Origin of the sequence: Pseudomonas sp. JUb42 (genome assembly GCF_024807945.1) — a bacterium.
Classification (GTDB): Bacteria; Pseudomonadota; Gammaproteobacteria; order Pseudomonadales; family Pseudomonadaceae; genus Aquipseudomonas.
Genome location: NZ_JANUFD010000006.1, coordinates 114,349 through 229,691 on the forward strand (window position 1 = coordinate 114,349; position 115,343 = coordinate 229,691).

At 58.8% G+C, this 115,343-nt stretch carries 98 protein-coding genes and 3 pseudogenes (2 of these 101 only partly in view); 37 read left to right on the plus strand and 64 right to left on the minus strand.

From position 1 onward, the window contains the following. Window positions 1–362 carry the 3' portion of a hypothetical protein gene (locus tag M2401_RS13580; RefSeq protein WP_192131618.1) on the plus strand. Its footprint begins 241 nt before the window's first position, so 362 of the gene's 603 nt are visible here — the last part of the coding sequence; its start codon lies off the left edge, out of view; its stop codon occupies window positions 360–362. A gap of 57 nt (window positions 363–419) precedes the next feature. Next, window positions 420–1,247, plus strand: coding sequence for a DUF6216 family protein (locus M2401_RS13585; protein ID WP_192131616.1), 828 nt, complete (start codon window positions 420–422; stop codon window positions 1,245–1,247). Window positions 1,248–1,980: 733 nt separating this feature from the next. Here the strand turns inward: M2401_RS13585 and M2401_RS13590 are convergent. The 4 genes and pseudogenes from M2401_RS13590 to M2401_RS13605 all read right to left on the minus strand — a co-directional run bounded on the left by M2401_RS13590 (window position 1,981) and on the right by M2401_RS13605 (window position 8,101). Then, window positions 1,981–4,035, minus strand: coding sequence for a hypothetical protein (locus tag M2401_RS13590; protein WP_192131614.1), 2,055 nt, complete (start codon window positions 4,033–4,035; stop codon window positions 1,981–1,983). 330 nt (window positions 4,036–4,365) lie between these two features. Next, window positions 4,366–4,719, minus strand: a pseudogene (locus M2401_RS13595) (transposase domain-containing protein); the annotation flags it as partial. Between the two features lie 287 nt (window positions 4,720–5,006). Then, on the minus strand, window positions 5,007–5,768 hold the full coding sequence (locus M2401_RS13600) for a pentapeptide repeat-containing protein (RefSeq protein ID WP_192131612.1): 762 nt from the start codon (window positions 5,766–5,768) through the stop codon (window positions 5,007–5,009). A gap of 194 nt (window positions 5,769–5,962) precedes the next feature. Then, window positions 5,963–8,101, minus strand: a complete 2,139-nt coding sequence (locus tag M2401_RS13605; protein WP_259103494.1) for a KAP family NTPase — start codon at window positions 8,099–8,101, stop codon at window positions 5,963–5,965. 326 nt (window positions 8,102–8,427) lie between these two features. Between M2401_RS13605 and M2401_RS13610 the strand changes: the two genes are divergently transcribed. Continuing rightward, on the plus strand, window positions 8,428–10,182 hold the full coding sequence (locus tag M2401_RS13610) for a hypothetical protein (RefSeq protein WP_259103495.1): 1,755 nt from the start codon (window positions 8,428–8,430) through the stop codon (window positions 10,180–10,182). 537 nt (window positions 10,183–10,719) lie between these two features. Here the strand turns inward: M2401_RS13610 and M2401_RS13615 are convergent. From M2401_RS13615 to M2401_RS13645, 7 genes are all read right to left on the minus strand, one after another. Continuing rightward, window positions 10,720–11,103: a histone-like nucleoid-structuring protein, MvaT/MvaU family gene (locus M2401_RS13615; RefSeq protein ID WP_259103496.1), complete on the minus strand. Its 384-nt coding sequence runs from the start codon at window positions 11,101–11,103 to the stop codon at window positions 10,720–10,722. Window positions 11,104–11,206: 103 nt separating this feature from the next. After that, complete coding sequence (locus tag M2401_RS13620) at window positions 11,207–11,584, minus strand: hypothetical protein (RefSeq protein WP_259103497.1); 378 nt, start codon at window positions 11,582–11,584, stop codon at window positions 11,207–11,209. Window positions 11,585–12,574: 990 nt separating this feature from the next. Continuing rightward, the gene (locus tag M2401_RS13625; RefSeq protein ID WP_259103499.1) at window positions 12,575–15,226 is read right to left on the minus strand and encodes a TniQ family protein; all 2,652 of its coding nucleotides are present in this window, start codon (window positions 15,224–15,226) and stop codon (window positions 12,575–12,577) included. A 6-nt stretch (window positions 15,227–15,232) separates the two neighbouring features. Then, window positions 15,233–16,096: a TniB family NTP-binding protein gene (locus M2401_RS13630; protein WP_259103501.1), complete on the minus strand. Its 864-nt coding sequence runs from the start codon at window positions 16,094–16,096 to the stop codon at window positions 15,233–15,235. A 2-nt stretch (window positions 16,097–16,098) separates the two neighbouring features. Continuing rightward, window positions 16,099–17,925 (minus strand): Mu transposase C-terminal domain-containing protein, encoded by a 1,827-nt coding sequence (locus M2401_RS13635; protein WP_259103504.1) that lies wholly within the window; start codon window positions 17,923–17,925, stop codon window positions 16,099–16,101. Between the two features lie 163 nt (window positions 17,926–18,088). Further along, window positions 18,089–18,715, minus strand: a complete 627-nt coding sequence (locus tag M2401_RS13640) for a hypothetical protein (RefSeq protein ID WP_259103505.1) — start codon at window positions 18,713–18,715, stop codon at window positions 18,089–18,091. A 433-nt stretch (window positions 18,716–19,148) separates the two neighbouring features. Continuing rightward, window positions 19,149–20,441, minus strand: coding sequence for a diguanylate cyclase domain-containing protein (locus M2401_RS13645; RefSeq protein WP_259103964.1), 1,293 nt, complete (start codon window positions 20,439–20,441; stop codon window positions 19,149–19,151). A gap of 277 nt (window positions 20,442–20,718) precedes the next feature. Between M2401_RS13645 and M2401_RS13650 the strand changes: the two genes are divergently transcribed. After that, window positions 20,719–21,372, plus strand: a complete 654-nt coding sequence (locus M2401_RS13650; RefSeq protein ID WP_259103506.1) for a hypothetical protein — start codon at window positions 20,719–20,721, stop codon at window positions 21,370–21,372. Window positions 21,373–21,451: 79 nt separating this feature from the next. Here M2401_RS13650 and M2401_RS13655 read toward each other — a convergent pair whose 3' ends face one another. Together M2401_RS13655 and M2401_RS13660 are read right to left on the minus strand one after the other, a co-directional pair. Continuing rightward, a complete protein-coding gene (locus tag M2401_RS13655) occupies window positions 21,452–21,928 on the minus strand; it encodes a hypothetical protein (RefSeq protein WP_259103508.1) in 477 nt (158 codons plus the stop codon). A gap of 37 nt (window positions 21,929–21,965) precedes the next feature. Continuing rightward, entirely contained in the window at window positions 21,966–22,214 is a 249-nt protein-coding gene (locus tag M2401_RS13660; RefSeq protein WP_259103511.1) for a hypothetical protein, read from the minus strand. Window positions 22,215–22,486: 272 nt separating this feature from the next. Between M2401_RS13660 and M2401_RS13665 the strand changes: the two genes are divergently transcribed. After that, complete coding sequence (locus M2401_RS13665; protein ID WP_259103512.1) at window positions 22,487–24,619, plus strand: ATP-binding protein; 2,133 nt, start codon at window positions 22,487–22,489, stop codon at window positions 24,617–24,619. 14 nt (window positions 24,620–24,633) lie between these two features. Here the strand turns inward: M2401_RS13665 and M2401_RS13670 are convergent, their stop codons facing one another. The 4 genes from M2401_RS13670 to M2401_RS13685 all read right to left on the minus strand — a co-directional run bounded on the left by M2401_RS13670 (window position 24,634) and on the right by M2401_RS13685 (window position 29,690). Beyond that, window positions 24,634–26,253 carry a methyl-accepting chemotaxis protein gene (locus tag M2401_RS13670; protein ID WP_259103515.1) on the minus strand — a complete coding sequence of 540 codons (1,620 nt, stop codon included), beginning with the start codon at window positions 26,251–26,253 and terminating at the stop codon, window positions 24,634–24,636. A 168-nt stretch (window positions 26,254–26,421) separates the two neighbouring features. Beyond that, the gene (locus M2401_RS13675) at window positions 26,422–26,913 is read right to left on the minus strand and encodes a DUF1543 domain-containing protein (protein WP_259103521.1); all 492 of its coding nucleotides are present in this window, start codon (window positions 26,911–26,913) and stop codon (window positions 26,422–26,424) included. A gap of 41 nt (window positions 26,914–26,954) precedes the next feature. Beyond that, window positions 26,955–27,257, minus strand: coding sequence for a DUF1883 domain-containing protein (locus tag M2401_RS13680; protein WP_259103523.1), 303 nt, complete (start codon window positions 27,255–27,257; stop codon window positions 26,955–26,957). Between the two features lie 84 nt (window positions 27,258–27,341). Continuing rightward, window positions 27,342–29,690, minus strand: coding sequence for a membrane-bound PQQ-dependent dehydrogenase, glucose/quinate/shikimate family (locus tag M2401_RS13685; RefSeq protein ID WP_259103524.1), 2,349 nt, complete (start codon window positions 29,688–29,690; stop codon window positions 27,342–27,344). A gap of 121 nt (window positions 29,691–29,811) precedes the next feature. Between M2401_RS13685 and M2401_RS13690 the strand changes: the two genes are divergently transcribed. Next, on the plus strand, window positions 29,812–30,048 hold the full coding sequence (locus M2401_RS13690; protein WP_259103526.1) for an AbrB/MazE/SpoVT family DNA-binding domain-containing protein: 237 nt from the start codon (window positions 29,812–29,814) through the stop codon (window positions 30,046–30,048). Here M2401_RS13690 and M2401_RS13695 read toward each other — a convergent pair. Further along, entirely contained in the window at window positions 30,039–30,338 is a 300-nt protein-coding gene (locus M2401_RS13695) for a helix-turn-helix transcriptional regulator (protein ID WP_259103527.1), read from the minus strand. The genes M2401_RS13690 and M2401_RS13695 overlap by 10 nt on opposite strands. Before the next feature lie 89 nt (window positions 30,339–30,427). Between M2401_RS13695 and M2401_RS13700 the strand changes: the two genes are divergently transcribed. Beyond that, entirely contained in the window at window positions 30,428–31,519 is a 1,092-nt protein-coding gene (locus tag M2401_RS13700; protein WP_259103529.1) for an NADH:flavin oxidoreductase/NADH oxidase, read from the plus strand. Window positions 31,520–31,675: 156 nt separating this feature from the next. Continuing rightward, window positions 31,676–32,863: an MFS transporter gene (locus M2401_RS13705; protein ID WP_259103530.1), complete on the plus strand. Its 1,188-nt coding sequence runs from the start codon at window positions 31,676–31,678 to the stop codon at window positions 32,861–32,863. 12 nt (window positions 32,864–32,875) lie between these two features. Here the strand turns inward: M2401_RS13705 and M2401_RS13710 are convergent, their stop codons facing one another. The 5 genes from M2401_RS13710 to M2401_RS13730 all read right to left on the minus strand — a co-directional run bounded on the left by M2401_RS13710 (window position 32,876) and on the right by M2401_RS13730 (window position 39,202). Beyond that, window positions 32,876–33,388 (minus strand): sigma-70 family RNA polymerase sigma factor, encoded by a 513-nt coding sequence (locus tag M2401_RS13710; protein ID WP_259103534.1) that lies wholly within the window; start codon window positions 33,386–33,388, stop codon window positions 32,876–32,878. 129 nt (window positions 33,389–33,517) lie between these two features. After that, window positions 33,518–35,125 (minus strand): gamma-glutamyltransferase family protein, encoded by a 1,608-nt coding sequence (locus M2401_RS13715; RefSeq protein WP_259103539.1) that lies wholly within the window; start codon window positions 35,123–35,125, stop codon window positions 33,518–33,520. Next, window positions 35,125–36,348, minus strand: a complete 1,224-nt coding sequence (locus M2401_RS13720) for an amidase (RefSeq protein WP_259103541.1) — start codon at window positions 36,346–36,348, stop codon at window positions 35,125–35,127. The genes M2401_RS13715 and M2401_RS13720 overlap by 1 nt, the downstream gene beginning before the upstream one ends. Further along, the gene (gene hpxZ, locus M2401_RS13725; RefSeq protein WP_259103544.1) at window positions 36,345–37,922 is read right to left on the minus strand and encodes an oxalurate catabolism protein HpxZ; all 1,578 of its coding nucleotides are present in this window, start codon (window positions 37,920–37,922) and stop codon (window positions 36,345–36,347) included. Before hpxZ ends, M2401_RS13720 begins: the two co-directional genes overlap by 4 nt. Before the next feature lie 14 nt (window positions 37,923–37,936). Next, complete coding sequence (locus M2401_RS13730; protein WP_259103545.1) at window positions 37,937–39,202, minus strand: amidohydrolase/deacetylase family metallohydrolase; 1,266 nt, start codon at window positions 39,200–39,202, stop codon at window positions 37,937–37,939. Between the two features lie 375 nt (window positions 39,203–39,577). Here M2401_RS13730 and M2401_RS13735 point away from each other — a divergent pair, with 375 nt between their 5' ends. Then, window positions 39,578–40,090: a MarR family winged helix-turn-helix transcriptional regulator gene (locus M2401_RS13735; RefSeq protein ID WP_259103547.1), complete on the plus strand. Its 513-nt coding sequence runs from the start codon at window positions 39,578–39,580 to the stop codon at window positions 40,088–40,090. Window positions 40,091–40,110: 20 nt separating this feature from the next. Here M2401_RS13735 and M2401_RS13740 read toward each other — a convergent pair whose 3' ends face one another. The 8 genes from M2401_RS13740 to M2401_RS13775 are packed head-to-tail and all read right to left on the minus strand — an operon-like array spanning window position 40,111 to window position 47,498. Beyond that, window positions 40,111–40,782, minus strand: a complete 672-nt coding sequence (locus M2401_RS13740) for an SRPBCC family protein (protein ID WP_259103549.1) — start codon at window positions 40,780–40,782, stop codon at window positions 40,111–40,113. A 20-nt stretch (window positions 40,783–40,802) separates the two neighbouring features. Then, window positions 40,803–41,282, minus strand: coding sequence for a (2Fe-2S)-binding protein (locus M2401_RS13745; RefSeq protein ID WP_259103551.1), 480 nt, complete (start codon window positions 41,280–41,282; stop codon window positions 40,803–40,805). Then, window positions 41,279–42,109, minus strand: a complete 831-nt coding sequence (locus M2401_RS13750; RefSeq protein WP_259103552.1) for a xanthine dehydrogenase family protein subunit M — start codon at window positions 42,107–42,109, stop codon at window positions 41,279–41,281. Before M2401_RS13750 ends, M2401_RS13745 begins: the two co-directional genes overlap by 4 nt. Then, window positions 42,106–44,490 carry a xanthine dehydrogenase family protein molybdopterin-binding subunit gene (locus M2401_RS13755; RefSeq protein WP_259103553.1) on the minus strand — a complete coding sequence of 795 codons (2,385 nt, stop codon included), beginning with the start codon at window positions 44,488–44,490 and terminating at the stop codon, window positions 42,106–42,108. Before M2401_RS13755 ends, M2401_RS13750 begins: the two co-directional genes overlap by 4 nt. Before the next feature lie 28 nt (window positions 44,491–44,518). Beyond that, window positions 44,519–45,301 (minus strand): amino acid ABC transporter ATP-binding protein, encoded by a 783-nt coding sequence (locus tag M2401_RS13760; protein ID WP_409033928.1) that lies wholly within the window; start codon window positions 45,299–45,301, stop codon window positions 44,519–44,521. Between the two features lie 32 nt (window positions 45,302–45,333). Further along, window positions 45,334–45,993 carry an amino acid ABC transporter permease gene (locus M2401_RS13765; RefSeq protein ID WP_259103554.1) on the minus strand — a complete coding sequence of 220 codons (660 nt, stop codon included), beginning with the start codon at window positions 45,991–45,993 and terminating at the stop codon, window positions 45,334–45,336. Then, window positions 45,990–46,637, minus strand: coding sequence for an amino acid ABC transporter permease (locus tag M2401_RS13770; RefSeq protein WP_259103555.1), 648 nt, complete (start codon window positions 46,635–46,637; stop codon window positions 45,990–45,992). The genes M2401_RS13765 and M2401_RS13770 overlap by 4 nt, the downstream gene beginning before the upstream one ends. Window positions 46,638–46,646: 9 nt before the next feature. Beyond that, entirely contained in the window at window positions 46,647–47,498 is an 852-nt protein-coding gene (locus M2401_RS13775) for a transporter substrate-binding domain-containing protein (RefSeq protein ID WP_259103556.1), read from the minus strand. Here M2401_RS13775 and M2401_RS13780 point away from each other — a divergent pair. Continuing rightward, a complete protein-coding gene (locus M2401_RS13780; protein ID WP_259103558.1) occupies window positions 47,497–47,790 on the plus strand; it encodes a hypothetical protein in 294 nt (97 codons plus the stop codon). The two genes, M2401_RS13775 and M2401_RS13780, sit on opposite strands and share 2 nt — an antisense overlap. A 251-nt stretch (window positions 47,791–48,041) precedes the next feature. Further along, entirely contained in the window at window positions 48,042–48,851 is an 810-nt protein-coding gene (locus M2401_RS13785) for a phytanoyl-CoA dioxygenase family protein (protein WP_259103559.1), read from the plus strand. Here the strand turns inward: M2401_RS13785 and M2401_RS13790 are convergent. Then, a complete protein-coding gene (locus M2401_RS13790; RefSeq protein WP_259103561.1) occupies window positions 48,818–49,747 on the minus strand; it encodes a LysR family transcriptional regulator in 930 nt (309 codons plus the stop codon). The two genes, M2401_RS13785 and M2401_RS13790, sit on opposite strands and share 34 nt — an antisense overlap. A gap of 123 nt (window positions 49,748–49,870) precedes the next feature. Between M2401_RS13790 and M2401_RS13795 the strand changes: the two genes are divergently transcribed. After that, window positions 49,871–50,611 (plus strand): SDR family NAD(P)-dependent oxidoreductase, encoded by a 741-nt coding sequence (locus M2401_RS13795; RefSeq protein ID WP_259103566.1) that lies wholly within the window; start codon window positions 49,871–49,873, stop codon window positions 50,609–50,611. Between the two features lie 23 nt (window positions 50,612–50,634). Next, window positions 50,635–50,856 carry a 4-oxalocrotonate tautomerase family protein gene (locus tag M2401_RS13800; RefSeq protein ID WP_259103567.1) on the plus strand — a complete coding sequence of 74 codons (222 nt, stop codon included), beginning with the start codon at window positions 50,635–50,637 and terminating at the stop codon, window positions 50,854–50,856. 103 nt (window positions 50,857–50,959) lie between these two features. Here M2401_RS13800 and M2401_RS13805 read toward each other — a convergent pair whose 3' ends face one another. After that, complete coding sequence (locus M2401_RS13805; RefSeq protein WP_259103568.1) at window positions 50,960–51,904, minus strand: LysR family transcriptional regulator; 945 nt, start codon at window positions 51,902–51,904, stop codon at window positions 50,960–50,962. Window positions 51,905–52,049: 145 nt separating this feature from the next. On the opposite strand from M2401_RS13805, the gene M2401_RS13810 reads away from it, so the two are divergent. The 4 genes from M2401_RS13810 to aldA are packed head-to-tail and all read left to right on the plus strand — an operon-like array spanning window position 52,050 to window position 56,829. Further along, window positions 52,050–53,348, plus strand: a complete 1,299-nt coding sequence (locus tag M2401_RS13810) for an MFS transporter (protein WP_259103569.1) — start codon at window positions 52,050–52,052, stop codon at window positions 53,346–53,348. A 13-nt stretch (window positions 53,349–53,361) separates the two neighbouring features. Further along, window positions 53,362–54,546 (plus strand): L-rhamnonate dehydratase, encoded by a 1,185-nt coding sequence (gene rhmD / locus M2401_RS13815; protein WP_259103572.1) that lies wholly within the window; start codon window positions 53,362–53,364, stop codon window positions 54,544–54,546. Window positions 54,547–54,576: 30 nt separating this feature from the next. Then, window positions 54,577–55,377, plus strand: a complete 801-nt coding sequence (locus tag M2401_RS13820; protein ID WP_259103573.1) for an HpcH/HpaI aldolase/citrate lyase family protein — start codon at window positions 54,577–54,579, stop codon at window positions 55,375–55,377. Between the two features lie 18 nt (window positions 55,378–55,395). Then, the gene (gene aldA, locus M2401_RS13825) at window positions 55,396–56,829 is read left to right on the plus strand and encodes an aldehyde dehydrogenase (protein WP_259103575.1); all 1,434 of its coding nucleotides are present in this window, start codon (window positions 55,396–55,398) and stop codon (window positions 56,827–56,829) included. A 172-nt stretch (window positions 56,830–57,001) separates the two neighbouring features. Here aldA and M2401_RS13830 read toward each other — a convergent pair whose 3' ends face one another. The 3 genes from M2401_RS13830 to M2401_RS13840 form a co-directional block, all read right to left on the minus strand. Further along, window positions 57,002–58,312, minus strand: a complete 1,311-nt coding sequence (locus M2401_RS13830) for an MFS transporter (protein ID WP_259103577.1) — start codon at window positions 58,310–58,312, stop codon at window positions 57,002–57,004. 155 nt (window positions 58,313–58,467) lie between these two features. Then, on the minus strand, window positions 58,468–59,721 hold the full coding sequence (locus tag M2401_RS13835) for an MFS transporter (protein ID WP_259103579.1): 1,254 nt from the start codon (window positions 59,719–59,721) through the stop codon (window positions 58,468–58,470). Window positions 59,722–59,741: 20 nt separating this feature from the next. Beyond that, a complete protein-coding gene (locus tag M2401_RS13840; protein ID WP_259103581.1) occupies window positions 59,742–61,169 on the minus strand; it encodes an MmgE/PrpD family protein in 1,428 nt (475 codons plus the stop codon). A 170-nt stretch (window positions 61,170–61,339) separates the two neighbouring features. On the opposite strand from M2401_RS13840, the gene M2401_RS13845 reads away from it, so the two are divergent. The 3 genes from M2401_RS13845 to M2401_RS13855 all read left to right on the plus strand — a co-directional run bounded on the left by M2401_RS13845 (window position 61,340) and on the right by M2401_RS13855 (window position 65,405). Then, entirely contained in the window at window positions 61,340–62,761 is a 1,422-nt protein-coding gene (locus M2401_RS13845) for a PLP-dependent aminotransferase family protein (protein WP_259103582.1), read from the plus strand. 231 nt (window positions 62,762–62,992) lie between these two features. Continuing rightward, window positions 62,993–63,817 (plus strand): shikimate dehydrogenase, encoded by an 825-nt coding sequence (locus M2401_RS13850; RefSeq protein ID WP_259103583.1) that lies wholly within the window; start codon window positions 62,993–62,995, stop codon window positions 63,815–63,817. Next, entirely contained in the window at window positions 63,810–65,405 is a 1,596-nt protein-coding gene (locus tag M2401_RS13855; protein ID WP_259103584.1) for a GMC family oxidoreductase, read from the plus strand. The genes M2401_RS13850 and M2401_RS13855 overlap by 8 nt, the downstream gene beginning before the upstream one ends. Window positions 65,406–65,562: 157 nt before the next feature. On the opposite strand, the gene M2401_RS13860 is transcribed toward M2401_RS13855, so the two are convergent. Continuing rightward, complete coding sequence (locus tag M2401_RS13860; protein ID WP_259103585.1) at window positions 65,563–66,810, minus strand: aspartate aminotransferase family protein; 1,248 nt, start codon at window positions 66,808–66,810, stop codon at window positions 65,563–65,565. Between the two features lie 57 nt (window positions 66,811–66,867). Beyond that, window positions 66,868–67,929, minus strand: a complete 1,062-nt coding sequence (locus M2401_RS13865; RefSeq protein ID WP_259103586.1) for a polyamine ABC transporter substrate-binding protein — start codon at window positions 67,927–67,929, stop codon at window positions 66,868–66,870. A 379-nt stretch (window positions 67,930–68,308) separates the two neighbouring features. Here M2401_RS13865 and M2401_RS13870 point away from each other — a divergent pair, with 379 nt between their 5' ends. Further along, window positions 68,309–68,944 (plus strand): cupin domain-containing protein, encoded by a 636-nt coding sequence (locus tag M2401_RS13870; RefSeq protein ID WP_259103587.1) that lies wholly within the window; start codon window positions 68,309–68,311, stop codon window positions 68,942–68,944. 42 nt (window positions 68,945–68,986) lie between these two features. On the opposite strand, the gene M2401_RS13875 is transcribed toward M2401_RS13870, so the two are convergent. After that, the gene (locus M2401_RS13875; RefSeq protein WP_259103588.1) at window positions 68,987–69,886 is read right to left on the minus strand and encodes a LysR family transcriptional regulator; all 900 of its coding nucleotides are present in this window, start codon (window positions 69,884–69,886) and stop codon (window positions 68,987–68,989) included. A 236-nt stretch (window positions 69,887–70,122) separates the two neighbouring features. On the opposite strand from M2401_RS13875, the gene M2401_RS13880 reads away from it, so the two are divergent. Beyond that, entirely contained in the window at window positions 70,123–71,895 is a 1,773-nt protein-coding gene (locus M2401_RS13880; RefSeq protein ID WP_259103589.1) for an acyl-CoA dehydrogenase C-terminal domain-containing protein, read from the plus strand. 206 nt (window positions 71,896–72,101) lie between these two features. Here M2401_RS13880 and M2401_RS13885 read toward each other — a convergent pair whose 3' ends face one another. The 8 genes and pseudogenes from M2401_RS13885 to M2401_RS13915 form a co-directional block, all read right to left on the minus strand. Beyond that, the gene (locus M2401_RS13885) at window positions 72,102–72,677 is read right to left on the minus strand and encodes a DUF1349 domain-containing protein (protein WP_409033927.1); all 576 of its coding nucleotides are present in this window, start codon (window positions 72,675–72,677) and stop codon (window positions 72,102–72,104) included. Window positions 72,678–72,701: 24 nt separating this feature from the next. Next, on the minus strand, window positions 72,702–74,768 hold the full coding sequence (gene treS, locus M2401_RS13890; RefSeq protein WP_259103593.1) for a maltose alpha-D-glucosyltransferase: 2,067 nt from the start codon (window positions 74,766–74,768) through the stop codon (window positions 72,702–72,704). A gap of 133 nt (window positions 74,769–74,901) precedes the next feature. Further along, entirely contained in the window at window positions 74,902–75,765 is an 864-nt protein-coding gene (locus M2401_RS34510; protein ID WP_409033929.1) for a methyl-accepting chemotaxis protein, read from the minus strand. Then, a pseudogene (locus M2401_RS34515) lies at window positions 75,766–76,893 on the minus strand (methyl-accepting chemotaxis protein); the annotation flags it as partial. It abuts the gene before it with no gap. Window positions 76,894–77,175: 282 nt separating this feature from the next. Beyond that, on the minus strand, window positions 77,176–77,409 hold the full coding sequence (locus M2401_RS13900) for a hypothetical protein (RefSeq protein ID WP_259103595.1): 234 nt from the start codon (window positions 77,407–77,409) through the stop codon (window positions 77,176–77,178). A 312-nt stretch (window positions 77,410–77,721) separates the two neighbouring features. Further along, on the minus strand, window positions 77,722–78,243 hold the full coding sequence (locus M2401_RS13905) for a cupin domain-containing protein (RefSeq protein WP_259103596.1): 522 nt from the start codon (window positions 78,241–78,243) through the stop codon (window positions 77,722–77,724). After that, a complete protein-coding gene (locus tag M2401_RS13910) occupies window positions 78,240–78,440 on the minus strand; it encodes a hypothetical protein (protein WP_259103597.1) in 201 nt (66 codons plus the stop codon). The genes M2401_RS13905 and M2401_RS13910 overlap by 4 nt, the downstream gene beginning before the upstream one ends. Window positions 78,441–78,520: 80 nt before the next feature. Next, entirely contained in the window at window positions 78,521–79,057 is a 537-nt protein-coding gene (locus M2401_RS13915) for a hypothetical protein (RefSeq protein ID WP_259103598.1), read from the minus strand. Between the two features lie 302 nt (window positions 79,058–79,359). On the opposite strand from M2401_RS13915, the gene M2401_RS13920 reads away from it, so the two are divergent. From M2401_RS13920 to M2401_RS13935, 4 genes are all read left to right on the plus strand, one after another. After that, window positions 79,360–80,241, plus strand: a complete 882-nt coding sequence (locus M2401_RS13920; RefSeq protein ID WP_259103600.1) for a manganese catalase family protein — start codon at window positions 79,360–79,362, stop codon at window positions 80,239–80,241. A gap of 5 nt (window positions 80,242–80,246) precedes the next feature. After that, window positions 80,247–80,486, plus strand: coding sequence for a hypothetical protein (locus M2401_RS13925; protein ID WP_259103606.1), 240 nt, complete (start codon window positions 80,247–80,249; stop codon window positions 80,484–80,486). 222 nt (window positions 80,487–80,708) lie between these two features. Continuing rightward, window positions 80,709–81,932 (plus strand): zinc-dependent alcohol dehydrogenase, encoded by a 1,224-nt coding sequence (locus M2401_RS13930; RefSeq protein ID WP_259103608.1) that lies wholly within the window; start codon window positions 80,709–80,711, stop codon window positions 81,930–81,932. Window positions 81,933–82,298: 366 nt separating this feature from the next. Next, window positions 82,299–83,168 carry an oxaloacetate decarboxylase gene (locus M2401_RS13935; RefSeq protein WP_259103611.1) on the plus strand — a complete coding sequence of 290 codons (870 nt, stop codon included), beginning with the start codon at window positions 82,299–82,301 and terminating at the stop codon, window positions 83,166–83,168. 199 nt (window positions 83,169–83,367) lie between these two features. Here M2401_RS13935 and M2401_RS34520 read toward each other — a convergent pair whose 3' ends face one another. The 9 genes and pseudogenes from M2401_RS34520 to M2401_RS13975 all read right to left on the minus strand — a co-directional run bounded on the left by M2401_RS34520 (window position 83,368) and on the right by M2401_RS13975 (window position 93,794). Continuing rightward, window positions 83,368–84,234, minus strand: coding sequence for a methyl-accepting chemotaxis protein (locus M2401_RS34520; RefSeq protein WP_409033930.1), 867 nt, complete (start codon window positions 84,232–84,234; stop codon window positions 83,368–83,370). After that, window positions 84,226–85,080, minus strand: a pseudogene (locus tag M2401_RS34525) (HAMP domain-containing protein); the annotation flags it as partial. The pseudogene M2401_RS34525 and the gene M2401_RS34520, both read right to left, overlap by 9 nt. 367 nt (window positions 85,081–85,447) lie before the next feature. After that, window positions 85,448–86,713 carry a Zn-dependent hydrolase gene (locus M2401_RS13945; RefSeq protein WP_259103616.1) on the minus strand — a complete coding sequence of 422 codons (1,266 nt, stop codon included), beginning with the start codon at window positions 86,711–86,713 and terminating at the stop codon, window positions 85,448–85,450. Continuing rightward, the gene (locus tag M2401_RS13950) at window positions 86,710–87,888 is read right to left on the minus strand and encodes an amidase (RefSeq protein ID WP_259103622.1); all 1,179 of its coding nucleotides are present in this window, start codon (window positions 87,886–87,888) and stop codon (window positions 86,710–86,712) included. Before M2401_RS13950 ends, M2401_RS13945 begins: the two co-directional genes overlap by 4 nt. Next, a complete protein-coding gene (locus M2401_RS13955) occupies window positions 87,885–88,892 on the minus strand; it encodes an ABC transporter ATP-binding protein (RefSeq protein ID WP_259103625.1) in 1,008 nt (335 codons plus the stop codon). The genes M2401_RS13950 and M2401_RS13955 overlap by 4 nt, the downstream gene beginning before the upstream one ends. Beyond that, window positions 88,889–89,932, minus strand: coding sequence for an ABC transporter ATP-binding protein (locus M2401_RS13960; protein ID WP_259103628.1), 1,044 nt, complete (start codon window positions 89,930–89,932; stop codon window positions 88,889–88,891). Before M2401_RS13960 ends, M2401_RS13955 begins: the two co-directional genes overlap by 4 nt. Before the next feature lie 2 nt (window positions 89,933–89,934). Next, complete coding sequence (locus M2401_RS13965; RefSeq protein ID WP_259103630.1) at window positions 89,935–90,828, minus strand: ABC transporter permease; 894 nt, start codon at window positions 90,826–90,828, stop codon at window positions 89,935–89,937. Between the two features lie 2 nt (window positions 90,829–90,830). Continuing rightward, window positions 90,831–91,784, minus strand: coding sequence for an ABC transporter permease (locus M2401_RS13970; RefSeq protein WP_259103632.1), 954 nt, complete (start codon window positions 91,782–91,784; stop codon window positions 90,831–90,833). Window positions 91,785–92,120: 336 nt separating this feature from the next. Further along, a complete protein-coding gene (locus M2401_RS13975) occupies window positions 92,121–93,794 on the minus strand; it encodes an ABC transporter substrate-binding protein (RefSeq protein ID WP_259103633.1) in 1,674 nt (557 codons plus the stop codon). 326 nt (window positions 93,795–94,120) lie between these two features. Between M2401_RS13975 and M2401_RS13980 the strand changes: the two genes are divergently transcribed. After that, window positions 94,121–95,152, plus strand: a complete 1,032-nt coding sequence (locus M2401_RS13980; protein WP_259103635.1) for a LacI family DNA-binding transcriptional regulator — start codon at window positions 94,121–94,123, stop codon at window positions 95,150–95,152. Here M2401_RS13980 and M2401_RS13985 read toward each other — a convergent pair. The 3 genes from M2401_RS13985 to M2401_RS13995 all read right to left on the minus strand — a co-directional run bounded on the left by M2401_RS13985 (window position 95,131) and on the right by M2401_RS13995 (window position 97,777). Continuing rightward, a complete protein-coding gene (locus M2401_RS13985; RefSeq protein WP_259103636.1) occupies window positions 95,131–95,931 on the minus strand; it encodes a helix-turn-helix domain-containing protein in 801 nt (266 codons plus the stop codon). The genes M2401_RS13980 and M2401_RS13985 overlap by 22 nt on opposite strands. Window positions 95,932–96,043: 112 nt before the next feature. Then, window positions 96,044–96,598 (minus strand): carboxymuconolactone decarboxylase family protein, encoded by a 555-nt coding sequence (locus M2401_RS13990; protein WP_259103638.1) that lies wholly within the window; start codon window positions 96,596–96,598, stop codon window positions 96,044–96,046. A gap of 111 nt (window positions 96,599–96,709) precedes the next feature. After that, a complete protein-coding gene (locus M2401_RS13995) occupies window positions 96,710–97,777 on the minus strand; it encodes an NAD(P)-dependent alcohol dehydrogenase (RefSeq protein ID WP_259103639.1) in 1,068 nt (355 codons plus the stop codon). A 173-nt stretch (window positions 97,778–97,950) separates the two neighbouring features. On the opposite strand from M2401_RS13995, the gene M2401_RS14000 reads away from it, so the two are divergent. Continuing rightward, the gene (locus M2401_RS14000) at window positions 97,951–98,331 is read left to right on the plus strand and encodes a RidA family protein (protein WP_259103641.1); all 381 of its coding nucleotides are present in this window, start codon (window positions 97,951–97,953) and stop codon (window positions 98,329–98,331) included. A gap of 96 nt (window positions 98,332–98,427) precedes the next feature. After that, window positions 98,428–100,419, plus strand: coding sequence for a U32 family peptidase (locus tag M2401_RS14005; RefSeq protein WP_259103644.1), 1,992 nt, complete (start codon window positions 98,428–98,430; stop codon window positions 100,417–100,419). 104 nt (window positions 100,420–100,523) lie between these two features. Here the strand turns inward: M2401_RS14005 and M2401_RS14010 are convergent, their stop codons facing one another. The 4 genes from M2401_RS14010 to M2401_RS14025 form a co-directional block, all read right to left on the minus strand. Then, the gene (locus M2401_RS14010) at window positions 100,524–101,420 is read right to left on the minus strand and encodes a glycine betaine ABC transporter substrate-binding protein (RefSeq protein ID WP_259103646.1); all 897 of its coding nucleotides are present in this window, start codon (window positions 101,418–101,420) and stop codon (window positions 100,524–100,526) included. Window positions 101,421–101,547: 127 nt separating this feature from the next. Beyond that, window positions 101,548–103,197 carry an electron transfer flavoprotein-ubiquinone oxidoreductase gene (locus M2401_RS14015; RefSeq protein WP_259103649.1) on the minus strand — a complete coding sequence of 550 codons (1,650 nt, stop codon included), beginning with the start codon at window positions 103,195–103,197 and terminating at the stop codon, window positions 101,548–101,550. Between the two features lie 150 nt (window positions 103,198–103,347). After that, complete coding sequence (locus tag M2401_RS14020) at window positions 103,348–104,271, minus strand: electron transfer flavoprotein subunit alpha/FixB family protein (RefSeq protein WP_259103650.1); 924 nt, start codon at window positions 104,269–104,271, stop codon at window positions 103,348–103,350. Continuing rightward, complete coding sequence (locus tag M2401_RS14025; RefSeq protein ID WP_259103653.1) at window positions 104,271–105,020, minus strand: electron transfer flavoprotein subunit beta/FixA family protein; 750 nt, start codon at window positions 105,018–105,020, stop codon at window positions 104,271–104,273. The genes M2401_RS14020 and M2401_RS14025 overlap by 1 nt, the downstream gene beginning before the upstream one ends. Before the next feature lie 189 nt (window positions 105,021–105,209). Between M2401_RS14025 and M2401_RS14030 the strand changes: the two genes are divergently transcribed. Both M2401_RS14030 and M2401_RS14035 read left to right on the plus strand, forming a co-directional pair. Beyond that, on the plus strand, window positions 105,210–107,246 hold the full coding sequence (locus tag M2401_RS14030; protein ID WP_259103656.1) for an NADH:flavin oxidoreductase: 2,037 nt from the start codon (window positions 105,210–105,212) through the stop codon (window positions 107,244–107,246). A 30-nt stretch (window positions 107,247–107,276) separates the two neighbouring features. Beyond that, on the plus strand, window positions 107,277–107,660 hold the full coding sequence (locus tag M2401_RS14035) for a VOC family protein (protein WP_259103658.1): 384 nt from the start codon (window positions 107,277–107,279) through the stop codon (window positions 107,658–107,660). A 61-nt stretch (window positions 107,661–107,721) separates the two neighbouring features. On the opposite strand, the gene M2401_RS14040 is transcribed toward M2401_RS14035, so the two are convergent. After that, entirely contained in the window at window positions 107,722–108,426 is a 705-nt protein-coding gene (locus M2401_RS14040) for a TetR/AcrR family transcriptional regulator (protein WP_259103661.1), read from the minus strand. A 95-nt stretch (window positions 108,427–108,521) separates the two neighbouring features. Here M2401_RS14040 and M2401_RS14045 point away from each other — a divergent pair, with 95 nt between their 5' ends. The 6 genes from M2401_RS14045 to M2401_RS14070 all read left to right on the plus strand — a co-directional run. Beyond that, the gene (locus M2401_RS14045) at window positions 108,522–109,421 is read left to right on the plus strand and encodes a LysR substrate-binding domain-containing protein (RefSeq protein ID WP_259103663.1); all 900 of its coding nucleotides are present in this window, start codon (window positions 108,522–108,524) and stop codon (window positions 109,419–109,421) included. Between the two features lie 355 nt (window positions 109,422–109,776). Further along, window positions 109,777–110,625: a choline ABC transporter permease subunit gene (choW, locus tag M2401_RS14050; RefSeq protein ID WP_259103671.1), complete on the plus strand. Its 849-nt coding sequence runs from the start codon at window positions 109,777–109,779 to the stop codon at window positions 110,623–110,625. Beyond that, entirely contained in the window at window positions 110,622–111,869 is a 1,248-nt protein-coding gene (gene choV, locus M2401_RS14055; RefSeq protein WP_259103672.1) for a choline ABC transporter ATP-binding protein, read from the plus strand. Before choW ends, choV begins: the two co-directional genes overlap by 4 nt. Before the next feature lie 169 nt (window positions 111,870–112,038). Then, a complete protein-coding gene (locus M2401_RS14060; protein ID WP_259103674.1) occupies window positions 112,039–112,962 on the plus strand; it encodes a LysR substrate-binding domain-containing protein in 924 nt (307 codons plus the stop codon). 138 nt (window positions 112,963–113,100) lie between these two features. Further along, a complete protein-coding gene (locus tag M2401_RS14065; protein WP_259103677.1) occupies window positions 113,101–114,357 on the plus strand; it encodes an aromatic ring-hydroxylating dioxygenase subunit alpha in 1,257 nt (418 codons plus the stop codon). Window positions 114,358–114,365: 8 nt separating this feature from the next. Next, window positions 114,366–115,343: the 5' portion of a hybrid-cluster NAD(P)-dependent oxidoreductase gene (locus M2401_RS14070; protein ID WP_259103679.1), read on the plus strand. 150 nt of this gene lie beyond the right edge of the window; only the first 978 of its 1,128 coding nucleotides appear in the window; its start codon is at window positions 114,366–114,368; its stop codon lies off the right edge, out of view.

Sequence of the window (115,343 nt, forward strand, 5' to 3'; positions counted from 1 at the left end):
CATACCGAATCAATGGCCTACTGAAGAGCACTGTCTTTGCTCCTTCATCATCTACCACAGAAACCACAAGCTATAGATTCGATGGCAATGGAGAATGGCAAGCCACTGATGACGAATTGGAAATCAAGTTGCTGGATGTGCAGGTTCGAGTGGCCAACAAATCGCTCACCAACATGAGCGTCCATGGCCTCTCACCCAGTGCTGAAGAATCCGCGATTGAGCGAGGTCTGCTGCTAGCCAGGTCTCAGCGCTATGACATTCGCAGCGCGAAAAAAGACGAAGTCGTGCTGGAAACAGGTGGTCTTCTCGCGGACAGCTTTGTCATCAAAATGAATCGTACCAAACAGATGTACATGAGGTAGCAGCGCCCCACTGCCACTCCACCCTACCCGTCTGTTGTTTTTGTTGGAAGCGCCCCATTGTCTGAACAGCTCGTCAAATCTCCGCTTGAGTGGATCGACGTAACCATCAAGCTACTCCCCTACATCGGCGCGTTAGCGCTGATGGCCTATGTGATGCTAAGAACCAATGCGATGTTCTATGTGGTCTACCGATGGCATCAGCTGCTCGGGGCGACGAAAGACTTCAACAGCAAATTTGCGCAGCGTGTGTGGGCAGATCATGAAGACCTACAGCGCTTCAATCTGTGGTTCGGACTGCAACTCAAGACCTCCAAGCACATGACCAAGCTGCTTTCGTGGCTGCAGCAACATGAGCTAACTATCGAAGAGCTGTGCCGGGCACGTCGCTACTTCGATGCAAACGAGCTTGCCTTCAGAATTCCCTCAAAACTCCGGCGCAGAGCTGTGCGAACCATGATGCAGTGCACAGCAGGATTTCTGCTCTTTTGGGCCTACGTGTTCACGCAAACTCCCTATGCGCTGCTCACGGTCAAAAAGACACATACCTCGTTCTGGGTTCAGCCAAACGAGGCCTTCAATGGCGCTGGCACTTGGTTGCCGTGGGACAGTGATGCCCAATGGACGGTAGACAATCAATACTGCCTATTCTCAGATGGCCTGGATCCGTTCAAAGATCAGTGGGACAAAGACGTTGTCTGCAGCCTGGTGCTGGGCACCTACAACCAAAAAATTGAAGACATCATCGGGGAGCAGTGGGCGATTGGGATGTTGGCGGGTGGTGCCGCAATCCTCTGTATCTTCTTTCTCGTGTTCATCATGGTTCGTGAGACAAACGCCACGGCTCTGGAGAAAAGAGTTGCCGAGTCAGCGGGGGGCGTTCGGTAGATTTACGTCCACCCGATCAGTTCGCTTTCACCGTCAGCTGTTTGGCAAGCCAGCTGGTTGAATTTCCTCACGCGGTGCGAGCCGAGAGGACGTGGGCCGGCTACCTGCCCGCGTCCGAAGATGTCATCGTGCGATACTTGGCCCAGTAAGCAGACAGCATGCCGTCAGCACCCTCAAACAGAGCAAGCAATACCCACTCGATGAGAAGAGGGTTTGTACCCCCGGACATCTGCCAAATACTGGGGGCGAGAGACTATTCGACGCGCCGTTAACCGTACCTTGGGCGTGGGTTGCAGTGGTACGAACGCCGGAAGTGCCGCGACAGGGTTGTTGCGGTAGATCGGCAGCCACTTGCGAATAATTGGTGTTGATGTCATGGCTGATGGCGACACTTGAAATTAACGTACCCGGTTGCAGGCATTCCTGCACGGCATGGGGCTTTGAAGGGCTTCGGTAAGAGCTTCGTTGGCGCATGTGAACCCTGGCGATAAGAGTGATCGCGTCCGCTAGAATATAAGCGGACGCGATCGCCCTTAATGCTGCAGTTCGGTAGGTGCGTTCTCCAGGCGCATACAAGGCTTTGGTGCTCCGGACGCCTAGAGGCTTTTCACTCCCCGCCTCCGATCATGTCGCATTTCGAAAGCCGGCCTTCGGGGGGGGGACGTGGCTGGGGTGAGACGATTCTTGAGCCAGATAATGGGGAAGCCAGAGCGTGCTAGCATCAGCCACTCTTTCACTTGACGTGTGGCGCGTCTTGTTTAGCTTGCTGCATTGCAGTTTCATCTACTTCCAATACGCGAGAGAAAAAAATCGTACTCTCGGACATTGGCCTTGGGAAAAGTTGATAATTCAAGTGATCGACGATGAACTTCAGTTGAGGTGGAAAAGCCAGATAGTCGAGCAGCTCTTGAGCGGTGGGACGCTCGCCTGACCACAGTCGATGAATGACCTTCCTGATCTTTTTCTTGCCATTTTTTTTATGAGATTCGGAGATGGTACTTTCGGTCAAGAACTTGCTGAGCGCCGAGTAATCGGAAATATGAACACCGTCAATCGGCTCCCTAGAGTAGGGGAGCGAGTTCAAAATCATCGGAACCAAAGTTAAGTCTTCAAGTTTTTTGCCGAACAGCGACTCTATAACCTCTGGACGGGCTCGCAAACCTTGCTCCAAACGCTTAACCTGCTTGACGGTGTCGGTGATGAATTTGCTGTATCGCAGGGCCGGGACTGCATGATTCCCGGACAACAGATTGTTTTTGCACTCAACCAAAAACAATGTGTCATCCATTATAAACAGCGCATCGTACTCATACTGAGCACCGTCGATGTTGAATTTAGCGGGTTTGCATGGGTAGCCGAGATCCCCGAGGAACGACACAACCTTGTCCTCAAAGCCTTTGCCTTTCTTGTCGACTTGAGTTTCAAGGGAGCCCAGCCTAGAGAACAGGACGTTGGGCACATTGCAGCTGACAAGGATTTCGGCCAGAAGAGAGTATTGGTCATCCTGCGATCGGATCAGTGGTGAGTCATACAGGTCACGGCTGTCAGTGCCGAAGGTCAGGTGGTCAATCAAAGTGGCAACGACTGATTGGGGAATCCGGTAATCAACCAGACCTTGTTCCAGCTCTGCTTTATCAAAGGTGACTAGGCCGGAAGCCGACGTTTTTTCCTTGGCTTTGGCCATGAGTTTCAACGCGCAGTAGCCACGTACCCACTCACGCAAAGTAAGGCCATGATGGCGATCTTGGTCAGAGAAAACATCGAACGACAGTATCTCCGACAGCGTCGTTAGAGTGACGCCCTCATCCTCGGATACGAAAGGTGCCCCCGAAAGATCGGGTACTTTCGCCCCCTTGGCCATGACAGCCTTTCGCAGGGTTTTACCTTGCAGAAGGCTATTAGAGTTCTGGACAGCCCAGGCATGCTGGCGCCGATTTGCCAGGAAATCATACACCTCATCTTCGGAAGGCGCGCGGTGAAAGAAAATGGGGTCTGGAAACTTTTTATAAATGGCCTCATCCAGCTTGGTACGCGGGATGCCCAAGGTTTTCATATCACCGATTTGTCCCCCGAAGAAAAGTGTCCTATTGCCGATATCCTCCAATGCGTTCCATGACACCGCAAAAAGCTGGATGCTTCCCGCTTTATACCGATGCTCATCGGTGGTCTGCACTTTCGTCGGGGCAGCGAGCTTGCCATTGAGCAACAGTTTGTGCTCAAAGGCCATCATTTTCAGGGTCAAGCTGAGTGTAGTGGCAGCGTTTGAGTAGGCCGCATCAATATTTACCTCTATACCCTCTGGCGTCTTGACCATTAGCGCTTCGGGCATAAGAAATCGCCGTTCGGCTCGGGCCTTGGCCTCCAACGCTACCATCGCTTTTTTGCTCAGAGCCTTCAGCTCTTTAAGCTCCCCAGCTGCGCGTTCGATGTGGCTCCAGAACTGGATATCCGCCGGATAACTGGAGATCTCACAGAGAGGTAGATTCGCACGTATCTGGTCGAAGCACTGCTCGATGATCTGTATTTTTTCGTTCAGGTCTTGAGCATACGATTGTGCTTCAGGGTGCCGATCCATGGAAGTGTCGTTCAGAAGCGAGGAATAGAACTGATTTCGCTTCTTGCGATCCGCCCGCATCTGGAAGCCACCTGGCTGTGCCATCTTGCTAGCGAAGCCTGCTGTAACGTCATCTGAATCGAGGTTTTGCAGCGCTTCAGTCGCTCTTTTGAGATCAAGCTTGTCTAGCGCATCTTTGAATTGTTTACGAGGATTGTGTTGTTCGGCACTCATGAGTCTTCCTTAACTTCCTATCATTCTGGGCACGCCGCAACCACTGTAAAAGCCCGTGCCATTTGGTGTTTCCGATAAATTTACACAACGGGTACGTGCAGTGGCGTATAGCCCTTGGGCTGGAATCACTTTTCCGGCGTGTCTTGTGAAGCAGCATGCGCGACTTAACTTTATGCTCGCTAAATGTCCTGCAGAGAGTACCCCGTGTGGAGAACTGGAGCACAGCCCCAACTCAGTCGTTTCCCTGCGCATGCTCATATCTGCGACCCTTTGCATCCCAGCGTTGCTGCAAACAGTCGTCACGATCACGTTACTGTAAGCGCACGGGGATTACATCTTACACGGGTCAGTCAGCCATCCACTATGCGGCGGCAACGCCTCGATCTCGCTGCCCTTCTACGTCGGCAACCGCAGCAGCACATCCTTGAGATACGCGTACGGATTATGCCCATTCATGCGTGCCGACTGGATCATGCTCATGATCGCCGCTGCCCGTTTACGGCTGCGCAGCGATCCAGCGAAGAGCCAGTTGGAACGGCTAGGCTCCCATGGCCTGATCGTATTTTCGACCGGGTTATGGTCGATGGGCACCGCACCATCATCCAAGTTCGAATACACGATGTCGCCCAACCGCCTTGTCGCGGTAAGTCGACAGCCACATAAGGATGACGTTGGCGTTAATGCCGTGCCGCAGGGCCACGCTGGCAATCGACACATTAGCTCAGGCATTCCTGGACAACCTGGGCCTTGAAGGGTTTGGGATAGGTGGTGCGCTGCCGCAGGGTGTTCCTCGAATCAAGGGCGATGGTGCCCACGTATTTTAGGTGGATACCATCACCCTTGATCTGGGGATTCTGAAGCGTGTTCGGCAGACGCTTACCGCATGACTACATTCTGCATTGACCATGTTCAGATCGATTCAATGAAGGGGCAGCCCGCTTAGAGAGATGCGCTAATGCCCGCCGCAAACATCAGCTTATAGGTTCAGATGTGAGAAATTTTCCGAAAGAACCAGACAGCCCGCAATCACTAAGATTGGCCTGCCGCAGGTCAGCGCCTTCAAGCCTTGAGGAAAAGAAATCTGAGCCACGCAAGTAAGAGCGGCGCATGTCGGCCCCAGCGAGATTTGCCCTTGTGAAGACGCCTTCATACACATGGATGCCTGGCCAAGTTGCGTACATACCGTCCATGTGCATAAACCGGCAATTCTCCAGATTTGCTCCAATGAAATCCGTGGTCAGCTCTGCCCACACGGAATTGAAGACACTGTTGGGCGCGTGCAGGCCTGCAAAGCTGAGACTTTCAAATTCCACTACAGTGTAAAGATGGTTATGCAGTTCTTGGCTGAAGTGAAACTGTTCGAAAGAAACCCCTCGCTTGCGGGCTACAAAGCCGATCGACTGGCATTTGTCCGCAGCCTCGATCAAAACGTTCAGTTGGGCATGGAAAAGCTCAGGCGTATAGAGAAGCCTGACGGGCTGCTTCCAGCTGCCATTTGAACAATTTCTTTCATAGTAAGCCGCGCATGCCCTGCCCTCCTTCGAGACATCGTTATAGTCGATCCCCATTTCTCGGGCCGTGATTTGAAGCCAGTGATTCAACTTGAGTTCACCGGCAGTCTGCCGTTTGAGCAACGAAAGCGCAGCAGAACTCACCGGCCGTATTGGATGAGAGGAGCGCTGCTTAGCGATATATCGAATGTGCTGGTGAAGCTGAGATTCGAGAAACTTCATGACAATCCCTCATCAGGTAATGGCGTCCTAGTCTCCACCACCTGAAAAAGGAAAGGGTGAGGGTCTTGCACACAGCGCTGGCGCGATTGCTTCACAGGATCTAGGACTGAAGGCCGCCAGGATGGCCCGTCGTGGATCCTCCGAAAAAACCCTTCAAAAGTCAATCCTACGCATACCACTGCCCGGCGACGACATTAGTCGATAGCGGTAGCATCGTCAGCACCCAAAAAATCGAGCCGAAGATATGCTTCGATCACTTGAGTCTGACTTGGAGACATCCCGGGCTGAGTGCGTAGCGCTTCGACGAGTGTCCGTGCATGATCACGACCAGTGATACGGTCTAACGCTGCCGAGGGAACATTAAGCACCCGTCTAGATACCCTGTCACCCTGCACTTCTAAAGAACCTGTGGAAACAGATCCCTCCAGAAAACGCAGAAGCAGAGGCGGATCGCTGAGAATCGGCTGGTATCGATCTCGTAGATGCTGCTCCCCCATCACCTCCACCAATATGTGGATCAGCAATTGCTGATCATCAAAATCGAGCAAGTCCTGCAGGCTCATCTGCATCACCTGCGTCGCCAAGCGCTGTTGCAAGTGCTGTACCGCAGCGACGTCTAGCCCCTCCATCTCCACTGCGTGAGGCAAATCGGTTCGAAGCCTTCTAAGTAGATGGCTTGCAGCCGGGATTTCTCTTGCCTGAATTACCGCTGAATGCAAAGCCTCTGCTCGTAAGGCTGGCGGGATGATACCTAGTAGGTGCTGAAGCGTGCCTGTGATCCGCCAACTGTTTGGCATCGAAAATGAGCCAGCTTCGTCTGCTTCAGTGAGCAAGCTTTCAGGGACACTGAGGATTGCGGACAGCAGCTCACCGGCACGCTCATGGGCAGTGTCGCTGGGCAGCCTGGCGATGAAATCTAGGAGCTCCCTTGCTTTGGAATGCCCGTCCTGGCGTCGGATTTTTTTTAGATCCAGCCATGCATCAGCGAATCGCCCGACGTCAGGTGCAAGCGCAATCAACTCATCGGCTTGCGCTCGGCTGAGGATCGTATCGGGGACGCCGAAGCTGAAGTACACCGGATGAAACTCCGCGCAGCTAAGGTTCATGTACCGAAAGCCATCGTAACCCCCGTAGTACTGGCGGTTGAATGCGGCGTCAATTTTGGGAAACATCCGGCACATTAAGGCACGCACACCTGAGCGCCTGAACTCACAGACCTCTCCCAACCATGCCTCATGAAAAGCGGATACCGGTCTCAGATCCTCACTCATGCCAGGTGCACCAGTGAACATTCCGGGGTGTTGTCGAATCTTCTGATAAGCGATTGGCTCGAACAGACGCAGGAATTCTAGAGCGACGAAATCGACCCAGTTCACTTCGCCGACCACAGCGGGAAACGTAACGCGCAGGATGTTGAGGATTCGCACGATGTCACGCGGCTTTTGCAGATACTGCTCGAGGCCGTCAAAGAAAACATTCTCGAAGTAGCGAGGGGCAACAGCGGGCACCGCCATAGCACTGAGTAATTTATCGAGCTCTTGGGAAAAGTGTGCATTGAGCTGCGCCTGGGAGATGGTGGGCAGATCGAAAGATGCCTGGACGATTTTTTCCAGATACGCCTGCCCGTCCGCACTCACTGCCTTGCCAATGGCCTCAGCGACAACGTCCCGGTCGAAGGAAAGCAGATAGATGACATTGGGGAAGTCACCCAACGCCTTAACCACTTTAAAGACCTCCATCATCTCTGACGGTGTCAGTCGGTCGATATCGTCAACCAGGATGAGAACGCGACGATTCGCCTTTGCTAAGGCACCGCTGATCTTTGCTTTAGTTTTAGGGACATCTACCGGCTTGCGCCCGAGGAGTTTCAGAAGCGGCGTGAGTACCTTGTCTAGCCAAGGAATGCTAGTCGAGTAGGCAACTGCCTTGGAGAGCATGCCCGCGTATTTCGCCAGCGCGTCTCCCGCATCCCGCAATGCTCCGCTTTCTCCGCTGAGCGCTTTGTGAAACTGAGTAAGAAGCTGACCAGCCAATTGATCCCGCCCGTTGAACCACCACGGGTTGAACTCCACGACCAGGGTCTTATGATCATTCTGCTCAGCCAAGTTGAACTTGATGAGATTCATGAGACTGGACTTTCCGCTGCCCCAAGGGCCGTTTAGAGCCATTACTACGCCGGTGGGGCTCGGGGTCTTGCGAATTGCATCGGTGAGAGCTTTAGCGAATGGATAGTACCCAAAGGCATCGTCATCAGGAGCAATGACAGCGCGATCAGCGTCAAGACTGCGCTGCGTGGACTCGTTTGGACAAACTGCCTCATCAACCCCTGTCATGTGTCTCTCTCCCAGCCCTCGCATACACGATGCCGCAGCACAAAAGAACCTACGTTCTCTGATTCACCCCGCTATGCCAAGTGATTTTCATGGCCGGATCGAATTATGAGTTGCCAGCTAATACTGCACTTGGAGATCACTGAGGCACGTGGCGCGAGCGGCTGGACGAAGCGCCAGCGGTGGGCCTCGGGTTAAGCAGCGTCTTTCGAGCCTTCTGACAACGAATACGAGGCGGCATCTTGTGACCTTTGATGCCCACGGCTTGCCGTCAGGTATCATGATGGCCTGTTGGGGCCGGCGACCCCTATGGTTATCAGGAGCTGTTCGTGCTGCAGATCAATACCGGTAAGCTGTATGCAACAGGGATTGGAAGAACCAACCAGCTTAGGGGCGTGCTCTACACAAATTTGAAGCTGCCTTGGCGCGATGACATAGTCACGAAAGTCGGCACGCTGCGCAGTACCGACGGTAGGACAGGCAGCCAGGCTTTGGTCTATGAACTGGAAGAGCATATTGAACAGGGCGAGGATGCTCCGGGAATCTTGGTGTCCCACACCGTCCAGTCCTACATGCAGGACTTTTCAGCCGTGGCCTCTTTTGCGCTCAATGCGATCGTAACGCCCGATCATGAACTGACGGCTCAAATGACCAACGGATCGCCGGGGTTGAGCTCCTATCACCCTCCTTCGCAGTTCCTTCGACGTTGCTTCGACTCTGAGCTCTACGTCCACCAATCAGATGCTCAGGAGCTAGTCGATTTTTGTGAACAACTGGTTGGCCTTGAGCGTCGTCTGTATCTTGGCGCGATGCGGGCAATCAAGACGTACGTGTCAGGCGTCCATCGCATTCGAGACGATCTGGGGCTTGCCTACACCTTGATAGTCTCCGCTATAGAATCGCTAGCACAAGAATTCGATGGCTACAGTTCGGCATGGAACGATGTTGACGAGCGAAAACGGGACGCCATTGATGCGGCACTTGAATCGGCAGATCCCGTCGCCGCACAAGCTGTCAGGGGCGCAATTTTGGCCTCGGAGCACCTTTCGCTCGGGCGCCGATATCGAGAGTTCGTGCTGAGTCATGTCGACGAGAGCTACTACCGAACGGGTGACGCTCTGGTTGGTCATCCCATTGCTCAATGCGAGCTGGTTGAAGCCTTGCGGCAGGCTTACACCTTGCGGTCAAAGTACGTCCATCAGATCCAGGCGCTTCCGCACGAGCTGACTCTTCCTCATGGCCACTCCGAGGTGAGCTATGTCAACCGGCAGCCGACACTTACCTTCCAAGGGCTTGCCCGCCTGACTCGTCATGTAATCAGATCCTTCGTCCATCGAGGCCCTAAGCTGGAACAGGAGATCTATGATTACAGCTTGGAACGATCGGGCGTCGTGGTGATGCAGTTGGCACCGCAGTATTGGGTAGGACATCCTTTAAGCTCTCCCAAGGAGGCGCCTAGACGTCTGGAAGGCTTCCTTCAGCAATTGGCAGCTGTGGAAACTCATAGTGCAGATGCTCAAATGACTGATCTGCGCCCAGTGCTCGCCGATATCGAACGCACCGTTGCGCAGGCACCCAAGCGTGATCGCCACGCTATGGCAGTCCTTCACATTTTGTTCAACATCAGCGTTCCTGAAGAGTGTCGATCGCCCAACTGCGACACAGTGCATGAAGCGCTACAACAGTATTTAGACACGTTGTCAGCCGAAGCCCTTGTGCTGCTGTGCTATGCCATCGATCCTGCAGAACTGTGGGATCTGCAAGTGCACCGCGAAGGCCACGACGACTTTTTCAAAAAGCGATCAAAGCCCAGCGGCTTACAAGTACCTAGGCTTTTCGAAGCGGCTATCAGTCTCACCCTCGCCGAGCGCTACCGCAGCGTGGGCGATATCGAGCAAAGCAGGGCTCTACTCGCTTTCGCCGTCAACAACTATCCTGGTCATGCAGGACTACTGGCCGCCGAGCATACATTTATGGGGGACGAAGCCTTGAGCTGGCGCAAGATCCTGCTTCCGAATGCGGTCGATGTCCCAAGGGAAGATGCTCAAGAGGCCCCAACGGAGAACGGGATTCCTCAACAATAATTTTAGATGCGTCGTCATGACTCAGTGATGCTTGGTACGACGGTCTTAGTCTCACAAGCCCGGAGCATCGGAAAAGCCGTCGTTCCGCATAGCGCTCGTCGCATGGCCGCCCTCGATCAACTCATTCACCTGATGTTGATTGAGGCGCCATACCGTAAAGCAGGCTGCACCAACGGCTCGTATTCGGTGTTCGATATGGGGTATGTGCCGCAGGGGCGACTTAGGTGTAAAGGGGTTGTTGGATCAAGTCTGAGGCTGAGCATTGAAATCAGCTTGCTTGTACTCAGCATTCCTGGCCAACTTTACTGCAGGCGGTAGATCGCTTTACTAGGCATATCGGCGTGACATAGCGTCACTCGTGGGCATGCAGGGCGTCCAAGATTGGCATGAAAGCGCCGTCTGGAGATAACGAGCGCTGGTGATGATATGTCCCTACCTTCAGGTGATGTCTCGACTCGACATCGCCGGATAACATTCAATAGCGAGCCCGCGACATTAGCCCGGCTAAATTGAGCAGCTACTCGTACCTCCAGTACCTCAAAGCTCCCTCCAAGCAGCCAAAGCGTCAGCCCCGTACTCTCTCTTCCATTCCTTCAACCGACTATGATTCGATCCCCGGGTTTCTACAACCTCACCTGTATGGGGGTTGCGGTAGCGCCTTAGCGTCTTAGCAGTGGAATTCGCGACTGAAGCCAACTTATCTTCTGATAACAGAACTTCAAACAACTCATCTACAAGAGACGGTGCGGCAACTGATGTAGCCGGTTTTAACAACCGCAGAACATCGGCGGCAGTGTAGTTGTATTGAGCTTTAAGAGCCACGAGCTCCTGATAAAAACGCATGTCTTTCTCGAGGTCTGAGCTATTTTCGAGTTTTTCGATCTGCTCAATGTGGGATATGTAATCCAGTATAGCTGTCATTGGTTCCCCCCTTGCCGTAATCAGCATTGAGATGCGCGCTGTGTTGACAATTAACTTACCCAGCCAGTGCTCAAATCTGGTTTACCATCATGCTTAACATCGCTCAGGCCACCTCATCTTTAACTCTGTCGGCCTGCACAACCTCCGACGGCCTACGATCATGTGGAGTCTTTGGCGAGTTGCGCTCAACACCGACATCTGACGACCTCAGATCAAGTTTGTCCTCGGGTTGTATACGATTGAAGAGTCGCAAAATACCTTTGTGACCATGAGCTTCATGTTCGTGAATAAGCTTTAGAATCCGTACCACTTCATCATCTGTATAGCCATATCGCTGGATCAAGTCGTCGAGCTTGCCGCTAAACTCCCGATCAAGACGGTAGTTGACATCGCTAGTCTCGAGCTTGCGCATCTCATCCGCGACACGGGCCAGCAGACTCTGCAGCTGCAAGTATTTCACGAACGGATGTGGTCGACTCATGATTGCTCACCATGTTTTTGGCCTGATTTGAGTGTAGCGCAATGCCCAGCTTGCTTAAAGACGTTCACGGCTTTTGTCCACTTTGAAGCAATAAGGTCTGCAAAATCAGTAAGTTGCATCGCAAACCTGCCACTCTGTCTAGGTATTGCCCCCACTACATGGCGAATTCTGGCCTGATCATGAGCCCCTTGGCGCCAAGCAATCTGAGGAAACACTAAAATCGCTCATAAAAATCAGAGAGATAGGGACATTAACTCCTCTACTGCAACAATCTCACATGTTGCATACGGACGCCGAAAATGGTGCCACTATTAGCTTGAAGCCTATGCCAAGCTCGCATGTTGTCAATTTATGGCAAAATCGTGCAAATGCGGATTTAAGATTTAGACACCTCGCGCCCATCGTTTTGACCACGTAAGAAAGGCGAACGGCGCGCGTGCAACCGCTCTATACTGGGTATCTTGAGGCGGTCGAGAAATCTCGATTTTTGCGTATATTGTCAGTGCTCAACACCTCGCCGCCTCAATGCAGCCGCTTGTGCCGATGTCGTCGTCCGACCGCCGGATATCACGATCATTCGACTCGAGGCAAGCCCTACCCGATCCGATGGGCGTGGGCATCCTCACGGCGACCTACACAGACCATCACTCCACGCATCGAAACACACTAATGGACAGGGTTGCGTTCAACCATAAATTCATTATTAAGCCTTTATAGGTAACCTATCCAATTGCGACTCCCTACTGGGTAATGTGCCCAGAGTGCGTGCTTTTTCAATACCTGGCAATTTCAAAGATCCTGGATCTATAAAACCTGCCTGCAATGAAATGCATTCTTATCAGGTTATCTATAAGCCCTTCACGGCACCTGACCTGTAGCACGTTGCCGTGGAATTTAGATTTCGGATTTGGCCTTTGACTTTGAGTGGGCTGGAGAGCTGGAGTTAAGCGTGATTTATACGTTAACTTCGATCTCGGATAACGGTGCCCATCAACTCTTATTAAACAGCCATTCCAGATGCAATAGATCTCCCGCAGGCAAACTTGCTACAGCGCTTCCCCAGACAGCAGTTAGATGATAGCGCTGGAAACATAGAGCCATCAGTTTGAGCTCGTCGCGATTCTTTGGAAACAGGGCCTCAGTAAAATGTAACTCTCGACGAAGCAAGTCCATCTCGCTCTCTGCCAAAAGATTGAAGGCCGTTCCGAGCAATAAATACCCGACTGCGAGTGAGCGCGGCGCCGCCGTCTCGATATTTTTGACCATCTGACTCACGGTAGGCTTGCAGTACCTAGGAGTGTCTAGCTTATCTCCCCTCATTCCTTTGAAAAACCACCGAGCGACGCCGCCATCACTAACGAGGTTGGGCTGATACAGGAAAAATCCGAGTATGAAGTACAAGCAATATTTCGACGGATGCTGCACAGAAGGTGTCGCGGGTGAGTTCGCTACCCAGTCTTGGATACGTCGCACTGCTCGGCAAACCCTGGTCTCATTCGAAGCCGATTGGTAACCGGAGCTGTGCCGAGACACTAACCCAACCCCATGATCAAAATGCCCGTTCAACGTCTGCTGTATATAGGCCTGCCAAGCACCGGCTGGCTTGCTCAAATGCCCTTTTTCCAGCTGTTGAAGAAGAACAGGTTGCCGATGTTCCGTGCAGACCGCCGCGCCACGGTCACGCCATGACCGCCTTAGCGCTGGGGCTTTCATCCCCATGACGTCGTCTGCCAGGCACTGAGCACAATAGCGGCGATTATCATGCTGCGCCGTTGCATTGGCCGGCAGCGTAAAGCGCTCAGCCAGGTGAACAGCCAAAGGTCTGGGGAAGACGTTCAGGAACGACTCAGATCGATACAGATCGTCGTACTCCAACTCTTTGATGGTCATGCCCATTGTTCGTGATCGTGAAGTCCCGAGAAGCGCGTTAGGATCCCAAGGTCGCGTCTGGCCATCTTGTTCATCGAGTGCTGATGGCCTCGCCCAAGGAGCCTCGTAGGCGCCCTCCCCAGCTGACAGCTTTGAAGATTCATTTTCCAACCGCAGCAGTCCCATACACCAATCTAGAAACCCTTGGTGGATCATGGAAGCTTGACCGGTGTTCGCGTTTCGATCGAGCCACGACCCTAATGTCTCGTCGTAAATAGGTGCCAGAAGATTCTGAAAAAGCTTCCGCTTTTTGTGGATAGAGCCCTGGGTCGTCTTGTTGCATGCGGCCGACATCGTGCTAGTCCGAATCGCGGCGGCTTCCCAGGCGTGTGTCTCGGGAGATCCCGAAGTATCGCCCACCGATGGCGTGACGATCGACTTCGCGGGCTCCAGCGGCCTGATTGACCTCGTGAAGCTTTGCTGCATGGCTGAGTTCATCTCGCCCTTCGCGATAATCGATGCCTTGGGCCCCGTGTGCACGTTTAGTGGCATATCAAGCGCAAGCTCTAGCTGAATCTCCATCTGGTGCACCACTGGAGGGCCAATGGGCAGTAGCAGTTGCAGCCCGCCAGAGGTTGCGGTCGGATAGGGCGTCCCCTCGCCATCATGGTCATCCATCGTTGGAAGGGCCGAAATATCGACTTTCAACGGTGAGCCATTCCCCCCGATCACCGCCTCAGTTAAGGCAGTTTCCATTCCAACGTCCCGACGAACCTTATCTCCAGCAGTGGCTTGCTCTGCTATTTCAACAGCCACCAGAAGCCCTTTGAGCACTGACACGGTGTTCCCGATCAGCCCCTTGGTATGTTCGTGCAACATCTGAACATTGATGCCCTGCGCCGTCAGAGGTGATTGTTTGAGTGCCATAAAGGACGCCGCACCGAGTACAGCCTGCTCCGCAGCAAGCGCCGACTCGCTGGAAGAAAGGATCGGGAGTTCGTTCAGCTTGGTGTCGGCGGCTAGAGGTGCGCTTTCGGAAGCAACGAGTCTCTCGTGGGTTTCCGGCGTTTCCGGCGTTTCGGGGATTTCGGGGGTTTCAGGGTTGTTGACGGTTTTGGGAGACGTGCGTGCCGATACCGTAGCATTAGCTTCTGGAAGATATGGAGGAAAACGGTGTCCTTGATTTGCGGCGATCACGTCTCGGACGAAGGTAAGATATGAGCGATCGCAGCTCATTGCCTCAAGGTCGAAAAACGTCACTTCTATACCCATAGCCGTGGCTTTATGGCCCACAGCCGTCAGCGGGTCATGCAGGCCGCAAAGCACTACACAATGACTGTAAGGCGGTTGCGTCAGAGCCTGGATCGAATCGAAAATCCCTTGAACTTTGGGCTGGTGTTTATGAAAAAAGTCATGAGCATCCTCGCAAATGACAGCCTCGTAACGCCTAAGCTGCATGGCCGCTTTATAGTGGCGCTCAACGCGTCGGCCCGAAGTGAGTGCGGCTGAAGGAGGCAAGCCCAAGGATTTCAGGACGTGGGAAGAAAAAACAAAGTCGGAATTGAATGGCATTCTCGGGACATAAAGCGTGCGCGCCTGCCTGCTGTCGAGCAGCGCTCGGAGACGTGAGGCGAAGGCACTGGTACCCGCCCCCGCCTCGCCTCGAACAATGAACAACCTGCCCTGTGCCCTATCTCCGTTCTGATTGATTAGCGCGAGAACGCGGTCGAGCGGCGCTTGGTTTGCAGAGCTGATAATCCAGCGTCGGCCCATGTTGATTTACTCAAGGAAACAGGGCAGTCGAGCTTCCAAACAGCTGTCCAGCAGCTCTTCGTCGATACATTCGTGCTCCAGTTCGATTGCCAGCTTGGCGGCACTGATCAGTGCCCGGACAATATCCCGGGTACTCGCCTGGCAATTGACGATGAGCATTTCCTGGATTTCCGGAGTGTCTAGTATGGACGGCTTGCGCAGTGGAATGAATCGAACAAATGCCTTGAGAAAGCGAGAAAAGTCTTCTCCTTCGGCGCTCCATTCGGGTACCTCCCACACCCCGAACCGAGAGCGCAATTGGGGATCCATCCCCAAGTAGGCCTTGAGCTCGTCAGTCCCAGCCACGACCAAGCTAATGCCAAAGTCACGATTGGCCATCGCGCGCAGGTATGTGTAATTGGGTTGCAGGAGCATGTTTTTCACGCCAGCCAACGCATTGCCTTCATCAAGAATGCAAACCGCAAGGTGCATTTGCTTGATCCTTTCTGCGATGCGATTGATACCGCTTGCAGTGCAAAGCGATTTGACTGATTCCGTAAACCCTAAACGGCTCAAGAAGATCTGCTGAAGGTCAATGAAGCGGCCATACTCAGACAGATCGATATTGAGAATTTGGGTGGAGTCAGGCGCGTTGAGCCGTGCCTCAACCTGCTCAATCATCTTCGTTTTACCGATCCCGCTGATTCCAATCAGCGCCATGCAGGTTCGGCTGCCCATGCGGGTCGCCTTGACCATCCGCTCGATGTCGGAGATAAAAGTCTGGCTGGTATTGGTTTTGATCCACACCGGGCTATCGCATAGCTGGATGCGCTCCGATGCATCAAGCATTGCCACCTGTTGAACCTTAGGAGCGAGGTGCGATAAGTCCATGGTTACTCCCCCTCAAATGGTTCAACGGGAACCGAGAAGTTGCGGGTGGCATCCTTACGCTTTTTCTTTGACCGCTCGTGATGAATCAGGAGCGCACCGTTCTTGTCAGCCTCGTTGATTTCGCGCTGCTTCCGCAGTGCAGGAATGTCAGCCAGAATGGCTTGCCTCAGCTGTTCAGAGCGTGCCAAGAATGCTTTCACCGCACGTTCGCCCAGCTTGCCTGCCCGCTTCAGATACTTCTGTAGGATCGCCTTGGCCGTCAGCGTACCAGTGGTCTTCTCGCAGCAAGGAACTTCGATCCACTGGCCTTCAAACCTTGCCAGGATACTCGACAAGTTCGCCGGATCGTATTTGACCCGAATAGGTTTGCCGATCATGTGACGCAGCAGGTTATTGGAGTAGCGGAAGCCGTTGACCTTGAGTCCGGTCTTGCTCATCACGGGGCGCTTTTCAGGCATGACCTCAATGATGAAGTTTTTCACATCGTGGACGTTGCGAGGAACAACAGGCCGGCCGTTTTCATCGCGCAGTGCTTCAAGCCAACGATCCCGAGGGGTCTTACCGTCCTCGCCTGCGGTGTCGTGGTATTCACACACCGCCAGCGTGAAGTATTGGATGAAATCCTCCAACGTCAGGACTTTGTGCTTCTCCGGGTTGTAGTCTCGATCCTTGCGAGTCCTGGACGCCGTTCCTCCAGGTAACATCTGAACGTACCCGATGTTTAGCGTGCCGAGCGCACGCTCACAGATACCGCCGTCTTGTTTTTGCGAGCGGTGACGCAGCTTGATGCCTTCTAGGGCGCAGGCAGCTACGAGATTTGCTGACCGAAACTCCCTCGCATTATCAGTCAGCAGCTCGTTGAAGACACCGTGGAACTCGTAATCGTGATCCTCCAGCCCCAAGCTCTTCATGAATGCGTCTTTGCTCAATACGGCATGCTTCAATGTGTGAGCAACGCTGCACAGGCTGGGGTAACGCAAGCTGACATAGAAGCCGAGGATCACCTTCGTCTTGGCACAGATGGCAATCGTGATCCATGGCCGCCCCACCGGGTGTTCGCGATCATAACGGCTGGCAAGGAATACGTCGGCCACGGTGTGATCGATCTGCACCTGCTCAAGAGGCCGGCTGAGTTCCCGAAACCCGTCCCGGAGTTTAAAGACGTCATCGGCGTGGTTTTTGCCATGCACCTGGACGTCCTTGCCATGCTCCGGAAGGTTATTCATCCGATCACATACCGTCTCATACGACGGCACGTCCTTGATCTTCAGTTCAGCGCAAACCGCCTGCACTCCCTTCCATACCGTACGGTATGAAGCGCCATGCCCCCGGTAGAGCCATACCTGATCCGCTATGATTTGCTCAACTTCTGGGGCTATCGTCTTGGTGCCTTTTTTGCGGCCCCGCTTTTTGCCTAAAAGACTGATTGGGCCAATCTCGGCATTGAACAACAGACGTATTTCGTAGTAGCGCTGCAAACTCAGACCGCACTCCTTCGCAGCCGCCTCGGCCGACAGCGTACCGGCAAACTGCTTTTCGATAATCTCGAAGCGATGGCGCGCCTTCTCTTTCTGTTCTGGGGTGAAGTCCTCTCCGAGTATCAATGCACGCTTCGCAGATTTCTCTGCAATCGTGGCCTCAGCGGCCCTGACTATCGTGTCATGCTCGACCGATTCCACTAGCGCCGGATTCACTAGCCTCAAGGTGTCATTGCGAAGATTTTTAAGGTGCAACTTGCGAGTGGGTGTGTCGATATCTTCAACGACCCAAAGTTGCCCTTCGAAGCTTACAAGTTGTTTACTGCCATCTGGGTTGGTATATGTGCCCATGGCACACCTCCAATTGACCCGTCGTCGCTCTCAGTGCGCAAGAGTTGCGATATCGGCGCGCTGTGACGTGCTGATATCGTGCTGCGAGTGGAGCGGCGTGCTGGTCGATAATTCCCTGACAATGCAAAAGTATGTTGCGCTGCCAGGGATTTGTGGTATTGGGCTATTCCGATGGAAAGCCCTCCGAGTGACTCACATGACCTTGGCGGGTCAATGGGTGATACCGCAGCACCTCACGCGAGAACAGGCAATCTAACCGCCGTGCCACCAACTGATATGACGGTGCTTTGATGCCGATTGCCTGGCACTCTGACCTGACAAGCTCCCAAAAGGCCCGCTTGCCAATGCTTTGCTTAAGTGAGGCCTGGAACGCGCGTTCCACTACCTCCTCCGTGTCGGGAGAGAACTCCAGAGGATCTTGGGCAAGTTCCATGATTCCGCGCAGCGACCTGGCGTCCAAGGACTTCATGTCCATCTGGACTTTGTGCGGCCACGGCTTACCAAGCTCCACCTCGTCAGTTTGCGCGAGTGTCTCTACTGACACAGGCGTGAGTACCGGCTTGGCTGAGTACGCAGTCATCGAGACCGGTTTGAACTCTGATTCACCTGAGTTGTTTACGCAGAGCAGGAGCTGGTCGGCCACTCTTAGGAATCTGAGTTTGGGAAGCAGTTGGCATGAAGCCGGGAGGCCTGGAAAATACTGGTTACCCGCAGTCCTCATGCTGAGGCTCAGAACTTTAGGGCCTCCGGTTTTCACGATTCTCAGCTTCGGTTGATGTTCATTAGCCATGATAAGCCTCATCAGTTTCGCTGTTAGGTAGAAGAAGTTGCCTAGGTACGGCATTCATCACTATCCGGTTTAAGCAAACTTCCTGATCAAGGCTATGTACATCCAACCATTAATGGCTTTACGCCATAACTGCCTCAAATTACATAGCCATGTTTGAGGTCTAGCATCTAAATTTTTGGCGTCAAACCAGAATAAATTCGTGAAATTAACTAGCTCATGAATTTCAAAGGGTTGGGTCTGAAAATTTTTGCTTGGTATGGAAATGAAATTACGAAAACACGCGGTTTTTTTTCGTGTTTTTTGTTCGGAGGGGGGATGGAGGCGGAAAATGGGGCGTTCAGGGGGGGGCGGTTTTTAAGGGCTGGTCACACACATAGCCCCAGCTGATTAACCCGATTCCACATGCCCTATCCCTGGCAACAGCTCAACCCGCCTAAGCGCCTGGCTTATGAAAACGATACTGTCCCTTGCCTCGATGCTTGGCTTCATACATCGCGGAGTCTGCAGCACGCATGATCTCTTCGACGCTGCTCCCGCTTTCAGGCAGACAGGCAATGCCTATGCTTGCGCCCAACAGGAAGCTGTCTTGGTCCGCTGCGACTTGCTTGACCAGTTTCTCGGCGACTGCAGCAACGTCCTCGCGGCTGTCAACGCCTTCAATGATGACTGTGAATTCGTCCCCGCCAATCCTCGCCAATCGGTCATACGGTCGTAAACACGCATGTAACTGAACACTTACCCAGCGCAAAGCCTCGTCGCCACGGTCATGGCCAAACTTGTCGTTGATCTGTTTGAAGCCATCCAGATCGAGGAATAACAATGCTCCCAGGCGCCCTGTGCGTTGATTACGCGAAATGGCGGCCTCCAATGCCTGCATGAATCCGCGGCGATTGAGCAGCCCGGTAAGCGGATCAGTGATGGTCATGACTTCAAGCTTGCGGTGCAGCTCTCGCACCGCTGACATATCCAGCGCCAGGACCGTCATGGCCTGCTGCCCGTCCGGCAACGGCGAGCATGACAAGGCAACCGGGATGATCTGCCCATCGCGACTGCGCAGATTGGCGTCGTGTAGACGAAGATTTTCGCCGCGCTGCAAGTGATCCAGCCACAGCGAGGTCTGCCAGCTCTCTTCATGAGGTGTTTCGATCCACGCCTGTAACTCTGTGCCCTGTAGTTCATCGCCGGCGCAACCGAGCATGCGCGTGATGGCCGGGTTGGCGAAACGGATCAGACCGTCGCTGTCCACAACCAGAATACCTTCGGCGGTATTGTCCAGAATCGAGGCGTTGAATGAGCGCTCGCGCTCCAGTTGCTCACTGGTGCGCAGCAGACTGCGCCGGTAATGATCATGCTCCAGTAGAATCCGTGCCTTATGCAGCAGCATGGTCGGATTCACCGGTTTGGTCATGAAGTCTACCGCGCCGGCTGAATAGCCTTGATTCAGCACAGCCTCGGTCTGGCGCATGCCCGAGACAAAGATGATCGGGGTAAACCGGCTATTGGGATCAGCACGCATTCGCCGGGCGACTTCAAAACCGTCCATGCCCGGCATCTGAACATCCAGCAGCGCCAGGCCAATTTTCCCGGTGGCCATGACTTCCAGTGCTTGAGTACCGGAGCTCACACAGCGAACGGTTCTGCCGAGTTCCTCAAGTAACTCCTGCATTTCCTCCAGGTTTTCTTCCTGATCGTCTACTACAAGAATTTCCAATACTTCTTCTTGCACTTGCAATGCGCACCTCCATGTTCATAAAACCCACTTGCCATCGGGCCAGTCGCTGGACAGATGCGAGCCAATGCCGCAATAGCATAGTACTGGATACGCTGGGCGTCGCCTTTTCGAGGTGACCTTAAGCCGGTTGCGCGCTCTGTACGAAATCAGTTTGCCTGACTACGCTTCTGATGCTGCTAAGCGAGCCAATCCCATCGCGTATGACCGTTGACTCCTGTCGTCTAGCAATTCCCAAGCGCCAACGGCGCAAGACGATAATGAGGAACGCCCCATGTCGCTGCATACCTATTCCGTTAATGATTTGCTCAACTCCACAGAACGCACCCAGGCGCTTTACAAACTGGCGGCCGGAGCCAGCGTGATCGTAGGCACCATCGCCTCGATATTTGCCTGGATTACCACGTACTGGGGAGCCTCGATAGCCTTGACGGCTCCGGCGGCCGTGGTGGTTTATTTGTTCATGGTCAGGCGGGTTGAACTCGATCTCTGGAAAAATAACCTGGTGCGTATTGTGCTTGGAATCTCACTGCCCAATATCAATGGTCGTTGGAAGGCGACTGTTCAGCGCCGCAATCGCAATGGGCAAGATCTGCAGGATTCGAATGACGGAGAAATGTATATCTTCCAGACCTGGTCAACACTGGGCGTGCAGTTTGAGACCGAGTTCACCTCCTCCCACAGCACCGGAGGTTTTTTAACCCAGGGCGGGCATCATTTGGTGCTGACGATTGAGTATCAAGCGGATCTGCGCGACCCATACAGAGATAATGTGGACATACAGGCGCATAAAGGGGTGTCGAAATTCAAAATCCCCATGAAAGATGATGGAGAGTTTGATCTGTTAAAAATCGAAGTGCCCTACTACACCGATCATAGGGAAACCGGGATGATCAAGCTGGAGCGCATACTGGTTGCGGACAGTTGAAACCGGCAATTAAACACCTCAGGACCGGGAGAGCGGCAGACCCGCCCTCCCCCTCATATGTTTTGCGGGCTTAATGCGGTCATTGATCAAAGCGCAAATCCACATAATCCACCGACGGCGGATCGCAAGGGTTGTCCATTTCCTGCATGCGCCAGAACTTGCGTGCGCCGGTGATCTTAAAGGTGTATTCGCCGTCGCGGACACAGGCCTTGCCCCCGGCGAGATAGGAAACCTGGGTGACGATGCGGCCCTTGAAGGTGAAAGTCTTGGCGCTGACCGAGGTGATGATGCCATCGACCATCAGCTTGTCACTCGTCTCGTTGGACGTTTGCTGACCGCTAAGGTAGAGCGTGCCGTTGCGCTCCTCCACCGTGCCCAGACCGGCTTTGTCCTTGTCCCAGCTAATCCATTGCAGGGTCATTTTGTGCTGTCCCAGCAGCTTTTTATAAGCGCCCTTGTCCTGGATGACGGTCGGCCCGGCGGGATCGGCAGCCAGTAGTACAGTGGAAGAACATATCAGTGCTGCGCCAAGGGCGAGCGCGAACTTGCCAATCATAAGCGGGGAATCCTTATGCTTTGATGATGGAGCCGGTTCAGTCGTGGGTTATCACCCCGGTCATGGCGGTGAACTGACTTTGTCGATTGCGTAATTTATCGAGGACTTCAACGGGCGTCGATTCCCGGAACACCACCATGTGACCGACTTCACTGCCACCTTCGGTGACCCGTTCGATATCGTTGATCATCCAGGTCTTCAGCTCTTCGAGCGTGATGCCCAGTTCCTGCGCCACTCGTTGCTTGAAGCGTTCAGCGTCGTACTGGTTGAATTGATCGTTGTTCATCAGGGGGCTCCTGCCTGGCTTGTGAAGTTAAGGCCACGTTGAGGCGCCACAGTTCACTATCGCTCAGGCGGCGCCGTTATTAACCCCCCCTTTAGTCGTGGACCGAAAGACTCGTTGCGTTTCGTCTACATGGTCTAGTCTCTCCACCAATGTCGACTTTCGGTCGGTAAACCTGCCTGTAAGGAAGGCCAAAACATGCAGGGTTGTAGCGGACAAGTGGCTCCTGCCTCCCAGGACTTGTACCCGAGGAAGTTCAATTTCAAGAGAGATTTATGCCTCCAGCCGACGTAAAAACTGCAGCGTTTTTGGCCCAGAAGCCTGGCCATGGTATGCCTGACCAGGCTTTGCTCAGACGATTTGAAATAGCTTCGATATGGCTGTGCAGTGCGGCGATTGTGGTGGGCCTTTTGGCATTGATGGGCTATTTACTGGACGTTTCCGGCCTCATACGTTTGGGCGCAGGGCTTCAGGGAATGTCGCCTCTTACTGCGATCGGCTTGATCTGCGTGGCTTCAGCCAATCTGCTGGTGCATAAATCAAAATGGCTGATGTGGAGCTGCCTGGTTGTAACCTTCACCATTACCACTGTGGTCCTGATGAGTCATGTGCTCATCGGCCGGGACGTGGTCAGCCCATCGACCGCCGCCCTGTTGTTCCCCCAGCGCTCAGCGCCTGTTGGCCTCACCTCGATCGCCACGGCGACATGCCTGACGTTACTGGCGTTGTCACAGACGATGCGTGCAATCGGCAAGCACAACATCAGTGAATGGCTGGCGGCCGCTACGCTGGTTATTGCCGGGCTGGGAACCCTGGGTTATGTCTACGGCGTCAAAGATCTTTACTCACTCTATCCCTTCAACACCATGGCCCTGCATACGGCCCTCGCCCTGCTTTGCCTGGCCGGGGCTACATTACTGACACAGTCCAGGGGCTGGATGGCAATAGTCGTTTCGGCCAGAAGACCCGGTTCAGTCACCCGACGGCAACTGACACTGACCGCGATGTTGCCGGTCACCGGCTGGTTGCTGATCTATGCGGTCAATACCCAACTCATAGGGGCCGCGACCGCGATCGCCCTGGTGGTCGTTCTGATGTTTCTTCCATTGGTCGCGCTAATCATCAGGGACGGCGTCATACTTGCTCGGCTGGACGACGAACAGCGTATCAACCAACGTCTGGAAGGCGATATTCGGGCAGCGTTAGAACTTGAATTACATGAAAAGCGCCAGGCTCTGCAAAATGAAACCCAGCAGCGCAGAAACGCTGAAGATGCGATGTACCGTGCCCAGCGCCTTGAAGCCATCGGCCAACTAACGGGCGGGATAGCGCATGACTTCAATAATCTGTTGATGGCCGTGTCCGGCAACCTTGAGTTTGTCCAGCGTAAACTGCCAGCCGATTCTCCAGCGCTCAAAAATCTGTCCAGAGCGGCTCAGGCAACGGAAAAAGGGATCAGGCTGACGGCCCAATTACTCGCCTTTTCCAGAACCCAGCGCCTTGATGTAAGAGCGGTTGGGCTCAATGAAATCATCAAGGCGTCAAAGGAACTGCTCGGCAATGCCCTCGGCCCCCGGATTGATGTAGAAATCACGCTGGCTGATGAGGAGATCTGGATACAGACAGATCCCCTGCAATTTGAATTGGCCATCGTCAACCTTGCATTGAATGCACGGGATGCCATGCCAGACGGTGGGAAATTTTCCATCAGTGTCGGCAACGTCTCGCAGGTCGAATCGACGGTGGAGGTGGTGGTCACTGATACCGGTATCGGAATGACTCCGGAAGTCGCTGGAAAGGCCGGTGAGCCGTTTTTTACGACGAAAGAACATGGTAAAGGCAGCGGCCTGGGGTTGGCGCAGGCTTATGGTCTTTGTCGCCAGAGCGGTGGAGATCTGCGCATTATCAGTGCGGTCGGCAGAGGCACTACGGTCGTACTGTCCATGCCAAAAGCAGAGGCTGGCGCGGCCCAACCCGTGGGCGCAGATGAACCGCAACCCGGCAGTGCGATGGCGGTTCCCCTGCCGGGGCAAGCTATCCTGGTCGTCGACGATGACGATAATGTCCGCAGCGTAATAACCGAATCACTCAAGTCGCATGGGCATACGGTTTATGAAGCCGCCAATGCCGCTGCCGCATTAACCATCCTGGAATCCCATAGCTGCGCCATCGCCGTCATGGATTTCCTGATGCCGGGCATGAACGGAGCCGACCTCGCCAGAAAAGCCCGAACGATCCAGCGCGAGTTGCCGATCATCTTTGTCAGCGGCTTCTCGGATACCCTGGCCCTGGACTCTATCTTCAACGCCGTTGTCCTGCGCAAGCCTTTCGAACTCGAACGGCTGCATGAGGCGATTGGCAAGCTGATCAAGCTTGATGAGCCTTCCGTCAGGAGTGAACTCCTTTAGGAGTCAAGCAGCCCTCACACCACAAACCGGCTTACCAACTGATTGAGATTGACCGCCAGCTTCGACATCTCGCTGCAAGCCACGGCGGTCTGGCTCGCCCCCGCTGAACTCTGCGCCGCCAGTTCGCGAATGCTGATCAGGTTGCGGTCGACCTCATGGGCCACATGGGCCTGCTCTTCGGACGCGGCGGCGATGAGGATATTGCGTTCGTTGATCTGGCTGATGCCCATGGCAATCTGATCCAGCGAGCTGCTGGCTTGCTGCGCGACATCGAGGGATTCGGTCGCCAGTTCCTTGCTGGTATTCATCGATTGCACGGCCTGTTCTGACTCGCCCTGAATGGCCGTGATCATCTGCTCGATTTCTTGCGTCGACTGCTGGGTGCGGTGGGCCAGCGCCCTCACCTCGTCCGCAACCACGGCAAAGCCTCGCCCCTGCTCACCGGCGCGTGCGGCTTCAATGGCTGCGTTGAGCGCCAGGAGATTGGTCTGTTCGGCGATGGCGCGAATGACCTCGACCACCTTATTGATGCTCTGTGCCCGGTTCGACAGGCCTTGAATCTGGTCGCTGGTGTTTTCCACGTTGCCGCTCAGCTTTTGAATCGACTTCAAGGTCTGGGCCACACGATCCAGGCCGACTTCAGTGAATCCATGGGTGCGTTTTGACTCTTCAGAGGCCGATTCGGCGTTACGGGCGACTTCGTCCACCGCAGCGCTCATCTCGGTGACCGCCGTAGCGGCCTGATTGACTTCATCGTTCTGCGCCACCAGACCGCGGCTGGACTCTTCTGTGACTGCGGTCATTTCTTCTGCCGCCGAAGCCAGTTGAGTGGAAGATTCGGATATTTCCAGGATGGTGGCGCGCAGGTTCTCTTGCATTTGGGCAAGCGCCTTGAGCAGCCGCCCCGCTTCATCGGTTCCGCTTACCAGAACCTCTCGGGACAGATCGCTACCGGCAATGCGCTCGGCAACGGACAAGGCATCGCCAATGGGCGACGTGATGCTTCTGGTCAGCATGATTGCCAGGCCGATGGTCAGCAGCACGACCCCGGCAATCAGGCCGACAACCAGCCAGAGTCCCTGGGAATAAAGACTGGCGGCGTTGTCGCCTGCTGCCGCCGCGCCCAGGTTATTGGCGTCGGTCAGCTCTTTGATCTGCCCTTCCATCTTCGACGTTATGGGCCGGATACCGTTGACGTTCAGGTTACCTATCGCGGCCAGATCCCCGCTCTTCATGAGCGGCCCAAGCAGATCCAGCTGACTGGAATAGGCCTCGGCCGAGGTCTTGACCGCCTGATAAAGCGTGCGTTCCTGATCGCTTGTGATGAAGGGCTCATAGTTAGCCACGGCATCCGAGAATGCCTTGCGAAAGCCCGGGAAGGTCTCGATGGTCTTTTGCATGTCCTCGCGTCCGGCGATGGCCCGCTGGACTTCAAGCCTGAGTCGCATCACCCCGGCGTTCATCAGTGCGGTTTGCCGCACGCTGGGCATCCAGTTGGTTTCGACCTCCTTTTCCGCTTCGCGCAGATGGCGCATCTGCACTACCGCAACGACGCCAAGCACAAAAACCAGGGCAATGATCAGCGTAAAGAACAGCGCTGCACGTGGGGCTACGTTGAGATTTCTAAGGCGCATACGGGCTCCTGACTTCCATGGAAAAGGTAGACCTGTAAAAGAACTATCGACGCGTAATCCAAATCTTTAAGCAGCGTAGGCGGATTTTCTTCGATGTGCCTGGCGGCAGCCGACTGGTTGGCGGGAGTAGACGCTGTGGTGGCAGTTACAGCGTCTGGCGAGCGGGAATCAGATAACGATGTAGTCGTTGCGCTGAACCACACCGCTGTGCTCGCCTTCGACCAGATGGATATAACGACCGTCTACCAGGTCGATCGGCAGGCAGTCATCAATATCCATCACCGCATCGGTATGAGGCTTGCTCCATTGCGCAAGCATCCGCTGCTTGCCTTTGGATTTGGCTTCGTTCTTGTCTTTCGCCACGACCAGAAGATAGTGATGCGCTTCGCCAAAGGCCTGAGGGTCATAGCCGCCCAGATTGATGAAATACAAACGCGGCGACCCTGGCCGGGGAGCCAGCAGGCTGATTTCCACCTTGAAGTTCTCCACTCCATCGACGGCCATCCAGGCGTCGATATGCAGCCCCGCAGGCTTGCCGAACCAGCTCTGGCGCAGTTGCGGATAGGCTGCCTCCAGACTTGTGGCAACAACGAAGGCGACATCATGAACTTCAATCGCAGCCTTGGGATGTTTGCCGCCCAGCATCACAACAAAAAGCATGGTATTCCCTTGGCCAGGTGTTACGCGTAAATACGGTACAACTATTGAAGCCGGCTGTTGGAGCGGCGCACGATCTTGATCGAGTGCTTGAGGTTGGGCTTGCGTGTCACGCTGATCGGTCGTTGCGTGACGGTATCGATGGTGATGTTCCAGAACCCGGTGCTGGGCACCACGATTTTTGCCGGAAACTTGTCGAACGCTCCGCCGTGATAACTATGACGTCCGCCATTCTTGAAGCTGCGAAAGTTGGCGTCGTTCATGAGTCGAATATTGCAGGTGTTCGAGCACTCGATGACGACGATATCGTCTTCGTTCAGGTGCTCTCGCTGGTGAATGAACTTCATGGAGGTCTCGGCTTATATATCGCTGACGGGCAAGGATATCACGACGATTTCACGCCCTGCGGCATAGGCCTGATTCCATGACACTTACTCCAGACGAAACGCCATCACACTGTCCCCCAGCGTCACCCCCATGGCGCCGTGACCACCGGCAGCAATCACCACATACTGCTTGCCGTCCCGGCCTATATACGTGGAAGGCGTGGCCTGCCCGCCTGCAGGCAATTCAGTCTGCCAAAGCAGCTCGCCCGTATTGACGTTGTAGGCGCGAAAAAAGTTATCGGCGGTCGAACCGTGGAAAACCACCCCGCCTGCTGTAATCAACGGCCCGCCGTGGGCCACCATGCCTACTGGTAGAGCAATGGGAAAACCGCCCGGCAGAAAACTGGTCTTCAGGTTTTTGGTGGTGCCGATACGGCGCAGCCACTGGGTCTTTCCGCTGTTCAGGTCAACGCCGACCATGGTACCCCAGGGCGGCGCGATGCAGGGGATATCCAGTGCGGAGACGAACTGCTTGATCCGGATTGCGTAGTCGCCCTCGAAGTTTTCGTTCCAGTACGGTTTGCCTTCTTCGGTAAACAAGCGCTGCTCGGCATTGGCAGCGCTACGTTTGAACAAGGTGTAACGGTAGGCCAGGCGTACCGGAGCGGCGATCAGCAACTGCCGTTGCGGGTCAACCGCCACAGATCCCCAGTTGAATACGCCGATATTGCCCGGAAATACCAGGGTTCCCGACTCGGTGCCGGGCGTCCACGGATTGCCGTCATAGCGCAACTTGCGGTAGCTGATGCGGCAGGACATCTGATCGAAAGGCGTCAGCCCCCACATGGCTTTTTCGCTGAGCGGTTCTGGGATGAAGTTGAGCCGGGATACCGGTTGACTGCTGGCAAAATGTTCACCGGCCACGCCGCCCTGGGTCGAAACCTTGACCTGGTCCACCGGAATAATCGGTTTACCGGTTAGTCGGTTGAGCACGAAAATATTGCCGGTCTTGGTCGGCAATACCACCGCCGGTTGCTTGCGGCCCTCCTCGCCCAGATCGATCAGCGACGGCTGCGCGGGATTATCGCGATCCCACAGGTCGTTGTATGAGGTCTGGAATTTCCACTTGAAAGCACCGGTTTGCAGATCCAGGGCGACCAATGTGTCGCGGAACTTCTCGGTGTTACTGTCAGGGTCACGGTTGCGCCCCAGCTCATCCGGCGAGGCGTTGCCAAAAGGTATGTAGACCAGACTATTGCCCATGTCGGCGCTGAGGGTGCCCCAGGCTACGGGCGTGTCCTGGGCGTAGTCCTGATCAGCAACAATGGGTTGAGTGTTCTGCGGTTGGGCCGGATCGAAGTTCCACACCAACCTGCCGCTGAGCACGTCGTAGGCCCTGATCACCCCGGACGGGTTGCCCGCGTTGTAACCGTTGTCCATCACCGACCCGCCGACAATGATCAGCTTGCCTGCTACCAGGGGGGCGGCCGTCTGCATCAGGGCATGGGGACGGATCTTGCCCATATTGGCGCTCAGGTCGAGGATCCCGTTCTCTGCGAAATCTTCGCAGGGCTTGCCGGTGTCGGCGTCCAGCTCAATTAGTTTGGCGTCTGCGGTAGCAGTAATGATCCTTTTCGCACACTGCGCCGTTGCAGCCTGGCTGTCAGGTGCCGCGTAGTAGCTGACGCCCCGGCAGGTCTGGTGCTGCTGAAGATAGGAGCGAATTTTCTGCGGCGTGTACTTCCAGTTCAGGTGACCGGTCTGTGGGTCGAGGGCGTGCACTTCGTTATGCGCGGTGCAGAGGTAGAGCTGGTTATTGACCTTCAGCGGCGTCGCTTCAAAGGTATATTCGCCGGCATCCTTGTCCGGATCGCGCAGATCGCCGGTGTGATATTCCCAGGCGAGCTTGAGGTTTTTCACGTTGCCCAGGGCAATCTGATCGAGTCTGGAGAAGCGTTGGCCGTCGTTACTGCCGCCGTAAGCGGCCCAATCGTCCCCTGCTCCACCGGCCACCCCGGCAGACGGCGGATTGCTGATTGTGCCCAGCTGCGGATAGGGGTCGTAGAACAGCAGGCCAGCCACCAACGCCATCATCAGCAACACGGTGCCGCCGAGAAACGGATGAAAGCCCCGTCCGTTTACCGTCAGCCGACGTACCACCGGCGGCAACGCCAGCCACAATCCCAGCAGGGCGAACACATCACCGCGCGGGATCCACTGCCACTTATCGAAGCCGACCTCGCCAACGATCCACGCCAGAATCGCCCACATCAACAGGGCGTAAAACGTCAGCGCTGCCCTCTTCCTGAGGAACAACAACGCCGCGGTCATCAGCACGCCTGTACCGATCAGGGCATAGGCTGGAGTGCCGCCAACGGCCAGCAGTCCGCAGCCCATATACATAACAGCAACAGCCAATATCGCCATGACGATACTTGTGAACTTCAACACCATGAAGCGCCCGCCCTATTGGAAAACTCCTACGCTGATGGCTCTGACCTCCGAGGACTCAGGGCGTTGCAATGGCGCAAGGCGAGTAGAATCGCCGCCACATACTTCCAGACCAGGAAAACCCATGGAAAACACAACGGCAATCAAGATCACCATTGAAGAATGGGACGGTGACGGTGCGATCCGCATACCGGATCAGGCGCTACAGGAGTTGGGGGTCGACGTCGGCGATTCGTTGTTCCTCATTGAGGAATACGTGGGCACGCAGCGCTGCCTGGTTCTGTCAAAGACTCCGAGGGTGCCTGATCGCATCGATGAACTGGTGTCTGCCTTCGACGAAAAAGGTAATCCTCAAACCTGAGACAGGATGCACTCGAGCAATCCCGGAAAACGCTCATTGAGCTCTTCGGTTCGCAACGAGTTCATGTGTGTGGTCCCGACATTGCGGGCCTGCACCAGCCCCGCTTCGCGCAAGACCCGGAAGTGGTGGGAAACACTGGACTTGGGGCGACCGCCATCCAGTTCGCCGCAGGATGCCTCGACGACGCGCGACAGACAACGGACGATGTCCAGGCGCACAGGGTCGCTCAGGGCGTAAAGCACACGCTCGAGGACGAAGTCGGATGGGGGTGGATGTTTGAAGGCTCGCATGGGGTCAGATAATAACGGGGGGCTTCAATTTACGCCATAGTTCGAATACTATCGAACAAACGAATTACCATCCCCTCAGGAATCTACCCATGTCAGCACTGTTCGAGCCGTTCACCCTCAAGGACGTCACCCTGCGCAATCGCATCGCGATTCCACCCATGTGTCAGTACATGGCCGACAACGGCATCATCAACGATTGGCACCATGTGCATCTGGCCAGTATGGCCCGGGGCGGCGCAGGGCTGGTGGTGGTTGAGGCAACCGCCGTGGCACCTGAAGGCCGTATCACCCCTGGCTGCGCCGGCATCTGGAGCGATGCCCATGCCCAGGCGTTTATCCCGGCGGTGCAGGCGATCAAGGCGGCCGGTGCCGTGCCGGGCATTCAGATCGCCCACGCCGGGCGTAAGGCCAGCTCCAATCGGCCCTGGGAAGGTGACGATCATATCGCCGAGTCCGACGCCAATGGCTGGCAGACCATCGGCGCTTCCCCTATCGCCTTCGGTGCTCACCTGCCAAAAGTGCCTCGGGAAATGACCCTGGACGACATCGCCCGGGTCCGCCAGGACTTCGTCGATGCCGCGCGTCGTGCCCGTGAAGCCGGTTTTGAATGGATCGAACTACACTTCGCCCATGGTTACCTGGCCCAGAGTTTCTTCTCCGAGCACTCCAACCAGCGTACCGATGCCTACGGCGGCAGCTTCGACAACCGCAGCCGTTTCCTCCTCGAAACCCTGGCCGCTGTACGTGAAGTGTGGCCGGAAAACCTGCCGCTTACCGCACGTTTCGGCGTTCTTGAGTATGACGGTCGTGACGAGCAGACCCTGACCGAGTCGATTGAACTGGCGCGGCGCTTCAAGGCCGGTGGTCTCGACCTGCTCAGCGTCAGTGTCGGTTTCACCATCCCGGAAACCAACATCCCGTGGGGCCCCGCGTTCATGGGCCCGATCGCTGAGCGTGTGCGCCGTGAAGCCGGCCTGCCGGTGACCTCCGCCTGGGGCTTTGGTACTCCGCAACTGGCCCATGAAGCCATTGCCAATGGTCAGCTGGATCTGGTTTCCGTGGGTCGCGCCCATCTGGCCGATCCGCACTGGGCATACTTTGCCGCCAAGGAACTGGGTGTCGACAAGGCTTCCTGGACCCTTCCCGCGCCTTACGCGCACTGGCTCGAACGCTACCGCTGAGTGGTTCGCCGGATGCCGCCGCCAGGGCGGCATCTTCGGCCCAAGCCGCTTCAATGAGGGACCCGCGCCGGGAACTCTCCCGCAAAAGGCTGTTCTAGACGCCTTCACCGTCGATTGTTAGGATCGGCGGTTTTCCCATATTCAATGGAGCAAGCCATGTCCATCCAGCAAACACACGGGCATGTCCTGCCCGCGCGTGCCGCCGCCAAAATGGAAGCGGCCATGGCCGTGGGCAGCTTCGCCATCGGTACCGGCGAATTCGCCATCATGGGCCTGATGCCCGACATCGCCAGCAACCTGCACCTGAGCGAACCCCAGGTCGGCCATGCCATCAGTGCCTACGCCCTTGGGGTGATGGTTGGTGCGCCGCTGCTGGCCATTCTCGGCGCCAGGTTGCTGCGTAAACACATGCTCCTGTTGCTGATGCTGCTCTACGCCTTGGGCAACCTAGCCACGGCTTTTACCCCGACTTTTGGCAGCCTGATTGCCTTTCGTTTTATCAGCGGCCTGCCCCATGGGGCCTATTTCGGCATCGCTGCGGTGGTCGCCTCAAGCATGGTGCCGACCGACCAGCGTGCCGGTGCCGTGGCGCGAGTGATGATGGGCCTGACCCTGGCGATGCTGCTAGGCAACCCTGTCGCGACGTTCCTCGGCCAGTTTTTCGGCTGGCGCTCGGCATTCCTGCTGGTGGGGCTGATTGCCGTCTGCACCATCGCCCTGGTCTGGCGTTTCGTGCCCGATCGTCATGATGAACCGCGCAGCGACCCACGCAAGGAGCTGCGCGCCTTTACCAAGCCTCAGGTGTGGATGGCCCTGTCCATCGGTGCCATCGGCTTTGCCGGGATGTTCTGTGTCTTCAGTTACCTGGCCCCGACCATGCTCGACGTGACCCGCGTCAGCCCGCAGATGATCCCTTTTGGCCTGGCAGCTTTCGGCATCGGTGGCATCACCGGCAATATCATCGGTGGCAAGCTATTCGACCGCATGCAGTTCCGCGCGGTGGGCCTGATTCTGGTGTGGTCGACAGCGGTGCTGCTGTTCTTCACCTTCGCTGCCGGTGCATTGTGGAGCGTGATGCTCGCCATCGGTCTGGTCGGAACCATGGTCGCCCTGGCAGCCCCCTTGCAGATCCGCCTGATGGATATCGCCCACGAAGCGCCAAGCCTGGCGGCGGCGTCCAATCATGCGGCGTTCAACCTGGCCAATGCCCTGGGTCCCTGGTTCGGCGGGATGGCGATCACTGCCGGACTGGGCTGGACCAGTACCGGTTATATCGGTGCGGCGACGGCACTGGTCGGGCTAGGGCTTTATCTGCTGGCGCGACGGATGAAGGGTGGGGATTGAGGCATTCGTACCTCATAAGTCGACACCCCGGCAGACACAGCGCTGGATGGCCTGGACCATGTAAACGCTGACCGAGCGTTGGGAGATACCCAACTCTTCAGCGATCTGCGGATAAGTCAGGCCATTGACCCGGGACAGCAAAAAGGTGGCCTTGACCTTGGCGGGCAGCCCATCGAGGAGTCTTTCAATCGCGGCCAGGGTCTGGAGCATCTGGGCCAGATCCTGAGGCGACGTCACCTCGGCGTCTTCTTCGTGTTGTAAAGCCTGCAGATAAGCCCGTTCCAGGTCCCGGCGGCGCCACAGTTCATAGATAAGGCGCCGGGAGATGGTCGTAAGCAAAGCCCGGGGCTGATGGATCGGCAGTATTTCAGGGCGCGAAAGCAACTGGATGAAAGCATCGGCAGCCACGTCTTCGGCGCTGATACCTTCGTGCAGAGAGTGGCGCAAGCGGTTGCACAGCCAGTTGTAATGACTGTTGAACAAACCGCCCACGTATTCAGTGTGAGTTGCATAGGTGCCGGACATGAAGGCTCCTGAAAATGGGGTGTGCTGTATGTCCGGTGTTCCGGTGGCGTGATGCTAGCAAGGAAGACTTATTCTTTATAATATTTAAAACGAATTTTTATATTCCTTAATTGAATTAATGTTTGCCTATTACCACGCGGCCACGGCGCCATCACTGCGTGGGTCGCTACCCCCTTCCAGCAAGCCATCCGGGTGACGAACGATTGCTCCTGCATGGCCCATGCTTTCGTCGTAATCCTCAAGAATTTGCAGATCATGGCCGCGTGCTTTCAGGCTATCGACGCAGTCGGGTGAGAAGCGCGCCTCCAGTTTGAGGTTGTCGCTGCTGTTGCCCCAGGTCCGCCCCAGCAGCCAGCGCGGTGCGTCGATGGCGGCCTGGGGGTTCATGCCGAAGGTCACGATGCGGCTGAACACCGCACTTTGCGACTGCGGTTGCCCGTCGCCACCCATATTGCCGTAGACCAGCGTGCGCCCATCGTCGAGCCGGGCCATGGCCGGGTTGAGGGTATGAAAGGGTTTGCGTCCCGGCGTCAGCGGGTTGCGTGCGGTCGGGTCGAGGGAAAAGCTGCAACCCCGGTTCTGCCAGTTCAGGCCGCTGGTTGGCAGCACGATACCGCTGCCAAACTCATGGTAGAGGCTCTGAATGAAACTGACCGACACGCCCTCGCCGTCCACCACTCCCATCCATACCGTATCGGCAGGACCGACGCCCTGGCCCCAGGGCGCGGCCTGATCGGCATCGAACGCGCTGGCCATGGCATCAAGGCGTTCCGGGGTCAGGAAGCTCTGAGCCTCATGCTCCATATAAGCCGGATCAGTGATGTGGCGATCGCGAATGGCAAACGCCCGCTTGGTCGCCTCAACGCAGGCATGTACGAACGGCGCGCCCAGTGCGTCCATGTCCGGCGTCAGCAAGCGATCCAGTTGGCCGAGGATCAGCAACGACACCAGGCCCTGGGTCGGCGGTGGAAAGTTGTAGACCTGCCCTCGTGAATGCTTGAGGACCAAGGGTTCGCGCCAGTCGGCACGGTGGCGTTGCAGGTCTTCCAGGCGCAGGGGGCTGCCCGCCGCTTCCAGCTCCTGGGCGATGCTGTGCGCCAGGTCGCCACGGTAAAAGTCGCTTAGCCCAGCACTGGCCAGGCGCTCAAGGGTGTCGGCCAGGCGCGGGTGCTTGAAGCGTTGCCCGGTCAGCGGCGCTTGCCCATTGAGCAGGAACGTCGAGGCGAAACCGTTGACTGAGGTCAGCTCCGCCTGTTTGTCGAGGGTGCAGCGACTCTGGCTGGCGGTGACTGGAATACCGTCCCGAGCGTAGCCAATCGCATCCTCAAGCAGGCGCGGCAGTGGCAAGCGCCCGCCCAGGCACTCACTTTGCCAGTCAAATGCAGCCTGCCAGCCCGAGACGGTGCCAGCCACCGTATTGGCCGCCAGCCCGCCGCGAAAGGGAATGCTCTGCAAGCCGCGCTCGCGATAACCTTCCAGCGAGGCCCCCGCTGCCGCTGCGCCGCAGGCATCCAGGGCCATGGGCTTTTCCCCCGGTTTGGCGATGAGCCAGAAACCATCACCGCCCAGGCTATTCATGTGGGGATAGACCACTGCGATAGTCGCCGCAGCGGCAATCATCGCTTCCACAGCGTTACCGCCTTCGCGCATGACGGCCAGGGCGCTTTGCGCCGCCAGGGAATGTGGCGCGACGGCCATGGCTCGTGTGCCTCGGGCTGGATTGAGAGTATGCGGCATCAGCGTTTCCCGGAAGATTGAACGATAGATTGATGGTGCAGAAGACTTGCTGTTTCGAAGACCGCCTCATCAGCAAAACGTGACCCCATTATCGACAGCCCCACCGGCGCACCATCGATCCGCTGCCAGGGCATAACCACTTGCGGCAGCCCTGCCAGCCCGGCCAGGCACAGCAGTTTTTGCGAACGCGCGCGGGTATCGTTGACCTCCTGCGCAGATGCATCAAGCCTGGGCGCGACACCCGGAACCGGCGGCAACAGCAGCAGATGATCTTCACTCAACAGCTGCGTCAGCAGGCTTTGCGCCTGGCTGCGTACCTGTGCGGCGGCCAGGACTTGTTCAGGGGAAATCAGGGCCGCAGCGGCAAAGCGCTGGGCGACATCGATACCGAACTGCGGCGTCGTGCGCTGTACCCACGCACCATGTTGCTGCCATATCTCTGCGGCCTGCAAGGTGCGCAACGCCTGGGCCCAACTGTCCAACGGCAACGTGCCGGCAGGCAATCGTCGATAGACAATCGCCTGCTCCAGCAACCAGTGTTCGAACGCCCGTTGCACCGGCTCATCCAATAGATTGATCACATCCTCGCTGACCAACAGTTTTACGCAGCGCGAGGCAGAAACCGCAAGGCGGCTGTGCAGCAGGCACTCCAGAGCTGTGCCCAGGGTGCCTGCATCACGGGCGAACCAGCCGACGGTGTCGAAACTGTGCGCCAGGCTAAAACAGCCATGGCCCGCGACCCGCCCGTGGGTAGGCCGAATCCCCCACAGCCCGCAATAACTGGCCGGCAGGCGAATCGAGCCGCCACAGTCAGTGCCCAGGGCCAGGTCCGCATGCCCTGCCGCCACGGCCACTGCCGAACCGGATGAAGAGCCACCGGGCAAACGCTCGGCATCGACGGGGTTGACCGGAGTGCCGTAGTGAACATTGATCCCGGCCAGGCTGTACGTCAGCTCGTCGGTCACGGTTTTACCGATCCATTGGCAGCCCTCGGCCAACAGCATGCGCACGACCGGGGCTGTTTCTCCGGCAATGGACTGCTGCGCCAGCCACTGCGGATTCCCCGCGCCACAGGTCATGCCGTCGATGGCAAAGACATCTTTCACGGCCAGGCGCATATATTTCAGACGCGGTTCATTAACCACTTCGACGGGTGACGGCAATTCTCCAAAGCCGTCGGTCACGAACGCACCGTGCAGGCCCGGCCACAGGTACGGGTTCACAGGCTCATCCCGCTGACGTGAGCGGCAACGATGCGCCAATGGCCGTCCATGCGCACCCAGCTTTGCGTCTGCCGCCCAAGCTGCGCCTGCCCTTCGCGGCTGAACACCATATTGGTCACGGCAAAGTCCCGACCAAAGCTGGTGACAGAACGTTGCAGAATCTTGCGCTCCAGCCCTTTACCGGGACGGGCGCGACGAAACGCCTGGATCGCGTCGTAGCCGTATAAATGCTCCCCGGCACCGTAGCGCAAGGTATGGGGGCTGTCCCAGAACAGTTCGTCGAGTACGGCGACGTCGTTACTGGTGAGAGCCCGCTCATAGCGTTCGAACGCATGGTTGAGGCTCGCCAGTGTTGATGCATCGTTAATGGGCATGCCCGTTCTGACAGCGCCAAACAGCGCCGGATCGGTCAGGCAGACCCCGCGCCCGAGCAAACCCTTTGCGCCTTTGGCGTCCAGCATGGCAATCGCCACCCGTGGCGTGAGTTCGCCATCAACGACTCGCGAAGCATCAATGGCACTGCCCAGGCCGAACATACTGAATTGCGGCGCAGCGCCGACCAGCCAGGCCGCACGCTTATTTGTCCCGCCCGGCAACCAGCCGTTCAAGGGCTCGGCTGTGTCTACCGCATAAAACCAGGCCTGAGCACCAAACCCGGCGGCATCGATCACACCGCTGTCACCGAGCATCGGACAGGCCTCGATCAGCTCCGGCCCCAGTCGCGGGCCCTGGGGAACATGGGCCGGGGCGATGAGCCAACGATCGGGGTCATCCGCCAGGCGCACACCCGCGTCGCTGCCATTGCCAGCCAGAGCCAGTAGCAGTTTCGTCGATTGGCTCGGGTCGCTGCTGCGCGTCGCGTCAAGCATCAGGTAACAGCTGGCCATCCATAGCGTCAGGAAAAACAGCGGGGTGTTTTCGAGCATGGCGGTGACATCGGCATCAACTGCCGAGGACAGGCGCTGCAACAGCGCCGTGGTCGCAGAGGTCGTGCGGCTGTGCAGATCATCACCGCCGCGCAGCCCCGCCACCGCCAGGGGTATCAGCTCGATCGGCGCTTTGCTCAGGGCAGCCTGTAGCGCGGGCGCCAGATGCTGATCACGCCAGCTCATACGGGCAAGAATCGCCGGATCCCGGCTGCCGAAACGCAACTGCGCACCCGCTCCGCTGCCGAGCAATGACCAGCAGCGCGGGCCATTGGTTTGCCCGCCGTCGCGCACTTCGACAAGGCTGGTGGACGGTGAAATGACCGCCGCCAGGGGCGTGACAACCCGATGGCTCTGGGCTGGCAGCAGTTTCACCCGACCATCAGCAATCATCGCCTCGGCCTCGGCTTGCGTATCCGCCCAACCTTCATACAGGCAGCACAATACAGCGGAGGACAAAACCGGCGCACTGGGCTGACAGGGGTCGCTGAACGGCGGCCCGGCGTGCAGCAGGGTCATCGGTGCCAGCCCTGTAGCCTCGCGGGCACTGCGCACGGCGGCCCATACCGGGCGCACCGCGTAAAGCCGGGTCAGGGCGCCTTGCAGGGCGAGGTCATCTGCCTCAGGCGAGAACGATTGAGCAGTCATGGCTGAACCCTTTATCAGGCGACGCGAGGGACAGGCAGGATTGCTGCGGTGGCATCGAAGCGTTTGCCCGCACGCAGGCAGAACAGCGGTTGCAGCATGCGCCTGGCGATCACTTCGGTGCCTTCGTTATCGCGCAGCAGCCAGGCGCCCTCCTCGTCACTGAGCACACTGACATCGGCTTCACGGCCAACGCCGAGACTGCCGATTTCATCGCTCATACCCGCCAGTCTTGCGGCGTTGCTGGTGACCATCGGCACCAGTTGTTCAAGGCTCAAACCCAGGGCCATCATGCTGACCATGGTCGACACCAGGCTAAAGCGCGAGGTGCCGGCAAACAGGTGCTCTTCGTCCGGATGCTCGTCCGGGGTGCCGGCCGGTGCCGGAACTGTGGTGTTGTAGCCATGCATGTCGGAACCCAGGGTATCGGGCACCACACCCGCCTCGATCACTTTGGCGGCCATCTTGTAGCTGAAGTGCGAACCATGGCCTACGTCGACTTTCAGGCCGCGGGCGATGGCCTCGCTGACCAGCGGATGCATCTCGCCGTTCTGCTCGACGAAACCGCCGGGATGCCGGCTGAAGGGATGCGCCAGCACATCACCGGGCTTCAGCACGTCGAGGACCTGGGGGAAGATGCTGTCCGGATCGATGTCGTAGGTGGGCTCGTCCGGCATCGGCCACAGTTGGCCGAAGTGGATATACACCGGCAGCGACGTCTGCTCACCGATTTGCGCGGCCTTCTTCATGACATCCAGGCCCCAGCGGGCAAAGCCGCCGAGTTCAGCGTGGGCCTTGATCCCTTTGACGATATCGCGGTTGGCCAAGGCCGATTTCACCGTGGCGGCAACGTCCGCGCATTCGGGGCGATACAGTTCCGGGTAAAAATGCCCCTCCAGCCCCCCGACCAGGTACGCCGAAATGAACGACAGTACGCGGCTCTCGGACGGTTCGACGATGAACTGGCGAAAGCCCGGCAGGGTCATGCAACTCGCCCCACCCTGGTCGATCAGGGTCGTGACCCCGGAATGCACGCCGCACATATCGGCATTCAGGCCAAAGCGCCCGGTGACGTACTGATAAACGTGGCTATGGGTATCGATCAGGCCAGGCAAGACCAGCTTGCCGCTGCAATCGATCAGCTCGGCGCCTTGAGCGGCGTCGGTGCCCCGCAGTTGACCGACCGCCTTGATGCGATCCCCTTCAATCAATAGATCGCACAGGGTATCGATAGAGTTTGCCGGATCGATGACACGACCACCGTAGAGAAGGATGTTTTTCATGAGTGTCTCTTGAAATGCCTTGAGTACGAGCCTCGACGCAATCAATGTGCCAATGCGTTTTATCCTAGAACAATATAAAACATATGTATCTGATTAATAACGATAATATTTTATTAAAATAAATGTGGCATACCTTCTTTATTGGCTCGCCGCAGTGAGTCTGGAGAATGCCTCCTGCACCATTTAAAGCCCCTGCGCACCATGCTTGCGCACTAAGTGGCATACCACATTATCTGATGGTTATCCTTGATCTGACGCAGCTGACCATCCAGATAAACTGGCGGCAAGAAGCATTTAAAAACAAGGAGGCATGCCACTTTTATCGCTATAATCGACGCTTTCGACTAGATGACTGACACAGGGTTTGCGTTGCTTATGAGTACGATGCAAGACGATGACCTGAAAACGGAGCTGGATGCTGCGCTTGGCCGCTCATCCCTGCTCGGCCGCCCTGGCTTTTTGATTCGGCGCTTGCACCAGATTCACGTCGGGTTATTCCTCAGTGAAACCCGGGAATTCAACATCACGCCGGTGCAGTACAGCCTGATGACCGCGCTGAGCACCCACGGTGAAATGGACCAGAACTCGCTGTCCCACGAGATCGGCCTTGAACGCACCAGCGTTGCTGAAGTGATCCCGCGCCTGGAGACCCGTGGCCTGCTGCAACGCCGCCAAAGCACCGAGGATCGGCGGGTCAAGCTGGTCAAGCTCAGCCGCAAGGGGCTCTATCTGCTGAAGAAGATGGATGCGCACGTCCAGCGCGCCCACGACCGCACCATCGAACAGATTCCCGAAGAGCAGCGCGCCCTGTTCATGCTCCAGCTGATCCGCTTGGTCGAAGCCAACAATGATGTGGGCAGCGCGCCGTTCAAGCTGGAGCGAGAATAGAATCTACCCACTCCGGCCCGTCATTTGCCGCAGGTCGGGCAACGCTGCTTTTCCTTCAGGCCGAACAGCCTGCGCAGGCGATTGAGCAACAGGCTCCAGAACATATTGCCCAGATCCAGGGGAGCTGCTTGCGGGGCGGCGCTGTAAGCCTTGGCCGCAGGTTCAGGCTGGACCGGTGACGCATCTGCAATGGCACCGCTCTCGGGCATCGGCGCTTGCACAGGCGCTGCTTCCAACTCCTCATTGGCCGCTTCCAGGCGCAGCTTGAGGTTGGCGGCAAAGGCGTCGGTCATCCGTGTGGCGAGCTCACGGACGATGCCGCCACGGGAAAACTGCGCAAGGGAGCCGGTAATGGAATAGTCGACGACGATATTGACCCGGGTCCCGTTGTTTTCCGGCAGCAGTACGAATTGCGCCGTGCCCTTGACCCGCGAGCCGCTCTTGCGGTCGCTGCCCTGGCCGCTGACGACACCGCTGTGGCCGCTCTCGTCGAGCTTCATTTCGCCCTCGCCCTTGAACGCAGCAACGATGGGGCCGAGCTTGACGGTCATGGCCAGGCTCAACTGATCATCCTGGGGCGGCGCCGTGAGAGAAGCACCGGGCAGGCAGGTGACGATGCCCTCGACGTCGAGAAAACTCTTCCAGACCAGGTCCGGGCTGAAAGGCACGCTGAAACTTTGTTCGATATCCATCAATTCTTTCCTCGTGGCTGTCAGGCCGACAGCCGTTTGCGACGTTGTTCAAGGACCCGGCTGATGGCCTTGACCAGCCCCACGTAGCCGGTGCAACGGCAGAGATTGCCGGACAGTTCATGACGAATCCGCGCCTCGTCGGCGTCGGGAATGCGCAGCACGATATCCCGCGCAGTGGCGAGAATGCCGGGGGTGCAGTAACCGCATTGCAGGGCATGTTCGGCAGTGAACGCAGCACGCAGTTCGATCATCACCGGATCATTGTCGAAGTCCTCGATACTGCGCACTTCTGCGCCGTTGCAGGATGACGCGTAGACGATGCAGGAGCGCATGGGTGCACCGTCGATCATCAGAGTGCAGGCGCCGCAAACACCCTGCTCGCAGCCGATATTGGTGCCGGTCAGGCCGCGCTCTTCACGCAGGAAGTCGGCCAGATGGGTGCGCGGTTCGACATCCGCGCTGACCTGCTTGCCGTTGACCGTGAGTATCAATTGGGTCATGCCAGGGTTCCTCGGGGGCTGGACAGTTGCCGGGCCGCGCGCTGCAGCGCAACACGACGGGTCTCATATTCGTAACTGTCTGGCTCGATGCCGGCGGCCAAGAGCCAGGGATCGGCCAATTGATCGTTCCAGGCATCGATCAGCGCACCGGCCTGTTCGATCACCTGGGGCGCGCCATCCACCGCGCCAATAATCGCCCGACGCACCCCGCGCTGCGGGTCATCGACAAAGGCGGCGATGGCTTCGGCAAACTCGCCGGTCTTGCGATTGAACTTGTAATAGCTCCAGCGTGCACTGGCGCTCAGGCGCGGGATGCGCACGGCGCGAATGATTTCGTCCTCGGCCAGCTCGGTGGTAAAGGCGCCGATCATGAAGGTGTCCGCCTTGACACTGCGCTCGCCATTCGGCCCAAGCAGCAAAATGTCCGCGTCGAGCAAGGCCATGACATTGACCCAGTCTGCCGCCGGATCGGCATGGGCCAGGCTGCCGCCCAAGGTGCCGCGATTGCGCACCGCACGATAGGCAATGCCTTTGGCCACGAACGGCATCAGGCCCTGTGACGGGTCGGCGACTACACCGTCTTCGATATTGGCGTGGGTCGTGGCCGCGCCGAGGATGACTGCGCCCGGTTCTTCCACGCAGGCACGCAGTTCACTCAGTTGACGTACGTCGATCAACTGCTCGGGCTGCACCAGGCGCAGATTCATCATCGGCCCCAGGGACTGGCTGCCGGAAACGATCTTGCCCATGCCGTCGCTGGCCTGAAGCAGTTTGACGGCCTCAAGGGCGTTGGTCGGCTGCTGATAATCGAACATCACCGCCTTCATGACAGCACCTCCATGGGCTCTTTGGACTTGGCTTGACGGCGCTTTCCTGCCAGCGCGGCAAACACCACCCGCGGTGATAGAGGTAATTGCGAGACTTCCACACCCAGCGGGCGCAAGGCGTCGTTGATGGCGTTGGCGATCGCGGCAGGCGAACCGATTGCGCCGCTCTCACCGATGCCTTTCTGGCCGAATGAGGTATAAGGCGCCAGGGTTTCCATATGTTCGATACGAATCGACGGCACCTCGGTGGCCCCCGGCAAAATGTAATCGGCCAGGGTCGAGGCCAGGGGCTGGCCTTCCTTGCTGTAGAGCATTTCTTCGTACAGCGCAGTACCAATGCCCTGGGCGGCACCGCCATAGACCTGGCCATCGACGACCATCGGGTTGATCAGCTTGCCGCCGTCTTCGACGATGGCGTAATCGAGTATCTCGGTCTTGCCCAGTTGCGGATCCACCGCGACCACCACGGCGTGGCAGGCATAGCTGAAGGTCCCGGTGTCGCGCTGGGCCTGATAGGTGGTGTGCACCTCCAAACCGCCTTCGTGGGTATCGGGGGGCAGACGCTGGGGCTGCAGATACCAGATCCGGCTCAGCTCACTCAAACCGATCTGCCCCGACGGGCCAGTGACGCCGCCGTCGACCCAGGTGACGCTGTCCTGCGGGTCCTTGAGCAGCCAGGCGCCCACGTGTTGCAGGCGTTCGCGCAGCAACTTGCAGCCCTGCCCTACGGCGCCACCGGCCATGACAATGGAGCGCGAACCCCAGGTCCCGGTGGAATAAGGGGTCATGCCAGTATCGCCAAAGACAATCCGCACCCGCTGCGGGTCAACGCCCAGCACTTCGTTGGCGATCTGCGCCAGGGTGGTTTCCATGCTCTGCCCGTGGGAATGCACGCCGACTCGAATTTCCAGGATGCCGTCCGGGGTCAGACGCAGGCTGGCCGGTTCGCGGCCGGGCACCATGGGGATGCCCCAGCCGAAATACACCGAGGTGCCATGAGCGCCCTGCTCGCAAAACACCGCCATGCCCACGCCGATCAGCCGCCCATCCGCCTCGCCTTGTTGCTGACGGGCGCGCACGGCGGGCAGATCGATCGCGCGCATGGCCCGGCGCACTGACTCGGGGTAATCGCCGCTGTCGAAGTGTTTACGGGTGATGTTGTCATAAGGCATTTCTTCAGGCAGAACCAGATTGCGCAGACGTACCTCGGAGGGTTCCAGGCCCGCCTCGACGGCAATGGCTTCCATCACTGTCTCGATGGCGTAGCACACGCCGGTTCGGGCCACGCCGCGATACGGCAGGATCGGCGGCTTGTTGGTCGCCACCGACCAGGTGCGGCAGCGGTAGCGCTCCATTTTGTAAGGGCCAGGCAGGATGCTGGCGACCTGCGCCGCTTCCAGGCAAGCGGAAAACGGGTAGGACGAATAAGCCCCGGAGTCCACATGAGCCAGACAGTCCACCGCCAGCAGGCGACCGTCACGGTCGGCGTAGGCATGGATGTCGTAATGGTGTTCACGGCAATTGGCATTGGCCACCAGTTGCTCGCGGCGATCCTCGATCCAGCGCACCGGATGATCCAGATGCATGGCCAGCCAGGCTACGCAGACTTCTTCCGGCAACAGAATGCCCTTGTAACCGAAGCCGCCGCCGACATCCGGGGAGATTACCCGCACGCTGCCTTCATCCAGCCCCAGACAACCGGCCAGGCCGGTGCGATTGATATGCGGCATCTGCGCCGAGGTGTACACCACCAACTGGCTCAGGCGGCGATCCCAATAGGCGACTACGCCGCGGCCTTCCATGGGCGCCATGCTTTGCCGGGCAGTGCGCAGCACGCGGTGAACATGGATGTCCGCCCGTTGGCGAATCTCATCAAGGTCGGCATCGACATGGGTTTCCAGAAAGACGTTATCGCCCCAGTGCTCGTGAACCAGTGCCGAACCGGGCTCACGGGCGGCCAGCATATCGACCACAGCGGGCAATTCGTCGAAGTCAACGAACGTCGCGCTGGCGATATCCTCGGCTTCGGCGCGGCTGTCAGCCACGCACATGGCGATCATCTCGCCGACCTGGCGCACCTTGCCCTTGGCCAGGACCGGCTGCTCGGAGGTCTTGAAGCCGGGCAGGCCGGAATTGGCGACGATGGGTTTGACCCCGATCAGGTCATCGATGGTGTAGACGGCGCTTTCCTGGCCCTCGGGTTTTTCGATCTGCAGGATGTGACCGTGGGCGATCGGGCTGCGCACGAACGCGACGTCACGCATGCCCGCAAAGCGGATATTGCCTATGTAGTTGCCGCGTCCGCGCATGAAGCGATCGTCTTCCTTGCGTGAGAGCGAAGCACCGATGCCCTGGCTGGAGGGTTGTGATTCGACAGTCATAGCTGGCCTCTGTGTGGCATAAAGTGGGTTAACGCGCCGCTGGCGTGCCGCCGTGGAAACGCGCCAGAAACTGCTGCGCCCGCTGGGTCTGGGGCGCGCCGAAGAACTGTGCCGGCGCACCGCTTTCAACGACCACACCGGCATCCATGAACACCACGCGGCTGGCGACCTGGCGGGCAAATTCCATTTCATGGGTGACGATAACCATGGTCGCGCCCTCGCCTGCCAGGTCGCGGATCACTTCCAGCACCTCGCCGACGAGCATCGGGTCCAGGGCACTGGTGGGCTCGTCGAACAGCAGAATGTCCGGTTTCATCGCCAGCGCCCTGGCAATCCCCACGCGTTGCTTCTGGCCGCCGGACAAACGCGCGGGAAACATCTCGGCTTTCTCCGCCAGACCGACCCTGGCCAGCAGCGCCAGGGCTTCCTGGCGCACCTCGCCAGCGTCGCGCTTGAGCACATGCAACGGCGCCTGCATGATGTTCTGCAATACGGTCAGGTGCGGCCACAAGGCAAAATGCTGGAAGACCATGCCGATCCGCGAACGCATCTGCGCCAGATCCGCGTCGTTCATTTTCAGCCCGCCCTTGTGTGCACCCATGCGCTGACCATTGAGGAACACGCTGCCGGCGTTGGGCTGTTCCAGCCAGTTGATGCAGCGCAACAAGGTGGATTTGCCGCAGCCAGACGGCCCCAACAGGCAGACGACCTCGCCGTTCATGACGTCCAGGGACACATCCTTGAGGACGTGGTTATCACCGAACCACTTGGAGATGCCCTGCAATTGCAGCACCTTGGTCTGCGTCGCCACAGGCGCAGTGTCGGGGGATTGATGCAGTGCGTTCACGTTCGACGCTCCTCGGCGTAGCGGGACAGAAGGCTGGTCAGGATCTCGATGCACAGGCACAGCAGCCAATACAGCAGCACCGCCGAGAGAAACGCAGCAAACGGAATGAAGTAAGTGGACTGGATCGAGTTCATCACACTGGTCAGCTCGGTCACCGCGATGATCGAAAGAAAGGCGCTGTCCTTGACGATCTGAATCAGCTGATTGCCCAGGCTGGGAATGGCTCGCATCAGCACCTGGGGCATGATGATCCGGCGCATCAGGCCTACGCCGTGAAAACCGAAGGCCCGCGCCGACTCGATGGTGTCAGCGGGCAAGTCCTGCCACGCCGCGCGCAGCAGCACCGCCATGTAGGCCGAGTTATACAGCACCAGTGCCAGCACGCCGCTGGTCCAGTTGGACAGGCGCACGCCCATGGACGGCAAGGCGAAATAGATCAGGTAGACGAACAACAGGAACGGCACACAGCGCATGGCGTCGCAGAAGCCGTTGGCGACACGGGCGATGCCGGGACGCGAAGACATCAGCATCGGCGTCAGCACAATCCCCAGCAGCAACGAAGCCGACGCGGCAATGCACACCAGGATGATGGTATTGAGGAAGCCGCTGCCGATATCCGGCAACTGGCCCCAGATGGTCAGGAAATCATTGCTCATACGGCCACCTCTTGCCCGGTACTGCGGCGTTCAAGATGGCGCTGCAGGCGAATCAACAGGTAAACGATCACGCTATAGAGCAGCAGAGCGAAGATAAACGGTGGCAGCGGGTCATAGGTGCGCGCCCCGACCCGCTGGGCGGCACGGGTAATCTCGACCATGCCGATCACGGCCACGGCCGGGCTGGACTTGAGCAACATGGTCATTTCATTGACCAGGCCAGGAAGGCTCGAACGCCACACCTGGGGCAGAACGATCAGGCGCAGGCGCTGGCCCCGGCGCATGCCGAAAGCCAGAGCTGCATCGTATTGCTGTTGCGGGAAGGCAATCAACGCGCCGCGCCAGACCTCGCAGTTGAACGCAGCGGTCGACAGCGTCAACGCGAGAATGCCTGCCGTCGCCGGGTCCAGAGAGATGCCGAACTGCGGCAAGGCGAAGAAGATCAACAGGATCAGCGTCACCGCCGGACACGAACGCATGATACTCACGTAGGTGAACACCAGCTGTCGAGCTACCGGCACCTTGCCCCAGCGTACCAGGGCCAGTCCCAGCCCCAGCGGTACGCCGATGATGATGCTGACCAGCGAAACCCCTATCGTCGATAAGGCGCCGAGCAAGATGCTCCAGTAGTCGTATGCGGTCATGGGCGTCTGTCAGTTAACGTTGGCAGGCATGTTTTCATGGCTTTCACCGAGCCATTTCTTCTGCAGGCGATACATCTCGCCGTTCTTGCGCAGCTCAAGCAGTGCGGTGTCGACCATTTTCAAGACACTGGTGTTGCCCTTGGCCACGGCCCAGGCCAGGTAGGTCGGTTCACCGATCGGCTTGCCCATGACGAACATGTCGCTGCGCTCCTTGACCAGCGAAATCAATGACAGGTCAGTGTTGGCGACAGCGTCGAGACGACCATTGCCCAGGTCCTGATAGGCTTCGGGATAACCGTGGTATTCGACGATTTCCTTGAGGCCCTTGCCTTTGGCCTTGAGTTTGGTATCGAAGTCCTTGAGATCGGTGAGCATCGCACTACCGGTTTCGGCGCCGACGGTTTTGCCGATCAAATCCTCTGGCTTGAGGATCGAACTGCCTTTCTTGGTCGCAAAATAAGTGGTGGTTTGTGCGGTGGGCGACGAGAAGTCGAAGGTGGCCTTGCGCGCCGTGGTCACCAGTACTGCCGACAGCGCCATGTCGTACTTGCCGGTGGTCACCCCTGGCAGGATCCCCGCCCAGGGCAACACTTGCTGGCGGATTTTCACCCCGGAGGATTTTTCCACCAGGGCCAACAGTTCATTGTCGTAACCGGTGGCCTTGCCCTCTTCCATGAACTCAAAGGGACGATAGTCATCTTCGGTTGCCACGAGCAGATAGCCGCGGCTTTTGACTTCATCGAGGGTAGCCGCATGACTCATGGCCGTATTGGCCAGTGCTGCGGTCATCGCCATCACCAATGTCACCACCGACTTGCCTATGAGCTTGCGACACTTGAGGTTGTGCAGTAGAGCCGTCATGGAAATTCCTTGCTGGGTCCATTTGAAACCGGTTCATCAGAATGAACCGGAGGTGGCAGCACCGGGAGGCGCTGCATGGAACGAAGCAAGTGGCATGCCACATAATTTTTTGTTCGGCCGGCCCTCTGTTTTAAAGGGTTTCGGCGCTACTGAGCATTTCAATTGGGCGGTTCCGGGCACGCCAAGGGCAGAACCGCACCAAAATAATCCTGAAACTATGTGGCATGCCTCTCAATTGATCAAAGTGTCGCACCTGCTGCAAATACGATTGAGTCTTGATTGGCGGGCGTAAAACATCCTGACGAGCACCAAAGAGACGGCGTATATCCCTGTTTATATTGGCTTTTCATCAACACACCACATGCGTGACTACAAAGCATGTTTACTTAAAATGGCTATTTATGTGGTATGGCACCTATTTGTATTAGCTGTCCTATCGCAGGCTTTAATCCAGTGTTTTCAAGGGTTTTCGGGCCATGTGTGCGGTATCGGCACGCTTCTCGCTAAGGGGATCGTTGACACTTCATCCCTAAGAGACCCGCCATGACCAAGCACCTGACCCCAGCACAAGTCGAGCATTTCCAGCAACACGGCTACGTGTATCCCTTTCGCGCCATGAGCACCGAACACGCGGCCGGTTACCGCGCCCGGATCGAGGCCTATGAGGCGCATGTGGGTGAGGATGCCAACCGCTCGCTGAAGATCAAGGCTCACCTCGCTTCTCCGGCCTTTGTCGAACTGGCACGCAATCCCCGGATCCTCGATGCGGTCGAAGACCTGATCGGGCCGAATATCCTTTTATTCGGCGCGTCCGTGTTCGCCAAGAATGCCAATGACCCGCGCTATGTGTCCTGGCATCAGGACTCGACCTACTTCGGCCTGGCGCCGCACAAGGAGGTCACGGTATGGGTCGGCTTTACCGATGCGACGGCGGAAAACGGCTGTTTGCGTATCCTGCCGGGCTCCCATCACGAGCCGGACTATCTGCATGAGGAGACCTTTGCCGCAGACAACATGCTCGCCAAGGGGCAGTCGCTGGTCGGCGTGGATGACAGCCTTGGCCTGGAGATGCCGTTGCTCGCCGGAGAGTTCTCGATCCACCACGAGCGCACCGCCCATAGCTCACGCTGCAACACCACCGATGATCGGCGCATCGGTTTTGCCTTCTTCTACATTCCCACCGATGTCACCTCCACCATAGGCCGCCGCCGCGCCACCCTGGTTCGCGGCGAAGACCTGTTCGGCCACTGGGACAGCGAAGCCCTGCCAGGCATCGATTACGATCCGGCCTCGATGGAGCAACTGCATCAGGCCTGGGGTCAGTACCGTGATGGCGAGGTCAAGGGCGGATGATCGGTCAGAAACTCGATCAACGTCCTGACCCGCAACGGAACATGCCTGGCGTGGGGATACAGTAAAAGAAACGGCCTGCTGGCGCCGCCGTAGTCACGCAGCACTTCGACCAGGCTACCGCGAGCCATGTCGTCCTGGACGACAAAGCGGTAGGCCTGGACCAGCCCGGCGCCGTGTCGGGCCATGGTGATCGTGGCCAGGTAATCCTCCAGACAGGTGACGTTGCCAGAGGTCTGCAGACTGAGGCTCTTGCCCTTGTCGACAAACAGCCACGGCACGTTACGCCCGCTGCTCGACAGTTCGAACTGAATGCAGTCGTGGTTTTGCAAATCTTCAAGACTTGCTGGCGTACCCCGTTCCTGCAAATAAGCAGGTGATGCGGCGATGACCAGTTCGGCGTCCTCCAAAGGCCGTGCAATCAGCGAGGTATCTTGCGGTGCCTTGCCACGCACCACCAGGTCATAACCTTCCTCGGCAAAATCGATATTGCGGGTGCTGACATGCACCGTGACCTTGACCAGCGGATACAGCAGGCGGAACTCTGCAAGCCTGGGCAGCAGACGATAGTGCGCATAAGGCGTGGGCGCGCTGATGCGGATCTCGCCGCTGGGGGCTTTCTGTCGGCCTGTCACTTCCCGCTCAGCGTCCACCAACTGCGCCAAGGCCTGCCGACACTGTTCGTAGTAGCTGCGCCCTGCGTCGGTCAGGCGGATGTGCCGCGTGGTTCGCACGAACAGGCGTACCGCCAGGCGTTCTTCAAGGCGCGACACCGAGCGACTGACCGCCGCAGGCGTCACCCCGGCCGCATTGGCTGCGGCGGTAAAACTTGCGAATTCAACCGCCAGACAGAAAAGCTCGATACTGCCCAACTGCACATCATCGAAATGGCGAGGCATAGACGTCTCTATTGATTACATGAGGTATCAATTCAATTACTCAGCAGGCGATTTATCGTACTGATGCGCAAAAGTAAAGTGGGCTAACCGAATCGCCATTCAGCCCACTTGGAGCACATCAGCATGAACAAAAAACCCACCGTCATTGTCACCGGCGCGTCCAGCGGCCTGGGCTTCGCCATTACCGAAGCCTACCTGCATCGCGGTTATAACGTGGTCGGCAATGCCCGCACCTTTGAGCGTCTCGAGGCGGCCGCCGCCAAACTCGGCAACCCGAGCAATTTCCGGCTGGTGGCCGGCGATATCGCCCAGGCCGAAACCGCAAAGGCACTGTTCGATGCCGCTATCAGCGCCTTCGGCAAGGTGGATATCCTGATCAATAACGCCGGTGTGTTCATTCCCAATGCTATTGGCGATTACACCGAAGCCGAGGTCAACGCCATCGTCGGCACCAACCTGATGGGTTTTTTCTACCCCTCCCAGGCAGCGGCCAGGCATATGTCGGCAAACGGCGGCGGGCATATCGTCACCATCAGCGCCAGTATCGCCATGCAGCCCAACAGCAAGGTCCCGGCGCTGTTGCCGATATTGATCAAAGGCGGCCTGAACAGCGCCACCCGTGGCCTGGCGTTGGAACTGGCGCCGTTCAACGTCAAAGTCAACGCCGTGGCACCCGGCATCATCAATACGCCCCTGCACAATCAGGACGAGGGCACGCAGAACTTCCTCAAGGGCCTATCGCCCAGCGGCACCATCGGCAACCCGCAAGACGTGGTCGATGCCGTGCTGTATCTCACCGACTCCAGCTTCACCAGCGGCAGCGTGATAGTCGTCGACGGCGGCGCGGCTGCCGGTACCTGGTAACCCTTGTCCTTGGAGAAATGAATATGCCTTACGTCAATATTCGCGTGACCAACGAAGGCGTCAGCGCCGAGCAGAAACGGGCCCTGATCGAAGGCACTACGGAGTTGTTGTTCCGGGTGCTGGGCAAGCCACCGATATCGACCTTTATGGTGATCGATGAAGTGGAGACTGATAACTGGGGCTGGCAGGGCAAGACCACCACGCAGATCAGGCAGGAGCAGAGGGCGGCGGTTAAAGGGGGGTGATGATTCAGTTCCGTTGGAGCGAGGCTTGCCCGCGAATGGGACGACGCAGTGTGCCAGGAGGACCGCGTTGTAAGGTTCGCGGGCAAGCCTCGCTCCCACAGACTCAGTTGGCTTCCAATGCTCGCTCGCGCAGGAGTTCGACAAATTGCTGTAACTCCTGGCTCATCGGCTCGCCCTTGCGCCGCAGCAGGCCAAACGGCGCCATTTGCGCGTCGAGAGTGACCGGCAAGGCCACTACCAGGCCCATCTTCAGGTAGTCACGCATGGCCGATTCAGACAGCACCATGATTGCGTCGGTCAGTTGCACAAGTTGTTGCATGGAATACACCGAACTGCATTCGATGATGTCCGGCGGAATCGGCAGGTCCAGGCGTTGCAGGGCCTGTTCGATGGCGATTCGCGCCGGGCTGGTTTCTGGCTGCAGGATCCACGGCCAGTCCCGGACCAATTCAGCCCATTCCAGTTTCGGCCGCCGCGCCAACGGGTGACCGCTGTGGACCACGGCAAGCAAGCGTTCATTGCCCAAGGGTTCGAACTCATATTGCTCATGGTCGTCGCCAAAGCTGCGCCGGGTAATGGCGATGTCCACCCGCCCCTGTTCCAGCAGCTGGATCACCTGATCGCTGGTGTCACCCATGATACGGATACGCAGCTGCGGGTTGAGGCTCTTGATTTGTGCCACAGCATTGATTACCAGGTCCGGCGCCGCGCCCATGATGGTGCCGATGGACAGATAGCCATAACCACCCTGCTTGCGCACTGCCAGGTCGGCGGCGCAACGGTCCAGACCGCCCAGCGCGGCTTCGGCAAAGCGCAGTAACTGGCGACCCAGGGCTGTCGGGCGCATGCCCCTAGGCAAGCGTTCGAACAGCTCACAGCCAAACATATCCTCGATTTCCTGCAGCATGCGCGTTGCCGCAGGCTGGGACATGTTCATGCTCAGGGAGGCGCGATGCATGTTCAGGCTAGAGCCCAGCACCACCAGCATCTGCAAATGCTTGTAGCGCAACCGGCCAAAGAGTTGCTGGGGGGATCGTTCAATACTCATGCGGCGCTCGGCAATCGATAACTTTAAGGTATCAACTATAAGCTTAATTCGATTAGTCACGCATCGTAAGGACGCAGTAGAGTCCTCGGCACAAACACGCTGTACCCGTTACGCAGTCAAATAATTCCAATAAAAGGAAACTGACGTGAACACTCTACCTGCTGCCTTGCTGCGCAAGGTCTCCTGGCGGCTGCTGCCGTTTCTGCTGTTGATGTACATCATGGCGTTCCTCGATCGCGCCAATGTCGGCTTCGCCAAGCAGGCGTTCCAGGCCGATACCGGTATCGGTGACGCCGCGTTCGCTTTCGGTGCCGGGGTATTCTTTGCCGGTTACGCGCTGCTCGAAGTACCCAGCAACCTGATCATGCATAAAATCGGCGCACGCCTGTGGATGTGCCGGATCATGGTGACCTGGGGGCTTATTTCTGCCGCCATGGTCTTCGCTCATACCGAAACCACCTTCTACGTACTGCGCTTTCTGCTCGGTGTTGCCGAAGCGGGCTTCTTCCCTGGCGTCATTCTGTACCTGACCTACTGGTTCCCCGGCGCCGCCAGGGGCAAGGCTATGGGCTTCTTCTACTTTGGCGCACCGCTGGCATTTATCTTCGGCAGCCCGCTATCCGGCCTGCTGCTTGAGCTTGACGGCTTCATGGGCAGCCACGGTTGGCAGTGGCTGTTTGCGGTGGAAGGCCTGATGGCTACCGCCGTGGGCATCTGGGCGTACTTCTATCTGGACAATCGTCCGGCCGACGCCAAATGGCTAAGCCCTGAAGAACGCAGCCAATTGCAGGCCGTCCTGGATGCCGAAGACAGCCATAAGCAGAGCCACGGCAGCCTGCTCAAGGTCCTGTGCCAGCCTGCGGTCCTGTACCTGTGCCTGATCTATCTGCTGATCCAGGCCAGCGTCTATGGTGTGGTGTTCTATCTGCCCACCCAGGTGGCTGGACTGCTCGGCACCAAAGTCGGCTTGATGGTCGGCCTGGTCAGCGCCGTGCCCTGGCTGTGTGCCCTGCTCGCTGCCTGGCAGATTCCCGCCCTGGCTGATCGCACCGGCCAACGTCGCACAGTCGCGGCCTTGACCCTGGTGGTCTCGGGCCTGGGCATTGCCGCTTCGGTCACTTTTACCAGTCCGCTGCTGGGCATCTTGGCGCTGTGCTTCGCCGCGTCGGGCTTCATCGCCGTGCAGCCGGTGTTCTGGACCTTTCCCGGCAGCTTCCTCGCCGGCTCGGCCGCAGCAGGCGCCATCGCCCTGATCAACTCCTTTGGCGCACTCGGCGGGTTTATCGCGCCGATTCTGAAGAATTGGGCCGAAGGCGCCTTTCACTCCCCGGCAGCAGGCTTGTACCTGCTGGCCATCACCACTTTGATTGCCGCCGCACTGGTCATGGGCATACGTGCCCCGCGCCCGTCGGCGTCACATAAACAACCCAGCTTTCAGCTGTAAAGAGGGATCAACCATGGCCATTCCAACCATCAAACATGTGCGAGCCTTCGTTCTGCGCGGCGGCGGTGCCGATTATCACGACCAGGGCGACGGTCACTGGATCGACGACCATATCGCCACGCCCATGAGCAAATACCCCGAGTATCGCCAGAGCCGGCGCAGTTTCGGCATCAATGTGCTCGGCACCCTGGTCGTGGAAATCGAGGACTCCGAAGGCAATATCGGCTTTGCCGTGACGACTGGCGGCGAGCCTGCGGCCTATATCGTCGAGAAGCACCTGGCGCGTTTCGTCGAAGGTGCCAAGGTCACCGATATCGAGCGCATCTGGGACCAGATGTACTTTTCCTCCCAGTACTACGGGCGCAAGGGGCTGGTGATCAATACCATTTCCGGTATCGACCTGGCGCTCTGGGACTTGCTCGGCAAGGTGCGCAAGGAGCCTGTGCACCAGTTGCTTGGTGGCGCAGTGCGCGACGAACTGCAGTTTTATGCCACCGGCGCGCGTCCGGATCTGGCGCAGAAGATGGGCTTTATCGGCGGCAAGCTGCCCCTGCACCACGGCCCGGCGGAAGGTGAGGAAGGCCTGCGCAAGAACCTTGAGGAACTGGCGGTGATGCGCGAGCGGGTCGGCAAGGACTTCTGGCTGATGCTCGACTGCTGGATGAGCCTTGACCTGAACTACGCGACCAAATTGGCCCACGGCGCCCAGGAATTTGGCCTGAAGTGGATCGAGGAAGCGTTGTCGCCAGACGATTACTGGGGCTACGCCGCCCTGAAAAAGGCCGTACCTCCGGGGATGCTGGTGACTACGGGTGAGCATGAAGCCACGCGTTGGGGCTTCCGTATGCTGCTGGAAATGGGCTGCTGCGACATTATCCAGCCGGATGTCGGCTGGTGCGGCGGCATTACCGAGCTGATCAAGATTTCCGCCCTGGCTGATGCTCACAGCGCCATGGTCGTGCCCCACGGTTCATCGGTGTACAGCTACCACTTTGTCGCCACCCGTACCAACAGCCCTTTCGCCGAATTTCTGATGATGGCGCCCAAGGCTGACCAGGTCGTGCCGATGTTCCATCCACAACTGCTCGGCGAGCCGGTGCCCGAGAATGGCCGTATGCGCCTGTCGAAACTCGATCAGCCTGGCTTCGGCGTCACTTTGAATCCCGAATGTCAGCTGCATCGCCCTTATCAGCATTGATCGCGCCCATTCGCTCGACAGGAGTCCCTTATGAAAATGCCCCGCAACCCGTTCAAGGCCGCCATGGCCAAGGGTGAACCGCAATACGGTATCTGGGCCGGATTCGCCACCGGCTACGGTGCGGAAATCACCGCCAGTTTCGGTTACGACTGGATGCTGATTGATGGCGAGCATGCGCCCAATACCGTGCCATCGATCCTCGCTCAGCTGCAGGCCGTGGCGCCCTACTCGACCGCGCCGATCGTGCGCGCCGTCGGCCATGACCCGGTGTTGATCAAGCAACTGCTGGATATCGGCACCCAGACCTTGATGATTCCCATGGTCGAGACGGCAGAACAGGCCGGGGCTCTGGTCCGGGCCATGCGCTACCCGCCCCATGGCATCCGTGGCGTCGGTGGCGGTCTGACCCGCGCCACCCGCTGGGACGGCGTGCCCGACTACATCAATACCGCCCATGAGGAGCTGTGCCTGATTGTCCAGGTCGAGTCCCGTACCGGCGTGGATAACGTTGCGGCCATCGCTGCCGTCGAGGGCGTTGACGCGGTGTTCATCGGCCCGGCGGACCTGTCCACCGGCCTTGGCCATATCGGTAACCCCTCTCACCCCGAGGTGCAGGAGAAGATCCGCCACGCCATCGACGCCACCCTGGCGGCGGGCAAGCTCAGCGGCATTCTCGCCCCGGCCGAACCAGATGCCCGGCGTTATCAGAGCTGGGGCTGCCAATTCATTGCCGTAGCCATCGATATCAGCCTGATGCGCCAGGCCGCGCTGAGCAATCTGGCGCGCTATCGCGAACCCGAGCAGCAACGCCCTGCTTCGCAAACCTATTGACTGCCAAGGAGCCCGACCATGACCTCAGTACCCGTATACAAAAACTATATCAACGGTGAGTTCGTCCCCAGTTCCGAACATTTTGATGTGCTCAACCCGGCAACCGGCGCAGTACTGGCCCAGGTGCCCGCCTCGGATGCCGAACAAGTGGATCGAGCCCTGGCCGCCGCTCGCGCCGCACAATCGACCTGGGCCCGGCGCCCGGCGATTGAACGCGCCGGCTTCCTGCGCCAGATCGCGAGCAAACTGCGGGAAAACGTCGCCCATCTGGCCCGCACCATCACCCTGGAACAGGGCAAGACTTATGGCCTGGCCGAGGTGGAAGTGAATTTCACCGCCGATTACCTCGATTACATGGCCGAATGGGCGCGTCGCATCGAAGGCGAGATCATCACCAGCGACCGTCCCGGCGAGAATATCTTCATGTTCCGCAAGCCCTTGGGCGTAGTGGCCGGGATCCTGCCGTGGAACTTCCCGTTCTTTTTGATCGCACGCAAGATGGCTCCCGCGCTGGTGACCGGCAATACCATCGTCATCAAGCCCAGCGAAGAAACCCCGAATAACTGCTTCGAATTCGCCCGCCTGGTCGCAGAAACCGACCTGCCTGCCGGTGTGTTCAACGTGGTCTGCGGCGACGGTCGGGTGGGTGCGGCCCTGTCCGCCCATGAACAGGTGAATATGATCAGCTTCACCGGCAGCGTTGAAACCGGCGCGCGGATCATGAGCGCCGCCGCGCCCAACATCACCAAGCTCAATCTGGAGCTGGGCGGCAAGGCTCCGGCCATCGTATTGGCCGACGCCGACCTGGAGCTGGCGGTGAAAGCCATTCGTGACTCGCGGATCATCAATACCGGGCAAGTCTGCAATTGCGCCGAGCGGGTCTACGTGGAGCGCAAGGTGGCCGATCAGTTCATCGAGAAAATCAGCGCCGCCATGGCCGCGACCCGTTATGGCGACCCGCTGGCTGATGCGTCAGTGGAGATGGGCCCGTTGATCAATCGTCAAGGGCTGGACAGCGTAGCGGCCAAGGTCAGGAAGGCCCAGGAACAAGGCGCGGCCCTGATCACCGGCGGCCAGATCGCCGACCTCGGTCAGGGTTTCCACTATCAACCGACAGTATTGGCAGGATGCAGCGCTGATATGGAGATCATGCGCAAGGAGATCTTCGGCCCGGTGCTGCCGATCCAGATAGTCGACGACCTCGACGAAGCCATCGCCCTGGCCAACGACTGCGAGTACGGCCTGACGTCATCGCTGTACACCCGTGACCTGAGCAAGGCCATGTACGCGATTCGCGAGATCGATTTCGGCGAAACCTATATCAACCGGGAGAACTTCGAGGCCATGCAGGGCTTCCATGCCGGCGTGCGCAAATCCGGCGTGGGCGGCGCGGATGGCAAGCATGGGTTGTATGAGTACACCCATACTCATGTGGTCTATATCCAGGCCTGATTATGCCCGGCCGGACTCCACTCACGGAGATCCTGTGTATTTGTGGGAGCGAGTTTATTCGCGAATAGGCCAGTACATCCGACGCATCTGTTGTGCCGAAACCGCCTTCGCGAATGAATTCGCTCCCACAGCGTTATGGAGAATCAGTAGGTTTTGCGCCATTCGAAGCCGGTTAAACCCGCAATGTTCGGGTCATACGCAATGCCAGTACGCTCCCGCCAATGATCACCGCCGCCAGCAAGTACAACGCCACATCCGTGGAGCCGGTAGCGTCCTTGACGAAACCGACCAGGTACGGGCTGAGGAAACCAGCCATCTGGCCCATGGAGTTGATCAAGGCCAGGCCACCTGCCGCTGCGCCCGCACTGAGCATGGCGGTCGGTACCGGCCAGAACATCGGCAGACCAGTGAGCGCGCCCATGGTCGCGATGGTCAGGCCGAGGATGGCGATGGCCGGTGTAGTGGCGAAATTAACTGCGATCAGCAAGCCCACAGCACCCATCAGCATCGGCACTACCAGATGCCAGCGACGCTCTTTACGCAGGTCGGCCGAGCGCCCCACCAACAGCATGAACACTGCTGCCAACAGATAAGGAATCGCGCTCAGCCAGCCAATTACCAGGTTATCGGCGAAGCCCATGTTCTTGATGATCGACGGCAGCCAGAAGTTGATGGCGTAGACGCCGCTCTGGATGCAAAAGTAGATCAGACCAAAGGCCCAGATCGCCGGGTTGCGGAATACCGCCGCCAGGGAATCACTGGTGGTCTTCGGTTTATTGGCAAGATCAGTAGCCTGATCGGCTTCCAGCACTTCACGCTCATGGGCGCTGAGCCATTTGGCGCTGGCGAAGCTGTCGCTGAGCAGGAAAAACGCCAGGGCGCCGAGGATCACGGTGGGGATGCCTTGCAGCAGGAACATCCACTGCCAGCCGGCCAGACCGCCCTGCCCCGAGGCGAAATGGTTGAGGATCCAGCCGGAGAACGGGCTGCCCAGCAGGCCGGAAACCGGAATCGCCGACATGAACAGGGCCATGATCCGGCCGCGGCGGAACGTCGGGAACCACTGCGAGAGATACAGCACCACGCCCGGGAAGAAGCCGGCTTCAGCCGCCCCGGTAAACAGGCGCAGGGTATAGAAATGCGCAGGGGTACTGACGAATAGCAGACAGGTAGAGAGCACGCCCCAGGTGATCATCATCAGGGCAATCCAGCGCCGCGGGCCGAACTTGTTCAGCGCCAGGTTGCTCGGCACGCCGCACAGCACGTAGCCGATGAAGAAGATCCCGGCGCCAAGGCCATAGACCGTTTCGCTGAACTTCAAGGCATCGAGCATTTGCAGTTTGGCGAAGCCGACGTTGACCCGGTCCAGATAATTGAACAGGTAACAGATGAAAATGAACGGGATGAGACGCAGGGTGATGCGTTTATAGACGGCATTTTTGTCGTCATCGGTTGCCTGAACGGCAGCGGCGCTGTGTGACATGGCGTTCTCTCTATTTATTATGATTTTGGTGGTGCGAGGATAACGTCGATCCATCCTGAAGTTTCGGCCAGCCTGAAGCCACTGTCTTTGTACGCGGGCACAGCGATTACGCCTTTGCGCTGTGCCGTTGAACAACATTCATGATCACCGTGGGCTCAGGCAACCTGCGCCACGGCTGTAACCGGCGACGGTCGCCAACTGAGCGCCATCAGCAAGGCACCCACTCCGGCCGCCAGCAGGAACCCGAACGCCAGGCTGTAGGAGCCCTGCCCGATACTGACCAGCCAACCGATCACCATGGGCCCGATCCCGGCGGCGACCTGGCCGCCGAAGTTGATGATGCCGGAAGCCGTGCCTACTGAGCTGTCTGCCAGGTGTTTGAGCGGGATGGCGAACACTGTGCCATAGATCGCCGTGTAACCCACCAGGCTCAGGGTCCAGAAGGTCAACAGCCAGGGCAGTGAGTCGGCGAACATCATCAAGCCGAGGAACAGCACCACCATGGCCGCGCCGACGCTCATGAAAATCCGCTCGCGACCGTCGCCGACCTTATCCAGCAACCAGCCGACGCCATTGAGCGAGGCAAAGGCCACCAGGTACGGGATGGACGAAGCGAATCCCACACGCAGGATGTCGATGTCCCGGGTCTTGACCAGAAAGCTCGGCATCCAGGAAACCAGACCGATATAGACGATATTGCTGAAGAAAAAGATGAGCATGGCTTTGCGCAAAAGTGGTTGGCGTAACAAATCAGCGAACAAGCCCTTGGCCCGGGCGCCAGCCTCGCGTTTCGGCGACGGCTTGACGGCAAACCAGAGCATCAGCGCCACGGCAACGCCGATGGCGCCGAATACGTGATAGGCAAAGCGCCAGCCGTGGGCATGCATCAATGCGGCGATGGCGCCGGTGCCGACCGCGCTGCCGATAAACGAGGCGCCGATGATCAGGGACTTGGCCCGCGCCCGCTGCCGTCGCGGAAAGGCTTCGGCAATGGTGACGGTACTGGCCGGGGCGAAACCGCCCTCACCCAGGCCAAACAGCACGCGAATCACCACCAGAGCGAAGAACGATCCGGCCATGCCGGTCAGGCTGGTGAACACCGACCAGCAGGCCACGCAGAACACCAGTACTGCGCGGGAGCCAAAACGGTCGGCCAGCCAACCGGCGATCAGTTGCATCAACGCGTAGCTGATATAGAACGAACCCAACAACACGCCGGCGTCCTTGGCGTCGAGGGCAAACTCCTGAGTGATGGGGATAATGGCGATGCTCATGGCCATGCGGTCGGCATTGGCCAGGATCCACGAGATCAGCAGCGTGATGAGTACGAAGGTCTTGTGTCGACTGCTATAGGCCGGCGCAAGACTGCGGTTGGCTGACGGCTTGTTGTTTTCGCTTGTATTCGTCATGGCGGTTTCCACAGGTTGGATCAGGAGTGCCAGCGCAGGCTGGCCGTGAGAATGTCCAGGCCGGGTAGCCGGGAGAAACCGCAAAGTGCGTCGAACAGCGGCCGCAGGGCCTGATCACCGATATTGCCTGCGGCGCAGTCGCTGAACTTTTGCCATTGCTCCTCGGCACTCAAGGGGTTCTGCGGGCAACCCTTCGGGTAGCTCCAGTGCTGTTCGAGGGTGCGGCCGTCCTGCAGCGCAATTCGTGCCAGACAATCACCGCCCCAGGGCAACTGCGCCGCTTGCGGGGAAACCTGCTGCTCATGGCGATGCACCTTCGGCATCAACTGCTGTATGTCAGGGCGCAGCAGAGTTGCGTCGCTGAAATGACCCAGGCGCGGCGAACCATCGAGCAGCGCCACCGCCGCGCAAAAATTCATGCTGAAGCGCGCTTCGGTCGGCGTGCGCGGCTGCTCATAACGCAGGTTCGCCACCATGAAGCCCGGCAAATACAGATCGACCCTGGCGATCTGCGCGACGCTGAATGCGTGACTTGCGCGCAAGGCCAGCAGCGCGTCGATGCCCAGGTGACTGGACATGCACGATGGGTAAAGCTTGGCGACCAGTCCAAATTCTTCGATGGCCAGCGGCGCATCCGGAAACAGGCACACGGGCGCTTCGACCGTGTGAGGCTGGCCCGCATATAACTGCGCAAATGACCATTGCCCCTGCAACGTGTCCTCGACACCGGTAATTCCGGCTGCCGCCAACCTTGCCGCCATCACCCCGTGCAGCGCGGCGAAGCCTGCATGCAGCGGCTTGACCATCGAGCCGAACTGACGCTTGCTGCCCCCGGCCAGGCTGCTGGCGATACTCAGGGTATGCACGATCCCCTCTGCATCAAGTTGCAACAGCACCGCACAGGCCACGGCCACGCCGAGGGTGCCAATGGTCGACGTGGCGTGCCAGCCGGCAGCGTAATGCGCCGGATTGACTCGTTTGCCGATCTGCGCCTGCACTTCGAGGCCAATGATGTAGGCGCGCACGATGGCGGCAGGCCTGGCGCCGATTTCCTCGCCCAGAGCCAGCAAGGCCGGAACCAGCGCAGCACTGGCGTGGGTTACCGGCGGAAAGAAGTTGTCGTCGAAGTCCAGCACATGGGCCGCGCAACCATTGACCAGCGCCGCCCAGGTCGCGGCTACGGGCACCTGGCTGGTCACGGCACTGGCGCCGCCACCCTCGCCGGCAAACGCCCGTCCGGCGTTCAGCACCGCCGGTTCCTTGCGACCGCCCAGCAGACAGCCGATGACGTCAGTGATGGCGATTTCGGCCCGCTGCACCGCCAGCCCGGAAAAAATCAGGGTGGTATCGGCGCTCCAGGCGGCCAGTTGCCGGCTCAGAGACAGGCTTGTGTCTGCGCCTGGCTGATGACCTTCACGGTCAAAAACTTGCGGTTGTATCGATTGCATGGGACGGTTCCGCTGAGTGGGTACAGGGGCAACTGCCGGAACAACTGTCATGGCAATTGCGTTACACCGGGCCATGCTAAGCTCGCCGACACTGGGGTCGCGAGGTACAGAAGTTCACTCAACGGGCGTGGCTGTACTGGTTTCGCACCAGTACAGATAAGGAGGGGGTAATGACGCTGATTCGCTTGTCCAGCAATCTGAAAATGTCGTTGGTGGAGCAGATCGTCGAGCAGCTCGGAGAGCTGATCAATCAGGGCACGTTGCGTCCGGGCAGTAAAATGACGTCGATCCGCCTTTTTGCCCGTCAGCATCAGGTCAGTGCCCATACCGTCACCGAAGCCTATGAGCGCCTGGTTGCTCTGGGGCACATCGAATCACGGCCACGCAGCGGTTTTTTCGTCAGGCGTCCGCGCCGTTCGGCTACCCGTAATGTCAGCCAAAGCCCGTTCGCCAAGGCTTTCGATCACCTTTGGCAATTGCGCGCGCACCTGAGTAACGACGATGGCCTGCTCAATGTCAGTTCCGGCCGTCTGCCACCGCAATGGCTCGACAGCGACATGCTGCGGGTCAGCCTCAAGTCCGCCGCCACCCGTCTCGATTCGGACCTGATGCAATACGGCGACCCGTACGGCTACCTGCCCTTGCGCAATCTGTTGCAGACGCGCCTGAGCGACCTCGGCATCCACACCCCTTCGAGCCAGTTGCTATTGACTGACGGCACCACCCAGGCCGTTGACCTGATCATGCGTTATCTGCTGCGCCCCGGCGACTCGGTACTGGTCGACGACCCCGGCTACTTCAATCTGTTCAGCAACCTGCAGCTGCAAGGGATCGAGGCACTGCCAGTGCCGCGTACGGCCGACGGCCCGGATATCCAGGTACTGGAAGAACTGGCGCGCACCCATCGGCCCAAGGTCATGTTCACTCAGTCTGTACTGCATACGCCGACCGGCTCCACTACGTCGCCAGGTCATGCCTACCGCCTGCTGCGACTGGCCGAGGAATACGATTTTAATATCGTCGAGAACGACACCTACGCCGACTTCCTCGACACCCCCTCCACGCGTATCGCCGCGCTGGATCAATTGCATCGGGTGTTTTACGTCGGCAGCTTTTCCAAAACCCTGTCGGCCGCAGCACGAGTCGGCTTTATCGCCGCACCTGAAGCCGCCGTGCGCGATCTGTGCAGTCTGAAAATGATCACCAGTATCACCAGTAGCCAGATCAACGAACGCCTGGTGTTCCACGCCCTGACTGAGGGCCATTACCGGCGCTCACTGGAACGCTTGCGCACACGCCTGGCCGAGCGGCTGGCGCATACCGAAGCGTTGTTGGAAAGCATGGGTTTCGAACTTTTCTGCCGGCCCCTGGGTGGCAAGTTTGTCTGGGCCCGGCATCCTGCGTATGAGAGCTCGGACGAAATCTGGCGTCTTGCCGCAGCTGCAGGGATCGTCCTTGCGCCGGGCAAGGTGTTTCGCAGTGGCATGCCGCAAACGCCCTGGTTTCGCTTGAATGTGTGCTGCACTGATGAGCCTGCTTTGTTGGCTTTTCTGCAATCGATTAGTCACGCAGCAAGTTGCCCAGGCAACTAATCCGCACCGTTCTTCTCTGCATTCACAGTAGGTGTGAATTCTCGTCATAGCTGGACTCTGGACGTGGCGCCAACCCCGGCGCTATGGTGGTAATCAACGCGGTCACAGTTCACTCAGTACTTTTTCCAGTAGCAGGCGCACGTCATCGCAAGCGTTCTGGTGCCTGCATTTTTCCAGGCGCGATAACTTCGCCCGCCGCATTAAAACCATCTAAAAACTGGCATGAATAAAATGAACAAGAGTCCCGAAATAAGCGGTACCACCCGGGTATACGCCATCATTGCCGACCCGATCCATCATGTGAAAACCCCAGAGACCATCAACCGGCTCTTTGCCTCCCGTGGCGAAGACCGGGTCATGGTGCCCTTGCATGTCAGCCCGGCGGATCTGCCCGGCGTTGTCGCGGGCCTGCGCGGGATCCAGAGCCTCGATGGTTTTATCGTCACCGTCCCGCACAAGACGGCGATTGTCGAGCTGTGCGACAGCGTTTCAGCAGCTGCCCGCCTGGTGGGAGCGGTCAACGTTGTGCGGCGTACCGAGGCGGGATTACTGCATGGCGACATTCTCGACGGCGCCGGTTTTGTTGCCGGTCTGCAGCAGGCCGGTATCGACCCGCGAGCAAAAAAAGTCTACCTGGCAGGCGCTGGCGGCGCGGCCAATGCCATCGCCTTCGCCCTTGCTGCCGCTGGTGTTCTGCGACTGACTATCTACAACCGTACGCGGGCCAAGGCCGAAGAGCTGGTGGCGCGGATCGGCGCCGCCTATCCAGGGCTGGACCTGCAGGTCGGCAGTGCCCGCCCGGACGGCGATGAGCTATTGATCAATGGCACGTCCCTGGGCCTGCGGGAGGCCGATCCGTTGCCATTCGACGTCAGCACCCTGAATCCCGCACAGACAGTCGCCGAAATCATCATGCAGCCGGCGATTACACCGCTGCTGCGTGCAGCCGCACAGATGGGCTGCCGGACTCATGAAGGCCTGCCGATGCTGCTGTGTCAGATCGAATTGATGGCGGCAGCAATGGCTACTGACGATAACGAGAATAATCATGCTTGAGTTCGACTATGTCATCGTTGGCGGCGGCACCGCCGGTTGCATCCTCGCCAATCGCCTAACTGAGTCGGGGCGCTTTCGGGTGCTGATGCTGGAAGCTGGCGGCGAGCCGAAAAGCTTGTGGATTCCGATTCCGGCCGGTTTCAGCAAGCTGCTGGTGGACACGCGCTATAACTGGCGCTTCAAGACCCAGGCAGAAGCCAATACCCGTGGCCGGGAAATCTCCGTGCCCCGAGGCAAGGGCCTGGGCGGCTCGACCTTGATCAACGGCATGATTTACGTGCGCGGTCAGCCAGGCGATTACGACGCTTGGGCGGCGACCGGAGCAAAAGGCTGGGACTTCAATACCCTCAAGCCCTACTTCAGAGCTTTCGAGAACTACGCTCAGGGCGACGCCAGCCGCGGACACATGGGCCCCATGCATATTCATCAGGTCAGCGAGCGCTACCCGGTTGCCGATGCCTTCCTCAAGGCCGCGAGCGAGGACGGCCATGCCTGGAACCGCGACTATAACGGCGACGACCAGACCGGCTTCGGTTACTACCAAGTGGCCCAGCACAAAGGTCGGCGCTGGAGTGTGGTCGACGGCTATCTCAAGCCGGCGCGCAACCGAGCCAATCTGCATATCGAAACCGACGCCCACGTACTGCGCCTGGATCTGCAGGGCACACGTTGCACGGGTATCACTTATCGCAAGGATGGCCGGGAAGTGTCCGTCAGCGCTTCCCGTGACGTGATTCTCTGTGCCGGGGCGATCCAGTCGCCGCAGATCCTGGAGTTGTCCGGCATCGGCCGCGTAGAGGTGCTGAGTCAATTTGGTATTGCCGTGAAGCACCCCTTGTCGGGCGTCGGCGAGAACTACATCGACCACTTCGCGACACGGGTCAACTGGCGCCTGAAAAATACCCTGACCCTCAATGAACTGGCGCGAGGCTGGCGTTTGGGCCTGGCGGTGGCCGAGTATTTCTCGCGCCGGACCGGCATCCTGACCCTGGGTACCGGCCTGGTACACGGCTTCATCAAGACCCGGGACGATATGGCCACGCCCGATGTGCAGTATTTTGTCGTGCATGCCAGTTATGCCAACGCCGCCGAACGCATCCTCGACAGGCACCCCGGTTTCACTATCGGTGTCAGCCAGTTGCGGCCCAAATCCAAGGGCAGCATCCATATCCAGTCGTCGGATCCGGACACCATGCCGGCGATACGGCCCAACTTTCTCACCGAGGAAGAGGATTGCACGAGCCTGATCGAAGGCATGAAGATCGCTCGCCGTATCATGCAGCAACCGGCAATGCAGGCGTATGTCGAGGAAGAGAAAAGCCCGGGTTTGCAGACAGCTACCGACGAGCAATGGCTGGAGTTTGCCAAGGACAACGGCCAGACCATCTACCACCCCATCGGCACCTGCCGCATGGGCGAGGATGAAGGCGCGGTCGTCGACTCGTCCTTGCGCGTGCATGGCTTGCAGGGCCTGCGCGTTATCGATGCCTCGGTGATCCCGTCCATGGTGTCGGGCAATATCCAGGGCGCGGTGATGGCGGTGGCGGAACGTGGCGCTGCCATTATTCTGGCCGAAGTGGATAGCTAAGGGCTGTCACGCTGCAAACACCTGGTAGGGCCGGTTTTAGCCGGGAGAGCGTAGGCTTCAAGTACGTCCTCCCGGCTAAAGCAGGTCCTACAGAGAACGCATTCCAATTCAGGAAGTTGCGTTATGTTGAATAGGAGGCCTTTGGGCCTTCTTTTTATCAGGCATTGCCGAACTGCCGGCTCAGCTTTCCCGCTGCCTTTTCAAACGCCACTTTCATTTCTTCGATCACGATCTGGCTATGTTCGAAGGAGATATAGATGCGCCCGTAAGGCGACGGCATCATCAGTACACCCTCCTCGCGCAGGGCGAGATGCAGAGCCTTGGTAAATTCCGGATTGGCGATTTGTGCTGCGCGGTCGTAGGTGGTCGGCGCCGCGGGTGCCAGCCAGATGCCGAAAACGTTGCCATAGCCGCTGGTGCTAATGGTGACGTTGTGGGACTCGAAGATTGCCTCGATCGCTTCGCGCAGATCATTGCCGCGCTGGATCAGGCGCTCATAGTCGCACTCGTCCAGCAGAGAGAGCGTGCTGCTCACCGCCGCGCAGGCCATGGGGTTGCCGCTGAAAGTGCCGCCACGGGCCACTCGGCCTTCTGCGAAACCGGCAAGGATATGCGGCTTGCCGACCACGGCAGAGACCGGTACGCCATTGCCGATCGCCTTGCCGACGCTGGCCAGATCCGGGTCCAGGCCCTCGCGCAGGCCCGCCAGCCCGGCGTACAGGCGAAAGCCCATGAGCACCTCATCGCAGATGACCAGAGCACCGTGTTTATGGGCGATGTCCTGCACATGCTTGAGATAGCCCGGCAGCGGCATGATGCAGCCGGCGTTGGCCAGCATCGGTTCGAGGATCACCGCCGCGATGTCCTGGTCCTCGGCAAACAGTCGCTCCACGTCATCAAAATCGTTGAAGCGGATCAGGGTAGTGCGCTGGGTGGCAGGACGTGCGCCTGTTTCGAAACACGCCTCAGCCGAGGTCACGTTGCCGAAGCTGACATCATCGAACCAGCCATCGAAACCCGCCGCCATCTTGGCGATCCGGCCGCGGCCGGTATAAGCCCGGGCCGCACGGCAGGCCAGATGTACGGCTTCGCTGCCAGAGTTGGTGAACATGACCTTGCTCAGTTCGCCGGTGTGCCGGGCAAGCGCCGTTGCTGCACTGTGTTCGCGGACATGGGCCCAGGACGGCGCGGCGCTATCGATCAATGCCTGGGCCACTGCCGCGTTCACCGTGTCATCGGCATGCCCCAGCAATACGGCACCAAAACCCAAGGCAGTGTCGATGTACTTGCGGCCTTTGTCGTCCCAGAGATAGGCACCCTCACCTCTCTGAATAAACAGCTTTTCTCCATTCAGGTCGGGAAGGATACGGGCTGCACTGGAAACATCGCCAACTAGGTTAAGCATTCTGAACCTCTGAATATTGCAGGCTGGAGCCGCCGCCCTGTGAGGGCGGCAGTCTTGTTACTTCTGGGAGATCCAGGCGTTGAAGCGTTGGTTGAGGTTCTCGCTGTTATCCACCCAGAACTCCACATCCAGCGGCACGGACTGCGCCAGGTTTTCCGGCGTGGTCGGCAGGTCTGCCTTGTACTCAGCCGGAACCAGGTCGTTGGCTTTCTTGTTGGTCAGACCATAGGCGATGAACTTGGGCAGCTTGGCCTGATTCTCGGGCTTGCTGGCAAAACCGATGAAGTCCATGGCGGCGGCTTTGTTCTCGGTGCCCTTGGGCACGGTCCAGGAGTCGATGGCGGATACGCTGCCGTTCCACAGGAAGTGGAAATGCTTGCCTTCGCTGCGGTTGAAACCGGTAATGCGGCCGTTATAGGCCGAGCTCATGACCACATCCCCCGCCGCCAGCAGCTGCAATGGCTGTGCCCCCGCCTCCCACCAGACGATGCTCGACTTGATGCTGTTGAGCTTGTTGAAAGCGCGATCAACCCCCTCAGGCGTACGCAGCACTTTGTAGACGTCGGCTGGTTTCACGCCGTCGGCGATAAGGGCGAACTCCAGAGCATATTTCGGGCCTTTGCGCAGGCCGCGTTTGCCGGGAAACTTGGTCGTATCAAAGAAGTCCGCCCAGGACGTCGGGGCCGTTTTGAGCTTGTCACCGTCCCAGGCCACGCCGGTATTCCAGACGATGGCGCCGACGCCGCAGTCATTGACCGCTTCCGGGATAAAGTCGGCCTTGTTGCCGACCTTGGCCCAGTCGATCTTCTCGTACAGCCCGGTTTCACAGCCCAGTGCCAGGTCTTCGGCTTCGACTTCAACAACATCCCAGGTCGGGTTACCTACTTTGACCTTGGCGTCGAGAATACCTACCCCGCCGTCCCAGCTCTGGTCGAGGACCTTCTTGCCGATCTTCTGGCCGTAGGGTGCGAAGAAGATCTCGCGTTGCGCGTCCTGAAAGCTTCCTCCCCAGGAAACAATGGTCAGGTCGCGAGCGTTGGCGGCCTGGGAGGCGGCGAGGCCGGCGACCGCAAAGGCGAGTGCGGCTAAAGCGTGGCATGGCTTGTGCTTCTTGTGCATTTAGAACCTCGACGCAGATGTTGTGTTGTGGTGGTAAAAATATTTACCACTGCAAAATGTGCGAAGCAAGTTTTATTTCCTGTGCGCGCGAAAAACCCGCAATCGCCCGTGTAAACGGCCAGCGACGTTTTTTTGCGCCTGCCATTTGCTGTCGCCCTCTGCTTGCCAGTGGCCCACTTCACCGCTTTTCAGTTGTCTGGTCATCACAACTGTCACCGAATAGCCTGCCACCCGTGTTACTTTTGCCACCATCGAGTGGGAGGTAATGGTGCGTTTTACCCCACGATGGTACGCGTGAGAGCCCACGCCAGGATTCAGCTGTTCCCGCAGACGGCCTGTCGAGCTTGCCGCTGCGGGCCGTTCATTTGAGGAATCAACCGTGACAGATACATCGGCGATCAGCCGCAACCCACATGCGCCTGAAGATCTGCCCGAAGAGGCCATCGCAGACCAAGAGACCGCGTCGGTAGGCGAACGGCTCAAGGCGCTGCGACAGAGCCGGGGCCTGTCGATACGCGGCCTGGCCGAACAGGCAGGCGTGCCCCATGCGACCCTTTCAATCATTGAGCGGGATAAATCCAGCCCCTCTGTCAGCATCCTGAAACGCCTGCTGCGTCCGCTGAACGTCACCCTGAGTGCGTTTTTCTCCGATTCAGCAGTGGTGGATCGCGCAGTGTTCTACAAGGCCAGTGAGCTGGTCGAACTGGCTGACGGGCGCAAGCTGTCGTACCGCCAGGTGGGTGCGAACCTGACCAACAGCTCGATGATGATCCTGCATGAACGCTACGAACCTGGCGCCGATACCGGCGAGGAAGGCGAAGAGCTTTACTCCCATGAGGCAGAAGAAGGCGGCGTGATCATCGAAGGCCGCCTGGAAATGACCGTGGGCGACGAGGTGCGGATTCTGTCGGCCGGCGATGCCTATTACTTCGACAGCCGCCTGCCCCACCGCATGCGCAACCCCTTCGATGAGGTCTGTATCGTGGTCAGCGCAGTCTCGCCACCGACCTTCTGATTCAAGAATAGAAAAGGCAGCCGCAAAGCTGCCTTTTTGCTGTCAGTGCCACGGATTCTCGAGCAGCTTGCGTTCCATGAAGTCGCGGAACACGCGGATCCGCGGGCTCAGATGCTTGCGATTGGAATAGATCAGGTAAACCGGCTCGCGCGCCGCAATGACGAATTCGTCGAGCACAGGCACCAGTCGACCGGCTTTCAGGTCGGCACCGATATGAAACTGTGCCAGCTTGACGATGCCAGCCCCCGCCAGGGCCATTTCCCGCAGCAAGTCGCCCTGGGCAAATACCGCCTTGGGCACCACCGGAATACTTACTACCTCACCCTCGACCTGGAATTGCCAGTTGTTCCAGACACTGTCGAAACCGAAGTTGAAACAGTCATGGGCCAGCAGATCACCGGGCTGCTGCAGCGCTCCCCGCCGCGCAAGGTAGTCCGGGGACGCGCAGGTGATCCAGGCGCTCTCCCCTATCTTGCGGGCTATTCGCGATGAGCTGGGCAGTACACCACTGTGAATGGCCAGATCCAGGCCCTGCTCGAAATGATCGACATATTGCGCACCCACCTGGATATCCACCGTCAGGCCGGGATAGGTCGCCAGAAACTCCGGCAGCCACGGCAGTATCTGGTGCTTGGCGAAGGTGGTCATGGTGTGGATGCGCAGTGATCCGCTCACCCGGTTGGGGAACGCCTCGGCCAGGGAGTCCGCTTCAGCCATCGCATTGATCACCTCCCGGGCACTGACCAGGTAGGCCGCGCCTTCTTCGGTCAGGGTCAGGCTGCGAGTGCCGCGCTGAAACAGTCGCACTTGCAGGCGATCTTCAAGGCGGCTGATCAATTTGCTCATGGCCGAGGGGGTCAGGTCGTGGGCACGACCGGCAGCCGAGAAATTGCCGTGCTCGGTCGCCCATATGAAGGCCAGCATCTGCGAGTAGTTATCCATCGATACGGCTCTGCAGCAAAAGTGGCGAGCAGCCTGCCAGTATTTGCCGGCTCGAACAACCGGCGCCTGCCAGTGCCACCTGACCTTTCACGGCAATCGGTACAAAGGACAAGGAACCACGACGATTGAACGCATTAAAGCCTTTGCATCGCCTACGCTGTGTTGGACAAGTGAACCTTGGCAACGACTGTCGCACTCCAGCCAAGCCTGATGCTTTCAATACAAGAGGTTTCGCAATGCCAGAATTCAACGCTCCATTGCGTGACATGCGCTTCGTGCTCAACGAACTGTTCGACGCTGCGGCGCTGTGGCAAAGGCTGCCCGCCCTGGCCGAACGTATGGATGCCGACACCGCCGATGCGATTCTTGAAGAAGCAGCCAAGGTCACCGCAGGCCTGCTGGCGCCGCTCAATCGCAGCGGTGACGAGGAAGGTGTGCACTGGCAGGATGGCAAAGTCAGCACACCCAAGGGCTTTCGCCAGGCCTATGCCACTTATATCGAAGGTGGCTGGGTCGGGCTCAGCGGCAATCCAGATTTCGGCGGGATGGGCTCGCCGAAGATGCTTGCCGTGCTGTTCGAGGAAATGCTCTACGCCGCCAACAGCAGTTTCGCGCTGTATTCGGCGCTCAGCTCCGGCGCCTGCCTGGCCATCGATGCCCATGCCAGCGAGGACCTCAAGGCACGCTTCCTGCCAGCCATGTATGAAGGCCGCTGGGCCGGCTCCATGTGCCTGACTGAAGCCCACGCCGGCACCGACCTGGGCCTGATCCGCACCCGCGCCGAACCCCAGGCCGATGGCAGTTATCGCATCACCGGCAGCAAGATCTTCATCACCGGCGGCGAGCAGGACCTGACAGAAAACATCATCCACTTGGTATTGGCCAAGCTGCCTGATGCACCCGCCGGGCCCAAGGGCATTTCGCTGTTTCTGGTGCCCAAGATGCAGGTCAACGACGACGGCTCCCTCGGTGCGGCCAATGCTGTGGGTTGCGGCTCTGTCGAGCACAAGATGGGCATCAAGGCCTCGGCCACCTGCGTGATGAACTTTGATGGCGCCACTGGCTGGCTGATCGGCGAGAGTAATCGCGGTCTGGCGGCGATGTTCACCATGATGAACTACGAGCGCCTTTCCATCGGTATCCAGGGTCTGGGCTGCGCTGAGGTGTCCTATCAGAACGCCCGCACTTACGCCAGGGAACGCCTGCAAAGCCGCTCGGCCAGCGGCCCCGTGGCCAAGGATAAGATTGCCGACCCGATCATCGTCCACGGTGATGTGCGGCGCATGCTGCTGACCATGAAAGCCATGACAGAAGGCGGCCGCGCGTTTGCCTGTTATGTCGCACAACAACTGGACCTGGCCAAATTCACTGCTGATCCTGAAGAGCGCCTGCGCGCCGAGTCCCTGGTGGCGCTGCTGACGCCTGTGGCCAAGGCATTCTTCACCGATATCGGCCTGGAAACCTGCGTCCACGGCCAGCAGATATTCGGCGGCCACGGCTACATTCGCGAATGGGGTCAGGAGCAGTTGGTTCGGGATGTGCGTATTGCGCAGATTTATGAAGGCACCAACGGTATTCAGGCGCTGGACTTGCTCGGGCGCAAGGTGTTGGGCAATGGCGGTGCGGCGCTGGGCATCTTTGCCGAAGAGATTCGCGAGTATGCCCAAGGCAGCGCATCACCCTACGCGGGGCAGTTGCTCGCAGCGCTGGAACGACTGGTCGATCTCAGCCTCTGGCTCAGGCAACAGGCCGTTACCGAGCCGAATATCGTCAGCAGCAGTTGCGTGGAATACCTGCACTTCTTCGGTTATGTCAGCTACGCCTACCTGTGGGCACGCATGGCGGGGCTCGCCGAAGAGAAAATCGCCGACGACGTGCCTTTCTACAGCGCCAAACGAGCCACAGCGGCGTTCTTCTACGCACGCTTGCTGCCGCGGATCGACAGCCTGGAGGCTTGCGTCCGTGGCGGCAGCGGCTCTTTGTACGCGCTGGATGCCGAGCAGTTCTAGGCTCTGTACGAAAAGTCGCCGAGCGAAGGTCAGGCAAGGCAAAAACAGGCGAGGAACGGCCGGGGTCGCGCTCGACTTTACTGGCTGTAAATGAGCATTATCCGCTACGCGGCCCCTTCGGGCCGTCCTTCGGACGTTCTCCTTTCAGTCGTCCGAGCCTGTTTTTAACGCAGCATCACCGAGCGCAGGCATTTTTCGTACAGAGCCTAAGTCAGATCGTGCAGTGACTTGCCATTCGGCGCGGTCACGCTGACTTCGCTGAATGTGACCTGCAGGCCACCACGCTCCGGAGTACAGGCCATGGGCCCGACCCAGTACTGCCTGGCCTGGGGAAATGGCGCCAGGCGAATCAGCGGCCAATGCTCGCCATCGGTCGAGGCCTGGACCTTGAGCACACCGTTTTGCAGAGTCACGCGCAGCCAGAACCCCGCCGTATCGCCATTGAACAGGCCGGTAGACCAGTCGGACACGCCATCAGTGACGACCGTACTGAGATACGGCACACCGTCATTGACCTCGATCGTGATCTTCACCCAATGCTCGGCATCGATGCGCACCATCAGCCCGGCCTGATCATAGAGTGCTCTGAAATCAGCAGAAACCCTGGCCTGGGCGGTGAATTCAGGACCGGTCCTGACCCCGTAGAAATGCCCGGAGTCCCGGACAAAACCATAGTGGGTCTCGCGCCAGAAATCGGTGGCAGCGTCGGTGGTCCAAGTGAGCTGGTCGCCAAGCATCGACCAGCTTTTCGGTTCGTTCAGCCATTCATATTCGTCGTACATATGATCTCCCTGAAATAGCCCCACTCAACTCATGGGCGACGTGCTGACAATCCTTAACGCCAGACCTTCATATGGTGCAAGGTCAATCGTGAAGGCGCCTTCAGCCGTCAGGTCACCCTCAACCCTCTCGTTGATAATGTCCACTACCAGCCCATGACCAATATCCGGCAGGTGCAGGGTTTCGGTGATGGGCTCGGCGCTGAAGTTCAGGGCGGTGATCTGCATACCCTTCCCGGCTGGCAGTTCGTGGACCATGATCAACAGGCCGGGATGCTGGACATCCGGGATCAGCACCTGACGACTCGCGGCAATGTCATAGGCCCGACGCACAGCGAGGATTTTCTTCAGCTGCGAGGCGAAGGATTCCGGATCTTTCAACTGTTCCGGCAAGCTGCCGTACAGGTTCTGCGCCTTGGGCATCTGCCCTGAAGAAACAATCGCCTCCGGATCGAGGTCGACCAGATCGTAGGCGCCACGGTGGATCCAGCGGGTGTCGCCATCGAGCATCAAGTCCGCCACCTGTTCCGCCGCCAGTGGCAGCGCCCCTACCAGGTCCCAGCCGGACAAGGCGAAGACCCCCGGCTGCATGGCGTTGAACATCACCAATAGCAGGTGCAACTGGCGAATCTGCGGGATATCCGCCGGTTTGATCGCCTGCAAATCCCGTATACCCAAGGCCGCCGTGATGATGCTGACGGTGGTGCAGGACACGCCATTGGTGACGAATTTCAGGTTGTAGGGTGCGTGCTCACCGGCCAGACGCTCGTACATTTGCTCGCGGATATGCTCACGCAAGATATTGCCGGGGAAGGTCTGGCCCTGATACATGAAGGTGTCATGGGCATGCAGGGTCCAAAAATGCACCAGCTCCAGGGTCAGCTCGTCATGGTTTTGCAGGGCGTGGATCAGTGAGGCCGGGTCGATGCCATAGGCGTGGACCTGGCGCAGCATCAGGCGCAGGAACTCGGCATCGCCCATCAACAGAGCATGCTGGTAGGCCGGACGGGTGATGAAGTCATAGGACAGATCCGCGCCGCCATGGGACATCGAGGCGATATCGTCGATGGTCAGGTTCAGCTCCTGGAAGCTGAAGCCGCCAGCCTTGCGGATCGCCCCGCCAATCAACTGGTTGCCAGTAATGGACAGCGGATGGCTTTCTGACCACGCCGTGCCATCGAGCTTGCGCTCAACGCCAAGGAAGCCGTTGGCGTCCAGGCGCAGGATTTTTGCGCCCATCACATCGACCGCATGCAGGGCGTCGCCAATGATCATTTGTTGCGCGGCGAAACTGGGGTCAAGCCAGTTCAGCGAGGGCTGGCCTTCCTTGAAGTAATGCAGGTAGACCCAACGCCGCGGTTTGCCATCCACGCCGATGACTACGGGCGTGGTACTCCAGTCGGTTTCCTTGACGCCGGGTTCAAAGAAGATCACCCGCTGCAACTGGCCGACAATGTAATGCTTGTCGCGCAGGGCATCGACCTGCAGCGGGCTGAGGTTCTGCGCGTCACGCCCCGGCTCCACGTCAGGCAGCAGCGGCCAGTCTTCCTCGCGGATTTCCACCATGTGGTAGAGACCGGGATAGTCCTCATAGGCCATCTCGGCCAGACGGAAATCCGCACCCTTGCCGGTATGGGAAGGAATCACGTCATCGATGATCACCGCATTATGCGCGGCGGCGATTCGGGTCAGGTTTTGCAGTTGTTCTTCGGTGCCCAGTTCCGGATCGATGCCGAAGCTGATGCGGTCGAAGTTACCGTCGATGGTCGGCGTATGTTCACGGCCGTTGAGCCCGCCTGAGGTCTTCAGCGGGCCGTTATGAATGCCCTGGATGCCGATTTCCGACAGCGCATGCCACAGGCTTTCATCGCCCAGGGCCTGCAAGACCGTGCCGCCTTCGCTGGTGATGATCGAGGCGGGATAGGCGGTGAACCATACCGAAGCCAGTGCTGACGCGTCCCGCGGCCGGGTTTGTGCGAAGGGCCGTTGCCATAATCTTCCTTGCCCGGAATACAGGCGGGTCCGCTGCCGGGCGGCATTGAGCATGGATTGTTCAACCAGCCATGCCACGTAATCCTTGTCCGTCGTTGTCATAAGCACATTCACTCGCAGTCCAGTACATCGGGCCGTCGCACTAAGCAATCATCGCGGCACGAACGGCGCAGGTCGTGTGCATATGAGCCCGCGAGTGCGCAATCGTTGCATGGAATTTCCATGAAGGCGCTGTCTAGACCTTGAAATGGGCGATCAACCGATGCACCTCCCGGGTCATGCCAGCCACCTCGTTGCTGACCCGCACGGTATGTCGCGCCTCGCTGGCATTGCCCTCGCTGAGGCTGCGGATTTCCAGGGTATTGCGCTCCACCCCTTCAACAACTTGCGCCTGCTGTTCCGTGGCCGAGGCGATCTGCAGATTATGGTCGATGATCTCGTCCATATCCTGGGTGATGCCCTGGAAGATATCGGCGGTACGGGTGGCCTCGCCGACCCGGGTCGAAGCACTGGCGTGGCTGCTCTGAATGGTACCTACAGCGTTGCCTACCTGTTGCTGCAACTGTTCGATGGTGTGCTGTATTTCCCCGGTCAGGGCCTGGGAGCGGATTGCCAGACTGCGTACCTCGTCAGCCACCACGGCAAAACCACGGCCCTGCTCACCGGCTCGTGCAGCTTCGATGGCGGCGTTAAGGGCCAATAGATTGGTCTGCTCGGACACGCTGCGGATCTGCCCCACGGCCTGGGCTATCGCCCTGCTCTGCTCATCCACCGCCTGAATGGCCAGGATCGACTGGTCCATTTCCTTGAACAACTGGTGGATGCCGTTGGCCGCCGAACTGGCTTGTCGACTCCCTTCACGGCAGGTATCACCGACCCGACCGGCACGCGCCGCCATGGTCTGGGAAGAGCGGCTGACCTCCTGCACACTGCTGACCAGTTCGCTCATGGAGGTGCCGATCAGTTCCAGCTCGGCGCCCTGGCGGTCGGCACTTTGCTGGCTGGCAAAAGCGCTCTGGCTAAGATCCCCGGCCTTCCCCTGGGTCTCGGACGAAAAGCGGCTGACCTGCACGATCAACTCGGCGATACCGCTGCGCATGCGATTGAAGTCATCGGCGACATCGCCAAGCTCATCCCTGGCGCGGATTTGCAGGACATGCCCCAGTTCCCCGGCGGCAAAGCGGCGCATGCCATCGCGAATGCCGTGGATCGCCTCGCGCACCGAAAGAAAGAAGCCGCCGAACAGATAAATGATCACCAGGACGATCACGGCCAACAGCACGGCATAACCGAGCAGACGCTCCTGACTGCCCGCGACCCGTTCGCTCAACAGTGCCGTGCTGTCGTCAATCACCGCACGGAACGCTGCGTCGAGCTTGTCGACGCTGGGCTGATAGCTGTCGAAACGCTCATGCCAGAGGGCGATGGACTCTTCGTCGTAGCTGCCATTCTGCGAATAGGGTTCGACGATGCTGCTGGCATAACGGGAACTGGCAGCCAGCGCTGCATCGGCCAGCAGTCCACGGGCCTGAGGATTGTCTGCGCCGCTGCGGGCCTGAATATAAGGCTCCAGCAAGGCCGGTTGATTGATCACCGTCGCCCGTGAGGTGGACTCCAGAAAGCCGTAGGCGCTGACGTAAGCCGCGTAGCCGCGCGTCTGAGCCAGAGTGGCGTAGAGCGGCAGTATCTCGCTGATCAATAGATCGGTGGCGCGGTACAAACGCGGATCACCGTCCATGGTCAGCCGCGAATCCGCGCCGATCGCCTTGAGGGTCGCCAATTGCGCCTGCGCACCGCGGGTTTCCTCAAGATACAGAGCGCTGAGCACCTGATTGGCCTGAGGTGCGCCCAGGCTTGCTGACGGGTCCTTGAACATAAAACGGCGCGAGGCAAAGGGCGTGGCGGCCAGCCAGTCGCCGACGGCCTGCCCGGTCTGCTCGAGCTGCCGACGCCCGGTCTCGATGGCGGCAAGCACATCCGGCTGATTGCGGGCATGGCTCAGCACATGCAGCGCGGCCAGATCCAGCGCCGCCTTGTATACCGGCAAGGCTGCATTGAACGCCTGCAAGCCCTGCAACTCCATTCGCGCATTTTGCAGCTCGCCTTGTAAATCCACCAGCTTGCCTGCTGCCAGCCAACTAAACGGCGCCATGAAGACCAGAAAGATCAGGGAAAACTTGTGCAGATAGCGTGTGCGGCTCATCAGTGCCAGGACGGGTGTGAACATGAGCGCTTCCTCGAATGGGCCGGTACGCGCTCATGCTAGCGGTCAGGTACGTTGAGGCAGTTGGAGGCGTTGCACGAATGATTGAAGATTTGCGACATGGCGCAGTTGGCAGGCACCCCGCGGGTATGGAGAGAATACGTGGGAGCGAATTCATTCGCGAATAGTCCAGTACATCTGACTAACTTCTATCGTCCTGAATGCCGCTTTCGCGAATGAATTCGCTCCCACAGTGTTCGGATGACTGATCCCACAACCATCAACAGCAAGGAGGCACTCAAAAAATCAGGAATGCAGCAACCCCTCCACGGACTCGATACCCGGCACCGCACAATGAATTCTCTTCATCGCCAGCCATTCCCGGGCCTTGGCGATATCGAATATCTGGCCCTGTTCCATTAACGCCAGAACCAGCGAATCAGAAATCCGGTAATGCCCACACTGGGGACATTTACATTCTTCCCAGCTGTCCGCGCAAAAAATTCGCTCTGCCGGCCCCGCGCAAATCAGGCAACTCATGGAACGCCTCGCTTTTTATTATTAGATGAAACAGTCAATCAGCATCGGTTCACGCCACTATAAACATACTATTCACCGGTAAAAAAGCAATCGACTGACCTGGGCAAATAGCGGATATCTATAGCACTTGCCAGCTCGACCATGGATCGCGCTAAAAAATCTCTCAGAACAGTTGCCCGTGCCTTAGCGAATTAATTGTCTGCTGGCGAATACAGCGCAATTCAGGCTCAGTTGGTAGTGGCGAGCATCATGGCTGCGGGTAACAAGCCTGCCCCTGCAGCAAGTTTCTTTTGCGTCAGCAGCATGATTCATTCATAACGACACCGCTCCCCAAACGGCCATCAACGCACCGGTTCGCCCTTCGACCGGATCAGCATCAGGAAGCGCAACCTGGGCAATACGTCGCAGTGATGGCTGGTGATTGGCGGGCTCGGCCCTTTGAATATCGTAGTTGTCCTGGCCTCGTGGATAAGCGCCGACCACCAGGAAGTCTTCACTTTGTTCAAGGCTGCAATGACCGGTGCCTGCGGGCAGCACCAATACATCCCCTTCGCCTACCTCGATCGTCTGACCGGACGGGCCGCCCAGTAGCAGCCGGGCATGCCCTCTGGCAACGCCGACCACCTCATGGGCAGTGGAGTGGTAATGGTGATAGTCGAACACCTGTGCGCGCCATTGCGCAGGCCAGTCATGTTCGTTGAACAACTGCTCCAACCCTGCGGCCTTGTCTTTCGAGGCCAACGGCACTTCACGGTACAGCAACACCGGAAGCTGGCTGTTGGGGATCACGCCATCGTCGCTGAACCAGAGAGTCTGGGGTGGCGCGCTGTTCATGATGACTGGTCTCTGGGTTGCTCTTGAGCTTTTTTCCTCTGTTGGCGGTGAACCTCCTCCTTACCCACCGATTGTGCAGTGGAGTCGCGTTGCCCCTTGCCAGGATCATTGGAGCGCAGGGCGTCGTTGGCCCGCTCTACCTCACCCGGCAGGGTGTGCGGGTTGGGATTTTCCTGAGGTGTTTTGCCATTACTCATGATCGTTGTCCTTGGCTTGCCGGGCCCTGGGGCCATTGATCGGTAGACCTCCGTCTTTTTTCCAAGGTTCCATCTGAGGCTCATGCACCAGGATTACCGAACTGGATATACACCGACCAGGCTCCGAGCAACGACCAGAACACCGCGAAAATCCACGGCGTGCGCAGCGAAAACAGCAGGGATTTGCGGTACCCCTTGTGGGTTGACTCACGCTCGCAGAACAGCGGCGATTCGTCATAGGCCAGCCCCATTAAAGGCTCGCTCTGGAGCAAATTGGCCTGCTTGTAATGCCAGTGATCGATGATTTCATAGGCGGCACGAATACCCGGCCAGGCGTTCAGCGAGCTGAGGATGCCCAGCAGTGCCAGGAACGGCGGCACAACCAGAGTAAACAGCTTGCCCCACTCCGGATTGAGATTGCCCATGGACGAGGTGAAGGCAATGACCAGGAAGGACTGCGCTGCCAGATAGGCGTCGGTCCGGTTGGCGAGAATGCTGGTTTCGTACTGGATTTCCCGGCGATAGAAATCCAGGCGTTCCTTCGGCGAGCCGAACATCTTGGCGTTATGTTCAGTCAGTTCGTTTTCATCGGCGGCGTGGGTGAGGATTCTGGACAAGAGCGACGATGACCTCGGTTATGTGCATGGAATGGTGTTCACCGACAGCGGACCGGAACCACAGTGGTTAGTTCGCTTTCAACGGATCTGCGGTTTTCTGGCACTCACTCAAACTACTGACCTCACTGCACATGACCGTTTAGTTGATAGTTTGGCGATGCGCTTGAACTTTCCAGCTAAAGCCACTCGTCGCATGCCGACAAACTAAAAGAATCGATTTCACCCTAGGCCCCTCACACTTTATGCATGCACGTTTGCATACATATAAAACCAACTACTCAGCCCGAATTGAGGAAGCCACCATGTTTCTACACAACAAGCGCCTGCAATATACCGTTCGTGTCGCCCAACCCAACCCTGGATTGGCCAACTTACTGCTGGAGCAATTCGGTGGTGCGCAAGGTGAACTTGCCGCTGCAGGGCGTTATTTCACCCAGGCGCTGGCGGAAGAAGATCCGGGGCGCAAGGATCTGCTCATGTCTATTGCAACTGAAGAACTGAGCCACCTGGAAATCGTCGGCTCCATTATCGTCATGCTCAACAAAGGCGCTAAAGGCCAGTTGGCCGAAGGTGTCGAAGAGGAAGGCGAACTGTACCGGGCGATCAACGGCGCAGGTAATGACTCTCATATCACCAGCCTTCTCTATGGCGCCGGTGCCCCGCTGACCAACTCTGCCGGTGTTCCCTGGTCGGCTGCGTACATCGATACCATTGGCGAACCGACTGCCGATATGCGCTCCAATATTGCCGCCGAATCCCGCGCCAAGATCGTCTATGAGCGGCTGATGAATGTCACCGACGATCCAGGCGTGAAAGAGGCATTGGGTTTCCTGATGACCCGGGAAATCGCCCACCAGTTGTCCTTCGAAAAGGCCTTGCATGCCATCCAGCCGAACTTCCCCCAAGGCAAGCTGCCTGGCATGCCGGAGTTCACCAATACCTATTTCAATATGTCGGGTGAACCGAACGTGCGCGGCCCATGGAATCAGGGCGATCAATGGGAATACGTAGAAAACCCACAACCTGCAGTGGACGGTGGCGACGGCACGGCGAGCGTGGCGCTGTCAGCCAAAGATCAGGAATTGCTTGAACAACTGAAACTGCGCACTCAGTCCGATCCGGATTCGGACCCGATTACTGGCGCCGACCTCGGCTCTGGCATGGTTCAAGGCAAGGATGAGTAAAAGCAATGCAACCGTCTCGTGGCGGTTGCGCTTTATTTTTAACCTGGAGGCAGAACACCGTGTTCATGACTGAAGAAATGCCAGACCCCGAAGCTACATTTGCAACCACCTTGAGTCACTTCGAAATGTCTGCGCGCAAGGCAAAACGAGGCTTCAAGGTAGCGATGGCGGTAAATGTATTCGGCGTGGGGACCTTGTTGCCCAACGATTTGCCGAAAACTGCCGAGGTGCAAAAAAACCGATGAGCAAAGGATTGACCAGCGCCAGGGACGGCCTTTTGCAGACGCCCTCTAGCGTCGCCAACAGGCGGCAGTGATGGATCAAGTAAGTAAGGCTGTTTAAGACAGGCGATGTTTATGGTCTGCGGCCGTCAATCTTACGACCTCATAAATCGATTAATCAAAACCCTGGCCATTAGTGATTAACCGACAAGAGGTAACTACTTAAATAGACCGGAGCTATCAAACATGCGAGCACTTACTTATCACGGCGCCCATGACGTCCGGGTGGAAACTGTGGCGGACCCGATTCTAGAAGCGGCGGACGACATTATTCTGCGCGTCACCGCCACGGCCATCTGCGGTTCAGACCTGCACCTGTACCGAGGCAAAATCCCCGCCACCGAACACGGCGATATTTTCGGCCACGAGTTCATGGGCATTGTCGAAGAAACCGGTTCAGCGGTGACCGCTGTGCAGCGTGGCGACCGCGTGGTCATTCCTTTCGTAATTGCTTGCGGCGATTGTTTTTTCTGTCAGCAGGAGCTCTTCGCAGCCTGTGAGACGACCAACGACGGACGAGGGGCAATTCTCAACAAGAAATCGATCCCGTCTGGCGCGGCTCTATTCGGTTTCAGCCACCTCTACGGCGGAATACCCGGCGGCCAAGCTGAATATGTCAGGGTGCCTAAAGCCAATACCGGGCCATTTAAAGTGCCCGGAACCTTGGTAGACGACAAGGTGCTCTTTCTTTCGGACATTCTTCCCACGGCTTTTCAAGCGGTCAGCAATACCGGAATCGGGCAAGGTTCAAGCATCGCGATCTTCGGTGCGGGACCGGTCGGCCTATTGAGCGCGGCTTGTGCAAAAATGCTCGGTGCAGAACGCATCTTCATGATTGACCATCATGCCTACCGTCTCTCCTATGCCCAGCACACCTATGGTGTGATTCCGATCAACTTCGACGAGGATGACGACCCGGCCGACACCATCATCCGGCAGACCCCAGGCATGCGCGGCGTCGATGGTGTAGTCGATGCCGTCGGCTTCGAGGCCAAGGGCAGCACGACCGAAACGCTGCTCACCGCGCTCAAACTGGAAGGCAGCAGTGGCAAGGCACTGCGCCAATGCATCGCTGCCGTGCGACGTGGCGGGACGGTCAGCGTTCCTGGCGTCTACGCCGGGTTCATCCACGGTTTCATGTTTGGCGATGCGTTCGACAAGGGGCTGACATTCAAGATGGGCCAGACCCACGTGCAGCGTTTCTTGCCCGAGCTATTGCAACATATCGAAGCAGGTCGCCTGGCGCCCGAGGCAATCATTACTCATCGCATGTCGCTTGAGGACGCAGCCCTTGGTTACGCAATCTTCGACAAAAAAGAAGAGGATTGCCGCAAGGTGATACTTACGCCTGGGGAGCGCCATATCGCAGTGCCCGAAACCGAAATCATGGCCGCCGCGCCAGCCGTATGATGAGCCTGCCTGCAAGGTGAACAGGCGAGCATTGTATGTGCGGCCAGCGAAGGACAATGGCAAACATGCGGGTGAAAACAGTAGCGCTTAACGCCCGCTATTGGTGCATGATATTTCTTCGTACATTCACGGAAAATGGCGTCGGGCGCGACGCCATACCGAAAACACTGGCGCCAGGCCACCAACGCCACTACATTTTCAATATTGCCGCCGCAAAGGTTTGCGAGCGCCCCATCCGCCTCATGTGTTTCACGCATAGGCCATGCTCAAACGTCATAACCCTGTGTTTTCCCACATGGTAGTCTCGCCGCCACTTTTGAATTGGCATTGATCGTTTTTCGATGATGACCAGAACCAGGAAACGTCATGTCCAGAATCTCCCATTCAGCGCTGCGCCGTAATTTCCGAGAACTGCTGGCCTCGCAGAAATGCTTTGAAACCGCCTCGGTATTCGACCCCATGTCCGCACGCATTGCCGGGGACCTGGGTTTCGAGGTCGGTATCCTGGGTGGTTCGGTGGCGTCGCTGCAAGTATTGGCAGCCCCTGACTTTGCCCTGATCACCCTGAGCGAGTTCGTCGAGCAGGCCACTCGCATCGGTCGTGTCGCACAACTGCCGTTCATTGCCGACGCCGACCACGGCTACGGCAATGCGCTGAACGTCATGCGCACCGTCGAAGAACTTGAACGCGCTGGCGTTGCTGCCCTGACCATCGAAGACACACTGCTGCCTGCGCAATTCGGTCGCAAGTCCACCGACCTGATCTCCATCGAGGAAGGCATCGGCAAGGTCAAGGCTGCTTTGGAAGCCCGTGTCGATCCGCAGCTGTCGATCATTGCCCGGACCAACGCCGGTGTGCTGTCGGTAGAAGACGCCATCCTGCGCACCCAGGCCTACGAAAAGGCCGGTGCCGACGGCATCTGCATCGTGGGCATCAAGGACGTCGAGCATCTGCGGCAGATTTCGGAAAAACTCAGCGTGCCGCTGATGCTGGTGACCTACGGCAATCCCAAGCTCACTGATATGCAGCTGCTGGCGAGCCTCGGCGTGCGTGTCGTGGTCGCCGGACATGGCGCGTACTTCGCCGCGATCAAGGCCACCTACGACAGCCTGCGCGCACAGCGCCAGGTCACCCACAGCACCTCGAACCTCAGTGCCACGGAGCTGACTCATACTTACACCCTGCCTGAAAGCTATGTGGCCTGGGCTAAAGAGTTTATGGACGTGAAGGAATAACACTCGCTCCAGGGTGCTCGCGCATGCCATATCGCAGAGTTGCGAAGGCGCTATTGCGAACTCTGTGGCAGCGGATTTATCCGCGAAAAGGTCGTGGAGTGTGCAGACGTCTTCGCGGATAAACCGCTCCCACAGCAGTGATATTGTTCAGCGGGTTATCGCCAACAAGGCGTCTTCCACGCTTTAATGCCCTGCGCCATCAGCGTGCCGAAAAGTGCCGCACATGGGCATGTAGCTCCCCGGCGAGATCGGAGAGATTGATGCTCGAATCATTCACTTCATTGGCGCTGGCGGCGTTGTCATTGGCCAGGTTGCGGATCTTCTCGACGCGCTCACTGATGTCCTGGGCGACCACCGCCTGCTGTTCCGCAGCACTGGCAATCTGAATGGACATGCTGCTGATGGTCTGATTGGTCGCGGTAATGCGATCCAGCACATCACTGGCACTCTCCGCGCGACGGGCGCCACTCTCAGCCTGAATGCTGCTCTGGCTCATGACCTCCACGGCTTTTTGCGCGCTGGCTTGCAGGCGCTCGATCATGCCCTGGATCTCCATGGTCGACGACTGAGTGCGCTGCGCAAGGCTGCGGACTTCATCGGCGACCACGGCAAACCCACGCCCCTGCTCCCCTGCCCTGGCAGCCTCAATGGCGGCGTTCAAGGCCAGCAGATTGGTCTGGTCGGCGATACCGCGGATGGCTTCGAGAATGCTGCCGATACTCGCGGTATCACCTGCCACGGCACGCACCACGTCCGACGCACCGGAGATATCCACCGACAACTGTTGAATGGTACCGACCATCTGCCCGACCAGGCGCTGCCCGTCAGCGGCTGCGTTGTCCGCTTCGCGTGCAGTGGAGGCGGCTTCGGCAGCGTGCCTGGCCACTTCATGCACCGTCGCGGCCATTTCATTGATGGCTGCGGACACCTCGGTGGTATGGGCTTGCTGCTGACGGATATTGGCCTGGGTATTGAGCGTTGCGCGCTTCAACTGGCCGGAGGACACTTGCAACTGCTCGCTGGAAGAAATCACACTGCCGACCACTTCTTTCAGGCTCTTGACCATCTTGCGGAAGGCGCTGGACAGCTCGCCGAAATCACCCTGGGTGTTGGGGTCCATGCTGATATCCAGGTTGCCACTGGCGACCTTGCTGGCATCGCCGGTCAGGCGTTCCAAAGCACCACTGACCTTGCGCCGGATCGCCAGAATGCCGACAACGGCAATAATGATCAGCAGGATGACCAAGGCGATGACTGCGTGCATGTAACTCTCGCCTACATTGCGAAGTTGCGTGACCTCACCCGACGTGCGCTTTTCCAGAAGCTGAAAGAAGTCATCAACCGGATGCATGATCTTGGCTTTTTCGGCGAAGTATTGCGGGCTGTAGACCTGCATCAACGGCTGGTTCGCCCCACCGGCAATCGCCCCGCCCTGCTTGCGCACCGCGTCCATGGCCTGGGTTTCCAGTGTCACCAGACCATTGGACTTACCCTCGGCCTCGGTCAACTTATCGAACTCGGCGCTACTGAAACCCTGTTGCCGCATCAGTTCCTTAAGTGCAACGCTGTCGCCATTACCACGGGGCGCCGATTCATTGGCCAATAGAAAGTCAAGGTACGGCCGTTGATAATCAACGGGGCGCGCGAGTTTGCCGTTACGTATATCGAGAATATCGTTATAACGCTTTGCATAATCTGGATTACCCGTGACCACGAATGCCCGGGCCATTTGTGTCAGGTCATCCGAACTTTGACGTAACTGGTCGGCCAACAGATAGGATTGGTAGCGGTTGTCCTGGCGGTCACTGAGGGTCAGCTGATTGTTGACCAGCAGTAGGATCAGCCCGCACAGCAAGGCTGCGCAGGCAATAATGACGAAGAAAATGAGATTGAAAAATCGTTGGATGGACATCGTACGCGACACTCTTTTTCAGGAGATTTAAGTAATTGCAGGTGTACCCGCCATCTCGACAACATCACCCCTATAGAAGGGTTATTGTCTAAGTGGTCAGGTTATAGTTATGGTATTTTTTGGATTCAGAACAAGCGCCGCCAACATAAGGGATATGGAGGGGCGGCGCAATAGATTACGCGCTGGCTTATTGCCACTGAATAATTGGGGAAATATAAGCACTTAAGCCAAGTTATACTTTTATGTGATAGGTTAAGTACTATTTAACAACTGGGTACGGGTGTACTGAAAACTACCGCACTTCCAGCCTGCCAATGGACCACCCGCAATAATCTGGCGCCCACCCCCAGGGCGCCATCAGGCATCACTACCGAGCCGCGCTGACCATCGCCCTCAAGAGCACCGCGCAGCCGGCCGCCAGATCTTGCGGCGTGGCATTTTCGATTTCGTTATGGCTTATGCCGCCCTCACAAGGGACAAATATCATCCCGGCCGGGCCGAGCTCCGCGATGAAAATCGCGTCATGCCCTGCGCCACTGACAATGTCCATATGACTCAGGCCCAGTTGCCCGGCACCCTGGCGCACGGCATCGATGCACAGTGGTGCGAAGTCCAGTGGCGGGAAATCGGCTGTCGGCGTCAACTCGAAGGTCAGGCCGTGGTGCTGGCAGGTCTGCTCGATAACCTGGCGCAGGTCGTCGACCATCTTTTGCAGCTTGTCAGCGTGCAAATGACGGAAGTCGATGGTCATTTTCACTTCGCCGGGAATCACATTGCGTGAGCCGGGATGAATATTCAGGCAGCCGACCGTACCGCAGGCATGGGGCTGACTGGCCAGGGCGATGCGATTCACCGCCGTGACCACATCGGCGGCGCCGACCAAAGCGTCCTTGCGCAATGACATGGGCGTGGGACCTGCATGGGCCTCGACACCGCTCAGGGTCAGGTCGAACCACTTCTGCCCCAGACAACCCATGACCACGCCTATGGTCTTACGTTGATCCTCAAGAATCGGCCCCTGTTCAATGTGCGCCTCAAAGTAGGCCCCCACCGGGTGCCCGAGTACCGCGCGGTGACCGGCGTAACCGATGCGCTGTAATTCCTCCCCCACCACCAGACCTTGTTCGTCCTGCTTGGCCAGGGTCTCGGCCAGATCAAGTTTTCCGGCAAAGACCCCCGAGCCCATCATGCAGGGCGGAAAGCGCGAGCCCTCTTCGTTGGTCCAGACCACCACCTCGATGGGCGCCTCGGTTTCCAGTTGCAGGTCATTGAGGGTGCGGATCACCTCCAGCCCCGCCATCACGCCAAAGCAACCGTCGAACTTGCCACCAGTTGGCTGCGTGTCGATATGGCTGCCGGTCATGACGGGGGCACGCTGCGGATCGCGACCGGGACGCCGGGCGAAGATATTGCCGATGGCGTCGACGCTGACGCTGCAACCGGCCTGTTCGCACCAATGCACAAACAGATCCCGGGCCTGGCGATCCAGATCGGTCAGCGCCAGACGACATACGCCGCCCTTTGCTGTCGCCCCCAATTGCGCCAGGTCCATGAGTGACTGCCAGAGACGCTGGCTATTGATCAACGGCGCGCTGCTGTCGAAAGCTACATCGGGACTGAGTCGAGTATTCATGCGGCGCTCCCGGCAATGGCCACGGCCAGGCGCACCAGGCTCAAATCACTGCCTGCCGGGCCCATCAAAGAGATACCCAGCGGTGCGCCATCCTTGATGGTCAGCGGCATGTTCAGTTGCGGCGTGCGGCACAACACAGAAATCGCCAGCAGGTGATGGGAGATCTGCCGGGTTTCTTCGATCTCTTCATCCCTGGCGCTCAGCAGCGGTGCTATGTCCGGCACCGTGGGCATCACCAGCACCCGGTTGCCCAGCAGTGCTTTCCAGCGCGCCGCGAAGTCTTCGCGAAAGGCGCAGGCGTTCTCATATTGATCATCGGTGACAGCCTTGGCCCAGGCAAAACGTGCGGCAACGTCCGGGCCGAGGGTCAGGCCCTCGCGTTCGATGAGCGCACCCTGGGCCAGCCAGGCTTCGCGGCCCTGGATATAACGGAACGCCCAGTAGGCCTCTTTCAACGACGGCAGCTCCCCGCCCAACGTGTGCAATGGGCCGGCGTGGGCGCTTATCCGCGCGATAGCGGGCGCCAGGGCATCCATAGATTCGGCAGGCAACAGGGCAAACAGCTCATCACTGATCAGCAACTCGGGAGCGTCGGGCAATGGTTGCGGGTCGTCGCCCAACAGGCACTCGCCGACCAGCCCGAACAAAGCTGCATCACGGGTGAAAAAACCGGCCGTGTCCATGCTTTCACAGAGTGCCTGGGTTTTCTCCAGGGAGATGCGCCCGTGACTCGGGCGCAGGCCGAACAGGCCGCAGTAGCTGGCAGGCGTGCGCACCGAGCCGCCCGTGTCGCTGCCCATGGCGAAGTCGCACAAACCATTGGAGACCGCCGACGCCGAGCCGGAAGAAGAACCGCCGGGGATACGGTCATGGGCCGCGCCATTGCGCGGTGTGCCGTAGTGAGCGTTCTTGCCGCTCATGGAGAACGCCATCTCGTTGGTATGGGCCTTGCCGATCAGCTCGGCTCCGGCATCCAGCAGGCGCTGGATCACCGGCGCCGTGGCGGTCTTGATTCCGGACATCGCCAATACATGGGGATTACCGCCCCCGGTCGGGTAGCCGGCAACATCGAACAGGTCCTTGGCAGCAAAGGTGTAGCCCGTCAGCAAGCCGCTTGCCGCACGGGGCACATCGACGGCCGGATAAGGCATGAAGGCAAACGCAGAATCGCTCATGACAGAGTCTCGCGAGAAAGTTGAACAGGCACCTGGTTCCAGTGATGGCAACTCACTGAGTGTTCGGCAATGACGTCTTCAATGGCAGGAACCTGGCGTTGACACAGGTCGCTGGCCAACAGGCAGCGTGGCGCAAAGGCACAACCGACCGGCAGATTGGCCAGGTCCGGCGGTGCGCCGGGAATGCTGGTCAGGCGTTCGCCCTTGCGCAGTCCCTCCTTCGGTCTGGTGCCCAAAAGCACACGGGTATAAGGGTGCTGCGGGTTATTCAGGAGTTCGGCCAGGGGTGCCTGTTCGACGATACGGCCGCCGTACATCACCGCGACGCGGTCAGCGACTTCCACCGCCGCGCCAATATCGTGGGTAACGAAAATGATCGACAGGCCCAAGGCCTGCTGCAACTCGCGAAGGAGAATCAGAATCTGGATTTGCACCGTGGCGTCGAGGGCTGTAGTGGGCTCGTCCGCCAGCAGGAGCTTTGGCTGACACGACAGCGCCAGGGCAATCATCGCCCGCTGCCGCATGCCTCCGGACATCTCATGGGGGTAGGCGTCCAGACGCAGCTCGGGACTGGGGATACGTACCCGGCGCAAGGCCTCCACCGCGGTCGTTCGCGCCTCTGCGTGGGACATGGGCTGATGACGGCGCAGGGCTTCGATGATCTGCTGGCCGATGGTGTAGACCGGGTCCAGAGCCAGCAGCGGCTCCTGAAAGATCATCGCCGCCACCGGCCCACGCAGCGCCTGCAATTGCTTGCCGGACAAGGCCATGAGGTCCTGCCCGGCAATCTCGATTGTGCCTTCTATACGGGTGGTGCGTTCCGAGTGCAGACGCATCAGCGCGCGCAGGGTCACGCTCTTGCCGGAACCGGACTCGCCGATCAAGGCCAGCACTTCACCTGGCGCCACTTGCAGACTCACGCCATTGACCGCCGACAGGGTTTGCCCGCCGCGCTTGAAGCGCACCTTGAGGTCGCGCACATCGACCATGGGTTGTTCGTTCATGCCTGCGCCCCCTGGTAAATCAGTTCGGCCGCCGGACTGCGGCTATGCCCTGCCCCCGGCTTGACCATCAGGCAGGCGGCATAATGCTCGTCGTCGATCAGGGTCAAAGGCACCGCCGTTTGCGCGCAAATGGCTTCAGCGTGGGGGCAGCGGGTGTGAAAGCGGCAACCTGATGGCGGATCGATAGGGCTTGGTGGGTCACCGGACAGTGGCGAAACCAACGTGCGCTGCGCCGGATCCATTGACGGCATGGACGTCAGCAAGGCTCGGGTATAGGGATGTTGCGCCGAGGCGAACAGTGACTCAGCCGGGCCGACTTCAACGATCTCGCCCAGGTACATGACAATGATCCGGTCCGACAGGTAGCGCACCACATGCAAGTCGTGGCTGATGAACACGTAGGTCAGCTGCAGGCTGTCCTTGAGATCGAGCAGCAGGTTGAGGACCTGGGCTTCCACGGACTTGTCCAGGGCCGAAACCGCTTCGTCGAGGATCACCAGACGCGGATCCACCGCCAGAGCCCGGGCGATATTCACTCGCTGGCGCTGGCCACCGGACAGCTCATGGGCGTAGCGACCGGCGAAGCGCGTTGGCTCAAGGCCCACCCGGCCCAGCAGGTCGCGCGCGCGTTGCAGCGATTCGCGCTGACTGACGCCATGCACCGAAGGCCCGAACGCCACCGATTGCTCCATGGTCATGCGCGGGTTAAGGGACGAGTAGCTGTCCTGAAACACCATCTGCACCTGGCGCCGGTAATCGCGCAACGGCAACTGATGACCGCCGACGGTCATGGCATCGAACACCAGCTCACCGCTGTCATGCTCGATCAACTGCATCAATAGCCGGGCGGTGGTGGACTTGCCGCAACCGGACTCGCCCACCACACCCAGGGTTTCACCCTTGCGCACGGTGAAATCGATGCCATCCACCGCACGCACGACGCTGCGTTTGCCCAGCGCGCCCTTGACCGGGAAGTGTTTGACCAGTTTCGTCACCGTCAACAGTGGCTGCGCAGGGCCGCCAATATCAAGCTTGGTCATGCTCAGCTCCTGATTGCCATGGCCGCCCGCAAGCGATCGGCGAGCACATTGAAAGAGATCGAGGTGATGAAAATCATTGCGCCAGGCAACGCCGACACCAGCGGTTGGGTGTAGATGGCCGTGCGCAGGGTGTTGAGCATCAAGCCCCATTCGGGCTCGGGCGGCGTGACCCCAAGGCCGAGGAACGACAGGCCCGAGGCGAGAATCATCGATACGGAGATCAGGCCGGTGGCGAAGACGAAGATCGGCCCCAGCACATTGCCCAGCACTTGCGTGCGAATGATAGTGAACGCCCCCGCCCCGGAGGCCCGCGCCGCCTCGATATAGTCGCGGTTGCGCACCTGAGTGGTGACGCTTTCGGCGATCCGCGCCACTTGCGGCACGAACACCAGGGTCAACGACAATAGTGCGTTATTGACCCCGGCGCCCAAAGCACCGGAAAAGGCGATGGCCAGCAGCACCGAGGGGAAGGCGTAGAACACGTCGACACTGCGCATGATCAGGCTGTTCAGGCGGCCGCCGAAGTAACCGGCAATCACGCCGATGGCACCGCCGATGAAGAAGGCGAGGATCACCGGGGTGATGCCCATGAACAGTGACAGCCGCGCGCCCAGCATCAGGCGTGACAGCAGGTCGCGACCCAGTTCGTCGGTGCCCAGGGGAAAATCCTGAGTGCCAATGGGCTTGAGGCGCTTGAACATTGAGGTGGTGAACGGGTCGCCTGGGACGATCCACGGGCCCAGTACTGCCAGAATCAGCAGCACTAGAATCACCGCAGCGACCGCCAGGGCCACCGGATCACGACGGACACGGCCAAATACTTCACGCCAGTAGCCCGGCGAACTTTCAACCGGCGCAATGGCCGGGGTGGACGGACGCAGCATCGACAGATTCATGCTCAGCCCCTTTTGATTCGTGGATCGAGCAACGTCTGGAGGATGTCCACCAGCAGGTTGAGCACGACGAAAAACAGCGCCAGGACCCAGATCGTGCCCTGCAACAGCGGCAGGTCACGCTGGAAAATCGCCGAATTGAGCAGCAGGCCGGTGCCTGGCCAGGCAAATACAGTCTCCACCAGAATCGAGCCGCCCATCAGGTAGCCGATCTGCAGGCCCATCACCGCCATCGCCGTGGGTGCGGCGTTCTTCACCACATGCAGGAACAGCCCCCACTCGCCCAGCCCCTTGGCGCGCAGGCCGATGATGAATTCCTGGGACAGGGTTTCCGCCACCTGGGCACGCACGGTGCGGGCGATGATCCCGGTGGGAATCACCGACAGGGTGATCGCGGGCAGAATCATGAACTGCAAGTGCGCCCAGTCCCACGCCCACGCCAGTTGCCCCATGGGGCCGCCACCGGTCGCGGGCAGCCAGCTCAGTTGCGAGGAAAAGACGATCACCATGAGCATGCCCAGCCAGTAATGCGGCACGCTGACGCCGATGGCCGAACAGGCGGATGCAATGCGGTCCAGCCAGCTGTCCTGGAAATAGCCGCCGACGAAACCGAACAAACTGCCCAGCACAAAGCCGATAAAGGTGGCGAGGATCGCCAGGCGCAGGGAGTAACTTACGGCGCCGAGCACTTCCCCGGCCACCGGGCGGCCGCTGGCGATGGACATGCCCAGATCGCCCTGCATCGCGTGCCAGACCCACAGGCCGAATTGCACCGGCAGCGGTTTATCGAAGCCGTAGGCCTGAATCAGCTGTTCGCGCAGGGCTTCGGAGGCGTCCGGCGGCATTACCGATACCAGCGGATCGCCGGGGGCCATGTGCACGAGCATGAAACACACCAGTGCCACGCCCAACAGAATGGGCGTCGTCAGCAACAGACGACGCAGGACATAGGCAAGCATAAGGTCGGTTCCTGTCAGTCAGAGGTATGGCCCGTGTTTGTGGGAGATCCCTCCCCGTCTACGACGCCGCGCTGTCATGCCGCGAACACTAACCGAGGCAAGGAGAAAATCTGTGGGAGCGAATTCATTCGCGAAGAGGCCGGTACGTTCGACGCATCTTCATCGCCTGGAACACCGCTTTCGCGAATCAATTCGCTCCCACAGAGTCTTTGTGATTCAGTAACTTGCACGTCGTTTGATGAGAGCATATTCATTCGCGAATACAGGCTGTCAGTCACCGAAATGGTGAAGGTAGCGACCTCTTCGCGGATGAATCCGCTCCCACACATTCGTTTATCAATCCTGCTTGGAGACCAGCGCCAGATCGATCAGCCAGCTCTGGGCTGGCACCACACCGCTGACCTTCGGCGATATGGCGCGCGGGCCCATGTCGTGGGCGACGTACAGGAACGGGACTTCGTCGACGATGGCCGCATTGAGCTTGCCCGCAGCCTCATCCAACGCCTTGGGGTCGAACGAGTTGCGCACGGAGGTGATCAGCTCCTCGACTTTCGGTGTGCTGAAGTAGCCCCAGTTGTTCGACACCGGCGGGAACGCCTTGGCGCTGGCGAAGCGGACCATGCCGAAATACGGGTCCATGACCGCAGCGCTGACGTTGATCGCATTGGCGCCCTGGGCAGCCGGGTCCTTGGCGCCGAGACGCCAGCCGCTGAACAGGGTGTTCCATTCGGTCACCGCGATATCGACGTCGAAGTAGCAGTTTTTCAGGCTCTGCTGAATGTATTCGTTCATCGGCAGCGGCTGCATCTGCCCGGAACCGGAGGCCGACGTCAGCACCTTGACCTTGACCGGGTGGTCCTTGCTGAAGCCTGCATCGGCCATCAGCTTTTGCGCAGCAGGCTGATCGAAGCGGATTTTGAAGTCCGGGTTGCCGTACCAGGGCGAGTCTTTCTCGTAGGTGCCGGTCGCCTCCTGCATATAGCCACCGAGGTAGGCCTTCAGCTCGCTGCGATCCAGGCACAGGTTGGCGGCCTGGCGCACGCGCTTGTCCAGCCACGGCGAGCCCGGTGCGAAGGAGAACTGCCAAGGCCAGATATGCGGCTGGGCATTGGCGTAGATCTTGAATTTCTTGCTCTTGATCTGATCCATGGCGTCGGGCGCCGGCGCTTCGATCCAGTCCACCTGGCCTGACAGCAGGGCCGCCGTGCGAGCGTTGGCTTCCGGCAACGGAATCAACACCACATGATCAACCTTGGGTACGCGTTTGGGGTCCCAGTAACCGGCGTTCTTGTCCAGCACCAGTTCCTGACGCGGCACCATGCGGTCCATCTTGAACGGGCCAGTGCCGACCGAGTGACCGGCAAATGCAGTCCAGGCCAGTTTTGAGCGTTCGGCCGGGTCGGTGACAGTGGCGGGCACGGCGGCAAAATCTTTCTGCCAGGCCGTGGGCGAGGCCATGAACAGGTTGGTCAGGTTGAACGGCAGCACTGCATCCGGTTCGCTGGTGGTGAGGACCACGGTCAGGTCGTCGATCTTCTGCGCGCTCTTGAGCGTCGGCATCCGCGATACGGTTACGCCGATCTGCCCCGGGGCGAATTGCGGCGCCTGCTTGTCCAGCACCTTGTTGACGTTCCACACCACGGCATCGGCATTGAACGCGGTGCCGTCATGGAACTTGACTCCCGGACGCAGTTTGAACACCCACTGGGTGTGATCATCGGGCTTGACCGCCCATTCGGTGGCCAGGCCCGGCACCAGTGAGCTGGGCTTATCGCTCTGGGAAAGATCCCACTCCACAAGGGAGTCGAACATGGTGATACCGGTGAAGCGGTTGCCTTCATAGCCTTGATCCGGCTGACCGTGGGTCAGCGGAATATCGGCGGCGGTCATGGCGATCCGCAACGTGCTTTCAGCCATGGCGGTGAGTGGCGACAAGGCACCGATCACGACCGAAGAGGCCAATGCCAGTCGGGTAAAACTACGTGCGCGAAATGCTGAAGCAAGCGTCATGGCGAGTTTCCCATCAGTCAGGTAAGCAGAGCTGACGAGGTCAACGCAATGCTCATACCAACTTGCACCGGCGTTTTCTCCAACACTTATCCGGCTGCCAGGATTTGCCTATATTTCAGTTAGTTAGAAATCACCAAAATTTGAAAAATTTACTCGCCCAAACGTTTGGGTAGCGTTACCCAAACGTTTGTGCAATCTTTTGGTACGCCGCGCTCCATCCTGGCGCAAACGCGCTGCCCGCCTTCCACGGGCATAACGCAACCTGTGCAAGCACACCGCTAAATGCGAGTATTTGCGCCCTGCTCTCCTGCGTTTTCAGGCACCCCATGAACAGACGTCCGGCCACGCTGCGCGGTATTGCCCAACAACTCAACGTGCATGTGTCCACGGTCTCGCGGGTGCTCAATGGCAGCCTCGATCACGCCGGGCGCGCCGCGTCCAAGGAAACCATCGAGCGTATTCGCGCGCTGGCAGCAAGCCTGGACTATCAGCCCAACACCCACGCCCGCACCCTCAAGACCCGGCACAGCCGCGAGATCGCGATCCTGGTGCCGAGGCTGTCGGACATTGTCCTGGCCACGGTGTACGAAGGCATAGACGAGGCCGCCAGTGCCCGGCGCTACACCTCCTTCGTCGCCAATACCCTGGATCGCCCCGAGCGGCAGCGCGAACTGGCCGAGCGTGCTCTGGCGCGCAACGTCGAAGGCTTGATCGTCAGTGACGTGCATTGCACCGCAGAGCCGGGTTTTCTCGAAGAGCTGGAGCAGCGGCAAGTGCCCTTCGTATTGGTCAGCCGCAGGCGTGGTCAACACTGTTCAATCACGGCAGATGATGAAATGGGCGGACGCCTGGCCGCTGAACACTTGTTCGCTCAGGGTCATACGCAGGTTGCGGTGATTGCGGGCGAAGCCCACAGCAGCAACGCCAGGGAACGGACCGCCAGCTTTGTCGGGTACTACCGCGAGCAAGGGATCGACATTGCACCTGAGCGAATCATCACCGGTCACTTCGATACTCAGGCGGGGTTCAGCATTGGTGAGCAGCTATTGGCCCATCCGCATCCGCCTACCGCAATCTTTGCGGTCAACGACTTCCTTGCCATCGGCCTGTTCGGCGCCATGAGCAACCGCGGCCTGGCGGTCGGGCGCGATATTGCCGTGGTCGGTTACAACGACACACCGCTGGCCGCGCACCTGCAATTGACCAGTATCAGCACCAGCATGCATGCGCAAGGCGTGCGCGCCGTGGAAACACTCCTCAAGCGTATTGCCGGCGAACCGGTGCAGTCCCACCGTTTTCCCGTGGTCCTGACGGTACGCGGCAGCAGCGTGCGGCCTCAGGCCATCAGCTCCAGGTGACGGGCTTCGGTTTCGTCATCGGCCGGAAACAGGCACTCCACGCGCAACTCTTCGGCCGCAATGGTCTGGGGTGTGCCGACGGTCGTGATCATGGAAAAATAATTCAGCACCCTGCCCTCATGGGCAAATGACATCGGCACAAATGGCAAGTCGCGGGTGGCAGGCAGCGTTGCCCACTCGTTGGGCACATCGTCATAGCCGAGCAAGCGGCCCAGCAATGCCTGGGTTTGCAAGTCGATCACCCGCCCGACCGCTTCGCGATGTACACGCTGAACAAGGCTGGCTGCAGTGGTCTCCCAATTAGCGATAAAGGGCCGCATGCCGTGGGGATCGAACATCAATTCGAGCAGATTGCGCGGCTTGGGCCGCGCCTCCATGTTGGTAAACAGGCCGAAAAAGCGCGGCGCCGCCTGGTTGCTGGTCAGCACATTCCAGTGACGGTCCATGACCACCGCCGCGAACGGTTCGTGTTGACGCAGCATGCGTTCCAGAGCCTTGTGGATACTCTGCATCTGGGTGTCATTCCACGCGTTTTCTCCGTAAACCGGCGCGTAGCCTGAGGCGATCAGCAAAGCATTGCGCTCACGCAAGGGCACTTCCAGAGATTGGGCAAGGCCCATTAGCGTCGGCCGGCTCGGTATGCTGCGTCCGCTTTCGATAAAGCTGATATGGCGCTGAGAGACGCCAGTGTCGAGCGACAAATCCAGCTGACTCTTGCCTCGCCGGCCGCGCCATTGGCGCAGCAATATGCCCAGTTCGCTGGGTTGAGCGTTGGCCATGTGGGTCTCCCTGGATGTTTATGCACGATACAACAATCACCGTAAGACCGGCTTTAGCCGGGAGGAAGCCCTCGCGGCTGAAGCCGCTCCTATGGGTGCAGCGTTGTGTCAGTCAGAGGGACGCTGACCAGAGCTGAGCCTGGAAGCGCTGTTCAATCGGCGTCTGTGCCAGGTTGGTGGTGGTCGCGGCCATGGTGGAAATCCCGAGGCTGACGATCACTTCCAGCACCTGCTCGCGCGAGTAGCCTGCGGCGACGAAGCTGTCGATTTCCGTTTCAGCGATATGCCCGCGATTGTGCATCAGGGATTTGGCCAGTGCCGACAGCGCAGCGTATTTCACATCGCGGGGCAGGTTGCCCAGGCGAATGGCCTCAACGTCGCCGGCTGCCACGCCATCCTCCAGGGCAAAGGTGGAGTGAGCCGCGACGGTCCATGGGCAGTTGAGGGAAACGGCGTTGGTCAGCAGCAGGATCTGTTTTTCGCACTCATCCAGGCTGCCGCCATGGAAACTTGCGAAGCTGCCGGCAAAACCATTGAGCAGCACCGGATTGGCCGCCATGGTGGCCATGACGTTGGGCAGGAAACCGAATTTCTCTTCCAGCATGACCAGGGTTGGACGAGATTTTTCAGGGGCGGTGCTGGCGGTATAGAGGGTAAAAGCCGACATAGTGATTGACCTGTGTGGGTTATGAGCCGATGTCTGTAACGCCCGGAGCCTGTCCGGGCGTGCCTGCAATCCTATCGATCACAGGCATCCGCTCAATTACGTCAGAGGTAATCAGGCCGCCGCCGCTTCCTTCTTAAGGCTGGCCATGTCGATGACGAAACGGTACTTCACATCGCCCTTGAGCATGCGTTCGTAGGCTTCATTGATGTTCTGCATGTCAATCATCTCGATATCCGAAACAATCCCGTGCTTGGCGCAGAAATCGAGCATTTCCTGGGTTTCCTGAATGCCACCGATCAGCGAACCCGCCAGGCTGCGACGCTTGAAGATCAGATTGAAGACGTTCGGCGACGGATGCGGGCTATCAGGCGCGCCGACCAGAGTCATGGTGCCGTCACGCTTGAGCAGGGCCAGAAAGGCGTCCAGGTCATGGGGTGCGGCCACAGTATTGAGAATGAAGTCCAGGCTGTTGGCGACTGCGGCCATTTCATCCGGGTTCTTCGACACCACCACCTCATTGGCACCCAGTCGCAGGCCGTCTTCGCGCTTGTTCGGCGATGTGGTGAACAACACCACATGGGCGCCCATGGCGTGGGCGATCTTCACCGCCATATGGCCCAGGCCGCCAAGACCAACCACGCCGACCCTCTTGCCCGGCCCGACCTTCCAGTGGTGCAGCGGCGAATAGGTGGTGATCCCAGCGCACAGCAGGGGTGCAACGGCCGCCAGGTTTGCATCGCCGTGGGCGATGTGCAGGACGAATTTTTCCTTGACGACGATATTGTCCGAGTAGCCACCGTAGGTGTTTTCGCCACCGAACACCGGCCCGTTATAGGTGCCGGTAAAGCCGTTTTCGCAGTACTGCTCTTCGCCCTCGGCACAGGAGGCACAGGTCTGGCAGCTGTCGACCATGCAGCCGACACCGGCCAGATCACCGACCTTGAACGTGCTGACCGCAGCGCCCACGGCAGTCACCCGCCCGACGATTTCATGACCCGGCACCGAGGGATACAGCGTGTTGTGCCACTCATTGCGGGCGGTGTGCAGGTCGGAATGGCAAACCCCGCAGTAGAGAATCTCGATCTGCACGTCATCGGCGCCGGGTACGCGGCGTTCGAAGGTGAATGGCTTGAGCGAGTCCTTGGCGTCCTTGGCGGCGTAGCTGTAAGTCTTGGTCATTGCAGTCACCTCTGTTGATTCAGCTGTTGAGTACAAGCAGACCAGCATAGACCTTCATGCGTACAACGAACGGAGCAACGCCGCAAGGTTGTCTGGGTTAAAAGCCCCATGATCAAATAGCCCCCGGGCGCAGAGGTTCGCCCCGCCCTTTAACCCGCAGACAAGAGAACCCCATGGCAAACCAAGACATTACTTTCACTCCCGACCCGGATGCCGACTCCATTTCTTCCGACGTCGCCGGTTTTGGCGGCCTGCTGGTCTCCACCCAGGTGCCGACTCGTGCCGATGGCAGCCTGGAGCTGGGCGACATCGTTGCCCAGAGCGAATGCACCCTGCAGGCCCTGAAAGTTGCGCTGGAACGTGCCGGCAGCTCCATGGACCGGGTCCTGCACCTGACCATCTACCTTACTGATATCGCTGACCGCCCTGCATTCAATGACGTCTACAAGCGCTTCTTTGCCAAGCCATGGCCTGTGCGTGCGGCAGTGGGCGTGGCAGCGCTGGCGGTAGAAGGTATGCGCGTTGAGGTCACTGCAATGGCGGCAAAAGCGTAAACCCGCGTCCATCGGGCAGTCCAAGGGTGCCGGTCAGGCGTTTCGCCGTTACAATGCGCGACCTGACCGTGCAACCTGACCAGAAAATTAAAAACCATGTCCCTGCCCAAACATCATCTGGAACTGCTGAGCCCTGCCCGTGACGTGGCCATCGCTCGCGAAGCCATCCTGCACGGCGCCGATGCCGTGTACATCGGTGGCCCGAGCTTCGGTGCCCGCCACAATGCCAGCAACGACGTGAGCGATATAGCCGCCCTGGTGGAATTCGCCCGGCGCTATCACGCGCGGATCTTCACTACCATCAACACCATCCTGCATGACGATGAGCTGGAACCGGCGCGCAAGCTGATCCATCAGCTCTACGATGCCGGTGTCGACGCGCTGATCGTCCAGGACCTGGGGGTGATGGAGCTGGATATTCCGCCCATCGAGCTGCATGCCAGCACCCAGACCGATATCCGCACCCTGGATCGGGCCAAGTTTCTCGATCAGGCCGGTTTTTCCCAGCTGGTATTGGCCCGCGAGCTGAACCTGCAGGAAATCGGCGCCATTGCCGCCGAGACCGATGCCGCCATTGAATTCTTTATCCATGGTGCGTTGTGCGTGGCCTTCTCCGGCCAGTGCAATATTTCCCACGCCCATACCGGGCGCAGCGCCAACCGTGGCGACTGCTCCCAGGCCTGCCGCCTGCCCTACACCCTCAAGGATGATCAGGGCCGCGTCGTCGCCTATGAAAAGCATTTGCTGTCGATGAAGGACAATAACCAGAGCGCCAACCTGCGTGCTCTGGTCGATGCTGGCGTGCGTTCGTTCAAGATCGAAGGCCGCTACAAGGACATGGGCTATGTGAAGAACATCACCGCCTATTACCGTCAGCGTCTGGACGAGATTCTCGAAGACCGCCCGGACCTGGCCCGCGCCTCAAGCGGCCGTACCGCGCACTTCTTCGTGCCGGATCCGGAAAAGACTTTCCATCGTGGCAGCACCGACTACTTCGTCAGCGATCGCAAGATCGATATCGGCGCTTTCGATTCGCCGACCTTCACCGGCCTGGCCGTGGGCGTGGTCGAGAAAGTCGGCAAGCGTGACATGCAAGTGATCACCCATGAGCCGCTGTCCAACGGCGACGGCCTCAATGTGCTGGTCAAGCGCGAGGTCGTGGGTTTCCGCGCCAATATCGCCGAGCCCAAGGGTGAGTTCGAGGAAGACGGCGAGAAGCGTTATCGCTATCGCGTCGAGCCCAACGAAATGCCCGAAGGCTTGTTTCGTCTGCGCCCAAGCCATCCGCTGAACCGCAACCTGGACCATAACTGGCAACAGGCCCTGCAGAAGACCTCCGCCGAGCGCCGTATCGGGTTGTCATGGGTGGCCCGCCTGCGCGAAGAACGCCTGGAACTGACCGCCACCAGCGAGGAAGGCGTCAGCGCCAGCGTCACGCTGGACGGCCCGTTCGGTGCCGCCAACAAGCCGGAACAGGCGCTGGAACAGCTACATGACCTGCTCGGTCAACTGGGCACCACCCAGTATCACGCCACCCACATCGAGCTGGATGCGCCACAGGCGTTCTTCATCCCCAACTCGCAGCTCAAGACCTTGCGCCGTGAAGTGATCGAAGCCCTGACCAAAGAGCGCGTAAAAGCCCACCCTCGGGGCGGACGCAAAGCCGAAACCAGCCCGCCGCCGGTGTACCCGGAAGCACACCTGTCGTTCCTGGCCAACGTCTACAACCAGAAGGCCCGGGACTTCTACCACCGTCACGGCGTCAAGCTGATCGACGCGGCCTACGAGGCCCATGAAGAAAGCGGCGAAGTGCCGGTGATGATCACCAAACACTGCCTGCGCTTCTCCTTCAACCTGTGCCCGAAACAGGCCAAGGGTGTCACCGGGGTGAAAACCAAGGTCGCACCGATGCAACTGATTCATGGCAACGAAGTGCTGACGTTGAAGTTCGACTGCAAGCCGTGCGAGATGCATGTGATCGGCAAGATGAAGGGCCATATCCTCGGCCTGCCACAGCCGGGCGCCAACGTAGTCGGTCATATCAGCCCTGCTGATCTGCTCAAGACCATTCCTCGCGGCACTCACTGAGAACGAAAAAGCCCGTTGCAGACTTACTGCGCCGGGCTTTGATTGAACAATGTGGCCTGTCGGGACCGGCTTTAGGCGGTCCCACAGGTTTGTCACTCAGTCCGTTACTGCGCAGCCACCGCCCCTTCCTTGAACATCGCCGCAAACTTGGCCTTGTTGGCTGCGTAGTACTCGGCCACCACCTTGTCTGCCGAGCTGTCACGCGCCTGTGCCATCAGCTTTTCCAGATCAGCCTGGGGAATGGCGTAATGGCTGAAGAACCGGGCCACTTCCGGATGCTGGGCGCTGAAGCCTTTGCGGGCCACGGCGTGGATCTGCTCTACACCACCAAACATATGCTTGGGATCATCGAGGTAGCGCAGCGACCACTTGGAGAACATCCAGTGCGGGCTCCAGGCGTTGATCAACGACCATTTATCGCGTTTGTTATTACGATCCAGCTCGCTCAACATACCGCTTTCCGAAGACGCGACCATCTTATAACCGTCGAGTTTGTAAGCTTCGATGGCCTTGAGCGTCAGCTTGTACTGACCGTTGCCTACTTCCGAGGTCAGAATCTTGCCTTCGAACTTTTTCTTCACTTCCGGTTTGTTCAGGTCTTCAACGCTGGCCACTTCACTGACCGGAATCGAGGTCGGAACGGCCATGCCGATACGCCCTTCATAGAGCACGCCGAGGTCTTCGAGCTTGTCCTTGTACTTGTCCCAGAATGCCTGGTGAGTGCTAGGCAGCCAGACCATCGGAATCAGGTCGATGTTGCCGTTGGCCATGGCCTGGAACTGAATGCCGATATCGGCCATGACCAGTTTTACCGGCTGCTTGAGCTGATCCTCAATAGCGATATTGGCCAACTTGACGGCGATTTCGGTGTCGGACCAGTTGACCCAGCCAATCTTGATGGGCTCCTGCTCGGCGGCCTGTGCAAACAGGCTGCCAGTGGCCAGCGTGACCCCGGCGAACAAGCCGAAAAGCATTTTCTTATACGGTGAATAAGCAACCATTGTGCATCTCCCCTATCAATTTATGGATATGGCTTGGCAGTTCAAGCGATAACGCTTTCTTGTTATTAACAGTAGAGCCTTATCAAGCACTCTTATCTGGACAGACTCAGGTTCAGTAAAACGGTCATTACATATTCGGGTAATTCGGCCCTCCTCCGCCTTCCGGCGCCACCCAGTTAATGTTTTGCGTCGGATCCTTGATATCGCAGGTTTTACAATGAATGCAGTTTTGCGCATTGATCTGTAACGAGGGCTCGCCGTCCAGGTGAACGATCTCATAGACCCCCGCCGGGCAATAACGCTGGGCGGGCTCATCATAAAGTTTCAGATTGGTGTGTATGGGAATGGCGGTCGACGTCAACTTCAGGTGGATCGGCTGATTTTCATCATGGGCGGTATTGCTGATAAATACCGATGACAATCGATCAAAACTGATAATGCCATCCGGTTTCGGGTAATTGCGTGGTCGCACTTGGGCCGCGAACTTGAGTCGGTCGTGGTCCCGGGCCAGATCGCGCAGGACAAAGGGCGTGCGCGCCGACAAATACTTCTGCTCGATATAGTTGAAGGCCCCGCCCAGTAGCGCGCCGAACTTGTGTACGGCCGGGCCGAAATTGCGGCTCTGGCGCAATTCCTCGCCGAGCCAGCTGTCCGCAAAGGCCTGCTCGTAGCCGCCCAATGCCTGGACCGGATCGGCGTCGGCGCTGATCGCCTCGAATATCGATTGCGCCGCGAGCATGCCCGACTTCATTGCCGTATGGCTGCCCTTGATCTTGGCGAAATTCAGTGTGCCGGCGTCGCACCCCACCAGCACGCCGCCGGGGAAGATCATTTTCGGCAACGAGTTATATCCCCCCTTGGCAATGGCCCGGGCGCCGTAACTGGTGCGCTTGCCGCCTTGCAGATAGCGCTTGATCAGCGGGTGATGCTTGTAGCGCTGGAATTCTTCGAAGGGCGACAAGTGCGGGTCTTCGTAACTGAGATCGACGATCAGCCCCACCGCTACCTGGCCGTCGGCGATATGGTAGAGAAACGAGCCGCCGGGATTGTGATCATCCAGGGGCCAGCCGGTGGTGTGCACCACCAGGCCTTCTTCGTGCAGGGCCGGATCGACCTGCCAGATTTCCTTGATGCCAATGGCGTAGTGCTGCGGATCGGCATCCTCGTCCAGGGCAAAGGCCTTGATCAGGCGCTTGCCCAGGTGACCGCGACAGCCCTCGGCGAACACCGTATAACGACCGCGCAGCTCCATACCCGGCGTATATACGTCCGGTCTCGGCTCGCCATCGCGGCCGACGCCCATATCGCCGGTGACGATGCCCCGAACCACGCCGTCTTCGATAATCAGCTCACTGGCAGCAAAACCCGGATAAATCTCCACGCCCAGAGCCTCGGCCTGCTCGGCCAGCCAGCGGCACAGATTGCCCAGGGAAATGATGTAATTGCCCTGATTGTGCAGCGTCTGCGGAGCAGCCCACTGAGGGATCTTGCGCCCGCTTTCGCCATCGCTGAGCCAATAGATATCGTCGCGCAGCACCTGGGTATGCAGCGGTGCCCCGAGGGTTTGCCAGTCCGGAAACAGCTCATCCAGGGCGCGGGTTTCAAATACCGCACCCGAGACGATGTGCGCACCGATTTCCGAGCCTTTCTCCACCAGACACACCGAAAGCTCGCGGCCCTCAGCGTTGGCCAGCTGCTTCAAGCGGCATGCGCTGGACAGCCCGGCCGGGCCACCGCCGACAATGACGACATCGAATTCCATCTGCTCGCGTTGCACTTATCTATCTCCGGCAGAACGTTGGGTATTGGCAGGTTAAGGGTGGGAGCGAATTCATTCGCGAATGTGATCTGACCATCACCACAATGTTGAAGGGGCCTGCGCCTTCGCGGATGAATCCGCTCCCACACCTGTGTTTGATCCTGACGATCACAATGCCAACTCCAACGCCGGTAACGCCTCAAACAGATCCGCCACCAGCATGTAATCCGCCACCTGGGCGATGGGTGCTTCGGCGTCCTGGTTGATCGCGACTATGACTTTCGATCCACTCATCCCGGCCAGATGCTGGATAGCACCGCTGATGCCCACGGCGATATACAGCTGCGGGGCGACGATCTTGCCGGTCTGGCCGACTTGCAGATCGTTGGCGGCAAACCCCGCATCCACTGCCGCTCGGGAAGCGCCCACGGCGGCGCCGAGCTTGTCGGCGACCCGCTCGATCAAGGCGAAGTTGTCCTTGTTCTGCATGCCACGCCCGCCGGACACCACCACCCGGGCGTTGGCCAGGTCGGGACGTGCGCTGACGCTGATGCGCTCAGCGACAAAACGCACGTTGGCCGCAGCCTGTGCGCCATCGAATGCGACAACCTCACAAGGCTGCGCAGCCGGACCCGCCGGGCTGAAAGCCGAGGCGCGAGTTGTGAATATCTTGATTGCGTCGAGGGACTGCACCCTGGCGATGGCATTGCCGGCATAGATCGGCCGCAGAAAGGTGTCGGCGCTGACGATCTCCGTCACATCGGAAAGCATGCCCACATCCAGGCTGGCGGCGACCCCGGGCAGGACGCTGCGGCCAAGGCTGCTGGCGTCGGCCAGCACATGGCTGTAGCCCTTGCTCACTAGATCACTAATCAGCGGGATCAGGTTATCGGCCAGTGCGTGCGCGGTCTGGCACAGCAATACCCGGCTGACGCCCGTCGTCAGTGCCGCCTGTTCGGCCCCAGCAACATCCGCCCCGGTAATCAGCAGCACATCGATGTCCTGAGCGAGGGACGCAGCTGCGGCAATGGCACACAGGCTGCCAGTCTTGAGCGTACCATTGGCCTGCTCGGCGATAACCAGAGTACGCATCAGATAACCCCCGCGACGTTTTTCAGTTTGTCGACCAGTTCCGGCACCGAACCCACGGTAATACCGGCCTTGCGCACCACCGGCGGCAGTACTTCAAGCAGGCGGCTGTGCACCCTGGCGGTGACCCCGAGGCTCTCGGCGGGCACCACGGTCAGCGGCTTTTTCTTGGCTTTCATGATGTTGGGCAGCGAGGCATAGCGCGGTTCATTGAGGCGCAGATCGCAGGTGACGATCGCCGGGGCCTTGAGTGCCAGGGTCTGGGCACCGTCATCCACTTCCCGTTCGACGCGCCATTCGCCATCAGCAAAGCCAAGCGCCGAGGCGTACGTGGCTTGGCCCATGCCGGTCAGTTGCGCAACCATCTGCCCGGTCTGATTGTTTTCCTGATCAATGGCCTGTTTGCCGAACAACACCAGATCGGGTTTTTCGCTGTCGATGATTTTCGCCAGGTACTTGGCCACATTGAGCGGCTCAAGCACGCCGGTGGTTTCCACCAGTGTCGCCCGATCGGCACCCAGCGCCAGGGCGGTACGCAGTTGCTCTTGAACCACTGCCGCGCCCACCGAAACCACTACCACTTCCGTGGCCAGACCTTGCTCCTTCAGGCGCACGGCCTCTTCGACGGCGATTTCGCAGAACGGGTTCAAGGCCATCTTCACCCCGTTCAACTCGACATCCGCGCCATCTGCCCTGACCCGAACCTTGACGTTCGGGTCGATGGCACGTTTCACCGCAACGAGCACTTTCATGGTTACCCCCTGTTGTCTCGACAGCCAGAGAACGCTCGGTCCCTGTTGCCAGTTCGGCCGATCTTAGCGAGGCATTCAGGGCCAGGCAAGCGAAATGTACACCTACGTCACAGTGATTGACACAAATGTACAGTTCGCATACTTTCGCGTCAAACCAAGCCTGATGTTCCCTTCAAGGAGCGCAACACCATGTCCAGCGATCCGCTGCTGCAGCCCTATAAGATCAAGAACCTGACCCTGCGTAACCGCATCATGACCACCTCCCACGAGCCGGCTTACCCGGTCGATGGCATGCCCAAGGCGCTGTATCGCGCTTATCACGTCGAACGTGCCAAGGCCGGCGTGGCCCTGACCATGACCGCCGGTTCCGCTGCTGTTTCACGGGACAGCCCGCCGGTATTCAACAACGTGCTGGCGTACAAGGACGAAGTGGTCAAATGGCTCAAGGATATGACTGACGAGTGCCATGAACACGGCGCCGCAGTGATGATTCAGCTGACTCACCTGGGTCGCCGTACCCGCTGGGACAAGGCCGACTGGCTGCCGGTGGTCTCGCCGTCGCACCGCCGCGAGGCCTCGCACCGGGCCTTTCCGAAGAAGATGGAAGAGTGGGATATCGAGCGGATCATCAAGGATTACGTCGATGCCGCCGAACGCATGAAGGCTGCCGGCCTCGATGGCCTGGAACTGCAAGCCTACGGCCACTTGATGGACCAGTTCTGGTCACCGCTGACCAATGATCTGGACGGCCCGTACGGCGGCTCCCTGGAAAACCGCATGCGTTTTACCTTCGATATCCTGCGCGGTATCCGCAAGCAGTGCGGCGAAGACTTCCTGCTCGGCGTGCGCTACACCGGCGACGAAGACCTGCCCGGCGGCTTCGGCGCCCAGGAAGGCATGACCATCTCCCATATGCTCAAGGACAGCGGTCTGGTCGACTTCCTCAACGTGGTGCGCGGCCATATCGACACCGACGCCGGGCTTACCGATGTGATTCCGATCCAGGGCATGCGCAACTCGCCGCACCTGGATTTCGCCGGGGAAATCCGCGCCTCCACCGGTTTCCCGACCTTTCATGCGGCAAAGATTCCCGATGTCGCCACCGCCCGCCACGCCATCGCTTCGGGCAAGGTGGATATGGTCGGCATGACCCGCGCCCATATGACCGACCCGCATATCGTGCGCAAGATCATCGAAAAGCGTGAAGAAGAAATCCGTCCGTGCGTGGGCGCCAACTACTGCCTGGACCGCATCTATCAGGGCGGCGCGGCGTACTGCATCCATAACGCCGCCACCGGTCGCGAGACCACCATGCCCCACGAGATCGCCCCGGCCGCGGTCAAGCGCAAAGTGGTGGTTATCGGCACCGGCCCCGCAGGCCTGGAAGCCGCACGTGTGGCAGCTGAACGCGGCCACAGCGTCACGGTACTGGAAGCGGCCGATCAGCCCGGCGGGCAGATTCGCCTGACCGCCCTGAGCGAACGTCGTCGCGAGATGATCAGCATCATCGATTGGCGCATGGCCCAGTGCGAGCGACTGGGAGTGACCTTCCACTTCAATACCTGGGCCGAGGCTGACACCGTGCTGGCCCATGAGCCGGACGTGGTGATCGTCGCCACCGGCGGCCTGCCCCACACCGAAGTGCTGAGCGCGGGCAATGAGCTGGTGGTATCGAGCTGGGACATCATTTCCGGCGACGTGAAGCCCGGCAAGAACGTGTTGATCTTCGATGATGCCGGAGACCATGCCGCCTTGCAGGCGGCCGAAGTCATCGCCAACAGCGGCGCAACTCTGGAAATCGTCACTCCGGACCGGGCTTTCGCCCCCGAGGTCATGGCGATGAACCTGGTGCCCTATATGCGCAGTCTGCAGGACCTCGACGTGACCTTCACTGTGACCTATCGGGTCGATTCGGTGGAGCGCCGCGACGGCAAGTTGCTGGTCAACTTCGCCAGTGATTACGGCAAGGTCAGCAAGCAGCGCGTGGTCGATCAAGTGGTGATCAACCACGGCACCCTGCCCCTGGACGAGCTGTATTTCGACTTGCGCGAGCACTCCAGCAACGGCGGTGCCGTGGAGCAGCACAACCTGATCGCCGGCAAGGTGCAGGGCCTGGTGACTAATCCGCAGGGGCGCTTCCAGCTGTTCCGTATCGGCGATGCCGTGTCGGCCCGCAACACCCATGCGGCGATCTTCGATGCGCTGCGTTTGCTCAAAGACATTTAAATAACAACAACCCAAGCCAAAGGAAAAACCATGTCTGTCTTTACCCATGTCACCGTCGGCACCAATGACCTGAACAAGGCCCGCGCCTTCTATGACATCGTGCTCAAGCAAATCGGCCTGAATCGCGTCGCCGACCTCGACGACGCCGGCTCCATCTGGGGCGTCGACAAGCCTTCGTTCTTCGTCCTCAAGCCCAACGACGGCAAGGCGGCCAACGTCGGCAATGGCGTGACCGTCAGCTTTGAAGCGCCAAACCGTGCCGCTGTGCAGGCGTTCCACGAAACCGCACTGGCCAATGGCGGCACCTGCGCAGGTCTGCCAGGTGGCCGTGGCTGGGCAGAGAATGCCTACGCTGCCTACGCCCGCGACCTGGATGGCAACAAGCTCGCCGTGTACTGCTTCAAGGCCGAGTAAGCGCTTGCTCTAGAAACACAAAGGCCCTCGTCATGAGGGCCTTTGTCCATGGGCCGTCAACTCAGCTTTCGACCGGAGCTTCTTCGAACGTATCGCTCAAGGCGACGAATTCGCCGGGGGACTTTTCGGCGAAACCGAACTTGCCAAAGAAACGGTCCAGCTCACGGCGTTTCGGCGCCTTGCCGGTGAAGATGCTGACGTAATGCGGGATACGCCGGAAGCGCTCAGTAATGTCCTCGGTGGTCTTCATCGAGATATAGCCGATCTGCGTAAGGTAAATGGTCCGCGCCCGGGCGTCGGCGCCTTCAGGTTCATAGCCAAAGCGACGAAACATCAGTGCCAGGGCACCGATTCGCGCTTCATCGGCGATGGCGATTTCCGCTGCCACTTCGGCAGACTGCAAGGCCCAGCTGCGCACGGCGAATTCGAATTGGGAATCGAACAGTTCAGGGTTCAACCAGCACTCGAAGACGTTGAGGATCGCCTCGGTGATGTTCTCGGCATAGCTGTCGCATTGCTTGACCATGCCGCCACTGTTCTTGTCGCGCCAGCGCGTCAGCAAGGCCGTCAGCAATTGCTCCCGATCCTCGAAGAACCAATAAAAGCTGGTACGGGACAGGTTGAGGCGCTTGGCCAGGGGCATAACCCGCACCGCATCCACACCGGATTCCTTCAAGGCATCGTAAGCGGCTTCAAGCCAGCCCTCGGGCGAGCCCCGCCAGCCGGAATCCTGGGTTTTACTGCGTGCCTTGCCTGTTTGCGACATCCGCGACTCACCTTGGTCAAATATCCGTTAATTTACTGTACGCTCATGACCTTTTGATGTACACCTTTGTACATTCGCACGACACAGGGTCATCTATGAAAATCCAGCCGTTACCGCCGCTCAATAGCCTGGTGGCCTTTGAAGCGTCTGCGCGGCATTTGAGCTTTACCGCGGCGGCACGGGAACTGAATGTCACCCAGGGTGCGATCAGCCGGCAGATCCGCCTGCTCGAAGAATACCTGGGTGAAAGCCTGTTCGTGCGCAACACCCGGGAAGTCAACCTGAGCCATATCGGCAGCGGCTATTTCGAGACCGTACAAGGGTTACTCAAGCAACTGGCCACGGCAACCGGCGAGATACGCCGCTGGCAAGGCGCAAGGCAGATCACCCTGATGACCAGTTCGGCCCTTGCCGCGCTCTGGCTACTGCCCAGGGTCGGCGACTTCCAGCGTTTATATGAAGATGTCGACCTGCGCATCATCGCCCATGATCAGGTCAAGGATCCATCCCGTCTGGATTGCGACCTGGCATTGTATTACTGCAGCACCCCGCCGAAAAACATGATTGTCACGCCGCTGTTCCCCGAAGAAGTGTTTCCGGTGTGCAGCCCGGCCTACCTGGCCAAGCACCCGCACCTGGAGGATATCGAGCAACTGGCGGCCGCCACCTGGCTGACCCTCGACGACCCGCAACGGGACTGGATTGGCTGGCAGCAGTGGTTCGAATACCAGGATCTGGCACCGCGCACACCGCGGCATCGGGTCAATATCAATAACTACTCGATGCTGATCCAGTCGGCCTTGAGCGGCCAGGGTATTGCCCTGGCCTGGTCCAACCTGATCGGCGACCACCTGCAGACGGGGGCACTGGTGCGGCCCGTCGGCCAGGTTCTACGCACCGAAGCGCAGTTCTGCCTGCTGGAACGGCCGGGGATGGCGGGCAATCATTCGCTGGTGCGGTATTTCCGCGAGTGGTTGTTGCAGCAGGTGCCTTGATACGCCTTTGTGGGAGCGAATTCATTCGCGAAAACGTCGTTCCAGGTGTAATAGATGGTTCAAGCTTACCGACCTCATTCGCGGATAAATCCGCTCCCACAGGTGTAGCGTACGCTGGCATTCATGAGATTTTCTCATCACTACGCACAATTAAATAGTTTGTGAATCCCTGGCATCTATATAACTATCTGCTCCAGCGCTGCCCAACAATCAATTAATAATAAAAGCGTATAACCCAGATGACCGACCTGTCTCGTAACGACCTCCTTCCAGCACCACGACTGCCAATCTATAACTAACGACATGCCTGTTTGCACAGACATGACTCAATTAATCAAATTGACAGAGTGCCATTATGTGGATCACTGACGATAAACTTCCGCTGGGCGCTTATATCGCTCACTATGTAGAATGGTTGACGCAACACGGCGCGAAGCTGTTCGATTTTATCTCCTTCGCACTTTCTGCCGCCATGACCGCCTTTTCTTCCGCCTTGCTCTGGTTCAATCCATTTATATTGATCCTGCTGTTTGCCGGGTTCGCCTGGTGGGTGCAGCGCAAGTTATCCCTGGCCATATTCGTCGCTCTTTCATTTCTATTGATCCTTAACCTGGGTTATTGGCAGGAGACCATGGAGACCCTGGCTCAGGTCAGTTTCGCCACCCTGGTCTGTGTCATCGTCGGCGTACCGGTGGGCATCCTCGCTGCCCATAAGCCGACCTTCTATACCGTGATTCGCCCGGTGCTCGACCTGATGCAGACGATCCCCACCTTCGTCTACCTGATCCCGACTCTGACCCTGTTCGGCCTGGGTGTGGTGCCAGGGCTGATTTCCACCGTGGTGTTCGCCATCGCCGCGCCGATCCGCCTGACCTACCTGGGCATCCGTGATGTGCCCGAGGAGCTGCTGGATGCCGGCAAGGCCTTCGGCTGCTCGCCGGCGCAGTTGCTGGTGCGCATCGAACTGCCCCATGCCATGCCCAGCATCGCCGCTGGGGTGACCCAGTGCATCATGCTGTCGTTGTCCATGGTGGTCATCGCTGCACTGGTCGGCGCCGACGGCCTCGGCAAACCGGTGGTCAACGCGCTGAATACCGCCGATATCGCCCTGGGCTTCGAGGCCGGCATGGCTATTGTGCTGCTGGCGATCATGCTCGACCGCATCTGCAAACAACGCGACCGTACCCTGGGAGGTGACGCATGAGCATCATTCGTTTCGAAGACGTCGACGTCATCTTCTCCGACCGCCCCAAACCTGCCCTCGCGCTGCTCGACCAAGGCCTGTCACGCCCCGAAATTCTCAAACAGACCGGCCTGATCGTCGGCGTGGAAAAAGCCAGCCTGGAAATCAACAAGGGCGAAATCTGTGTGCTGATGGGCCTGTCCGGCTCGGGTAAATCCAGCCTGCTGCGCTGCATCAACGGCTTGAACAGCGTCAGTCGCGGCAAGCTGTTCGTCGAGCATGAAGGGGCACAGATCGATATCGCCCACTGCTCTGGCGCCGAACTGAAACGGATGCGCACCCAGCGCATAGCCATGGTGTTCCAGAAGTTCGCCCTGATGCCCTGGCTGACGGTCAGCGAAAACATCAGCTTCGGCCTGGAAATGCAAGGTCGAGCGCCCGAAGAGCGGCGTAAGCGGGTCGATGAGAAACTCGAACTGGTGGGCCTCACCGCCTGGCGCAACAAGCGCCCGGACGAGCTGTCCGGCGGCATGCAACAACGGGTCGGCCTGGCGCGGGCGCTGGCCATGGACGCCGATATCCTGCTGATGGACGAACCCTTCTCCGCCCTCGACCCGCTGATCCGCCAGGGTCTACAGGACGAACTGCTGGACCTGCAGAAAAAGCTGCACAAGACCATCGTCTTCGTCAGCCATGACCTGGACGAAGCGCTCAAGCTGGGCACCCGCATCGCGATCATGAAAGACGGCAAGATCATCCAGTACAGCAAACCCGAGGAGATTGTGCTGAACCCGGCGGATGACTACGTACGGGCCTTCGTCGCCCATACCAATCCGCTGAATGTGCTGCGCGCCAGCAGCCTGATGACCGCATTGCAGGATTGCCAGGCCAGTGTTGGCGAGTATTGCCTGGATGCCGGGCAGGACCTGTGGCTGACCGTGGATCCGTCGCGGCGTCTGGTCAGCACCCGCAAAGGCACGGTGCCCTGTGAGGTGCAGGTCTGGAGCGGCAGCCAGGCCACCGCCACCCTCGCCCGCCTGCCAACGCTGGTCGCCGCCGATACCAGCATGCGTGATGCCCTGAATATCCGCTATGAAACCGGGCATTCGCTGATTGTGCAGAACAGCGACAAGGGCATTGTCGGCGTGCTTGGCGACGCTGAGCTGTATCGGGCTTTGCTGGGCAAGAACCTTGCGCCGCCAGCGCCGGTGGTCAGTACTGCGCCTGACCGCCAAGGCGGGTTGAAATCAACACAGATCGCCTGAGCGGCAATGAGACCTGTGGGATCGGCTTCAGCCGGGAAGGCGTCATTCCTGCTTAGGAAATGTATCGGCTGTACCAGCGCTTTCCCGGCTAAAGCCGGTCCCACATGAGTGATGTGTTTGCTGTGCGATAGCGCAGAAAAATTCAATTGATTACCGGGAAATAGACACCATGCCCGACGATAAAAAGGTCAAGGGCTACCGCCGGTTGATCCCTTCCATGACCGCCCTGCTGGAATTCGAGGCAGTCGCGCGGCTGAGCAGCTTTACCCTGGCCGCCCAGGAACTGGGGGTCACTCAGGCAGCGGTGAGCAAGCAGATCAAATACCTGGAGGAAACCCTCGGCACGCGGCTGTTCCATCGCCTGCACCGGGCCATCCAGCTGACGGGCGAAGGTTATGTGCTGTATTCAGTGGTGTCCGAATCCATGCAGCGTATGGCCAGTGTCTTCGACAAGATCACCGAAGGTATTACCGAACAGAAGATGGTACTCGCCAGTACGTCGGCATTTTCACAACTGCGTATATTGCCGCAACTCAGTACCTTGCGCTTGCAACAACCGGAACTGCAACTTCGCCTGATCACCCAACAATTGACCCCGGACTTGCGCGGCGATGATATCGACCTGGCCGTGCGTTTTGGTAATGGCAGGTGGGATGACGGTACGGCGATTCACTTATTCGATGAAGAAGTCTTTCCGGTGTGTTCACCGGGATGGCTGGCCAGCCATTGCGCTCCGGCATCGCCGGAAGATTTCCTGCATGTGGAGCTGATTGATTCCGACACCACCCTGGAAGGCTGGATGACCTGGAACAGCTGGTTCAAGGAACTGGGCACGAGTCGGCCGAAACTCAAGTACAGCCTGCGCTGCAGTGCCTATACCGACACCATTCAGGCCGCCCTGCAAGGCCATGGCATTGCCCTGGGCTGGGGCCGCCTGCTGGAGCCCATGCTTGCCAGCGGTCAGCTGGTGCGCCTGACCTCACTGGTGGTCAGGCCCCGGGACGCCTACTACGTGGTGGTGCCCAACGGTCGTACGCCGACGCCACTGATGCTGTCGTTGATTGACTGGCTGCGTGGCGACGCGCCAACTTGAAATCATGAGAAGTTGATTGCCGAGGTCGCATAACTTCAAGTTATGCGAGGTTAAGAATAAGGCGCATTGACGATATTTAGCGCTGTACCAATACTTGCACCATTATCCACTTATTATTAGATCGAGCCTGAGACTTCCATGAATATTATCGCCGTTAAATCCCATCGTGAACTTGTCCAGGCTCGAACTCCAGGGCATGGCATGCCCGGCGACTTGTTTGGTCGCGAAGATATCTTTGCCAACGATGTCGATATTTTCTTTACCAAACACTGGATCCTGGTCGGCGTGACGGCGGATATTGCGGAACCGGGCGATGTATCGACCATCGATATCGGCAAGTCGTCGATCATGCTGGTACGGGACGACGATGAGCAGGTGCAGGCTTTTCGCAACGTCTGCCGTCATCGCGGCGCGCGCCTTAAACCCGCCGGCAAGTCCACCGTGGGCATGCTGGTCTGCCCTTACCACCAGTGGACCTACGACCTGGACGGCAGCCTCAAGCATGCGGCGCACATGGGCAAGGACTTCGATGCCACCTGCCGCAGCCTGATTCCCGTGCACACCAAGGTGGTCGGCGCGCATATCTTCGTCTGCCTGGCGGACGAAGCACCGGCGGATATCTCGCTGCTGGAGCAGACCATGACCCCGCGCTTCGCCCAGTACGACCTGAGCCGCGCCAAGATCGCTCATGAGTCGGAAATCATCGAGAACGGCAACTGGAAACTGGTCATCGAGAACAACCGCGAATGCTATCACTGCGCCGGGACCCACCCGGAACTGACCGCGTCCTTCCTGCCGGAAGACTTCGGCTTCTGCACCGATGGCCTGAGCGAAGAGTCCCTGCTGGCCCTGGATGAATATCACCAGCGCAACGCCGCGACCAAACAGAACTGGGAAGACGACGGCTTCATCTGTGATGCCATCGAACACTTGGGCGAAGACGCCGTGACCCAGTTCCGCTCCCAGCGCCTGGTGATCGCCGGTAATGGCGAGTCCCAGACCCTCGACACTCGCGTTGCCTGCACCCGTCTGTTCGCCGACCTGACTCGCCGCGATCTGGGCGACATGCACCTGTGGACTCACAACTCCTGGACCCATGTGATGAGCGATCACGCGGTGATTTCCTACATCATTCCGCTGGCCGCCGACAAAACGCTGGTCCGCACCAAATGGCTGGTGCATGCCGATGCGGTCGAGGGCGTGGACTACAACCGCGACGCCCTGACCGAGGTGTGGAACGCTACCAACCTGCAGGACGCCGACCTGGTCGCCATCACCCACAGCGGCACCCAGGATCCGGCCTACGCGCCCGGCCCGTTCTCGGCTTTTACCGAGTCCTATGTCGATCAGTTTTCCCGCTGGTACGCCGCGCGTCTCGCGGCCCATGGGGTATGAGGCCTGCCATGACTGCCCATGAAAGAATTCTCGACCCGTGTGCGCCACGCCTCACCGATCCGGATACCTGGAGCGCCTTTGGCGCCCAATGGAACAGCGGCGAACAGAGAAACCTGCATTGCTGCGCCGTGCTTGATGAAACCCACGACGTCAAAAGCTTCTGGTTCACCTGCCCGGACTTTCGCGCCCTGAGTTTCGAACCCGGCCAGTTCATCACTATTTCGCCGGTGATCGCCGGGCAGACGCTAGCGCGTTGCTACACGCTGTCGTCGTCGCCGACCCGGCCGTTCACCTTCTCCATCACGGTCAAGCGTGTGCCGGGCGGGCCGGTGTCGAACTGGTTGCACGATAACCTGCGTGCCGGCGATACCCTGCGCGGCAGCGGTCCGGCTGGTAGCTTTACCCCGATCGGGCATCCGGCGCGCAAGCTGCTGTACCTGTCCGCAGGCTCCGGCGTGACACCGCTGATGTCCATGACACGGGCCAGTGTCGATCTCGGTGCGGACCTGGATATCACCTTCGTGCATAGCGCCCGCACGCCGTCCGATATCATTTTCAATGCTGAACTGACCCGCATGCAGACGCTTTCTCCGGGTTTGCGAGTACTCAACCTGTGCGAAGGCCAAGGCGCACACAGCGACTGGCCACACCCTTTGGGCCGCCTCGATCTGGCCCTGCTCGCGCGCTGGGTGCCGGACTTCATGGAGCGGGAAGTATTTATCTGCGGACCAGGCGGTTATATGGCCGGGGTCAATGCGCTGCTCCAGGAAGCGGGCTTCGACTTCCAGCATTTCCATCAGGAAAGCTTTGATATCTCCCGGCTCGACGAGGAGACCCTGGAAGAAGTGGCGCCCGTCGCCGACCAGCAGGCAGACACCTTCACCGTTACCCTGTCCCGCTCCGGCAAGAGCTTCAGCATGTCCGGGCAGCAGACCGTACTGGCGGCGGCAAAAAAGGCCGGGGCCATCGTGCCGTCGTCGTGCAGC

Excerpts from the sequence above, each read along its gene's own strand:
- M2401_RS13710 (WP_259103534.1), bottom strand. The coding sequence starts at position 33,388 with ATGTCCGGCACCTATGCAACTCACACTGAATACGTGGGCGGTTTGTTC.
- M2401_RS13655 (WP_259103508.1), bottom strand. The coding sequence starts at position 21,928 with ATGATTGGCAAGTTCGCGCTCGCCCTTGGCGCAGCACTGATATGTTCT.
- M2401_RS13695 (WP_259103527.1), bottom strand. The coding sequence starts at position 30,338 with ATGCGAGCCTTCAAACATCCACCCCCATCCGACTTCGTCCTCGAGCGT.
- M2401_RS13705 (WP_259103530.1), top strand. The coding sequence starts at position 31,676 with ATGTCCATCCAGCAAACACACGGGCATGTCCTGCCCGCGCGTGCCGCC.
- M2401_RS13845 (WP_259103582.1), top strand. The coding sequence starts at position 61,340 with ATGACGCTGATTCGCTTGTCCAGCAATCTGAAAATGTCGTTGGTGGAG.
- M2401_RS13880 (WP_259103589.1), top strand. The coding sequence starts at position 70,123 with ATGCCAGAATTCAACGCTCCATTGCGTGACATGCGCTTCGTGCTCAAC.
- M2401_RS14000 (WP_259103641.1), top strand. The coding sequence starts at position 97,951 with ATGGCAAACCAAGACATTACTTTCACTCCCGACCCGGATGCCGACTCC.
- M2401_RS13635 (WP_259103504.1), bottom strand. The coding sequence starts at position 17,925 with ATGGGCACATATACCAACCCAGATGGCAGTAAACAACTTGTAAGCTTC.
- M2401_RS13960 (WP_259103628.1), bottom strand. The coding sequence starts at position 89,932 with ATGACCAAGCTTGATATTGGCGGCCCTGCGCAGCCACTGTTGACGGTG.
- M2401_RS14010 (WP_259103646.1), bottom strand. The coding sequence starts at position 101,420 with ATGGTTGCTTATTCACCGTATAAGAAAATGCTTTTCGGCTTGTTCGCC.
- choW (WP_259103671.1), top strand. The coding sequence starts at position 109,777 with ATGTGGATCACTGACGATAAACTTCCGCTGGGCGCTTATATCGCTCAC.
- M2401_RS13805 (WP_259103568.1), bottom strand. The coding sequence starts at position 51,904 with ATGAGTATTGAACGATCCCCCCAGCAACTCTTTGGCCGGTTGCGCTAC.
- M2401_RS13860 (WP_259103585.1), bottom strand. The coding sequence starts at position 66,810 with ATGCTTAACCTAGTTGGCGATGTTTCCAGTGCAGCCCGTATCCTTCCC.
- M2401_RS13625 (WP_259103499.1), bottom strand. The coding sequence starts at position 15,226 with ATGGGCCGACGCTGGATTATCAGCTCTGCAAACCAAGCGCCGCTCGAC.
- M2401_RS13665 (WP_259103512.1), top strand. The coding sequence starts at position 22,487 with ATGCCTCCAGCCGACGTAAAAACTGCAGCGTTTTTGGCCCAGAAGCCT.
- M2401_RS13955 (WP_259103625.1), bottom strand. The coding sequence starts at position 88,892 with ATGAACGAACAACCCATGGTCGATGTGCGCGACCTCAAGGTGCGCTTC.
- M2401_RS13715 (WP_259103539.1), bottom strand. The coding sequence starts at position 35,125 with ATGCCGCATACTCTCAATCCAGCCCGAGGCACACGAGCCATGGCCGTC.
- M2401_RS13730 (WP_259103545.1), bottom strand. The coding sequence starts at position 39,202 with ATGAAAAACATCCTTCTCTACGGTGGTCGTGTCATCGATCCGGCAAAC.
- M2401_RS13970 (WP_259103632.1), bottom strand. The coding sequence starts at position 91,784 with ATGCTTGCCTATGTCCTGCGTCGTCTGTTGCTGACGACGCCCATTCTG.
- M2401_RS13965 (WP_259103630.1), bottom strand. The coding sequence starts at position 90,828 with ATGAATCTGTCGATGCTGCGTCCGTCCACCCCGGCCATTGCGCCGGTT.
- M2401_RS13830 (WP_259103577.1), bottom strand. The coding sequence starts at position 58,312 with ATGTCACACAGCGCCGCTGCCGTTCAGGCAACCGATGACGACAAAAAT.
- M2401_RS13795 (WP_259103566.1), top strand. The coding sequence starts at position 49,871 with ATGAACAAAAAACCCACCGTCATTGTCACCGGCGCGTCCAGCGGCCTG.
- choV (WP_259103672.1), top strand. The coding sequence starts at position 110,622 with ATGAGCATCATTCGTTTCGAAGACGTCGACGTCATCTTCTCCGACCGC.
- M2401_RS13995 (WP_259103639.1), bottom strand. The coding sequence starts at position 97,777 with ATGACCAAGACTTACAGCTACGCCGCCAAGGACGCCAAGGACTCGCTC.
- M2401_RS13875 (WP_259103588.1), bottom strand. The coding sequence starts at position 69,886 with ATGGATAACTACTCGCAGATGCTGGCCTTCATATGGGCGACCGAGCAC.
- M2401_RS13790 (WP_259103561.1), bottom strand. The coding sequence starts at position 49,747 with ATGCCTCGCCATTTCGATGATGTGCAGTTGGGCAGTATCGAGCTTTTC.
- M2401_RS13650 (WP_259103506.1), top strand. The coding sequence starts at position 20,719 with ATGTCGCTGCATACCTATTCCGTTAATGATTTGCTCAACTCCACAGAA.
- M2401_RS13975 (WP_259103633.1), bottom strand. The coding sequence starts at position 93,794 with ATGACGCTTGCTTCAGCATTTCGCGCACGTAGTTTTACCCGACTGGCA.
- M2401_RS13740 (WP_259103549.1), bottom strand. The coding sequence starts at position 40,782 with ATGGATATCGAACAAAGTTTCAGCGTGCCTTTCAGCCCGGACCTGGTC.
- M2401_RS13865 (WP_259103586.1), bottom strand. The coding sequence starts at position 67,929 with ATGCACAAGAAGCACAAGCCATGCCACGCTTTAGCCGCACTCGCCTTT.
- M2401_RS14065 (WP_259103677.1), top strand. The coding sequence starts at position 113,101 with ATGAATATTATCGCCGTTAAATCCCATCGTGAACTTGTCCAGGCTCGA.
- M2401_RS34520 (WP_409033930.1), bottom strand. The coding sequence starts at position 84,234 with ATGGTCAAGAGCCTGAAAGAAGTGGTCGGCAGTGTGATTTCTTCCAGC.
- M2401_RS13840 (WP_259103581.1), bottom strand. The coding sequence starts at position 61,169 with ATGCAATCGATACAACCGCAAGTTTTTGACCGTGAAGGTCATCAGCCA.
- M2401_RS13945 (WP_259103616.1), bottom strand. The coding sequence starts at position 86,713 with ATGAATACTCGACTCAGTCCCGATGTAGCTTTCGACAGCAGCGCGCCG.
- M2401_RS14035 (WP_259103658.1), top strand. The coding sequence starts at position 107,277 with ATGTCTGTCTTTACCCATGTCACCGTCGGCACCAATGACCTGAACAAG.
- M2401_RS13615 (WP_259103496.1), bottom strand. The coding sequence starts at position 11,103 with ATGACAGCTATACTGGATTACATATCCCACATTGAGCAGATCGAAAAA.
- M2401_RS13990 (WP_259103638.1), bottom strand. The coding sequence starts at position 96,598 with ATGTCGGCTTTTACCCTCTATACCGCCAGCACCGCCCCTGAAAAATCT.
- M2401_RS13765 (WP_259103554.1), bottom strand. The coding sequence starts at position 45,993 with ATGAGCAATGATTTCCTGACCATCTGGGGCCAGTTGCCGGATATCGGC.
- M2401_RS13900 (WP_259103595.1), bottom strand. The coding sequence starts at position 77,409 with ATGAGTTGCCTGATTTGCGCGGGGCCGGCAGAGCGAATTTTTTGCGCG.
- M2401_RS13920 (WP_259103600.1), top strand. The coding sequence starts at position 79,360 with ATGTTTCTACACAACAAGCGCCTGCAATATACCGTTCGTGTCGCCCAA.
- M2401_RS13770 (WP_259103555.1), bottom strand. The coding sequence starts at position 46,637 with ATGACCGCATACGACTACTGGAGCATCTTGCTCGGCGCCTTATCGACG.
- M2401_RS14040 (WP_259103661.1), bottom strand. The coding sequence starts at position 108,426 with ATGTCGCAAACAGGCAAGGCACGCAGTAAAACCCAGGATTCCGGCTGG.
- M2401_RS13685 (WP_259103524.1), bottom strand. The coding sequence starts at position 29,690 with ATGGTGTTGAAGTTCACAAGTATCGTCATGGCGATATTGGCTGTTGCT.
- M2401_RS13950 (WP_259103622.1), bottom strand. The coding sequence starts at position 87,888 with ATGAGCGATTCTGCGTTTGCCTTCATGCCTTATCCGGCCGTCGATGTG.
- M2401_RS13980 (WP_259103635.1), top strand. The coding sequence starts at position 94,121 with ATGAACAGACGTCCGGCCACGCTGCGCGGTATTGCCCAACAACTCAAC.
- M2401_RS13855 (WP_259103584.1), top strand. The coding sequence starts at position 63,810 with ATGCTTGAGTTCGACTATGTCATCGTTGGCGGCGGCACCGCCGGTTGC.
- M2401_RS13910 (WP_259103597.1), bottom strand. The coding sequence starts at position 78,440 with ATGAGTAATGGCAAAACACCTCAGGAAAATCCCAACCCGCACACCCTG.
- M2401_RS14045 (WP_259103663.1), top strand. The coding sequence starts at position 108,522 with ATGAAAATCCAGCCGTTACCGCCGCTCAATAGCCTGGTGGCCTTTGAA.
- M2401_RS13750 (WP_259103552.1), bottom strand. The coding sequence starts at position 42,109 with ATGAAGGCGGTGATGTTCGATTATCAGCAGCCGACCAACGCCCTTGAG.
- M2401_RS13820 (WP_259103573.1), top strand. The coding sequence starts at position 54,577 with ATGAAAATGCCCCGCAACCCGTTCAAGGCCGCCATGGCCAAGGGTGAA.
- M2401_RS13985 (WP_259103636.1), bottom strand. The coding sequence starts at position 95,931 with ATGGCCAACGCTCAACCCAGCGAACTGGGCATATTGCTGCGCCAATGG.
- M2401_RS13780 (WP_259103558.1), top strand. The coding sequence starts at position 47,497 with ATGGAAATTCCTTGCTGGGTCCATTTGAAACCGGTTCATCAGAATGAA.
- M2401_RS13700 (WP_259103529.1), top strand. The coding sequence starts at position 30,428 with ATGTCAGCACTGTTCGAGCCGTTCACCCTCAAGGACGTCACCCTGCGC.
- M2401_RS13755 (WP_259103553.1), bottom strand. The coding sequence starts at position 44,490 with ATGACTGTCGAATCACAACCCTCCAGCCAGGGCATCGGTGCTTCGCTC.
- M2401_RS13935 (WP_259103611.1), top strand. The coding sequence starts at position 82,299 with ATGTCCAGAATCTCCCATTCAGCGCTGCGCCGTAATTTCCGAGAACTG.
- M2401_RS13745 (WP_259103551.1), bottom strand. The coding sequence starts at position 41,282 with ATGACCCAATTGATACTCACGGTCAACGGCAAGCAGGTCAGCGCGGAT.
- M2401_RS13680 (WP_259103523.1), bottom strand. The coding sequence starts at position 27,257 with ATGAAGTTCATTCACCAGCGAGAGCACCTGAACGAAGACGATATCGTC.
- M2401_RS14060 (WP_259103674.1), top strand. The coding sequence starts at position 112,039 with ATGCCCGACGATAAAAAGGTCAAGGGCTACCGCCGGTTGATCCCTTCC.
- M2401_RS13785 (WP_259103559.1), top strand. The coding sequence starts at position 48,042 with ATGACCAAGCACCTGACCCCAGCACAAGTCGAGCATTTCCAGCAACAC.
- M2401_RS14025 (WP_259103653.1), bottom strand. The coding sequence starts at position 105,020 with ATGAAAGTGCTCGTTGCGGTGAAACGTGCCATCGACCCGAACGTCAAG.
- M2401_RS13640 (WP_259103505.1), bottom strand. The coding sequence starts at position 18,715 with ATGGCTAATGAACATCAACCGAAGCTGAGAATCGTGAAAACCGGAGGC.
- M2401_RS13620 (WP_259103497.1), bottom strand. The coding sequence starts at position 11,584 with ATGAGTCGACCACATCCGTTCGTGAAATACTTGCAGCTGCAGAGTCTG.
- M2401_RS13850 (WP_259103583.1), top strand. The coding sequence starts at position 62,993 with ATGAACAAGAGTCCCGAAATAAGCGGTACCACCCGGGTATACGCCATC.
- M2401_RS13690 (WP_259103526.1), top strand. The coding sequence starts at position 29,812 with ATGGAAAACACAACGGCAATCAAGATCACCATTGAAGAATGGGACGGT.
- treS (WP_259103593.1), bottom strand. The coding sequence starts at position 74,768 with ATGACAACGACGGACAAGGATTACGTGGCATGGCTGGTTGAACAATCC.
- M2401_RS13670 (WP_259103515.1), bottom strand. The coding sequence starts at position 26,253 with ATGCGCCTTAGAAATCTCAACGTAGCCCCACGTGCAGCGCTGTTCTTT.
- hpxZ (WP_259103544.1), bottom strand. The coding sequence starts at position 37,922 with ATGACTGCTCAATCGTTCTCGCCTGAGGCAGATGACCTCGCCCTGCAA.
- M2401_RS13605 (WP_259103494.1), bottom strand. The coding sequence starts at position 8,101 with ATGACAGGGGTTGATGAGGCAGTTTGTCCAAACGAGTCCACGCAGCGC.
- M2401_RS13630 (WP_259103501.1), bottom strand. The coding sequence starts at position 16,096 with ATGGACTTATCGCACCTCGCTCCTAAGGTTCAACAGGTGGCAATGCTT.
- M2401_RS13675 (WP_259103521.1), bottom strand. The coding sequence starts at position 26,913 with ATGCTTTTTGTTGTGATGCTGGGCGGCAAACATCCCAAGGCTGCGATT.
- M2401_RS14020 (WP_259103650.1), bottom strand. The coding sequence starts at position 104,271 with ATGCGTACTCTGGTTATCGCCGAGCAGGCCAATGGTACGCTCAAGACT.
- M2401_RS14030 (WP_259103656.1), top strand. The coding sequence starts at position 105,210 with ATGTCCAGCGATCCGCTGCTGCAGCCCTATAAGATCAAGAACCTGACC.
- M2401_RS34510 (WP_409033929.1), bottom strand. The coding sequence starts at position 75,765 with ATGCGCAGCGGTATCGCCGAGTTGATCGTGCAGGTCAGCCGCTTTTCG.
- rhmD (WP_259103572.1), top strand. The coding sequence starts at position 53,362 with ATGGCCATTCCAACCATCAAACATGTGCGAGCCTTCGTTCTGCGCGGC.
- M2401_RS13600 (WP_192131612.1), bottom strand. The coding sequence starts at position 5,768 with ATGAAGTTTCTCGAATCTCAGCTTCACCAGCACATTCGATATATCGCT.
- M2401_RS13885 (WP_409033927.1), bottom strand. The coding sequence starts at position 72,677 with ATGTACGACGAATATGAATGGCTGAACGAACCGAAAAGCTGGTCGATG.
- M2401_RS13660 (WP_259103511.1), bottom strand. The coding sequence starts at position 22,214 with ATGAACAACGATCAATTCAACCAGTACGACGCTGAACGCTTCAAGCAA.
- M2401_RS13930 (WP_259103608.1), top strand. The coding sequence starts at position 80,709 with ATGCGAGCACTTACTTATCACGGCGCCCATGACGTCCGGGTGGAAACT.
- M2401_RS13590 (WP_192131614.1), bottom strand. The coding sequence starts at position 4,035 with ATGAGTGCCGAACAACACAATCCTCGTAAACAATTCAAAGATGCGCTA.
- M2401_RS13905 (WP_259103596.1), bottom strand. The coding sequence starts at position 78,243 with ATGAACAGCGCGCCACCCCAGACTCTCTGGTTCAGCGACGATGGCGTG.
- M2401_RS13835 (WP_259103579.1), bottom strand. The coding sequence starts at position 59,721 with ATGACGAATACAAGCGAAAACAACAAGCCGTCAGCCAACCGCAGTCTT.
- M2401_RS13925 (WP_259103606.1), top strand. The coding sequence starts at position 80,247 with ATGCAACCGTCTCGTGGCGGTTGCGCTTTATTTTTAACCTGGAGGCAG.
- M2401_RS13800 (WP_259103567.1), top strand. The coding sequence starts at position 50,635 with ATGCCTTACGTCAATATTCGCGTGACCAACGAAGGCGTCAGCGCCGAG.
- M2401_RS13775 (WP_259103556.1), bottom strand. The coding sequence starts at position 47,498 with ATGACGGCTCTACTGCACAACCTCAAGTGTCGCAAGCTCATAGGCAAG.
- M2401_RS13735 (WP_259103547.1), top strand. The coding sequence starts at position 39,578 with ATGAGTACGATGCAAGACGATGACCTGAAAACGGAGCTGGATGCTGCG.
- M2401_RS14005 (WP_259103644.1), top strand. The coding sequence starts at position 98,428 with ATGTCCCTGCCCAAACATCATCTGGAACTGCTGAGCCCTGCCCGTGAC.
- aldA (WP_259103575.1), top strand. The coding sequence starts at position 55,396 with ATGACCTCAGTACCCGTATACAAAAACTATATCAACGGTGAGTTCGTC.